Source organism: Cupriavidus sp. D384, assembly GCF_001652915.1.
In the GTDB taxonomy this organism is placed as follows: Bacteria; Pseudomonadota; Gammaproteobacteria; order Burkholderiales; family Burkholderiaceae; genus Cupriavidus.
This window is the reverse complement of the sequence record NZ_BBQI01000095.1, coordinates 113683-214561: the sequence shown is the minus strand read 5'-3', so window position 1 is coordinate 214561 and position 100879 is coordinate 113683. Positions and strand designations below refer to the sequence as shown.

General features: G+C 66.3%; 90 protein-coding genes, 1 other RNA gene and 1 riboswitch (1 of these 92 cut by a window edge). Of the genes, 68 read left to right on the top strand and 23 right to left on the bottom strand.

The annotated features are described in order from the left end of the window. The 17 genes from A9J21_RS23505 to A9J21_RS23430 all read left to right on the top strand — a co-directional run. On the top strand, positions 1 to 490 hold a 490-nt coding region (locus A9J21_RS23505; RefSeq protein WP_066737661.1), incomplete at its 5' end, for an isochorismatase family protein. A gap of 89 nt (positions 491 to 579) precedes the next feature. Further along, positions 580 to 777 carry a hypothetical protein gene (locus tag A9J21_RS31715; RefSeq protein ID WP_156546102.1) on the top strand — a complete coding sequence of 66 codons (198 nt, stop codon included), beginning with the start codon at positions 580 to 582 and terminating at the stop codon, positions 775 to 777. Positions 778 to 817: 40 nt separating this feature from the next. After that, positions 818 to 1057: a DUF2789 domain-containing protein gene (locus A9J21_RS23500; RefSeq protein WP_066739604.1), complete on the top strand. Its 240-nt coding sequence runs from the start codon at positions 818 to 820 to the stop codon at positions 1055 to 1057. Between the two features lie 145 nt (positions 1058 to 1202). Next, positions 1203 to 2180, top strand: coding sequence for a chromate resistance protein ChrB domain-containing protein (locus A9J21_RS23495; protein WP_066739601.1), 978 nt, complete (start codon positions 1203 to 1205; stop codon positions 2178 to 2180). 18 nt (positions 2181 to 2198) lie between these two features. Next, positions 2199 to 3398, top strand: a complete 1200-nt coding sequence (locus A9J21_RS23490; RefSeq protein ID WP_066739599.1) for a chromate transporter — start codon at positions 2199 to 2201, stop codon at positions 3396 to 3398. A gap of 36 nt (positions 3399 to 3434) precedes the next feature. Next, entirely contained in the window at positions 3435 to 3893 is a 459-nt protein-coding gene (locus A9J21_RS23485; RefSeq protein ID WP_066739597.1) for a chromate resistance protein ChrB domain-containing protein, read from the top strand. 450 nt (positions 3894 to 4343) lie between these two features. Next, entirely contained in the window at positions 4344 to 5132 is a 789-nt protein-coding gene (locus tag A9J21_RS23480; protein ID WP_066739592.1) for an amino acid ABC transporter substrate-binding protein, read from the top strand. 86 nt (positions 5133 to 5218) lie between these two features. After that, positions 5219 to 5872 carry an amino acid ABC transporter permease gene (locus A9J21_RS23475; RefSeq protein WP_066739589.1) on the top strand — a complete coding sequence of 218 codons (654 nt, stop codon included), beginning with the start codon at positions 5219 to 5221 and terminating at the stop codon, positions 5870 to 5872. A 28-nt stretch (positions 5873 to 5900) separates the two neighbouring features. Then, positions 5901 to 6650, top strand: coding sequence for an amino acid ABC transporter ATP-binding protein (locus A9J21_RS23470; RefSeq protein ID WP_066739630.1), 750 nt, complete (start codon positions 5901 to 5903; stop codon positions 6648 to 6650). A gap of 109 nt (positions 6651 to 6759) precedes the next feature. Beyond that, a riboswitch (cobalamin riboswitch) is annotated at positions 6760 to 7022 on the top strand. A 206-nt stretch (positions 7023 to 7228) separates the two neighbouring features. Beyond that, positions 7229 to 9277 (top strand): TonB-dependent receptor, encoded by a 2049-nt coding sequence (locus A9J21_RS23465; RefSeq protein ID WP_404851412.1) that lies wholly within the window; start codon positions 7229 to 7231, stop codon positions 9275 to 9277. A gap of 128 nt (positions 9278 to 9405) precedes the next feature. Beyond that, complete coding sequence (locus A9J21_RS23460; protein ID WP_066739585.1) at positions 9406 to 10173, top strand: DeoR/GlpR family DNA-binding transcription regulator; 768 nt, start codon at positions 9406 to 9408, stop codon at positions 10171 to 10173. Positions 10174 to 10219: 46 nt separating this feature from the next. Then, positions 10220 to 11224, top strand: a complete 1005-nt coding sequence (locus tag A9J21_RS23455; protein WP_066739582.1) for an ABC transporter ATP-binding protein — start codon at positions 10220 to 10222, stop codon at positions 11222 to 11224. Between the two features lie 19 nt (positions 11225 to 11243). Then, complete coding sequence (locus A9J21_RS23450; protein WP_066739579.1) at positions 11244 to 12530, top strand: ABC transporter substrate-binding protein; 1287 nt, start codon at positions 11244 to 11246, stop codon at positions 12528 to 12530. Positions 12531 to 12635: 105 nt separating this feature from the next. Continuing rightward, complete coding sequence (locus A9J21_RS23445) at positions 12636 to 13520, top strand: carbohydrate ABC transporter permease (protein ID WP_066739576.1); 885 nt, start codon at positions 12636 to 12638, stop codon at positions 13518 to 13520. Further along, positions 13517 to 14326 carry a carbohydrate ABC transporter permease gene (locus A9J21_RS23440; RefSeq protein WP_066739574.1) on the top strand — a complete coding sequence of 270 codons (810 nt, stop codon included), beginning with the start codon at positions 13517 to 13519 and terminating at the stop codon, positions 14324 to 14326. The genes A9J21_RS23445 and A9J21_RS23440 overlap by 4 nt, the downstream gene beginning before the upstream one ends. Before the next feature lie 230 nt (positions 14327 to 14556). Continuing rightward, a complete protein-coding gene (locus A9J21_RS23435; RefSeq protein WP_066739571.1) occupies positions 14557 to 16299 on the top strand; it encodes a SulP family inorganic anion transporter in 1743 nt (580 codons plus the stop codon). Positions 16300 to 16440: 141 nt separating this feature from the next. Next, positions 16441 to 17400 carry a D-2-hydroxyacid dehydrogenase family protein gene (locus A9J21_RS23430; RefSeq protein ID WP_066739569.1) on the top strand — a complete coding sequence of 320 codons (960 nt, stop codon included), beginning with the start codon at positions 16441 to 16443 and terminating at the stop codon, positions 17398 to 17400. Positions 17401 to 17422: 22 nt separating this feature from the next. On the opposite strand, the gene A9J21_RS23425 is transcribed toward A9J21_RS23430, so the two are convergent. Further along, on the bottom strand, positions 17423 to 18220 hold the full coding sequence (locus tag A9J21_RS23425; protein ID WP_066739566.1) for an IclR family transcriptional regulator: 798 nt from the start codon (positions 18218 to 18220) through the stop codon (positions 17423 to 17425). Next, on the bottom strand, positions 18217 to 18996 hold the full coding sequence (locus A9J21_RS23420) for an IclR family transcriptional regulator (RefSeq protein WP_066739563.1): 780 nt from the start codon (positions 18994 to 18996) through the stop codon (positions 18217 to 18219). Before A9J21_RS23420 ends, A9J21_RS23425 begins: the two co-directional genes overlap by 4 nt. 253 nt (positions 18997 to 19249) lie before the next feature. On the opposite strand from A9J21_RS23420, the gene A9J21_RS23415 reads away from it, so the two are divergent. The 5 genes from A9J21_RS23415 (at position 19250) to A9J21_RS23395 (ending at position 24781) form a co-directional block, all read left to right on the top strand. Continuing rightward, complete coding sequence (locus tag A9J21_RS23415) at positions 19250 to 20209, top strand: MBL fold metallo-hydrolase (RefSeq protein WP_066739561.1); 960 nt, start codon at positions 19250 to 19252, stop codon at positions 20207 to 20209. 45 nt (positions 20210 to 20254) lie between these two features. Next, complete coding sequence (locus A9J21_RS23410; protein WP_066739558.1) at positions 20255 to 22009, top strand: FAD-dependent oxidoreductase; 1755 nt, start codon at positions 20255 to 20257, stop codon at positions 22007 to 22009. A gap of 36 nt (positions 22010 to 22045) precedes the next feature. Then, on the top strand, positions 22046 to 22255 hold the full coding sequence (locus A9J21_RS23405; RefSeq protein ID WP_066739556.1) for a DUF2783 domain-containing protein: 210 nt from the start codon (positions 22046 to 22048) through the stop codon (positions 22253 to 22255). Positions 22256 to 22357: 102 nt separating this feature from the next. Further along, complete coding sequence (locus A9J21_RS23400) at positions 22358 to 23707, top strand: MFS transporter (protein ID WP_066739554.1); 1350 nt, start codon at positions 22358 to 22360, stop codon at positions 23705 to 23707. 156 nt (positions 23708 to 23863) lie between these two features. Beyond that, positions 23864 to 24781, top strand: a complete 918-nt coding sequence (locus tag A9J21_RS23395; protein ID WP_066739553.1) for a glutamate/aspartate ABC transporter substrate-binding protein — start codon at positions 23864 to 23866, stop codon at positions 24779 to 24781. 6 nt (positions 24782 to 24787) lie between these two features. On the opposite strand, the gene A9J21_RS23390 is transcribed toward A9J21_RS23395, so the two are convergent. Further along, positions 24788 to 25696 (bottom strand): MurR/RpiR family transcriptional regulator, encoded by a 909-nt coding sequence (locus A9J21_RS23390; RefSeq protein WP_066739552.1) that lies wholly within the window; start codon positions 25694 to 25696, stop codon positions 24788 to 24790. Positions 25697 to 25878: 182 nt separating this feature from the next. Here A9J21_RS23390 and A9J21_RS23385 point away from each other — a divergent pair, with 182 nt between their 5' ends. From A9J21_RS23385 to A9J21_RS23375, 3 genes are all read left to right on the top strand, one after another. Next, positions 25879 to 27204 carry an aspartate aminotransferase family protein gene (locus tag A9J21_RS23385; protein ID WP_066739549.1) on the top strand — a complete coding sequence of 442 codons (1326 nt, stop codon included), beginning with the start codon at positions 25879 to 25881 and terminating at the stop codon, positions 27202 to 27204. Positions 27205 to 27214: 10 nt separating this feature from the next. Beyond that, on the top strand, positions 27215 to 28060 hold the full coding sequence (locus tag A9J21_RS23380; RefSeq protein WP_066739547.1) for a 3-keto-5-aminohexanoate cleavage protein: 846 nt from the start codon (positions 27215 to 27217) through the stop codon (positions 28058 to 28060). A gap of 81 nt (positions 28061 to 28141) precedes the next feature. Further along, a complete protein-coding gene (locus A9J21_RS23375) occupies positions 28142 to 29344 on the top strand; it encodes a pyridoxal phosphate-dependent aminotransferase (protein WP_066739546.1) in 1203 nt (400 codons plus the stop codon). A 206-nt stretch (positions 29345 to 29550) separates the two neighbouring features. Here the strand turns inward: A9J21_RS23375 and A9J21_RS23370 are convergent, their stop codons facing one another. Genes A9J21_RS23370 through A9J21_RS23350 form a run of 5 tightly spaced genes read right to left on the bottom strand, consistent with a single transcriptional unit; the run spans position 29551 to position 34962 of the window. After that, on the bottom strand, positions 29551 to 31026 hold the full coding sequence (locus A9J21_RS23370; RefSeq protein ID WP_066739545.1) for an efflux transporter outer membrane subunit: 1476 nt from the start codon (positions 31024 to 31026) through the stop codon (positions 29551 to 29553). 17 nt (positions 31027 to 31043) lie between these two features. Continuing rightward, complete coding sequence (locus tag A9J21_RS23365; protein ID WP_231907014.1) at positions 31044 to 32270, bottom strand: ABC transporter permease; 1227 nt, start codon at positions 32268 to 32270, stop codon at positions 31044 to 31046. Further along, complete coding sequence (locus A9J21_RS23360) at positions 32267 to 33298, bottom strand: ABC transporter ATP-binding protein (RefSeq protein WP_066739544.1); 1032 nt, start codon at positions 33296 to 33298, stop codon at positions 32267 to 32269. Before A9J21_RS23360 ends, A9J21_RS23365 begins: the two co-directional genes overlap by 4 nt. Next, complete coding sequence (locus A9J21_RS23355) at positions 33295 to 34266, bottom strand: HlyD family secretion protein (protein ID WP_066739543.1); 972 nt, start codon at positions 34264 to 34266, stop codon at positions 33295 to 33297. The genes A9J21_RS23360 and A9J21_RS23355 overlap by 4 nt, the downstream gene beginning before the upstream one ends. Before the next feature lie 21 nt (positions 34267 to 34287). Beyond that, positions 34288 to 34962 (bottom strand): TetR/AcrR family transcriptional regulator, encoded by a 675-nt coding sequence (locus A9J21_RS23350; protein ID WP_066739542.1) that lies wholly within the window; start codon positions 34960 to 34962, stop codon positions 34288 to 34290. 249 nt (positions 34963 to 35211) lie between these two features. On the opposite strand from A9J21_RS23350, the gene A9J21_RS23345 reads away from it, so the two are divergent. After that, on the top strand, positions 35212 to 36636 hold the full coding sequence (locus tag A9J21_RS23345) for a carbohydrate porin (protein ID WP_082926573.1): 1425 nt from the start codon (positions 35212 to 35214) through the stop codon (positions 36634 to 36636). A 66-nt stretch (positions 36637 to 36702) separates the two neighbouring features. On the opposite strand, the gene queF is transcribed toward A9J21_RS23345, so the two are convergent. After that, complete coding sequence (queF, locus tag A9J21_RS23340; protein ID WP_066739541.1) at positions 36703 to 37536, bottom strand: NADPH-dependent 7-cyano-7-deazaguanine reductase QueF; 834 nt, start codon at positions 37534 to 37536, stop codon at positions 36703 to 36705. 8 nt (positions 37537 to 37544) lie between these two features. Then, entirely contained in the window at positions 37545 to 39080 is a 1536-nt protein-coding gene (gene ilvA / locus A9J21_RS23335) for a threonine ammonia-lyase, biosynthetic (RefSeq protein WP_066739540.1), read from the bottom strand. 188 nt (positions 39081 to 39268) lie between these two features. On the opposite strand from ilvA, the gene otsB reads away from it, so the two are divergent. The 3 genes from otsB to A9J21_RS23320 are packed head-to-tail and all read left to right on the top strand — an operon-like array spanning position 39269 to position 43357. After that, positions 39269 to 40069 carry a trehalose-phosphatase gene (otsB, locus tag A9J21_RS23330; RefSeq protein WP_066739539.1) on the top strand — a complete coding sequence of 267 codons (801 nt, stop codon included), beginning with the start codon at positions 39269 to 39271 and terminating at the stop codon, positions 40067 to 40069. Continuing rightward, positions 40066 to 41931 carry a glycoside hydrolase family 15 protein gene (locus A9J21_RS23325; RefSeq protein ID WP_404851410.1) on the top strand — a complete coding sequence of 622 codons (1866 nt, stop codon included), beginning with the start codon at positions 40066 to 40068 and terminating at the stop codon, positions 41929 to 41931. The genes otsB and A9J21_RS23325 overlap by 4 nt, the downstream gene beginning before the upstream one ends. A gap of 31 nt (positions 41932 to 41962) precedes the next feature. Continuing rightward, positions 41963 to 43357: a trehalose-6-phosphate synthase gene (locus tag A9J21_RS23320; RefSeq protein ID WP_066739538.1), complete on the top strand. Its 1395-nt coding sequence runs from the start codon at positions 41963 to 41965 to the stop codon at positions 43355 to 43357. Positions 43358 to 43425: 68 nt separating this feature from the next. Here A9J21_RS23320 and A9J21_RS23315 read toward each other — a convergent pair whose 3' ends face one another. The 8 genes from A9J21_RS23315 to A9J21_RS23280 all read right to left on the bottom strand — a co-directional run bounded on the left by A9J21_RS23315 (position 43426) and on the right by A9J21_RS23280 (position 51751). Beyond that, a complete protein-coding gene (locus A9J21_RS23315; RefSeq protein ID WP_066739537.1) occupies positions 43426 to 44031 on the bottom strand; it encodes an NTP transferase domain-containing protein in 606 nt (201 codons plus the stop codon). After that, positions 44028 to 45077: an XdhC family protein gene (locus A9J21_RS23310; RefSeq protein WP_066739536.1), complete on the bottom strand. Its 1050-nt coding sequence runs from the start codon at positions 45075 to 45077 to the stop codon at positions 44028 to 44030. The genes A9J21_RS23315 and A9J21_RS23310 overlap by 4 nt, the downstream gene beginning before the upstream one ends. Then, entirely contained in the window at positions 45050 to 45634 is a 585-nt protein-coding gene (locus tag A9J21_RS23305) for a CoxG family protein (protein WP_066739535.1), read from the bottom strand. The genes A9J21_RS23310 and A9J21_RS23305 overlap by 28 nt, the downstream gene beginning before the upstream one ends. After that, the gene (locus A9J21_RS23300) at positions 45625 to 46884 is read right to left on the bottom strand and encodes a VWA domain-containing protein (RefSeq protein WP_082926572.1); all 1260 of its coding nucleotides are present in this window, start codon (positions 46882 to 46884) and stop codon (positions 45625 to 45627) included. Before A9J21_RS23300 ends, A9J21_RS23305 begins: the two co-directional genes overlap by 10 nt. Before the next feature lies 1 nt (position 46885). After that, positions 46886 to 47782: a MoxR family ATPase gene (locus tag A9J21_RS23295; protein ID WP_066739534.1), complete on the bottom strand. Its 897-nt coding sequence runs from the start codon at positions 47780 to 47782 to the stop codon at positions 46886 to 46888. Positions 47783 to 48043: 261 nt separating this feature from the next. Further along, positions 48044 to 48844 (bottom strand): xanthine dehydrogenase family protein subunit M, encoded by an 801-nt coding sequence (locus A9J21_RS23290; protein ID WP_066739533.1) that lies wholly within the window; start codon positions 48842 to 48844, stop codon positions 48044 to 48046. Between the two features lie 15 nt (positions 48845 to 48859). After that, positions 48860 to 51244 carry a xanthine dehydrogenase family protein molybdopterin-binding subunit gene (locus A9J21_RS23285; RefSeq protein WP_066739532.1) on the bottom strand — a complete coding sequence of 795 codons (2385 nt, stop codon included), beginning with the start codon at positions 51242 to 51244 and terminating at the stop codon, positions 48860 to 48862. Between the two features lie 12 nt (positions 51245 to 51256). Further along, positions 51257 to 51751 carry a (2Fe-2S)-binding protein gene (locus A9J21_RS23280; RefSeq protein ID WP_066739620.1) on the bottom strand — a complete coding sequence of 165 codons (495 nt, stop codon included), beginning with the start codon at positions 51749 to 51751 and terminating at the stop codon, positions 51257 to 51259. Between the two features lie 256 nt (positions 51752 to 52007). Between A9J21_RS23280 and A9J21_RS23275 the strand changes: the two genes are divergently transcribed. The 16 genes from A9J21_RS23275 to A9J21_RS23200 all read left to right on the top strand — a co-directional run bounded on the left by A9J21_RS23275 (position 52008) and on the right by A9J21_RS23200 (position 71284). Continuing rightward, positions 52008 to 52586: a YqaA family protein gene (locus A9J21_RS23275; protein ID WP_066739531.1), complete on the top strand. Its 579-nt coding sequence runs from the start codon at positions 52008 to 52010 to the stop codon at positions 52584 to 52586. A gap of 200 nt (positions 52587 to 52786) precedes the next feature. Next, positions 52787 to 56761 carry an FAD/FMN-binding oxidoreductase gene (locus A9J21_RS23270; RefSeq protein ID WP_066739530.1) on the top strand — a complete coding sequence of 1325 codons (3975 nt, stop codon included), beginning with the start codon at positions 52787 to 52789 and terminating at the stop codon, positions 56759 to 56761. 9 nt (positions 56762 to 56770) lie between these two features. Continuing rightward, positions 56771 to 57205 (top strand): HIT family protein, encoded by a 435-nt coding sequence (locus A9J21_RS23265; RefSeq protein WP_066739529.1) that lies wholly within the window; start codon positions 56771 to 56773, stop codon positions 57203 to 57205. A 187-nt stretch (positions 57206 to 57392) separates the two neighbouring features. Further along, entirely contained in the window at positions 57393 to 59303 is a 1911-nt protein-coding gene (locus tag A9J21_RS23260) for an ABC transporter ATP-binding protein/permease (RefSeq protein WP_066739528.1), read from the top strand. Positions 59304 to 59356: 53 nt separating this feature from the next. Then, positions 59357 to 59773 (top strand): gamma-butyrobetaine hydroxylase-like domain-containing protein, encoded by a 417-nt coding sequence (locus tag A9J21_RS23255; RefSeq protein WP_066739527.1) that lies wholly within the window; start codon positions 59357 to 59359, stop codon positions 59771 to 59773. 22 nt (positions 59774 to 59795) lie between these two features. Further along, entirely contained in the window at positions 59796 to 60527 is a 732-nt protein-coding gene (gene ubiE, locus A9J21_RS23250; protein ID WP_066739526.1) for a bifunctional demethylmenaquinone methyltransferase/2-methoxy-6-polyprenyl-1,4-benzoquinol methylase UbiE, read from the top strand. A 50-nt stretch (positions 60528 to 60577) separates the two neighbouring features. Continuing rightward, complete coding sequence (locus A9J21_RS23245; protein WP_066739525.1) at positions 60578 to 61576, top strand: Tim44 domain-containing protein; 999 nt, start codon at positions 60578 to 60580, stop codon at positions 61574 to 61576. Positions 61577 to 61692: 116 nt separating this feature from the next. Further along, positions 61693 to 62370, top strand: a complete 678-nt coding sequence (locus A9J21_RS23240) for an SCP2 domain-containing protein (RefSeq protein WP_066739524.1) — start codon at positions 61693 to 61695, stop codon at positions 62368 to 62370. A gap of 57 nt (positions 62371 to 62427) precedes the next feature. Further along, positions 62428 to 64005 (top strand): ubiquinone biosynthesis regulatory protein kinase UbiB, encoded by a 1578-nt coding sequence (ubiB, locus tag A9J21_RS23235; protein ID WP_066739523.1) that lies wholly within the window; start codon positions 62428 to 62430, stop codon positions 64003 to 64005. Positions 64006 to 64281: 276 nt separating this feature from the next. Continuing rightward, on the top strand, positions 64282 to 65718 hold the full coding sequence (locus A9J21_RS23230) for a sodium:solute symporter family protein (protein WP_066739522.1): 1437 nt from the start codon (positions 64282 to 64284) through the stop codon (positions 65716 to 65718). Positions 65719 to 65914: 196 nt separating this feature from the next. Beyond that, entirely contained in the window at positions 65915 to 66223 is a 309-nt protein-coding gene (locus A9J21_RS23225) for an FmdB family zinc ribbon protein (protein ID WP_066739521.1), read from the top strand. A 14-nt stretch (positions 66224 to 66237) separates the two neighbouring features. Further along, the gene (locus A9J21_RS23220) at positions 66238 to 66933 is read left to right on the top strand and encodes a DUF502 domain-containing protein (protein WP_066739520.1); all 696 of its coding nucleotides are present in this window, start codon (positions 66238 to 66240) and stop codon (positions 66931 to 66933) included. A gap of 47 nt (positions 66934 to 66980) precedes the next feature. Beyond that, a complete protein-coding gene (aspS, locus tag A9J21_RS23215) occupies positions 66981 to 68789 on the top strand; it encodes an aspartate--tRNA ligase (protein ID WP_066739519.1) in 1809 nt (602 codons plus the stop codon). 200 nt (positions 68790 to 68989) lie between these two features. Beyond that, the gene (locus tag A9J21_RS23210; protein ID WP_404851409.1) at positions 68990 to 69958 is read left to right on the top strand and encodes a hypothetical protein; all 969 of its coding nucleotides are present in this window, start codon (positions 68990 to 68992) and stop codon (positions 69956 to 69958) included. 85 nt (positions 69959 to 70043) lie between these two features. Next, positions 70044 to 70532, top strand: coding sequence for a dihydroneopterin triphosphate diphosphatase (nudB, locus tag A9J21_RS23205; RefSeq protein WP_066739518.1), 489 nt, complete (start codon positions 70044 to 70046; stop codon positions 70530 to 70532). After that, positions 70529 to 71284, top strand: coding sequence for an endonuclease/exonuclease/phosphatase family protein (locus A9J21_RS23200; RefSeq protein ID WP_066739517.1), 756 nt, complete (start codon positions 70529 to 70531; stop codon positions 71282 to 71284). The genes nudB and A9J21_RS23200 overlap by 4 nt, the downstream gene beginning before the upstream one ends. 54 nt (positions 71285 to 71338) lie before the next feature. Here the strand turns inward: A9J21_RS23200 and mobB are convergent, their stop codons facing one another. Continuing rightward, a complete protein-coding gene (gene mobB / locus A9J21_RS23195; protein ID WP_066739516.1) occupies positions 71339 to 71851 on the bottom strand; it encodes a molybdopterin-guanine dinucleotide biosynthesis protein B in 513 nt (170 codons plus the stop codon). A gap of 57 nt (positions 71852 to 71908) precedes the next feature. Here mobB and clsB point away from each other — a divergent pair, with 57 nt between their 5' ends. The 7 genes from clsB to A9J21_RS23160 all read left to right on the top strand — a co-directional run bounded on the left by clsB (position 71909) and on the right by A9J21_RS23160 (position 81827). Further along, positions 71909 to 73345, top strand: coding sequence for a cardiolipin synthase ClsB (gene clsB / locus A9J21_RS23190; RefSeq protein WP_066739515.1), 1437 nt, complete (start codon positions 71909 to 71911; stop codon positions 73343 to 73345). A 386-nt stretch (positions 73346 to 73731) separates the two neighbouring features. Continuing rightward, entirely contained in the window at positions 73732 to 74322 is a 591-nt protein-coding gene (locus A9J21_RS23185) for a TetR/AcrR family transcriptional regulator (RefSeq protein WP_066739514.1), read from the top strand. 90 nt (positions 74323 to 74412) lie between these two features. Then, the gene (locus tag A9J21_RS23180) at positions 74413 to 76200 is read left to right on the top strand and encodes an acyl-CoA dehydrogenase C-terminal domain-containing protein (protein WP_066739513.1); all 1788 of its coding nucleotides are present in this window, start codon (positions 74413 to 74415) and stop codon (positions 76198 to 76200) included. A 96-nt stretch (positions 76201 to 76296) separates the two neighbouring features. Next, positions 76297 to 78723: a 3-hydroxyacyl-CoA dehydrogenase/enoyl-CoA hydratase family protein gene (locus tag A9J21_RS23175; protein ID WP_066739512.1), complete on the top strand. Its 2427-nt coding sequence runs from the start codon at positions 76297 to 76299 to the stop codon at positions 78721 to 78723. 20 nt (positions 78724 to 78743) lie between these two features. Further along, positions 78744 to 79943: an acetyl-CoA C-acyltransferase gene (locus tag A9J21_RS23170; RefSeq protein WP_066739616.1), complete on the top strand. Its 1200-nt coding sequence runs from the start codon at positions 78744 to 78746 to the stop codon at positions 79941 to 79943. Between the two features lie 115 nt (positions 79944 to 80058). Further along, the gene (locus A9J21_RS23165) at positions 80059 to 81015 is read left to right on the top strand and encodes a DegV family protein (RefSeq protein ID WP_066739511.1); all 957 of its coding nucleotides are present in this window, start codon (positions 80059 to 80061) and stop codon (positions 81013 to 81015) included. Between the two features lie 35 nt (positions 81016 to 81050). Further along, on the top strand, positions 81051 to 81827 hold the full coding sequence (locus A9J21_RS23160) for an enoyl-CoA hydratase (RefSeq protein ID WP_066739510.1): 777 nt from the start codon (positions 81051 to 81053) through the stop codon (positions 81825 to 81827). A 67-nt stretch (positions 81828 to 81894) separates the two neighbouring features. Here the strand turns inward: A9J21_RS23160 and A9J21_RS23155 are convergent, their stop codons facing one another. Continuing rightward, the gene (locus A9J21_RS23155; protein WP_066739509.1) at positions 81895 to 82296 is read right to left on the bottom strand and encodes an acyl-CoA thioesterase; all 402 of its coding nucleotides are present in this window, start codon (positions 82294 to 82296) and stop codon (positions 81895 to 81897) included. A 113-nt stretch (positions 82297 to 82409) separates the two neighbouring features. On the opposite strand from A9J21_RS23155, the gene A9J21_RS23150 reads away from it, so the two are divergent. From A9J21_RS23150 to A9J21_RS23130, 5 genes are all read left to right on the top strand, one after another. After that, positions 82410 to 84302: an ABC transporter ATP-binding protein/permease gene (locus A9J21_RS23150; protein WP_066739508.1), complete on the top strand. Its 1893-nt coding sequence runs from the start codon at positions 82410 to 82412 to the stop codon at positions 84300 to 84302. Between the two features lie 172 nt (positions 84303 to 84474). Next, positions 84475 to 85533: an ABC transporter substrate-binding protein gene (locus A9J21_RS23145; RefSeq protein ID WP_066739507.1), complete on the top strand. Its 1059-nt coding sequence runs from the start codon at positions 84475 to 84477 to the stop codon at positions 85531 to 85533. Then, positions 85530 to 86420: an ABC transporter ATP-binding protein gene (locus A9J21_RS23140; RefSeq protein ID WP_066739506.1), complete on the top strand. Its 891-nt coding sequence runs from the start codon at positions 85530 to 85532 to the stop codon at positions 86418 to 86420. The genes A9J21_RS23145 and A9J21_RS23140 overlap by 4 nt, the downstream gene beginning before the upstream one ends. Positions 86421 to 86422: 2 nt before the next feature. Beyond that, the gene (locus tag A9J21_RS23135; protein WP_066739505.1) at positions 86423 to 87196 is read left to right on the top strand and encodes an ABC transporter permease; all 774 of its coding nucleotides are present in this window, start codon (positions 86423 to 86425) and stop codon (positions 87194 to 87196) included. A 209-nt stretch (positions 87197 to 87405) separates the two neighbouring features. Beyond that, a complete protein-coding gene (locus A9J21_RS23130) occupies positions 87406 to 88143 on the top strand; it encodes a hypothetical protein (RefSeq protein ID WP_066739504.1) in 738 nt (245 codons plus the stop codon). Positions 88144 to 88155: 12 nt separating this feature from the next. Here A9J21_RS23130 and A9J21_RS23125 read toward each other — a convergent pair whose 3' ends face one another. Beyond that, the gene (locus A9J21_RS23125) at positions 88156 to 88614 is read right to left on the bottom strand and encodes an Lrp/AsnC family transcriptional regulator (protein ID WP_066739503.1); all 459 of its coding nucleotides are present in this window, start codon (positions 88612 to 88614) and stop codon (positions 88156 to 88158) included. A gap of 61 nt (positions 88615 to 88675) precedes the next feature. After that, positions 88676 to 89218 (bottom strand): cysteine dioxygenase family protein, encoded by a 543-nt coding sequence (locus A9J21_RS23120; protein WP_066739611.1) that lies wholly within the window; start codon positions 89216 to 89218, stop codon positions 88676 to 88678. 190 nt (positions 89219 to 89408) lie between these two features. Between A9J21_RS23120 and A9J21_RS23115 the strand changes: the two genes are divergently transcribed. From A9J21_RS23115 to A9J21_RS23090, 6 genes are all read left to right on the top strand, one after another. After that, entirely contained in the window at positions 89409 to 90365 is a 957-nt protein-coding gene (locus A9J21_RS23115; protein WP_066739502.1) for a LysR family transcriptional regulator, read from the top strand. A gap of 131 nt (positions 90366 to 90496) precedes the next feature. Then, positions 90497 to 91804 carry a Glu/Leu/Phe/Val dehydrogenase gene (locus tag A9J21_RS23110; RefSeq protein ID WP_066739501.1) on the top strand — a complete coding sequence of 436 codons (1308 nt, stop codon included), beginning with the start codon at positions 90497 to 90499 and terminating at the stop codon, positions 91802 to 91804. 313 nt (positions 91805 to 92117) lie between these two features. Beyond that, complete coding sequence (locus A9J21_RS23105; RefSeq protein WP_066739500.1) at positions 92118 to 93017, top strand: glutamate/aspartate ABC transporter substrate-binding protein; 900 nt, start codon at positions 92118 to 92120, stop codon at positions 93015 to 93017. A gap of 65 nt (positions 93018 to 93082) precedes the next feature. Then, on the top strand, positions 93083 to 93811 hold the full coding sequence (locus tag A9J21_RS23100; RefSeq protein WP_066739499.1) for an amino acid ABC transporter permease: 729 nt from the start codon (positions 93083 to 93085) through the stop codon (positions 93809 to 93811). An 11-nt stretch (positions 93812 to 93822) separates the two neighbouring features. Then, positions 93823 to 94506 carry a glutamate/aspartate ABC transporter permease GltK gene (gene gltK / locus A9J21_RS23095; protein WP_029051565.1) on the top strand — a complete coding sequence of 228 codons (684 nt, stop codon included), beginning with the start codon at positions 93823 to 93825 and terminating at the stop codon, positions 94504 to 94506. Then, positions 94503 to 95237, top strand: a complete 735-nt coding sequence (locus A9J21_RS23090) for an amino acid ABC transporter ATP-binding protein (protein WP_066739498.1) — start codon at positions 94503 to 94505, stop codon at positions 95235 to 95237. Before gltK ends, A9J21_RS23090 begins: the two co-directional genes overlap by 4 nt. Before the next feature lie 167 nt (positions 95238 to 95404). Here A9J21_RS23090 and A9J21_RS23085 read toward each other — a convergent pair whose 3' ends face one another. After that, positions 95405 to 96235: a class II glutamine amidotransferase gene (locus tag A9J21_RS23085; RefSeq protein WP_029051563.1), complete on the bottom strand. Its 831-nt coding sequence runs from the start codon at positions 96233 to 96235 to the stop codon at positions 95405 to 95407. A gap of 121 nt (positions 96236 to 96356) precedes the next feature. Between A9J21_RS23085 and A9J21_RS23080 the strand changes: the two genes are divergently transcribed. The 5 genes from A9J21_RS23080 to rnpB all read left to right on the top strand — a co-directional run. Beyond that, positions 96357 to 97430 (top strand): tartrate dehydrogenase, encoded by a 1074-nt coding sequence (locus tag A9J21_RS23080; protein WP_066739497.1) that lies wholly within the window; start codon positions 96357 to 96359, stop codon positions 97428 to 97430. After that, positions 97427 to 98725 carry a glycerate kinase gene (locus A9J21_RS23075; protein WP_066739496.1) on the top strand — a complete coding sequence of 433 codons (1299 nt, stop codon included), beginning with the start codon at positions 97427 to 97429 and terminating at the stop codon, positions 98723 to 98725. The genes A9J21_RS23080 and A9J21_RS23075 overlap by 4 nt, the downstream gene beginning before the upstream one ends. 15 nt (positions 98726 to 98740) lie before the next feature. Continuing rightward, the gene (pyrC, locus tag A9J21_RS23070) at positions 98741 to 99775 is read left to right on the top strand and encodes a dihydroorotase (RefSeq protein WP_066739495.1); all 1035 of its coding nucleotides are present in this window, start codon (positions 98741 to 98743) and stop codon (positions 99773 to 99775) included. A gap of 5 nt (positions 99776 to 99780) precedes the next feature. Beyond that, complete coding sequence (locus tag A9J21_RS23065; protein WP_066739494.1) at positions 99781 to 100593, top strand: DUF3025 domain-containing protein; 813 nt, start codon at positions 99781 to 99783, stop codon at positions 100591 to 100593. A 34-nt stretch (positions 100594 to 100627) separates the two neighbouring features. After that, an RNA gene (gene rnpB / locus A9J21_RS23060) (RNase P RNA component class A) lies at positions 100628 to 100879 on the top strand (it continues 93 nt past the right edge of the window).

The following is a 100879-nucleotide window of genomic DNA, read 5'->3' as shown; positions in this document are numbered from 1 at the left end:
TCCCGAACTGCTCGACGTCTTCCCGGGCAAGGAAACGCTCGAACGCACGTCGATGAATTCGTGGGACGACCAGAAGGTGCGCGATTCCCTGGCCGCCAACGGCCGCAAGAAGATCGTGGTGGCGGGCCTGTGGACCGAAGTCTGCAACACGACGTTCGCCCTGAGCGCGATGCTCGAAGGCGACTACGAGATCTACATGGTGGCTGACGCCTCGGGCGGCACCAGCAAGGAAGCGCACGACTACGCCATGCAGCGGATGATCCAGGCCGGCGTGGTGCCGGTGACGTGGCAGCAGGTGCTGCTGGAATGGCAGCGTGACTGGAAGAACAAGGAAACGTATGACGCGGTGACGGGCCTGGCGAAGGAACACTCGGGCGCGTACGGCATGGGCATCGACTACGCCTACACGATGGTCCACAAGGCCGCGCAGCGCACGCAGACCGCGCACCCGTCGATCGCCCCGGTGCATGCACCGGTGATCGAGTACTGATATCCAGGGTTGGTGGCGCGGCATCGAGAGCCGGGCCACCCTGAACAAGCGCAGGCGAACAGGCCAACAGGCGAACAGGCGGCACCACCATGACATCCCATCACAAAATCGGTCGCAAGCTGGAAATGGCCGCCGTCGCCTTCGCGACCGGATTTTCATCCCACGGGCACACCTCGTCGTCCCTGGGCGTATTGGCTGGAACGCTGGCGGTTTGCGCCCTGGTCGCACGCAGCGCCTTCAACAAGCGTCAGCAGACGGTAAGCCTGGCGCTGATCGCCCAGGCATGACGAGCAACGACGCCGTGTGCGTACCAAAGAGAATCGAAAAATGACCCAGCAGTTTCCGACCTTCGCCGACCTGTTCGCCCAGCTCGGGCTACCCGCCGACGAAGCCGCCATCGCCGATTTCATCGCCGCGCATTCGCCTGTACCACGCAGCGTCGAGCTGTGCGAGGCACCTTTCTGGACGCCGTCTCAAGCCGCCTTGCTGCGGGACGAGTTCACCGACGACGCCGACTGGGCATCCGTGGTCGACCAACTGAATCTTGCGTTGCGCGGTGCCGCCTGACCGGTTTAGGTCGATATCGGGATTGCATGGCATGTAGTCGGCACTATCCACGCGCGGCGTATTGGGCACATCGCGCTGGCCCGACGAGACTGTAGACCTTGTGACAAGGTTGAAGTACACGTTGCGGCAATCTACGATGCCTCGCATGAACGCCGCTCATTCCCCGATCGCCGCCGGCTGGCGGGTCCTTGTTATCAGCCTGCCCACCACGGCAGCCACCGCCCGCATGCGCTTCTGGCGAGCGATCAAGGCGCTGGGCGGGGCGGCCCTGCGCGATGGCGTCTATCTGGTTCCGGATCGGGCCGAATTGCTGCAGCCGCTGCAGGCGATTGCCGATGACGCGGCCGATCAGGACGGCAAGGTCTGGTTGCTATCGGTCGTGGCTACATCGGACCAGGAGACCGACTATCGGCGATTGTTCGACCGGTCGGCCGAATACGCCGACTGGACGGCCGAGCTGGCAGCCGCCCGCCAGGCCATCACGGGCCTTGGAGAAGCCGAGTTGTTGCGGGCAGCGCGCCGGCTGGGACGCGGCTACGACGCCATCCGGAGGACAGACTTCTTTCCTGGCGAGGCAACATCGATTGCCGAGGCAAAGTGGCGCGATTTCAATGCAGCGGTTGATGCAACGCTGTCTCCGGGTGAGCCTCACGGCGTCGCCGGGGCCATTGCCCGGCGCGATCCGACGCAGTACCAGGGGCGCCGCTGGGCCACGCGCAGGCACCTCTGGGTCGACCGCGTCGCCTGCGCCTGGCTGATCCAGCGCTTTATCGATCCGCACGCCACGTTCCTGTGGCTGGACGATTTGCGGCAGTGTCCGGACGATGCCCTCGGGTTCGACTTCGATGGCGCGACCTTCACGCATATCGGCGACCGCGTGTCGTTCGAGGTGCTGATGGCAAGTTTCGGGCTGGACGAGGACAAGGGGCTGTCAAAGCTGGCGCAACTGGTTCACGTGCTCGATGTCGGTGGCGCACCGGTCGCGGAGGCCAGCGGATTCGAGGCCGTGCTGACCGGGGCGCGCACGCGGATGCCGGACGACGACGCCTTGCTGCAGGCCATGGGCCCGGTGCTGGATTCGCTTTACACCCACTACGGTAGCGCAAGCCGCCGCAAGCGGTAGCGCAAGAGGACATCGGACATGAACCCGCAAGACACGACTCCCACCGACGAAGTCGGGCAGGATGGCCCCCGGTACAGCCTCTGGCAGCTGGTGTTCTACATGCTGCGCCTGGGCACGCTGGGTTTTGGCGGGCCGGTGGCGCTGGCCGGCTACATGCATCGCGACCTGGTCGAGCGCATGCAGTGGATTACCGATGCGGACTACAAGGAAGGCATTGCGCTGGCGCAACTGGCGCCGGGCCCGATGGCCGCGCAACTTGCCATCTATCTGGGATATGTCCACTACCGCATTGCTGGCGCGACGCTGGTTGGCATCGCCTTCGTCCTGCCGTCGTTCCTGATGGTGCTGGCGCTGGGCTGGGCTTATACACGGTTCGGCGGGCTGACCTGGATGCAGTCGGTGTTCTACGGCGTGGGGGCGGCGGTGATCGGCATCATCACCCTGAGCGCGTACAAGCTGACCAACAAGAGCGTGGGCCGTGACCCCTTGCTGTGGGGCATCTACCTGGTACTGGCGGCGGTCACGGTCATCACCGAATCGGAAATCGCGTGGCTCTTCGTTGCCGCGGGCGTGCTCGCATGGTTCTGGCGGGCACCGCCCAAGTGGCTGCGCGAGCGCGGCGTCAATGCCGTCGCTGCCGCGCAGCTGCCGATGGCCGGGGGGTTCGCCAGTAGCCTGGACTGGCCGCTGCTCCTGCAGATCGGCGTGTTCTTTGCAAAGGCCGGCGCCTTCGTTTTCGGCTCGGGACTGGCGATCGTGCCGTTCCTGTACGGCGGCGTCGTGACCGAGCATCACTGGCTCAACGACAAGCAGTTTGTCGATGCGGTGGCGGTTGCCATGATCACTCCCGGGCCCGTGGTGATTACCGTGGGCTTTATCGGGTATCTGGTGGCCGGCCTGCCCGGCGCTGTCGTGGCCGCGCTGGCCACGTTCCTGCCCTGCTATCTGTTTACGGTCATCCCGGCGCCGTATTTCAAGAAGTACGGCAAGCGGCCGGCCATCATCGCATTCGTGGATGGTGTGACGGCGGCGGCCGTGGGCGCCATCACGGGCGCCGTGATCGTGCTCGCCAGACGTTCGTTGATCGATGTCCCGACCGTGGTGCTGGCCGTGGTCACGATGCTGTTGCTCTGGCGTTTCAAGAAACTGCCAGAGCCGGTGATCGTGCTCGGCGCGGCCATTGCCGGGCTGATCGCCTACCCGCTGCTGCGCGGCTGATGTCAGCCAGCGCTGGCGGATATTCAGGAGCCCATCATGAAATGGATTACGCGAGAGCGTCCCAAGATCGACCGGATTGCCTGTCCCTGGCTGGTGGCCCGGTTCATCGACCCATCGCCCGAATTCCTCTATGTGCCGGCCGGCGACGTGCTGGCCGAGGCGGAGCGCAGCGGGGCGATACCGTACGACATTCCCGGCGTGGAACTGTCGCATGAAGGCGAGCTGTGCAGTTTCGACGCCTTCCTGAAGAAGTACGAACTCACGGACCCGTCGCTCGGCCGCCTTGCAGCAATCGTCAGGGGGGCCGACACATCGCGGCTGGACCTGACCCGCGAGTCGGGCGGCCTCTATGCCATATCGCTGGGCCTGTCGAAAACCTTCGCCGACGATCACGACATGCTGCGCCAGGGCATGGTCATGTACGACGCCCTGTACGCCTGGTGCAAGGATTGCCAGGGCGAGACGCACAACTGGCCGCCGGCCATGCCGGTCTGAGCCGATCCGGCTCGCGAGCCGCGCCGTTCGCCTGCGACGGCACGCTTCCGGCATCTCAAGTGCCTTTGAGGTATCAATATGGTGAGGGATGACATCGGGCGTGGCGGCATTGACGGCCTGCCGCGCTGTGCGTCCCTGTAGAATGTCGGCCTGTTGGCTGGTCACCCGGCGTTGTCCATCGGTCAAGCCGGTGGACGGTACGCCAAGTGACCGATTGCTCACGCGTTCAGCGACCTCTGCGGATCGCCTTGCCGATTCCGCGCCCAATTCCCGCTTTCCCGACCGTGCCGGCTGACAACCCGGCGCGGTGGGCAATTGTGCGCGGCGCCGGGCGCGGCCCGGGCGTGCGCGGCCAATTGCGCCGATGGGCGCCAATGGGCGCCGGTGGCGGCGATCCTGCCATCGGTGCGGCGGCACATGTTGCCGCGCCCTTAATCTCTCCTCGACATCATGAAAAAAATAGCAGCCGTTCTCCTGATTTCCGGTCTTTCGTTGCTGGCCGCCTGTGGCAAGAGCGATCCGACGCCGGCGGCAAAGCCCGCCAGCGCCAGCACCAGCATCGTGGTGGGCCTGGACGACAACTTCCCGCCGATGGGCTTTCGCGATGCCAGCAACCAGCTGGTTGGCTTCGACATCGACATGGCAAAGGAAGCGGCGCAGCGGCTTGGCATGACCGTGGAATTCAAGCCGATCGACTGGAGCGCCAAGGAAGCGGAACTGAACGGCAAGCGCGTTGACGTGCTGTGGAACGGCCTGACGATCACCGAGGACCGCAAGAAGAACATCGGCTTCACGGCACCGTACATGACGAACCACCAGATCGTCATGGTGACCGAAAAGTCGCCGATCCAGACCAAGGCCGACCTGGCCGGCCGCATCGTCGGCGCGCAGGACGGCAGCAGCGCCGTGGACGCCATCAAGAAAGAGGCGACCGTGGCCGCCAGCCTGAAGGAACTGAAGTCGTTTGGCGATAATGTGACGGCGCTGATGGACCTCTCGGCCGGCCGGCTCGACGCCGTGGTGGTCGACGAAGTGGTGGGCCGCTACCTCGCCAGCAAGCGCGCCGGCGAATACCGCATCCTGACCGAGAACTTCGGTACCGAAGACTACGGCGTGGGCGTGCGCAAGGACGACGCCGAACTGCTGGACAAGCTGAACAAGACGCTGGCCTCGATGAAGCAGGATGGCACGGCCGCACGCATCGCCACCCAGTGGTTCGGCGCGGACATCACGAAGTAAGGACAGCCAACTCGCAGGCAGCGCAGGGTTCGGGAAACGCAGTAATTTGCACCGGCCCTGTTGCACTTGCGGCGTAACGTTTCAGCATGGACTACGTTCTTTCTCTCCTGCCTCCGATGGTGGAAGGGGCCAAGGTCACCTTGACCCTGTTCGCCATCACGCTGGGCCTGTCGGTGCCGCTGGGCCTGGCGCTGGCCCTGCTGCGAATCTCGGCGTGGGCGCCGGTCAGTGGCCTTGTGAATGGCTATATCTGGCTGATGCGCGGCACGCCGCTGATGCTGCAGATGCTCTTCATCTATTTCGCGCTGCCGTTCGTGCCCTATGTCGGCATCCGGCTGCCCGATTTTCCCGCTGCCGTGGTCGCCTTCGCGCTGAACTACGCGGCGTACTTTGCCGAGATCTTCCGCGCCGGCATCCAGTCGGTGGAGCGCGGCCAGTACGAGGCCAGCAAGACGCTGGGCCTGAGCTATTTCCAGACCATGCGCCGGATCGTGCTGCCCCAGATGATCGGCCGCGTGCTGCCTCCGGTGAGCAACGAGACCATCACGCTGGTCAAGGACACCTCGCTGATCTACGTGCTGGCGCTCAACGACATCCTGCGCACCGCGCGCAGCATCGTGCAGCGTGATTTCACGACAACCCCGTTCCTGGTCGCCGCGCTGTTTTACCTGGTGATGACGCTGGTTCTGACGTGGCTCTTCCAACGTCTGGAAAAACGCTATGCACGATACGAACAATAAGAACGCCGGCGTGCGCGAGCGCCCGTTGATGGTGTCGGCCCAGGACATCCACAAGTCCTTTGGCCCGCTCGAAGTGCTCAAGGGCGTGTCGCTGTCGCTGCGCAAGGGCGACGTGACCGCCGTGATCGGCCCGTCGGGGTCGGGCAAGAGCACGCTGCTGCGGTGCCTGAACCATCTGGAAGTCATCGACCGGGGCACGCTGGAAATTGAAGGCGAAGTGCTGGCCGCCACCGACGGCGACGGCGTGCGCTATGCCAAGGGTGCCGACCTGCGTCGTATTTGCGCCAAAATGGGCATGGTCTTCCAGTCGTTCAACCTGTTCCCGCATCTGACCGTGCTGCAGAACCTGGCCGAGGCACCGATGACGGTCAAGGGCATGTCGCGCGACCGCATCATCCCGCTGGCCGAAGACCTGTTGCGCAAGGTGGGCCTGTTCGACAAGCGCGACAGCTATCCGTCGCGCCTGTCGGGCGGCCAGAAGCAGCGCGTGGCGATTGCCCGTGCGCTGGCGATGGAGCCGGACATCATGCTGTTCGACGAGCCCACCTCGGCGCTCGACCCCGAACTGACCGGCGAAGTCCTGCGGACCATGCGCCAATTGGCGGACGAACATATGACGATGCTGGTGGTCACGCACGAAATGGGTTTCGCGCGCGAAGTGGCTAACCATGTGGTCTTCATGGATGGCGGAAAGGTGGTCGAGGAAGGCGCGCCGGAACAGTTGTTCGGGGCCCCCGTCCATGCGCGGACACGGGAATTCCTGACGCGCGTGTTCTGACGCCGCGCACGGAGGACACGCAAGGGGACACCCCCAGCGCGTGTCCTTTTGTCGCGTTTGTATCAAAGCTGTTGCAGGTAGAATGCGCCCCGCGGCACACGGCCCTCGTGTGCCGTCCGTGACGGCAGGTGCCGGCGAAGCCATCGCCGGTTAAACGGGAAACAGGTGCGTCGCCGCTCGTCCAGATTTCGACGAGAACCGGCAATGCCTGTGCTGCCCCCGCAACGGTAAGCAGGTTGGGAACCGTCAGGCCGATCCCTGGGATCGGCAGCCACTGCGCCAGCTTCAGGCGGCGCGGGAAGGCGATGGCACCCCGGCGCGCCATGTGCCGCCCTGCAAGCCCGGATACCGGCCTGTTGTCATCATCGATTTCCATTGCCCGGGCGGGGTCGTCCGGCTTCACGATGAAACACAACCTGTCCGCGCATTCCGCAGGCCGCTCGCGCTCGGCCCAACTTCGCTTACAGCTGGCGCGCGCGCGCCGGCCGCATCTGCTGGCTGCCTCGCTAGGCACCGTCGCCAGCCTCAATTTCCCGTATGCACTGGCCCAGGAGGCCGATTCCGACCGGAAGGAAGGCATGCTGCCGGCCGTCACGGTCAGCGAGACCGCTCAGGTCGACCAACCCGGACTGGCCCTGTCGACGCCCGAATACACCGGTAGCCGTCTGGGGCTGACGCCGCTGGAAACCCCGGCCAGTGTCGAAGTGCTCGGCGGCGAGAGCATCCGTGCGCGCGGCGATCAGTCCGTGCGCGAGGCCGTGACGCGCGCCACCGGTATCACCGGCAACCCGGCGCCCGGCAACGGCGGTACGTCGCTGACGGCGCGCGGATTCTCGGGGCAGGGCTCGGTCATGCAACTGCTCGACGGCACGCGCATGTACGTGGCGTCGGGCACCGTCACGTTTCCGTTCGATACCTGGTCGGTGGACCGTATCGAAGTGCTGCGCGGCCCGGCATCGGTGATGTATGGCGAAGGCGCCATCGGCGGCGTGGTCAATGTGGTGCAGAAGAAGCCGATCCGGGGACCCATCGAGAACGAACTGCAGATCACCGGCGGCACCGAGAAAACCGCGCGGGTGGCGTTCGACAGCGGCGGCCGCGTCAACGACAACCTGTCGTACCGCTTCGCCACGGCCTACAACCGCTCGGCGGGCTGGGTCGATCGCGGCGATTCGAACAACCTGATGGTGTCGGCGTCGGTGCGGCTGGATATCAACCCGGAATTCAATCTGACGCTGTCCTATGACGACGGCACCCAGCATCCGCAGCAGTACTTCGGCGTGCCGCTTGTCAACGGCAGCCTGGACACGTCGCTGCGCAAGAAAAACTACAACGTGGGCGATGCCCAGATCAGCTATCGCGACCGCTGGACGCGCCTGAACGCCGAATGGACGCCCAACGACCGCGTCACGGTGCGCAACCAGTTCTACTACCTGACCAGCCACCGCCATTGGCGCGACAGCGAGACCTACTCGTTCCTGCCGGCAGCGTCGCAGGTGCGCCGCACCGATTACCTGGAAATCCTGCATGACCAGGAACAGGTGGGCAATCGCGCCGACATGACGGTCAAGAGCCGCGTGTTCGGGATGGACAACGCCACGACGGTCGGGCTCGACATCAACAAGATCAACTTCACGCATTCGAACAACTCGCCGTATGGCGGAGCGTCCACGGTCAACGCGTACGACTTCGATCCGGGGATGTTCTTCAGTCCGCCGGGCATCGTCACGTCGCCGCGCCTGCGCACCAACACCACGCAGTACGCGCTGTTCGGGGAACATCGTATTTCCTTTACGCCGCAGTGGTCGGTCATTGGCGGCGTGCGTTTCGATCACGCCACGCTGTACCGTACCGATCTGGTCGCCAACACGGGCTGGGAGAAGACCTTCGCCAACACCACGTGGCGCGTGGGCACGGTGTACCAGTTCACGCCCGGCCTGTCGGTCTATGCGCAGTACGCCACGGCCACCGATCCGCTTGGCGCGCTGGTGACCACGAACGACGCGCAGCGCAACTTTGAACTGGCGACCGGCAAGCAGGTGGAAGTGGGGGTGAAGCAGGCCTTCTGGGGCAATCGCGGTGAATGGACGTTCGCGGCCTACGAGATCCGCAAGAAAAACCTGCTGTCGCGCGACCCGGTCAATCCGACGATCACCCAGCAGGTGGGCGAACAGTCGTCGCGCGGGCTGGAGGCATCGGCCAGCGTGGAAGTGCTGCGCGGCCTGCGCCTGGACGTCAACGGCACCGTGCTGCGAGCCCGCTACGACGATTTCAACGAGTCGGTTGGCGGCGTGGCGGTATCGCGTGCCGGCAATGTGCCGACCAGCGTGCCGCAGCAGGCCGCCAACGCCTGGCTGAGCTGGAACTTCATGCCGCAGTGGACGTTCGCCACGGGCCTGCGCTACGTGGGCGGCCGCTATGCCGACACGGCCAACAAGGTGCGCGTGCCGAGCTATACGACGGTCGATACCGCGCTGTCGTGGCGCGTGTCGAAGCAGGCGGCACTGACGCTGCGCGTCTACAACCTGTTCAACCGCGATTACGCCGAATCGTTTTCGAACGGCGGCCAGCAATGGTTGCTGGGGCGCCCGCGTGCGGCGGAACTGTCGGCCAACTTCTACTTCTGAGGCGGCCACAGGCGCGGGCTGCGACACCGGACACGAACCCCTCGCGGGGAGGGGGGAACTGTCACGGAAGCGTCATCTCACGCGCTTACATTTTCGTTCGAACATGCAAAGTGAGCGAACGAGCGTCGATGAGTCTGACCCCGCGGCAACGTGAAATCTTCGGCTGGCTGAATGATGCCGGCTACCTCAGTACCGAACAACTGGCGAGCCGTTTCGGCGTCAGCAGCCAGACCATCCGGCGCGATATCAATGAACTGAGCGTGCAGGGGCTGGCGCGCCGGATGCACGGTGGGCTGAGCCTGCCGGCCAGCCAGCACAACATCAGCTACCTGCAACGCAGCACCGCGCATGTCGAGCGCAAGCGGCGCATTGCCGAGGTGGCGATCGGCATGGTCGAGGCCGACGCCACGGTCTTCCTGGGCTACGGCACCACCGTGGCCGACTTTGCGCGTGCCCTGCCGGACGACCTGCCGCTGCGCGTGATCACCAACAACCTAGGCGCCGTGCATGCGCTGGCGGACAAGCCGCGCATCGAAACCTGGGTGGCCGGCGGCCGGCTGCGTGCCGGTGATTTCGATGTGATGGGCAGTGCCACATTGGACTTTGTACGACGTTTTCGGGCGCATGTGGCGATCTGCAGCGCGGCCGGCATCGACGCGGATGGCACGTTCTACGAATTCCAGCCCGAGGAGGCCGAGTTGAGCCAGGTGCTGCTGTCGCACAGCCATTTGCGCGTGCTGCTGGCCGACAGCAGCAAGTGCCTGCGCAATGCGCCCTGCCGGGTGGCCGGCCTGGACCAGATCGATCACCTGTTCACCGACTCCGAGGCCACCGACGCGCTGCCGGCGCTGCCGGGCCTGTGCGAGCGCGCCGGCGTGGCGCTGCACCTGTGCTGAGCCCCCGTCACTGCCGCCGCGCCGCGCGCCTTTCTTCCTGAATCCCATGGCCTATCTGCGACTCGAACAGCTGCAGCAGCGCTTCGGCGACCACGTGGTGCTGCGCGGCATCGATCTGGACATCGAACGCGGCGAGTTTATCGCGCTGCTGGGCGCGTCGGGCTGTGGCAAGACCACGCTGCTGCGCCTGATTGCCGGGCTGGACCTGCCCAGCGCCGGCCGCATCCATCTGGACGGGCGCGATGTCACCGCGCTGGAGCCCGCGCAGCGCATGCTGAGCATGGTGTTCCAGTCGTACGCGCTGTTTCCGCACCTGAGCGTGGCCGACAACATCCTGTTCGGGCTGCGCGCCCGCAAGGTGGCGCGCGACGAGCAGGCGCGCCGGCTGCAGCACGCCGCCGACCTGCTGGGGCTGGGCGCGCTGCTGGCGCGCAAGCCCGCGGCGCTGTCGGGCGGGCAGAAGCAGCGCGTGGCGCTGGCGCGTGCCATCGTGTCGCAACACCCGCTTTGCCTGATGGACGAGCCGCTGTCGAACCTCGACGCACAGCTGCGCGCGGAAATGCGTGCGGAACTGCGCAAGCTCCAGCAGCAGCTTGGCCTGACGGTGGTCTATGTCACGCATGACCAGGTCGAGGCGATGAGCATGGCCGACCGCATCGTGCTGATGCACCAGGGACAGATCGCCCAGACCGGCACGCCCACGGAACTGTACGAGCAACCGGCCACGCCGGTGGTGGCGCGCTTTATCGGCCAGCCGCCGATGAACCTGATCCGGCTGCCGGGCGCCGATCACTGGCTGGGCGTGCGGCCCGAACACATCGAACTGGGCGCAGGACATGCGGCAGAGGTGGTCCGCTCCGAATACCACGGCGCCGACACGCTGATCGAAGTGCGGCTGCATGACCAGCCGCTGCTGGTGCGCCACACGGGCCGCGTGGCCCCGGCACCCGGCGCCAGCCTGATGCTGCAGTGGCCGGCAGCGCGCGAGCATCGTTTTACGCTGGACGCGGCGCCGGCGGCCTCCAACGTTTTGTCCACCGCTTTACCCTGACTTTCCACTAGGAGCGTTCATGTCGTTCAAGACCCGATGCCTGGCCGTCGCGCTCGGCACCCTTAGTTGCTTCGCGTCGCTGGCGGCCAGTGCGGCGCCCACGCAGGTCACGATGTACTACCCGGTCTCGGTTGGCGGCCCGCTGACGCAGGTCGTGGACAAGCTGGTCGGCGAGTTCGAGCAGGCCAACCCCGACGTCAAGGTCAACGCCATCTACGCGGGCAACTACGACGATGCGCGCACCAAGGCGCTGGCTGCGCTGAAGGCCGGCACGCCGGTGCAGACGTCGGTGCTGTTCTCGATCGACCTGCATGAGTTGAAAGACCTGGGCGTGATCCGCCCGTTCGATGACTTCGCCACCACGGCCGAGGACAAGGCCTGGCTGAAGAGCTTCTATCCGGGCCTGATGGACAACGGCCGCGCCGACGGCAAGACCTGGGGCATTCCGTTCCAGCGTTCGACCATCGTCATGTTCTACAACAAGGACGCATTCCGCCAGGCTGGCCTGAACGCGGATCAGCCGCCGCGTTCGTGGACCGAGATGCGCGAGGCCGCTGCCAGGCTGGTGAAGCGTGACGGCGGCAACACCAGCCGCTGGGGCGTGATGATCCCGTCCACGGGCTACGCCTACTGGATGTTCGGCGCGCTGGCGAAGCAGAACGGCCAGACGCTGATGAACCCGGCTGGCACGCACACCACGTTCGATGCGCCCAAGGCGGTGCAGGCGCTGGAGTACTGGACGTCGCTGTCGAAGGACGGCGTCAGCCCGAAGGGCCTGATCGAATGGGGCACGCTGCGCCAGAACTTCGTCGAAGGCAAGACCGCGATGATGTGGCACTCCACCGGCAACCTGACGGCCGTGCTGAAGGAAGCCAGGTTTGACGTCGGCGTGGCGCCGCTGCCCGGCAACACCGAGCCGGGCTCGCCCACGGGCGGCGGCAACTTCTACCTGTTCAAGAGCGGCAGCGATGCCGAGCAGCGCGCCGCGTTCCGCCTGATCAAGTTCCTGACCGCGCCCGAGCGTTCGGCGCAGTGGAGCGTGGCAACCGGCTACATGGGCGTGAGCCCGGCCAGCTATGAGACGCCGACGCTGAAGGACTACGCCGCGAAGGTGCCGCAGTCGCTGGTGGCGCGTGACCAGCTGGGGGTGGCTACCGCCGAGCTGTCGACGCACCAGGCTGGCCGCGTGCGCAAGCTGCTGGAAGACGCGCTGCAGTCGGCCATCGCCGGGCAGCAGGAGCCCAAGGCCGCACTGGCCGGCGCGCAGGCGCAGGCCGACCGCGTGCTGAAGCCGTACCAGCGTTGATGACCGGGGAGCCGGCCCCGCGGCCGGCTCTTCCGTTCCCCGATCTTTCGCACGATTTCCTGCCTGGCCGGGCCCATCCCTGGGGACAGGCCCGGCGCCGACATCATGAAAGCCAGAATCCCTTCCTCCGGCCATGCCGCGCAAGCCTGGCTGATGCTGTTGCCGGCGCTGGTGCTGCTGGCCGCGTTCACCTACTGGCCGATCGTGGGCAGTCTCTGGCATAGCGTGCAGATGCAGGCCCCCGGCATCCCGCCCGCGTTCGCGGGCTTCGACAATTTCGCGGCGCTGATGGACGACCCCGTGTTCCGCCAGGCCGTGCGCAACAACCTCTGGTATGCGCTGGTGACCGTGCCGGTGTCGGTGGTGCTGGCGCTGGCGATGGCGCTGTGGGTCAACCAGCGCTACGCGGGGCGCGGCCTGCTGCGGCTGGCGTTCTTCACCCCGACCATGCTGCCGATGGTGGCCGCCGCCAATGTCTGGCTGTTCTTCTACGCGCCCGATATCGGCCTGCTGAACCGGCTGCTGGCGTGGGTGGGCATTGCCGGACGCAACTGGCTGGGCGACGTCGATACGGTGCTGCCCGCGCTGATGGTGGTCACCATCTGGAAAGAGGCGGGCTTCTTCATGATCTTCTACCTGGCCGCGCTGCAGTCCATTTCCACCGAGCAGCTCGATGCCGCGCGGCTGGAGGCGCCGTCGGCCTGGTACCGGCTGCGCCATGTGGTGCTGCCGCTGCTGGCGCCGACCACGCTGTTCGTGGTGGTCAACGCGCTGATCAATGCGTTCAAGCTGGTCGACCACCTGTTCGTGCTGACGCGCGGCGGCCCCAACAACGCCAGCACGCTGCTGCTGTACTACCTGTACGAGATCGCGTTCAAGTTCCAGGACGCGAACTATGCCGCTGCGCTGACCATCGTGCTGCTGGCGCTTCTGGCGCTGTGCTCGGCGATCCAGTTCTGGCTGTCCCGCAATCGCGTCCACTACCGATGACCTTCCTTCGCGCTGCCTTGCTACCCGTTGCCGGCGCCGTGGCCGGCCTGCTGTGGATCTCGCCGTTGCTGTTGCTGTGCTGGGGCGCCTTTCACCCCGGCGGCGAGGCGATGCGGCTGAGCCTGCAGACGCCGTGGGGTCTGGACAACTTTCCGCAAGCCTGGAGCGTGGCGCCGTTCGCGCGCTATCTGGTCAACACCGTCTGCATCGTCACGCTGCTGCTGGTGCTGCAGCTGACGGTCTGTACGCTGGCCGGCTACGCCCTGGCGCGGATGCAGTTTGCTGGCCGTGGCGCGGTGTTCGGCCTGGTGCTGCTGCAACTGATGGTGATGCCAGAAGTGCTGATCACCGAGAACTACCTGACCATCGCCCGTGCGGGCCAGGTGGACACCTGGCTGGGCGTGGCGCTGCCCTATATCGCCAGCGCCTTCGGCATCTTCCTGCTGCGCCAGACCTTCATGACGGTGCCGCAGGAACTGGAGGACGCCGCGCGCATCGAGGGCGTAGGGCGGCTGGGCATCCTGCTGAAGGTCTACGTGCCGCTGGCTCGGCCGACTTACCTGGCGTACGCGCTGGTGTCGGTCAGCTATCACTGGAACAACTTCCTGTGGCCGCTGGTGGTCACGCAGACCGAGGCCAGCCGGCCGGTCACGGTGGGCATGGCACTGTTCGCCGCGCCCGAGACCGGTGTCGACTGGGGCGTGCTGTCCGCCGGCACGCTGCTGTGTGTGGGACCGCTGGTGCTGGCCTTCCTGTTGTTCCAGCGGCAGTTCATGCAGTCGTTCATGCAGGCCGGCGTCAAGTGACAAGCCCCGGCCGGGGAGAGTGGCAAGGCCGGGGCGTCGTCGATCGCCCGCCCGACGGATCAGGGGTCGCGGCAGTGCTGCACCATCCATTTTTGTGCAGTGCACACCGATTGCGCGATGGTCCGCACTGACTGTTGTTTTCGCCGCAGGCGCGGCCTTGCTTTGGCGCACCCGGGACCTATGCTGAATCACACCGATCTCCGGCGTGTCATTTCCACAAAAAGGGTCCCATGGCATCCACCGCGCCTACTCCCACCCCTGCCCACGCACCGGCCCCGCATTGGCTGCGCTGGTTGCCCGGACTGGCGATGCTGCGCACCTACGAGGCCGCCTGGCTGCCTCGCGACCTGGCTGCCGGGCTGGTCCTGACGACCATGCTGGTACCGGTGGGCATCGCCTACGCCGAGGCGTCGGGCGTGCCCGGCGTGTACGGGCTGTATGCGACGATCATCCCGCTGCTGGCCTACGCGCTGTTCGGGCCGAGCCGGATCCTGGTGCTGGGGCCGGATTCGGCGCTGGCGGCCCCGATCCTGGCCGTGGTGCTGGGCATGTCCGGCGGCGACCCGATGCGCGCCGTTGCCACCGCCAGCCTGATGGCTATCGTCGCGGGCCTGTTCTGCATCGTGCTGGGCCTGCTGCGGCTGGGCTTCATTACCGAGCTGCTGTCCAAGCCGATCCGCTACGGCTATATGAATGGCATCGCGCTGACAGTGCTGGTCAGCCAGCTGCCGAAGCTGTTCGCGATCAAGATCGACGATGCCGGGCCGCTGCGCGAGTTGTGGTGGCTGGCGCAGGCCATTGCCGATGGCAAGACCAACTGGTACAGCTTCGCGGTGGGCGCGGTCAGCCTGGTGCTGATCCTGTTCCTCAAGCGCTTCGAGCGCGTGCCGGGCATCCTGATCGCCGTGGTGCTGGCGACCCTGGCGGTCAGCGTGTTCCGGCTGGATACCCAGGGGGTGAAGGTGCTGGGCGAGATCCCGCAGGGGCTGCCGGTGTTCGCGCTGCCGTGGTTCAGCGGCGTCGATATCGTCCGGATCGTGCTGGGCGGCTGCGCCGTGGCGCTGATTGCGTTTGCCGACACGAGCGTGCTGTCGCGCACCTATGCCGCACGCACCCATACGCGCGTGGATCCGAACCAGGAGATGGTGGGGCTGGGCGTAGCCAACCTGGCGGCCGGGCTGTTCCAGGGGTTTCCGATCAGCAGCAGCGCGTCGCGCACGCCGGTGGCCGAGGCGGCCGGCGCCCGCACGCAGCTGACCGGCGTGGTGGGCGCCATTGCCGTGGCGGCCTTGTTGCTGGTGGCGCCCAACCTGCTGCGCTACCTGCCCAACAGCGCGCTGGCCGCCGTGGTGATCGCCGCGGCCATCGGCCTGTTCGAGTTCAAGGATCTGCAGCGCATCTATCGCATCCAGCAGTGGGAGTTCTGGCTGTCGATGCTGTGCTTTGCGGCGGTGGCCGTGTTCGGCACGATTCCGGGGATTTGCCTGGCCGTGGTACTTGCCGTGATCGAGTTCCTGTGGGACGGCTGGCGGCCGCACTTTGCGGTGCTGGGCCGCGTGCCGGGCCTGCGCGGCTATCACGACCTGAAGCGCTATCCGCATGCGGCGCTGATCGACGGGCTGGTGCTGTTCCGCTGGGACGCACCGCTGTTCTTCGCCAATGCCGAACTGTTCCAGCAGCGGCTGACAGAAGCCGTGGAGGCCGCGCCGAAGCCGGTGCGCTGGGTGGTGGTGGCGGCCGAGCCGGTGACCAGCGTCGACGTCACGTCGGCCGACATGCTGCGCGAACTGAGCCAGAACCTGGCCGAGAACGGCGTGGCACTGCATTTCGCGGAAATGAAGGACCCGGTTCGCGACAAGCTCCGGCGCTTCGAGCTGACCGAGACTTTCCCCAACGCTTGCTTCCATCCCACGGTGGGTAGCGCGGTGGACGACTATATGACCAGTATCGGCGCCCGGAAGCTGGAGGAATGACGATGGAGCGATGTTGCTCCGGGATCTGCCGTGATGCGCGCCGTTGATGCGGCGCGTGCATCAATCCAAAGCAATTTTGCAATTCACAGCGGGCCCGGTTCCCGCGATGATGCCTGTCCAGATCCCGTCCCGGAGACAGACATGGCAGCCCGCCCCCGCATCACGGTCCTTGGCGATTACGAGCGCGCGCTTGCGCGCCTGGCCGACTGGTCGGCCATCCAGGCCCAGGCCGAGGTCAGCTTTCATCACGATCCGCTGCGTGGCGATGCGCTGGCGGCGGTGCTTCAGGGCACCGATGTCCTGGTGCTGGTGCGCGACCGCACCCCGCTGGACGCCGCCACGCTGGCCATCGCCAGCCGGCTGCGGCTGGTGGTCTATACGGGCACGCGCAACAATACGCTCGACACCGAAGCGCTGCGGGCGCGCGGCATTCCGGTCGCCAATACCCACTGGGGGCCGTCGAAGGAAAGCACGTGCGAGATGACCTGGACGCTGATCCTGGCGGCCGTGCGGCAGCTTGAGGCGCAGATGGCGACGATGCGTGCCGGGGGCTGGCGATCCACCGACAGCCTGGCGCTGCCCGGCGTGCTGCATGGCCAGCGGCTGGGCCTGGTGGGGCTGGGCGAGATCGGCAAGCGGGTGGCGCGGGTGGGCCAGGCGTTCGGCATGGAGGTGGTGACGTGGAGTCCGCACATGACGCCCGAGCGCGCGGCGGCGGAAGGCGCCACGGCCGTCAGCCTGGACGAACTGCTGCAAACTTCGCGCGTGGTCAGCCTGCATCTGGTGCCGGCCGGCGAGACGCGCCAGCTGATCAACGCCGAACGGATGGCGCGGATGCGGCCCGACGCGATCCTGGTCAACACGTCGCGCGCCGCGCTGGTCGACATGGATGCCTTGCCCCGCGCGCTGGATCAGGGGCGCCCGGCGCTGGCCGCACTCGACGTTTTCGATACGGAGCCCGTGCCGCCCGATCACCCGCTGCGCCGCCGCCGCGACGTGGTGGTCACGCCGCACATGGGCTTTGTCTGCGAGCCGGTGTTTGCCACGTTTGCCCAGGGCGTGACCGAAGCACTGACGGGCTGGCTGGCCGGGCAGCCGTAGGCGGTAGACAGTTGGAGGGGCGTCAGCCGCCCGCGGCGCCCATCGCTCCGAATCGCCACGACAGCCGCCCGGCCGCCTGCCTGACCAGCTGGGCTACATCGCTGTCCAGCGCGCTGTCGAAGCTGCCGCTGCTGCCCATCACGGCGATGACCAGCGCCAGCGCGCCGGTGTGATCGAACACCGGGGCGGCCAGGGTGTCGATGCCGGGCACCGGACGGCTGACCGCGTTGTCGATCCCTTCGTCGTGAATCTTGCGCCAGCGTGGCGTGGTGGCCTGGCGCGTTGCCGCATCCACCGGCACCCCGGCCATGCGGATCGCGTCCTGTGCCAGCGCCTGCGTGAGGACGTCGTCGGGCAGGTGGGCGGCGAAGGTGCGGCCGATGGCCGTGTTCACCATCGACAGCACCGTGCCCACGCGCAAGCTGACGTGCTGCGGGCGCGACGCTTCTTCCAGCCGGATCACCGTGGGCCCCAGCGGGCCGAACACCGCCATCGCCACCGACAGACCGGTGGCGTGGGCCAACGCGACCACCTCGGGCTCGGCCTCGCGCGTGGGCGACAGGCGCTGCAGGGCTACCAGTCCCATCTCCAGCGCCAGCATGCCGGCCTCGAAATCGCCATCGGCATTGCGTGCCAGCAGTCCGATCTTCTGCAGGCTCACCAGATGCGGGAACGCCTTGGCTGGCGCCATGCCGGCCGCGCGCGCCAGTTCGCCCAGCGAGAGCGGGCGGCCGGCGTCGGCCAGCGCATTGAGCAATTGCCCGGTGTTGTCCAGCGACTGGATGCCGCGCTGGGGTTTGTTGTCTTCCGCTTCGGTCATGTGGGTTCCATTGCCCGTGCGATGTCATCGATGGCCCCGCGCAGCGCGTGTGCCACCGGGCCCTGCCAGTCGACATCGATGGCACCGGTGGACCCGATGGCCGTCAGCACCAGGCGCAGCGCGCCATCGGCACCGACCAGCGGCAGTGCCAGGCTGCTGACGGCCGGGCTGGGCGAATCGATGCTGCGCTCCATGCCGCGCTGGCGCACGGCGGCAAGCTGTTCCGCAAAGGCAGGCAAGGCATCCGCAGATGCGCCGGCCTGCTGCTGGCGCCAGATCGGCTGCCAGTGCTGTTCGGGCTGGAATGCGCAATACGTGCGGCCGGTGGCCGTGGTCGACAGCGCCATCACGGTTCCCACGTGCAGGTTGACGTGCAGCGGCGACCCCGCCGATGCGTAGTGGACGATGGTTGGCCCCTGCGGCGTGGGCAGGCTGACGGCCACGTTCGAGCCGATGGCCGAGGCCAGCGCCTGCACGTGCGGGACGGCCGCGCGATAGGCGGGCGTGTGATCCAGATGCAGCATGCCCAGGCGCAATGCCAGCGGCCCGGGTTCGTAGCTGCCGTCGAGATGATCGCGCTTGATCAGCCCGAGCCGCGTCAGGCTGACCAGATAGGTGTGGGCCTGCGCCGGCGCCAGTTGCGCGGCGGCGGCCAGCTCGGCCAGGGCCAGCGGGCGGCGTGCATCGGCCAGCGCCTGCAGCAGGCGGCCGCCCACTTCCACGCTCTGGATGCCGCGCTGGGTCTTGCCGGCGGGTTCGCCTGGGGGTCGTGCCATGCCTGCCTGATGCCCTGTCTGTCGAAAGAGCCCAATGGTACGCGATGCATCGCCATCGGGCGGCCTGTCAGGCGCATGGCGCGGCGCCGGCGGATCGGGGTTTTCCCGGGTCGCCCACGCAGTCACAAGGCCTGGCGGCCTATTTAGCAAATAGCAATTGCATTTGCCATTGACTAAAAATAGTCGTCTTCCTAAGATTCTTCTACACCGATCCCCCCGATCCCATTCCTACACAGAAGACAACGAGGCAGACATGGCAAAAGCATTCGCATCCCAGGCCGACCTGGAAGCCAAGCAGATCACCTTCACCCAGCTTTCCGAAAATGCCTGGGCCTACACGGCCGAGGGCGACCCCAATTCGGGCGTGATCATTGGCGACGACGGCGTGATGATCGTCGACACCACTGCCACGCCGGCCATGGCGCAGGACCTGATCGCCCGCATCCGCGAAATCACCGACAAGCCGATCAAGTACGTGGTGCTGTCGCACTACCACGCGGTGCGCGTGCTGGGCGCATCGGCCTACTTTGCCGAAGGTGCGCAGCAGGTCATTGCCAGCCGCGGCACCTACGAGATGATCGTCGAGCGCGGCGAGGCCGACATGAAGTCCGAGATCGAACGCTTTCCGCGCCTGTTCGCGGGCGTGGAGACCGTGCCGGGCCTGACCTGGCCGACGCTGGTGTTCGAGCGCGAGATCACGCTGTTCATGGGCAAGCTGGAAGTGCGCATCGCCCACCTGGGCGCGGGACACACCAAGGGCGACACCGTGGTGTGGCTGCCGCAGCAGAAGGTGCTGTTCTCGGGCGACCTGGTGGAGTACGACGCCGCGTGCTACTGCGGCGATGCCCAGCTCGAACAATGGCCCGCCACGCTCGACGCGCTGGCCGCGCTGCAGCCTGAAAAGCTCGTACCGGGCCGCGGCCCCGCGCTGACCACCCCGGCCGAGGTGACCAAGGGCCTGGCCTATACCAAGGATTTCGTGTCCACGCTGCTGCAGGCCGGCCGCGAAGCCGTGGCCGACAAGCTCGACCTGAAGGCCGCCATGGCCCACACCCGCAAGTCGATGGATCCCAAGTTCGGCCATGTGTTCATCTACGAGCACTGCCTGCCGTTCGACGTGTCGCGGGCGTACGACGAGGCGTCGGGCATCACGCATCCGCGTATCTGGACCGCACAGCGCGATCAGGAAATGTGGGCCGCGCTGCAGGTGTGAGCCGGGAGAAAAAAGAACACAACCACACAAGTGGACGGAGACACCATGAGCAGCACCGAAGTCGACATCGACTACCAGAAGCAGACGTACGCCTACGCGCCCTGTGCCGAGCAGCAGGGCGGCCACCGGGCCGACGGCCCGCATCCCGTGATCGTGGTGGGCGCGGGGCCGGTGGGGCTGGCCACCGCGATCGACCTGGCGCGCCACGACGTGCCCGTGGTGCTGGTCGATGACGACTGCACGCTGTCCACCGGGTCGCGCGCGATCTGCTTTGCCAAGCGCACGCTGGACATCTTCGACCGGCTGGGCTGCGGCGACCGCATGGTCGACAAGGGCGTGCGCTGGCACGTGGGCAAGGTGTTCCTGCAGGACCGCCAGATCTACGCGTTCGACCTGCTGCCCGAGGCCGGGCACCAGCGGCCGGCGTTCATCAACCTGCAGCAGTACTACGTCGAGGGCTACCTGCTCGACTGCGCGCGGGCGATGCCGAATATCGACATCCGCTGGAAGAGCCGCGCCGTGGCCGTGGCGCAGCACCCCGACCATGTGGCGCTGACCATCGAGACGCCCGACGGCTGCTACACGCTGTGCGGCCGCTACGTGGTGGCGGCCGATGGCTCGCGCAGTCCGCTGCGCAGGATGCTGGGCCAGGAAAGCCACGGACACACGTTCCGCGACCGCTTCCTGATTGCCGATGTAAAGATGGAAGCGCCGTTCCCGGCCGAGCGCTGGTTCTGGTTCGACCCGCCGTTCCATCCGAACCAGTCGGTGCTGCTGCACCGCCAGCCCGACAACGTCTGGCGCATCGACTTCCAGCTGGGCTGGGATGCCGATCCCGTGGCCGAGCGTGCGCCCGAGCGCGTGATTCCGCGCGTGCAGGCGCTGCTGGGTCCGGATGCGAAGTTCGAACTGGAGTGGGTCAGCGTCTACACGTTTGCCTGCGTGCGCATGGACAGCTTCCGCCATGGCCGCGTGCTGTTCACCGGCGATGCCGCGCATGGTGTGTCGCCGTTCGGTGCGCGTGGCGCCAACAGCGGCGTGCAGGACGCCGAGAACCTGGCCTGGAAGCTGGCCTACGTGCTGCAGGGCAAGGCGCCCGACAGCCTGCTGGACACCTATGCCAGCGAACGCGAGTACGCGGCGGACGAGAATATCCGCAATTCCACGCGCTCCACCGATTTCATCACGCCGAAGAGCGCGGTCAGCCGCGTGTTCCGCGATGCCGTGCTGACGCTGGCCCGCGATCACGCGTTCGCGCGGCAGTTGGTCAACAGCGGCCGCCTGTCGGTGCCGGCCGTGCTGCGCGATTCGGTGCTGAACACGGCGGATGCCGATGCGTTTGGCGGAGCCATGGCGCCGGGTGCCGCGTGTGTCGATGCCCCGGTGGCCGATGCGGCTGGCAAGCCGTGGCTGCTGCAGCATCTGGGCAACGAGTTCGTGGCGCTGGTGTTCGGCCCGCCCGCCGGGCTCGATGCCGCGCAGGCCGATGCGCTGCGCACGCTGCAGCAGGGTGGCATTCCGCTGCGCGTGGTGTTTGTGACCGACGCGGCCATCTCGGCATCGGCCCAGGCCTGGCCCGGCGCCACGGTGCTGCGCGACACCGAAGGCCTGGCCGCCAACCGCTTCGACGCCCGCGCCGGCACCTGCTACCTGATCCGGCCGGACCAGCACGTATGCGCGCGCTGGCGCGGTGTCGATGTGGCCGGCATTGCCGCCGCGCTGGCCCGTGCCACCGGCAATGCGCCGGCATCGACGAACCTGGCGCCATCCGCCCCCGTGCAGGCACCGGCCCTGGCCTGAAGACCCGAACGCCGCCATCCGAAGGAGACAGGCCCGATGCCGCTCAATACCGCCCCCAACCTCGCGCGCCCCGATGATTTCTACGAGGCGCTGATCGATATGCACCGCGACCTCGACGATGCCGCCAGCCAGGCCGTCAACGCGCGGCTGATCCTGCTGCTGTCCAACCACATCGGCGATCAGGACACGCTGGCCGAAGCCATGCGCCTGGCCCGTGCGGCCGCCGAAGCGCCAGCACCAGCCTAGCGCGCCCGGCTACCACCCAACCCGCGATCGACCTCCGCAGGGGCGCACCCGACGCCCCGGGGGCGACTCGCGCCTGCTGCCCCCCCGAATCCGGAGACTACCATGCACACCCAGAGCCTGGGCGCCGCCCCCGCCTTGCCCGAAGTTCTGCCACACAGCCTGCCCCTGCGGCAGGAAGACGCGCTGTACCGCAAGGTCTGGCTGCGCATCATCCCGTTCCTGTTCGTCTGCTACGTGGTGTCGTTCCTGGACCGCATCAACATTGGCTTCGCCCAGCTGCAGATGAAGCAGGACCTGGGCTTCAGCGATGCGATGTACGGACTGGGCGCCGCCGTGTTCTACATCGGCTACGTGCTTTGCGAGGTGCCCAGCAACATGCTGCTGGCCCGCTTCGGGGCACGGCGCACGTTCACGCGCATCATGGTGCTGTGGGGCGTGGCCTCGGTGGGGATGATGATGGTGTCGAAGCCTTCGCACTTCTACCTGCTGCGCTTTCTGCTGGGCGTGTTCGAAGCGGGTTTTTTCCCGGGCATCGTGCTGTACCTGACCTACTGGTTCCCGGCACGCCGCCGCGCGGCGGTGATGGCGATCTTCTTTGCCGGCGTGGCAGTGGCCGGGGTGCTGGGCGGGCTGGTATCGGGCTGGATCATGCGAGACATGGCCGGGGTGCTGGGCATGTACGGCTGGCAATGGATGTTTGCCATCGAAGGCGCGCCGGCCGTGCTGCTGGGGGTGGTGGCGGCGTTCTGCCTGGTCGATGGCCCGCGCCAGGCGCGCTGGTTGACCCCGGACGAACAGGACTACCTGGTGGCGCAGCACGCGGCCGAGACCCGGGGCAAGGGCGGCCACGCCCATTCGCTGCAGGCGCTGGGCCAGGCGCTGCGCAATCCGCGCCTGTACCTGTTCGCATTCATCTATTTCGCGCTGACCTGCGGCTCGCTGACGCTGTCGTTCTGGATGCCGCTGATGATCCGCGACTTCGGCATCCGCGACGTGATGGCGATCAGCCTCTATTCCGTGATCCCGAACGCGATTGGCGCCGTGGGCCTGATCCTGATCGCGCGCCGTTCCGACAGGCTGGGCGAGCGCCACGGGCACTTCCTGTGCTGTACCGCAGGCGGCGCACTGGCGCTGGCGGCGCTGACGCTGCATGTGCCGAGCCTGGGGGTGTCGCTGGCGATCCTGTCGGTGGCGGCCGTGCTGATCTTTGCCGCCCTGCCGATCTTCTGGTCGCTGCCGCCCAGCCATCTGCCGGCCCAGACGGCCGCCACCGGCATCGCGTTCATTTCAAGCATCGGCATCACCAGCGGCATCGTCAGCCCTTGGGTGATCGGCCAGATCAAGACGCACACCGGCAGCATGGACAACGCGCTGTATCTGCTGGCGGGCCTGCTGCTGGCGAGCGGACTGGCGATGTGGAAGGGCATTCCGCGCACCCCGGTGGCGCACTGACCCCTTCGCCGCACCGCCACATTTCCCCAAAGCCGGGCGTTGCATGCCCGACTTCGGGGAAAATCCATTTGTTTCATGGTAATCCATGATGGAACACTTGTTGCTGGATGACTAGCATTGCAACAGCTGACGCTTTCATTCAACAGGAGTGTTTCCATGACCCAGTCCTTCCCGATCCGTGCCGCCGTGCTGCTGGCAACGTTGAGCGGCGCCGGTTCGGCGCTGGCTGCCGACGCGGCCGCGGTGGCCGCCAGCCCGACGCTCAGCAAGATCAAGTCGTCCAATGCGATCTCGATCGGGCACCGCACGTCGTCGATTCCGTTCTCGTACTACGACGGCAACCAGAAGGTGATCGGGTTTGCCCAGGACATCTGCGATCGCGTGGTCGATGCGGTCAAGAAAGAAACCGGCTCGCCGAACCTGCAGGTGCGCATGGTCCCGGTGACATCGCAAAATCGCCAATCGCTGGTGCAGAACGGCACGGTCGACCTGGAATGCGGCGTCACGACCAACCTGAAATCGCGCCAGCAACAGGTGGCGTTCTCGACCACGTACTTTGTGGCCGGCACGCGGCTGCTGGTCAAGAAGGGCAGCCCGATCCACGACTTCCCGGACCTGGCCGGCAAGACGGTGGTGACGAATGCGGGGACGACGTCGGAGCGCATCCTGCGCAAGCTCAACGACGAGAAGGGCGCCAACATGACGATCCAGAGCGCCAAGGACTACGGCGAATCGTTCCTGATCCTGCAGTCTGGCCGCGTGGCGGCATTCATGATGGACGATGTGCTGCTGTCCGGCGCCCGCACGCTGGCACCGAAGCCCGACGACTGGGCCGTGGTGGGCACGCCGCAATCGTTCGAGGCCTACGGCTTCATGATGCGCCGCGACGACCCGGGCTTCAAGCAGGTGGTGGATAACGCCATGACCGGCCTGATGCGCAGCGGCGAGATCAACACGCTCTACGCCAAGTGGTTCCAGAAGCCGGTGCCGCCCAAGAACATCTCGTTCGACCTGCCGCAGAGCGAACAGATCAGGAAGGCCTATGCCAACCCCAATGACGAGGCGTTCGAGTAAGGTGGTTCAGCGGCCCTTTTCCGGCAGGTAGGCGCCGGTGCGATGGAGTTGCCCCTCCGTCTGCTCCAGCGCCCGGATTGCCCCCTTGCCCTTGCGGGCCAGCAACTGCTCGACCAGCACTTCCACCATCGTCACGCCCGACGTGATCGACGGGAAGAACGATGGACTGTCGATGGCGAACAGCAGCGTGCAGTCGGCTTCCAGGGCAATCGGGGCCACCGTGCTGTCGGTCAGGGCGATGACCTTGCAGCCAGCCTCGCGCGCGGCCTGGGCCACGCGCAGGCTTTCCTGCGAGTAGGGCGCGAAGCCGGCCACCAGCACGGCGTCCTTGGCGTTGAGCGCGCGCAATTCCATCTCCAGGGTGCCGGCGTCGCCGCGGATCAGCCGCACCGAGCTGCGGAACAGCCCGTAGATGTAGTGGAACGTGAACGCAATCGGAAAGCAGGAGCGGAAGCCAGCCACGTGCACGATGGGCGCGGCGGCCAGCAGGTCGGCGGCGCGGGGCACGGTGTCCGCATTGTTGGCAAGCAGCGCGTCGAGGTTGTGGTGCTGGACCTCGATCATCTCGGCCAGCATCTTGCCCGAACCGCTGGTCTTGTCCGAATCCTTGACCACCTTGCGTGCCCGGCGCGCATACGGCTGGCTGCCGCCTTCGCGCACGGCCGTCACGAACAGTTCACGCAGACCCTGCCAGCCCTCGAATCCGAGCGATTGCGACAGCCGCACCAGCGTTGCCGGCTGCACCCCGGCATTGGCGGCCACCTTGCGCATCGACTGGATGGCGATGTCGCGCGGATGGTCCAGCAGATAGCGCGCGCCGCCCTGGAACTGGGCGCTAAGGTTCGGAAATTCCGTGCGCAGTTGTTCGAGCAGGGCGTCGAGCGATTCGGGAGGGGTGGGCTGGTTGGCGGACATCGATGTGATGAAAAAGCGGGATTTGCAACGATTGTTGCATAGGTCGCCGCCCGGTGTTCGCGGAAATGTGGGAACCGTATGTTTCTTTCGCTGCGATCAATGAAACAGTTGTTGCGCGCGCGGTTGGTTGTTCCTATACTGGCTACCTGTTTCGCGCCCATGCGCTTTCTCGCACGCCCACCATGACGCACGTCTTCCATCGCAATCCCAAGCAAACCTTGCCTGTCGCCGTAGGCGGCAAGGGTATCGAGCTGTTCGACAGCAACGGCCGCGCCTATCTGGATGCTTCCGGCGGTGCGGCGGTGTCGTGCCTGGGGCACGGCCATCCGCGCGTGATCGAGGCCATCAAGCAGCAGGTGGATACGCTGGCCTATGCCCACACGTCGTTCTTCACGACCGAAGTGTCGGAAACGCTGGCGCAGACGCTGGCCGATGCCGCGCCGGGCGACCTGAACCACGTGTATTTCGTTTCGGGCGGCTCCGAGGCCGTGGAAGCCGCACTGAAGCTGGCGCGGCAGTATTTCGTCGAGACCGGGCAGACGCAGCGCCGTCATTTCATCGCGCGCCGCCAGAGCTATCACGGCAACACGCTGGGCGCGCTGGCGATTGGCGGCAACGCGTGGCGCCGCGAGCCGTTCCTGCCGCTGCTGGTGCCCGCGCACCATGTGTCGCCGTGCTACGCCTACCGCGACCAGGCTGCGGGCGAGACCGACGTGCAGTACGCGCAGCGCCTGGCCGACGAGCTGGAGGCCAAGATCCTGGAACTGGGGCCCGATTCGGTGGCTGGATTCGTGGCCGAGACCGTGGTGGGCGCCACGGCCGGCGCGGTGCCGCCGGTGGCGGATTACCTCAAGCGCATCCGCGCCGTGTGCGACAAATACGGCGTGCTGCTGATTTTGGACGAAGTGATGTCCGGCATGGGCCGCACCGGCTACCTGTTTGCCTGCGAGGAAGACGGCGTGGTGCCCGACATCGTGACCATCGCCAAGGGCCTGGGTGCGGGCTACCAGCCGATCGGCGCGATGCTGTCCACGGCGCGCATCTACGACGCCATTGTCGGCGGCAGCGGCTTCTTCCAGCATGGTCATACGTATATCGGGCACGCCACCGCGTGTGCCGCCGCGCTGGCCGTGCAACGCACGATTGCCGGGGACAGGCTGCTTGACAACGTGCTGGCGCGCGGCGAGCAACTGCGCGCACGGCTGCGCGAGGCGCTGGGCAGCCATCCGAACCTGGGCGACGTGCGTGGCCGCGGCCTGTTCGTCGGCGTGGAGTTCGTGGCCGACCGCGCCACCAAGGCCACGCTCGATCCGGCGAAGAAGACCCACGCCGTGCTCAAGCGCACCTGCATGGAAAATGGCCTGCTGGTCTACCCGATGGGGGGCACGGTCGATGGCATCCATGGTGACCACGTGCTGTTCGCGCCGCCGTTCATCTGCACGCCGGCCGATATCGACAATATCGTCGACCGCTTCGCGCAGTCGGTGAACCAGGTCCTGCCGGCCTGAGGAACGACGCATGACGACCGATACCCTGCGCCGCCCGTTTGCCCTGGCCGTGGCGCCCAATGGCGCGCGCAAGACCCACACCGACCACGCCCGCCTGCCCATCACCCCCGACGAACTGGCCCGGTGCGCCCGCGAGTGCGTGGAAGCCGGCGCGGCGATGATCCACCTGCATGTGCGCAAGGCCGATGCCACGCACAGCCTTGAAGTGGCCGACTACGAGCCAGCCATCGCAGCCGTGCGCAAGGCCGTCGGCCAGAACCTGGTGTTGCAGCTGACCACCGAGGCGGTTGGCATCTACCAGCCGGCCCAGCAGATCGCCATGGTGCAGGCGCTGCGTCCGGAAGCGGCGTCGGTGGCGGTGCGCGAACTGGTGCCCGACGATGCCGCGCTGCCGGCTGCCGAAGCGTTTTTCCAGTGGATGCATCGCGAGCATGTGGTGGCGCAGTACATCCTCTACGACGCCAACGATGTGCGCCGCTACGCCGCATTGCGGGGCAGCGGAGGGATTCCCGAAGGCCGCCACTGGGTGCTGTTCGTGCTGGGCCGCTATTCGGCCGGCCAGAAGTCGTCGCCGACGGACCTGCTGCCGTTCCTGGCCGCGTGGCACGAGATGGGTCTGGACCAGAGCGGTATCGAATGGGCGGTCTGCGCATTCGGCAAGCAGGAGGCCGATTGTGCGGCGGCGGCCGTGATGCTGGGCGGACATGCGCGCATCGGCTTCGAGAACAACATGACGCTGCCCGATGGCGCCATGGCACCCGACAACGCCGGCCTGCTGCGCGCCGTACGCACGCCGCTGGGCAGCCTTGGCTATGCGGCGATGACGGCCGCCGACCTGCGCGCGCGCTTCGCGTAATCCCGCAGTCATTCGTCCCGGCAGGGCCGGCGGGATTCCGGTACGCTAGGCGCTTCATCCAATTCCGCTCCAGGAGTGCCGATGTCCGCCAGTCCGTCTCGCCTGCCTTCTCTGCCTGAAGCCGTGCCGCTGGCGCGGGACATCGTCCACGGCCTGCGGGCCTCGCGCATCCGCGAGGTGGCCAACGCCGGCATCGGCCTGCCCGATGTCATGCCGTTCTGGTTCGGGGAGTCGGACCAGGTCACCCCGGCCTTTATCCGCGATGCCGCCGCCCAGGCGCTGGCAGGCGGCGCCACGTTCTACACCCACAACCTTGGTATCGCACCGCTGCGCGCCGCGCTGTCCGACTATGTCACGCGGCTGCACGGCGCCACGGCGGTCGAAAACATCGCGGTGACCAGCGCCGGCGTCAACGCGCTGATGCTGGCCGCGCAACTGGTGGCCGGCCCCGGCGACCGCGTGATCTGCGTCACGCCGCTCTGGCCCAACCTGGTGGAAATTCCGCGCATCCTCGGCGCCACCGTGGAAACCGTCGCGCTCGATTTTGGCGACGAAGGCTGGACACTCGACATCGACAAGCTGTTGCGCGCCCTGACCCCCGGCACGCGCGCGGTGATGATCAACTCGCCGAACAATCCCACGGGCTGGGTCATGCCGCGCAGCCAGCAGCAGGCCGTTCTGGACCACTGCCGCCGCCACGGCATCTGGATCATCGCCGACGAAGTCTACGAACGGCTCTACTACGGCAACGAAGGCGGCAACGCGCCGTCCTTCCTCGACATCGCCAGCCGCGACGAGCGCGTGATCGCCGTGAACTCGTTCTCCAAGGCGTGGCTGATGACAGGGTGGCGGCTCGGCTGGATGGTGCTGCCCGCGTCACTGATGGACGACCTGGGCAAGCTGATCGAATACAACACGTCGTGCGCGCCGTCGTTCGTGCAGGAAGCCGGCATTGTGGCGGTGCAGCAGGGCGAGGCGTTCACGCAAGACCTGGTACAGCGGCTGCACACATCGCGCGACCACCTGGTCGGCGCGCTTTCCGCCCTGCCTGGCGTGGAAGCCCATGCCCCGGACGGCGCGATGTACGTCTTCTTCCGGCTGGCAGGCGCCACCGACAGCCTGGCGCTCTGCAAACGCCTGGTGCGCGAGGCCCACCTGGGACTGGCCCCCGGCAGCGCCTTCGGCGACGAGGGCGAAGGCTTCGTCCGATGGTGCTACGCGTGCGACGTGCAACGGCTGGACGAGGGAGTGAGGCGGTTGCGGGGGTTTTTGGAGATGTCTTGACGATAGCCTCCGGGTTGCGGAGGCTATGAAAAGGTGCGGTACCCAGGTCTGTCGCACTCAAAGTGCGCTTACGATGACGACGCCGTTTGTCGCAGGGGCCCTGGGCCGTCGAGGCAGTTTAAACCGCTGCGTCGCTACGGGAGTGATCATCGCGTCCGCGAACGCAACCGTCAATACACTCGGCTCGCTTTCAGATTCGTCTCAATCTACTTCGCCGCCACCTCCTCGCCCCACCACCCGCCGCCCAGCGCCTGCATCAGCGCGGCCGAATCCGCCAGTCTCGCCGCGCGGGCCTGGGACAGGTCCAGCGTGGCTTGCCGGGCCTGGCGTTCGGCGTCGATGACGGTGAACTGGCTGACGCCGCCCAGCCGGTATTGCTCGTTGACGATTGCCAACGTGTCGCGCGTTTGCCGGGCGTTGTCGGCGCGGGCCTGGAGCGTGCCTGCGTCGGCGTCGAGCGCGCGCAGCGTGTCGGCCACGTTCTGCAGCCCCTGCAGCACGGCCTGCTGGTAGGCGCCCAGCGATTGCTCGTATGCCGCTTCCTTGGCACGTTTCTGTGCGCGCAGTTCGCCGCCGTGGAACACGGGCTGTACCACGCCAGCGGCCAGGCTCCAGATGTTCATGCTGCTGAACAGGTCGCGGGCGCGCATCTGCTGGGTGCCGCCGCTGGCGGTCAGCGTGATCTGCGGATAGAGGTTGGCCGTGGCGACGCCGATGTCGGCGGATGCCTGGTGCAGCAGCGCCTCGGCGGCACGGATATCGGGCCGGCGGCGTGCCAGTTCGGCGGGCAGGCTGACCGGCAGGGTCTCGGGCAGGTGCAGGTCCTCGAGCCGAAATTCGGGCAGTTGCGCGCTGGCTGGCGTCTGGCCGGTGTAGACGGCCAGCTGGTGGCGTGTGGCATCGAGCTGCTGCGACAGCCCGGGCACCAGCGCCTGCGTCTGCGCCAGTTCGGATTGCTGGCGCTGCACGTCCACGCGCGCCACGCCCCCCACCTTCAGCCGCTGCTGCATGATGCCAAGCTGGCGCTGCTGTGCTTCGGCGATGGCCACCGTATCGGCCAGTTGCGCGCGCAGTCCGGCTTCGCGGATCGCCGTGGTCGCCACGTTCGCGGCCAGCGACAGGCGGGCCGCCTCAAGCTCGTAGCGCTGGTAGTCGACCGCGGCGCGCAGGCCTTCCAGCTCGCGCCGCTGTCCGCCGAACAGGTCCAGCGCGTACGACACCTGCACGCTGGCGTTGTAGAGCGTGAATGGCCCGGGGCTCGGAAACTGCGTAATGCCGACGGAGTTCAGGTCCACCTGCTGGCGCGTGGCGTTGAGCTTGGCATCGACCTGCGGGAATTGCGTGGCGCCGGTGCGCGCGGCCAGGTTTTCCTGGGCCTCGCGCAGGCGGGCGCGCGCCTGGATCAGCGTGGGGCTGCTGGCGAGCGCGATGCGTATGGTTTCGTCGAGTTGCGGATTGCCGAATTGCGTCCACCATTCCGCGGGCACGTCGCCGGGCTGCAGCGTTTGCGTGGGGAAGCCCTCGGCCGGCATCTGCAGGGGCTGCGGGCCGGCCGTGTAGCGCGCGTCGGTGGGGGCGTCGGGGCTGTGGAAGTCGGGGCCTACCGTGCAACCGGCGACCAGCAGCGCGGCAAGCGCGGCGAGCGAGGCGAGCGAGGCGGGCAGGATCGGGAACGTACGCATGGCGGTGCTCCGCGTGTTCAGTCGAGCGTGCGCTTGTAGAAGCGCACGGCGATACCCATGACGATGACCGTGAACAGCGCCACGGGCCACACGTTGGGCCAGAGTTCGGTCCAGCCGCTGCCCTTGAGCATGATGCTGCGGACCATCCGGTTGAAATACGTCATCGGCAGCACGTTGCCGATCCACTGCGCCCACGTTGGCATGCCGGCGAACGGGAACATGAAGCCGGACAGCAGGATGTTCGGCAGGAAGTAGAAGAACGTCAGCTGCACCGCCTGAAGCTGGTTGCTCGCCAGCGACGACAGCGTGATGCCCACCGTCAGGTTGGCCGCGATAAACAGCAGCGTGGCAAGGTAGACCGCCAGCACCGAGCCCAGGAATGGCACCGCGAACACGTAGTGCGCGGCCAGCACGATGATGGTGGCCTGGATCAGGCCGATAAAGATATACGGCACGATCTTGCCGGAGATCACCTCGATGGGCTGCACCGGCGTGGCGAGCAGGTTTTCCATCGTGCCGCGCTCGCGTTCGCGCGTCATGGCGAGGCCGGTCATCATCACCATCGTCATGGTCAGGATGGTGCCCATCAGGCCCGGCACGATGTTGTACTGGGTGATGCCTTCGGGGTTGTACAGCCGATGCACATTCACGTCGAAGGCAGACTTGCCGCCGGCCAGCGGGGCCAGCGTGCCCTTGAGGTCGATGCGTGCGACGGTGTCCGGCAGCTGCGACAGCGCTGCGATGGCCTGGCCCGTGGCCGATGGGTCGGTGGCATCGGCCTCCACCAGGATCTGGGGACGGTCGCCATGCAGCAGCCGCCGCGAGAAGTCGTGCGGGATGTTGACCACGAACTGCACGTCGCCCCGCAACAGCGCCTCGCGGCCGGAGGCCTCGTCAGGCATCGTGCGCACGATCCGGAAGTACGTGGTGTTTTCCATCGCCGCGATAAACGTGCGCGAGAAATCGCTGTGCTCGGCAACGATCACCGCCGTGGGCATATGGCGGGGGTCGCTGTTGATGGCGAAGCCGAACAGCAGCAACTGCACGATGGGCAGGGCGACGATCATGCCGAACGTGATGCGGTCGCGGCGCAGCTGCAGGAATTCCTTCAGCACGATGCTCCACCAGCGCTGCAGCGAGAACGACGCGTGGGTCGGGCGCGCAGACTGGCGCGACGGGTGGGGCGGCGGGGTGGACGAAGGCTGGGACGGCGGATTTGGCGACGGCGGGGGCGTGGCGCTCATGACGCCTCCTTGCGGCTGGGCGCGGCCTTCGTCCGGGGCGGCGCGGCCATATTGTCCTGGGCCCCGCCCATCATGTGGATGAACACGTCCTCCAGGCTGGTGTCGGTCTGTACGATGCGATGGCCGGCGCCCGCGTATTGCCGCAGCGTCTGTTCCAGCTGGCCGGCGTCCTTGCCGGTCACGTGCAGCGCGGTGCCGAATGCCACGGTCTGGTCCACGCCGGGCTTGCCCTGCAGTTGCGCGGACAGCTCGGCCAGGTTGTCGCCTTCGACGCTCCAGGTGCTCAGGTGCTGGCTGGCGACGACTTCATCCGACGTGCCCTGCGCCAGCAGCGTGCCATAGGCAATATAGGCGAGCTTGTGGCAGCGTTCGGCCTCGTCCATGTAGTGCGTGCTGACCAGCACCGAGATACCGCGCGCCGCCAGCTGGTGCAGCTGCTCCCAGAAGTCGCGGCGTGCCTTGGGATCGACGCCAGCGGTCGGTTCGTCGAGCAGCAGCAGTTGCGGTTCGTGCAGCAGGCACGCGGCCAGCGCCAGCCGCTGCTTCCAGCCGCCGGACAGCGAGCCGGCCAGCTGTTCGGCGCGCGACTGCAGGCCCAGGTCTTCCAGCGCACGCTCCACCACATCCTTGCGGTTGGGCATGCCGTAGACGCGGGCGACGAAGTCGAGGTTCTCGCGGATCGACAGGTCTTCCCAGTACGAGAAACGCTGCGTCATGTAGCCGACGTTGCGCTTGATGTCGGCGGCCTGCTTGAGGATGTCGTAGCCCAGGCAGGTACCGGAGCCTGAGTCGGGCGTCAGCAGGCCGCACATCATGCGGATCGAGGTGGTCTTGCCGCTGCCGTTCGGCCCCAGGAAGCCGAAGATCTCGCCGCGCGCCACCTGCATGGTCAGGTTATTGACCACGTGCTTGTCGCCGAAATGCTTGTTCAGGTCATGAACGTCGATGACCAGCTCGCCGTTGCGGCGGTGGTTGCCGTTGCCATTGCCGTTGCCGTTGCCGGTGCCGGTGGTGGACTGCGTGGTCATGATTGCGTCACCTCCACCGGCTGGCCCGGGCGCAGCTTCGGGGCGTCGGCGGCGCTGGGGCGGGCCTCGATCAGGAACACGAGCTTGCGGCGGGTCTCGTTGCTGTAGATGACGGGCGGCGTGTACTCGGCCTCGTTCGATACATAGGTGACCCTGGCGGCCACGGGCGCCGCGCAGCCATCGCAATGAATGGTGATGGCCTGTCCGTTCTTCAGCGATCCGACCACGGCCTCGGGCACGTAGAAGCGCACCTTGACGTTGCCGGGTGGCAGCATGCGCACCACGGCGCTGCCCGCCGGCACCCATTCGCCGGGGCGGAACGGCACGTCGTAGACCAGTCCGGGCACCGTGGCATTGACCGACTTGCGCGACAGCTTCCACTCGGCCTGCGCCAGCGCGGCGCGTGCGGCATCTACCTGGGCGCCTTGCGCGGCCAGCTGGTCCTTGCGGCCGGGCAGGCGGGCCACGTCGATATCGCGCTGCAGTTCGCGCACGCGGGCGGCGTCGGCATCGGCGGTGGCACGGCTTTCGTCCAGCTGTGCCTTCGAGATACCGCCGATCTCGAACTGCGCTTCGTCGCGCCTGCGCTGGGCAGCGCTGCGTCCGGCCTGGGCCTGGGCCTGCACCAGCTGCGCCTGGTTGACGGCCACTTCCACAGGGCGCTTGCCGGTCTGGATGTCGGCCAGCTGGGCCTCGGCAACGCGCACCTGTTCGGCGGCCTGCTGGCGCGCGGCGCGCTCGTCGTCGGACTCCAGCACGAACAACGGTGCGCCGGCGCCAACCTGCTGACCGCGATCGACCGACAGCGTTTCGAGCCGGCCCGCGAACGGCGATGCCACGGCAACGAATTCGCCTTCCACATAGCCCTGCCAGGTGGTGGGCTTGTCGTTGCTGCAGGCGGCAAGCATCGGCACGGACACGGCGGCCAGCAGCAGGGGCCAGGTGCGGTTCGGGACGGGAAGCATCATGCGGGCTCCGGGATATCGGGTTCAGGCAGAGGTTTTGGGCGGCACGGACAGCCCGTGACCCAGCAGGGCGGTGACATGGCGCACCAGCGTATCGGTGTCGATGTCGGCGGCGCCGGGCAGGGCCCGCCAGATATGCGTGGTGGCCAGCGGCAGCAGCGTCAGGCCGATCAGCGAGACCATCACCAGCGCGGGCGCCAGGCCAGGATTGAGCTGGCCCTGCGCGTGGGCGGCGGCCAGCGGGCTGGCGATCAGATGCGCGCGTTGCAGGGCCACGCGCTGCAGCAGCCGCTCGCGCAACTGGCCTTCGGTGCCGACGATCTCGCGAATCCACAGGCCCGGAAACCACGGCGTGGCCGTCGCGGTGCGGATCAACTGCTCGGCCAGCGCCTGGATGCGGGCGATCGGGTCTGGCGGCCCGGCCTGCAGCGCACCGAACACGTGTTCGATCAGGGGCTGGAGCCGCTCCTCGAAGATCGCGTCGAGCAGCGTGTCGCGGTCGCGAAAGTAATAGTGCACCAGGGCTGGCGTGACCCCGGCGGCGGCGGCAATGGCCTTGGTCGAAGTCGCCGCCACGCCGTGGCTGGCGAATAGCGTGACGGCGGCGTCGATCAGGCGGTCGCGCTGGCCGGCATCGGCTCCCTGCGCGGCAGGACGGCCAGGACGGCGCGGCGGATCGGTCGGTGGGCGGTTGGGCATCGGAGCCAGTCCGGGAGACCTTCGGGGTCGGGATGGGGGAGTACTCCGATGAATATTAATTTTCGGATTAATTAATACAAGGACGGTTACAACATTGGTTTTGCGCCACCGCAAAGCGTTGATAAAACAAGCGTTGGCGGAATGCTGCTATGCAGCAAACCGGGATAGACATGTCATGTCGGCTTGGCTATGCTCGCGCCTGTCAAGAAGGGTGCCCGTGGGTGGTGCATCCGCGTCCCGGGTTTTCCTATGCAGCGTTTCCGTCTCCTGGCCGCCGTGCTGCGGCCCCGCCCGCGCTTTGTCCGTCAGCTTGCTGCCTGGATGGTGGCGGGTACGGCATTGCCGTGGGCGGCGGCGCACGCGCAGGAAACGACACCCGCGGATGTCCCGGCCGTGAATGCGCCGGCAGCGAACGTGCCGCGCGTGAACGACATGGAGAGCCCGTTCGCATTCCATGGGCAGACTACCTATATCTGGCAGCGCAAGCCGGCGTTCAGTGCCCCCTATTCGGGCGACAACAGCCTGACGCCGAATCGCGCCAAGAGCTATTCGTTCACCGCCACGCTCGACCTGGGTCTGCGGCTGTGGAAGGGCGCCGAATTCCACCTCAACCCCGAAGTGGCACAGGGCGTGCCGTTCTCGGATCTGCACGGCATGGGCGGCCTGAGCAACGGCGAGCTTGCCAAGACCGCCAGCACGAGCCCGAAGGTCTATCGGGCCCGCGCCTTTATCCGGCAGTACTGGGGCATGGGCGGCGGCGAAGAGACACTGGACGCCGATTTCAACCAGTTCGCGCGTACGGTCGACAAGCAGCGCCTGACGCTGACCGCCGGCAATTTCGGCGTGATCGATGTGTTCGACCAGAACCCCTACGGATCGGACCCGCGCACGCAGTTCATGAACTGGTCGTTCATGACGCACGGCTCGTGGGACTATCCCGCCGACTCGCGCGGCTATAACTGGGGCGCGGCGCTCGAATACATCGGCGATGGCTGGTCGGCCCGCGCCGGCCATTTCCTGCAGCCGCTGGAATCGAACGGGCGCGAGCTGGACACCCGCCTGTTCGAGCACTACGGCCAGATGCTGGAGCTGGAAAAGCGCTACACCATCGCGGAACGGCCCGGCCAGGCGCGCCTGCTGCTATGGCGCAACAAGGCGCGCATGGGCGCGTTCAACGATGCCATCGCGTTCGGCCAGGCCAACGGCGTGACGCCCGATGTGGCCGACGTGCGCCGCGAGCACAGCAAGTGGGGCGTCGGGCTGGCCTTCCTGCAGGAAGTGGCCGACGATGCCGGCGTGTTCCTGCGCGCCAACTGGTCCGATGACAAGACCGAGACCTATGCCTTTACCGAAATCGGCCGGCAGGTATCGGCCGGCGGCACGATGAAAGGCGCGCGCTGGGGCCGTCCGAAGGACGAGGTGGGCCTGGCCGTGGCCGTGAACATGCTGGGATCGGGGCACCGCAACTACCTGGCCGCCGGTGGCCTGGGGGCCTTCCTGGGTGATGGCGCGCTGCGCTACGGGCCGGAGCAGATCATCGAGATCTACTACAGCGTGGCGGTGTGGAAGACGTTGACGCTGAGCCCGGACTTCCAGTACGTGCGAAATCCGGGCTACAACCGCGACCGTGGTCCGGCCAGGTTCTACGGCATCCGGGCGCACGCGGAGTTTTGAGCAGGGCCTGTGTTCTCCCGCTCTCCCGCCCTGCGGAGGCGGGGAGCAAGGCGGCGCAGGCGCAAATTACTGTCGCGCGTTGCGCCGGTTGTCCGGCCACGGCGTGTTGAAGTTGGTGCGGAACGGGTTGATGTCCAGCCCGCCGCGGCGCGTATAGCGTGCGTAGACGGCCAGCTTCACCGGCTTGCACATGCGCATCACGTCGGTAAAGATCCGCTCCACGCACTGCTCGTGGAATTCGTTGTGGTTGCGGAACGAGATCAGGTACTTGAGCAGCCCTTCCTGGTCGATCGGTGCACCCACATAGCGGATCTGCACGCTGCCCCAGTCCGGCTGCCCGGTCACCAGGCAGTTCGACTTCAGCAGGTGCGACACCAGCGATTCCTCCACCGGCGATTCATCCTGATCGGCCTTGAGCAGTGTCGGATCGGGTTCGTAGACGTCGGTCTCGATGTCCAGGCGGTCCAGCAGCAGGCCGTCCAGCTCGCCCATCTTCTGCGTGCCCAGATCCGATTCGGTCACCAGCCGCACCTGCACCGTGCCGCCCGTGGCTTCGGACAGGTCGTGGTGCAGCAGTTGCTGCAGCGCCTCGGCCGACGCGAGCTTGCTCTGGTTGAACGAGTTCAGGTACAGCTTGAACGACTTCGACTCGACGATGTTCGGCGTGTCGGCCGGGATGATGAACGCAGCCAGCGCCACCTGCGGCTTGCCCTTGAGGTTCAGCCACGACACCTCGTAGGCATTCCAGATATCGACCCCGAAGAACGGCAGTGCCTTGCCTTCCGGCAGGCCGATCTCGGTGCGCTTGGGCTGGCGCGGAATCGGGAACAGCAGCGTCGGGTCGTATTCGGTCTTGTAGGCCGAGGGCTTGCCCAGCGGCGAGTGCTCAGGAAGCGTCATGGTCGGTCTCAGGACAGGAACAGCTTGTAGACGGGGTTGTCGGTCTCATCCCAGTGTACGTAGCCAAGCGTGGAAAGAAAGTTGCGGAACTCGCGCTTTTCGTTCTTCGGCACCTGGATGCCGACCAGGATATTCGACGTGTCCGCGCCCTGGTTCCGGTAGTGGAACAGGCTGATGTTCCAGTTCGGGCTCATGCTCGACAGGAACTTCATCAACGCGCCCGGGCGCTCGGGGAATTCGAAGCGGTACAGCAGTTCGTCCTGTGCCAGCGGCGAGTGGCCGCCCACCATGTAGCGGATATGCTGCTTGGCCAGTTCGTCGTTGGACAGGTCCAGCGTGTCGAAGCCATGGCGGCGGAAGTTGGCGGCGATCTTGTCGCTTTCGGCGCGGCTGGCGATCTGCACGCCCACGAAGATGTGCGCCACGCCGGTGTCCGCAATGCGGTAGTTGAACTCGGTCACGCTGCGGGTGCCAACCTGTTCGCAGAAGCGCTTGAAGCTGCCGCGTTCCTCGGGGATGGTCACCGCGAAGACGGCCTCGCGGGCCTCGCCCACCTCGGCACGCTCGGCCACGAAGCGCAGGCGGTCGAAGTTCATGTTGGCGCCGCAGGCAATCGCCACCAGGTGCTGGCCCTTGAGCTTCTCCCGCTCGGCGTAGGCCTTCAGGCCCGCCACGGCCAGCGCGCCGGCCGGCTCCAGGATGCTGCGGGTGTCCTGGAAGACATCCTTCAGGCCCGCGCAGATTGCATCGGTATCCACCAGGATGATGTCGTCCACCAGCTCGCGCGTAATGCGGAAGGTTTCCTTGCCCACCAGCTTGACGGCGGTGCCGTCCGAGAACAGGCCCACATCCTTCAGTTCCACGCGCTTGCCGGCGTCCACCGAGCGCTTCATCGCGTCGGAATCGAACGTCTGCACGCCGATCACCTTGATGTCCGGGCGCACGGCCTTCACGTACGCGGCAATGCCCGAAATCAGGCCGCCGCCGCCGATGGCGACGAAGATCGCGTGGATCGGGCCCGGGTGCTGGCGCAGGATCTCCATGGCGATGGTGCCCTGGCCGGCGATCACCTCGGGGTCGTCGAACGGGTGGATGAAGGTGAGCTTGTGTTTCTTTTCCAGCTCGGCGGCATGGACGTACGCGTCGCTGTACGACTCGCCATGCAGCACGATCTGCACCCATTCGCCACCGCGCTCGCGCACGGCATCGATCTTCACCTGCGGCGTGGTGGTGGGCATGCAGATGATGGCCTTGCACTGCAGCCGGGCGGCGGACAGCGCTACGCCCTGGGCATGGTTGCCGGCCGATGCGGCGATCACGCCGCGCTTGAGTTCCTCGGGCCGCAGCGATGCCATCTTGTTGTACGCCCCACGCAACTTGAACGAGAACACGGGCTGGGTGTCCTCGCGCTTGAACCAGACCGCGTTGTTCGTGCGCGCCGACAGGGCGGGGGCGTAGGTCAGTTCGGTCTCCTGGGCCACGTCGTAGACCTTGGCGGTCAGGATCTTCTTCAAATAGTCGGGCTTGGCGGGGGTGCGGGTCATGGTCTGCGGGCGCCACGCTGGCCGTGGCAAAAAAAGCCGGAAAAATCGGCGGAAACCGCCAATGATAATGGATGACGCACATGCGGGCCCCAGCTTCGCATGATGGCGCCCCAGGTGCCGCAAGGGGCACTGTTGTAGGACAGCGCCCGGTGGACGCTCGTCAAATCGGCGTGCTACGGTTTCACGCGATGCCTCCCCTACCTCTCATCGAACCCAACACCGCGCTGTTCCTGGACTTCGACGGGACGCTGGCCGACCTTGCGCCGCGCCCCGACCTGGTGCAGGTGGAGCCCGAGCTGGTTGGCACGCTGCGTGCGCTGCACACCTGCCTGGACGGCGCGCTCGCCATCGTCTCGGGACGTCCCGTGGACGAACTCGACTATTTCCTGCAACCGCTGCGTTTGCCGGCGGCCGGCGTGCATGGCGCGGAATTCCGCCATGGCGCCGAAAGCATCGTCCGGCCGCCCGCGCCGGGCATCGGCCCGCTGCTGCCCAGGCTGGAAGCGCTGGTGCTCAAGCATCCAGGGCTGCAGCTGGAGCGCAAGTCGGTGGCCGTCGCCATCCACTACCGCCAGGTGCCGGAGCTGGAGCCGCTGGTGCGCGCCGCCGTGGCCGATGTGCTGCGCGATGCGGTGGGGCTCGACGCGCTGCCCGGCAAGATGGTCATCGAGATCAAGCCGGCCGGCGTGGACAAGGGCGGGGCGATTGCCACATTCATGCGCTCGGCGCCGTTTGCCGGCCGCATGCCGCTGTTTGCCGGCGACGACGTGACCGACGAAGCCGGCTTCACCGTGGTGCGCGAACTGGGCGGCGTCGGCCTGCTGGTGGGCCAGCGCGCCACGGCTGCTTCTGTCAGCGTGGCGGGACCCGCCGTCCTGCGCGACTGGCTGCATCGCTCCGCGCATGCGCTCACCCATCTGATGGCGCGCCGCGAAGAACCGCTCGATCCCCTCTCACCCCCATCGCCTGCAAGGGAGGAACCGTTGTGAGTGAACCTGCCAACCTCAACCCCGCCATTGCCACCGAGGCGCCGGCGGTCAATACGGATTCGGACAGCTCCTGCCGCCAGGCCGATCCGTCGCTGTCGCTCGGCATGATCGGCAACTGCGCGTTCTCGGCGCTGGTCGACGGCCGTGGCCGTATCGTCTGGTGCTGCATGCCGCGCTTCGACGGCGACCCCGTCTTCAATGCGCTGCTCGATACCAGCGAGAACGCCGGCCACTTCAATATCGAGATCGAGGACTTCCAGGAAGCCACGCAGTGGTACGAGCCGAACACGGCCATCCTGCGCACGCGGCTGATCGACCAGCACGGCAGCTGCCTGGAGATCACCGATTTCTGCCCGCGCTTCTTCCGGCTGGGCCGCTACTTCCGCCCCTTGACGCTGGTGCGGCGCATCCGCCCGATCCGGGGCGCGCCACGGGTGCGCGTGACGGTGGCGCCGCGTTTCAACTGGGGCCGCATCAAGCCACAGGTGACGCGCGGCAGCAGCCATGCGCGCTTTGTCGGCGACGACATGACGCTGCGCCTGACCACGGACGCGCCGCTGGCCTACGTGCTGTCGAACACGCCATTCCTGGTCACGCGCGGCTACAACTTCATTCTCGGGCCCGACGAGACGCTCACGCAGGGCGTGGACGACATCGCCCGCGACTTCGAACAGGAAACCACCTCGTATTGGCGTCTCTGGAGCCGCCGGCTGGCCGTGCCGCGCGAATGGCAGGATGCCGTGATCCGCGCCGCCATCACGCTGAAGATGTCGCTCTACGAGGAAACCGGCGCGATCGTGGCCGCAATGACCACCAGCATCCCCGAGGCGCCGGGCAGTGGCCGCAACTGGGACTACCGCTTCTGCTGGCTGCGCGACGCGTTTTTCGTGGTGCGTGCGCTGAACAGCCTGTCGGAGGTGGGCACCATGGAGGATTACCTGCGCTGGCTGTCCAATGTGGTGATGCAGTCGCAGGACGGGCATATCCAGCCTCTCTACGGCATCGGGCTCGAACGCGAACTGCCGGAAAGCATGCTCGATCACCTGGGCGGCTATCGCGGCATGGGTCCCGTGCGCGTGGGCAACCAGGCGCAGGAGCACTTCCAGCACGACGTCTACGGCAACGTGGTGCTGGCCGCCGCGCAGGCCTTTCACGATCACCGGCTGCTCTACCGCGGCGGCCCTGCCGAATTCCGCCGGCTGGAGGATGTGGGCGAGCAGGCCGTGCGCGTGTTCGGCACGCCCGACGCGGGCATGTGGGAGCTGCGTACGCGCGCCCGTATCCACACGTCTTCGGCGCTGATGAGCTGGGTGGCGTGCGACCGCCTGGCGAAGATCGCCGAAAAGCTCGAACAGCCCGCGCGCGCCGCCTACTGGCACGACCATGCCGGCCACATGAAGCAGCGCATCCTGGACGAATCGTGGAACGAGAAGCGCCAGGCGTTTGCCGAGAGCTTTGGCGGCAAGGAGCTTGACGCCAGCGTACTGCTGATGGCCGAGGTCAATTTCATCGATCCCAAGGACCCGCGTTTCGTGTCCACGGTGAAGGCGCTGGAAGAGTCGTTGTGCGACGGGCCGTACATGCGGCGCTACGAGGCGCCCGACGATTTCGGCAAGCCCGAAACGGCATTCAATATCTGCACGTTCTGGCGCATCGACGCGCTGGCGCGCATCGGGCGGCGCGAGGAGGCGCGCGAGATTTTCGAGGCCATGCTGGCCGCGCGCAATCCGCTGGGATTGCTGTCGGAAGACACTCACCCGGTCACCGGAGAGATGTGGGGCAACTTCCCGCAGACCTATTCGATGGTCGGCCTGATCAACGGTGCCATGCGGTTGTCGGCACCCTGGGACACCGTGATCTGAAGAAAGGATTGGCAACAACAACAAGCGATATATGGGCAGACTAGTAGCGGTATCGAACCGGGTCGCGGACCCCCGCAACCACGCGGCGGGCGGGCTGGCCGTGGCGCTTTCCGAAGCGCTCAACAAGACGGGCGGCCTCTGGTTCGGCTGGAGCGGCAAGGTGCTGGAAACCGCGCAGGGCGGCACGCCCGGCGAAGGCGAGATGCACCAGGTGCAGGCGGGCAACGTGACGCTGGCCACCGTGGACCTGTGCCGGGAGGATCATGACGCGTACTACCTGGGCTACAGCAACGGCGTGCTCTGGCCGGTGCTGCACTACCGCGTGGACCTGGCGGACTTCGATGCCGGCGGCAATCTCAATGCCTACCGCCGGGTGAACCAGCTGTTCGCGCGCAAGCTGGCGCCACTGCTGAAGCCCGACGACGTGATCTGGATTCACGACTACCACCTGATCCCGCTGGCGGCTGAACTCCGTGCCATCGGCTGCGGCCAGCGCATCGGGTTCTTCCTGCACGTGCCGCTGCCACCGCCGTTGATCCTGGCCGCCATCCCGCAGCACGAATGGTTGATGCGCGCGCTGTTTGCCTACGACCTGCTCGGCTTCCAGAGCCAGGCCGACCTGGACCATTTCTCGCGCTATGTGCAGGGCGAGGCCGGCGCGGAGCCGATGGGCGAGTACCGCTTCCGCGCATTCCACCGGACGGTGCGCGCGCAGGCGTTCCCGATCGGCATCGATGTTGACGAATTTGCCGAACTCGGACGCGGCGACGAGGCGGTGGAAACCTACGAGATGATGCGCGGCCAGTACGCGCGCCGCCGGCTGCTGCTGGGGATCGACCGGCTCGACTATTCGAAGGGCCTGCCGCAACGGCTCAAGGCGTACCAGACGTTGCTGGCCGAGTACCCCGAAAACCGGTCGAGTGCCACGCTGATCCAGATTGCCGCGCCGTCGCGCGAATCGGTGGATGCCTACGCCGACCTGCGCCGCGAGATGGAGGGCATTACCGGGGCCATCAATGGGGAATACGGCGAGCTGGACTGGATGCCGGTGCGCTATATCCATCGGTCCACCTCGCGCCGGCGGCTGCCGGGCCTGTGCCGCGCCAGTTGCGTGGCGCTGGTCACGCCGTTGCGCGACGGCATGAACCTGGTGGCCAAGGAGTACATTGCCGCGCAGGACCCCGACGATCCGGGCGTGCTGGTGTTGTCGCGCTTTGCCGGTGCCGCCGAGCAGCTGAAGGAAGCGTTGCTGGTGAACCCGTACGACACCCGCGCCACCGCGCAAGCCATCCAGCAGGCGCTGCACATGCCGCTGTCCGAACGCCGCGCCCGCCACCAGAAGCTGCTGGAACGTATCCGGCTGCAGGACGTGCACTGGTGGAGCAGCGAGTACCTGCGGGCGCTGATGGAGACGGAGGGGGGCTGACCGCTTGGTTACCCCGATTGATGTTGCGCCCCTCTCCCATGCAATGAGAGAGGGGAGAAGACTGCCAGTCAGTGAAGATCCTTTGGCAGGTCGATATCCCGGAACGCGCCGTCGTCCTCGGTCAGGATGCGCGTGACCGGCTGCGACTTCAGCAGGGCCCGCGCGCCCTCGTCGCCGTCCAGCTTCAGCAGTTCGTCTTTCCACGCCGCGCCGAATCCCACCGGGTGGCCGCGCTGGCCGTCGCGCCACGGCGCGGCAATGGTGTCGCGCGAGGTGATCGTCAGCGCCACCGCGCGTACCAGTTCCATCGACAGCCACGGCATGTCGGCCAGTGCCACCACCCAGCCGCGCGCATCGGCACAGGCCGCCACGCCCGCGCGCAGTGCCGCGCCCATGCCGGCCTCGGCCTCCGGGGCTTCCACTACCTTGCAGCCGCCGCGACGCAGTTCCTCGGCCAGCTCCGGCATGCCGGGACGCACCACGGCAATCGAGTTGGGCAGCCCGGCCGCCAGTGTGCGCGCGCTGCGCCAGGCCACGGTGCGGCCATCGGGCAGCTTTTCGAGCAGCTTGTTGCGCAGGCCGGCGGGGTCGAAGCGCCGGCCGAAGCCGGCGGCCAGCAGGATGCCGGTGGGCAGGTCGCTCAGGATCAGCGGGGCGCGGGTGGACTTGCTCATGACTGGGCGGCGGGGACGCCGCCGGGCAGGATCGGACACTCGGCTTCGCCGGCCGCGATTTCGCGGGCGGCCTTGGCGCCTTCCACCTGCAGGATGTCAGGCAGCGATACGTGGTTCTTGGCGGCCACCACCTCGGCCAGGATCGAGATCGCGATCTCCGGCGGCGTGCGGCTGCCGATGTAGATGCCCACCGGGCCGTGCAGCCGGGCAAGCTGCAGGTCGGTCAGGTCGAACTCCTTGAGCCGCTCGCGCCGCGCCTGGTTGTTGCGGCGAGATCCCAGCGCACCCACGTAGAACGCAGGCGTGCGCAGCGCTTCCATCAGCGCCAGGTCGTCCAGCTTGGGGTCGTGCGTGAGCGCGATCACCGCGCAGCGCTCGTCGAGCTTCATCGCCTCGACCGTGTCGTCGGGCATCGTGCGCACCATCGTCACGCCGGGAATATCCCACGTCTCGGTGTATTCCTCGCGCGGATCGCAGACGGTGACCTGGAAGCCCAGGCCCACGGCAATCTGGCACAGGTACTTCGACAACTGGCCCGCGCCGATCACCAGCATGCGGTAGCGCGGCCCGTGGATGGTCAGCAGCGTCTGGCCGTCGAACGTCAGGCCGTCGGTTGCCACGGCATGGCCCAGCGTGGCCCGGCCGCTAGCCATGTCCAGCGAGCGTGCCACGAGCCGGCCGCCTTCCACGGCCTGCAGCAGCTCGGCAATGCCGCTGTGCGGCGCCAGCGGTTCGGCCACCAGTTCGATGGTGCCGCCGCATGGCAGGCCAAAGCGATGCGCCTCCTCGGCGCTGATGCCGTACTTCATGGCTTCGGGGCGTGTCGCCTTGATGCCTTCCTTGTGTACGCGATAAATGATGTCGTCCTCGATGCATCCGCCCGAGACCGAGCCGACCACAAGGCCGTCGTCGCGCACCGCCAGCATCGCGCCTTCAGGCCGGGGCGACGAGCCCCATGTCCTGACCACCGTCACCAGCAATACGTTGTGTCCTTCCTGCTGCCACTTCACGCTGCTCTTCAGGACTTCGAGATCCACGCTGTCCATGATCTTTTCCGCTTCTTCGTCTGATCGTCGCCACCGCCTTCGTCGCCGTCTCCGGTGGCCCCGTTGCTCTGGGTGTTGTCGTTGTTGTCACTGTCCGGCGCTTGCGCATCGCCAGGGCTGCCGCCCACGGCCTCTGTGAAGCGCGCGAAAAATGCATCGGCCATCTTGCGCGCGGCGGCATCCACCAGGCGCGAGCCAATCTGCGCGATCTTGCCGCCCACCTGCGCCTGCACCACGTACGTGAGCAGCGTCTCGTCGCCTTCGGGGGCCAGCGTGACCTTGGCGGACCCCTTGCCGAAGCCGGCCGCGCCACCCTGTCCGTCGAACTGGATCGTGTAGCTTTGCGGCGCCTGGATGTCCTGCAGGGCCATGCGTCCCTTGAAGCGCGCCTTGACCGGCCCCACGGCGGCGGTCAGCGCAAGCTGGTAGGCATTTTCGCCATCGGGCTCGATGCTCTCACATCCGGGAATACATTGCTTGAGCAGGGCGATGTCGTTCAGCGCCTCCCATGCCACCTCTTGCGGCACGGGCAGGCGCTGGGTCTGGTTCATTTCCATGGCGGATTTCCTTGTCGGGGGGCGGTTGGTCTGTCCGGTGGCATGGGCGGCGGCCGGCTGGTGTCCGCCAGCAGGGTTTCCAGCGCCAGCAGGCTGTCGAGGTTGTGGGCCGGGCGCAGCGCGTCCACATGCGGCAGGATGGCCTGGATGCCGCGCGCCTGCGGTGCGAAGCCCGCGTAGCGCAGCAGCGGGTTGAGCCACACGATGCGGTGCGCGAAGCGGCGCAGCCGGGCCATCTCCCGTTCCAGCAGGTCGATGTGCTCCAGGTCGATGCCGTCGCTGACGAACAGCACGGTGGCGCGGCCGGACAGCGTGCGACGCGCCCACTGCCGGTTGAAGGCCGCCAGCGCGGCGCCAATGCGGGTGCCGCCGGCCCAGTCGCGCACCTGTTCGGTGATCAGGGTCACGGCATCGTCGGGGTCGCGTTCGCGCAGCGCCCGGGTGACGTTGGTCAGCCGCGTGCCAAACAGGAATACGTGCATGCGCTCGCGCGACTGCATCAGCGCGTGGCAGAAGTACAGCACGGCGCGCGAGTACTGGCTCATCGATCCCGAGATGTCGAGCAGCAGCACCACGGGCGGCTTGCGCTCGGCGTGCTTGCGGTACTTCCAGCGCAGCCATTCTCCATGCTGGCGCACGGCCAGCCGCGCGCTGGCGCGCAGGTCGGCACGGGTGCCGCACATGGCGGCCCGGAGCCGGCGCGTGCGTTGCAGCGCCAGGTGGGCGCGGCGCGTGCGCACCAGATGCTGGAGGGCGCGCCACTCGTCGGCCGAGAGCGTTTCGAAATCGCGGCTCGCGAGTCGCTCGCGGTCGGAAAACGTCAGCGGGGCTGTGAAGCGCTCCTCGCGCATCGGCTGGTCTGGTCTTGCCGCGGCCGGCTGGCGGGCCGCCAGCGCATCGGCCAGGCGGTTGCTGCGCCTGGGCGGGGGCGCCCCGGCATCCACGCGCGGCAGCAGCATCGCGCGCAGCTTGCCTTCCCAGTCGGGGTCGCGCCAGAACAGGTCGAAAGCGGCATCGAACAGCGGCCGCTGGTCGGGACCGGACAGCATCAGCGCGGCCAGCGCGGCACGCACTTCGCTGCGCGCGCCGATATCGATGTGGCGCAGTGCCTCCAGGGCGTCGACGGCATGTGCGGGCGACAGGCCAAAACCGGCATCGCGCAACAGCCGCGTGAAATGGGTGACGTTGCGCGCCAGCATCGGCAATGCGATGGGGCGGGGCGGCATGTCCTGCGGCACGTCCGGCTTCATGTCAGCCCGCCGGCGCGGCGCCGGCCAGCAGTTCCGCGATGGTGGGGCCATCGGCCCGCGCCAGGTCGTCCTGGTACTTGAGCAGCACGCCCAGCGTGTTGCGCACCGATTGCGGATCGAGTTCGGTCACGCCCAGTGCGGCCAGCGCGCGGCACCAGTCGATGGCCTCGGCGATGCCCGGCGCCTTGAACAGGTCGATGCCGCGCAGCCGGTGAATGAAGTCCACCGCCTGCTGCTGCAGCGCCACCGCGGCCTCGGGCGCGCGGGCGGCCACGATCTGCAGCTCCCGGTCGCGGCCAGGGTAGCCCATCCACTGGTACAGGCAGCGGCGCTTGAGCGCGTCATGAACCTCGCGGGTGCGGTTCGACGTGATGACGATCAGCGGTGGCCGCTCGGCGCGGATCACGCCGATTTCGGGAATCGACACCTGGTACTCGGACAGCACTTCGAGCAGGAAGGCCTCGAACGGCTCGTCGGCGCGATCGATCTCGTCGATCAGCAGCACGCGCGGCACATCGGGCCGGGCGGGGTCCGGCAGCAGCGCTTCGAGCAGCGGCCGCTTGAGCAGGTAGTCGTCGTGATAAAGCGATTGCTGCTCTGGCCGCTCGCCGCGTGCTTCGGCCAGCCGCAGCGCCATGATCTGGCGCGGATAGTCCCACTCGTAGAGCGCGCTGGCGGCATCGAGCCCCTCATAGCACTGCAGCCGCAGCAGGCGCGTGCCGAGCATGCCGGCCATGGCCTGCGCCAGCGCCGTCTTGCCCACGCCGGGTTCGCCCTCCAGGAACAGCGGCCGCTGCATGCGCAGGGCCAGGTACAGCACGGTGGCGGTCTCGCGATCGGCAAAATACTGCTGGGCTTCGAGCTGGGTGAGGGTCTGGTCGATGGAAGTCGGGAGCATTGTCACAGCAGCAAGCAAATTAACGAAGCTCGTGGTTGTTTAACGGCCACCGCCGCCAACTGCGCCCAGATGAACGCAGACAGTAGTGTCTTGGCTCCCTCTCCCCTCATGGGGAGAGGGTAGGGGAGAGGGGTGGTACAGCAAGGCGCCACATCGAGCGAAGCCGTCGGTGTGATCCGGCACGGCGGCGCCTGACAGGCCGTGCCTTCTCGCCGGCCCGACTCCCGCAGGCAGGAGTCGGGCGCAGGCACGGGGCAATGCCTATCCCTTCAGTGCCTGTTCCACCGCCCTGGCCGTCAGCACCGGGATCAGGTGCGCGCGGTACTCGGGCGAAGCGTGCAGGTCGCCATTGAGGCCCGACGGATCGACCTTCACCGCACGTGCCGCCGCCACGGTGAAGCTGGCCGTCAGCGCCTGCTCCAGCGCCGGGGCGCGGAACACGCTGTCGGCCGCGCCGGTCACCGCCACGCGTACCGACTGGCCGGTGCGCGACACCATCACGCCCACCAGCGCGAAGCGCGATGCCGGGTTGCGGAACTTGATGTAGGCGGCCCGCTCGGGCACCGGGAACCGCACGGCGGTGATCAGTTCGTCAGGGGCCAGCGCGGTTTCGTAAAGGCCCTTGAAGAAGTTGTCGGCGGCGATGCTGCGGCGGTCGGTGACGACGGTGGCGTTCAGGCCGAGCACGGCCGCCGGGTAGTCGGCGGCCGGATCGTCGTTTGCCAGCGATCCGCCAATCGTGCCCATCGCGCGCACCTGCCGGTCACCGATGCCGAACGCCAGCGCCGCCAGCGCCGGAATGCGGCGCATGACCTCGGCGTTGGCGGCCACGTCGGCGTGGCGTGCGGCGGCGCCGATCACCAGCTCGTCGCCCTGCACCGTGATATCGGCGATGCCCGGAATGCGCGCGATGTCGACCAGGGTCGACGGCGCCGAGAGGCGCAGCTTCATGGCAGCGAGCAGGCTCTGGCCGCCAGCCAGGAACTTGGCGTCGCCATCGGCCTTCAGCTTCGCCACGGCGGAAGCAGCGTCCGTGGCGCGTTCGTACTGGAATGCGTACATGGTCGTCTCCTTCCGTTATGCGGCGCTGCCCTGGGCAGCCTGAATGGCCTGCCACACGCGGTGCGGCGTGGCGGGCATCTGCACGTCGCGCACGCCCAGCGGCGACAGCGCGTCCACCAGCGCGTTGATGAACGCCGGGGGCGACCCGATGGCGCCGGCCTCGCCGCAGCCTTTCACGCCCAGCGGGTTGTGCGTGCAGGGCGTGCCGCTGGCGGTCTCCACCGTGAAATCCGGCAGGTCGCCGGCGCGCGGCATGGCGTAGTCCATATAGGAGCCGGTCAGCAACTGGCCGCTGTCGGGGTCGTAGATGCACTGCTCCAGCATCGCCTGGCCCAGGCCCTGGCCGATGCCGCCGTGGACCTGGCCCTCGACGATCATGGGGTTGATCACGTTGCCGAAATCGTCCACCGCCGTGAACTTGACGACATGCGATTCGCCCGTGTCGGGGTCGACCTCGACCTCGCAGATATAGGCGCCGGACGGATAGGTGAAGTTGGTCGGATCGTAGAACGCGTTCTCGTTCAGGCCCGGTTCGAGCTTGTCGAGCGGATAGTTGTGCGGCACGTAGGCGGTCAGCGCCACCTCGCCGAACGTCTTGGTGCGATCGGTGCCGGCCACGCGGAACACGCCGTCCTGGAACTCGATGTCGGCATCGGACGCTTCCAGCAGGTGTGCGGCAATCTTCTTGGCCTTGGCCTCGATCTTGTCCAGCGCCTTCATGATGGCCGATCCGCCCACGGCCAGCGAGCGCGAGCCGTAGGTGCCCATGCCGAACGGCACGCGCCCGGTGTCGCCATGCACGATTTCCACGGCGTCCATGGCAATGCCGAGCCGGTCGGCCACGATCTGCGCGAACGTGGTTTCGTGGCCCTGTCCGTGGCTGTGCGATCCGGTGAAGACGGTCACGGTGCCGGTGGGATGCACGCGGATCTCGCCCACTTCGAACAGGCCCGCGCGGGCGCCCAGCGCCCCGGCGATGTTCGACGGCGCCAGGCCGCAGGCCTCGATGTAGCACGAGTAGCCAAGCCCGCGCAGCTTGCCGCGCTGCTTCGCGGCGTCGCGCCGCGCCGGGAAGCCGGCCACGTCGGCCAGTTCCTCGGCCCGCGCCAGACAGGGCTCGTAGTCGCCGGTGTCGTAGGTCAGGCCCACGGGCGTGGCGTACGGGAAGCTGCGGATGAAGTTCTTGCGGCGCAGCGTGGCGGGGTCGGTGCCGGTTTCGTGCGCGGCGGCCTCGACCAGGCGTTCCACCACATAGGTGGCCTCGGGCCGGCCCGCGCCGCGATAGGCATCGACGGGCGATGTGTTGGTGAACACGGCCTGCACTTCGGCGTAGATGGCCGGGGTGGCGTACTGGCCGGCGAGCAGCGTGGCGTAGAGGATCGTTGGCACGCTGCTGGCGAAGGTGGACAGGTACGCGCCCATGTTGGCGACCGTATGTACTCGCATTGCCAGGAATTTGCCGTCGGCATCGAGCGCCAGTTCGGCCTTGGTCACGTGGTCGCGGCCGTGCGCGTCGGTCAGGAACGACTCCGACCGTTCGGCCGTCCACTTGACCGGGCGGCCGATCTTCTTCGATGCCCAGGTCAGCGCCACGTCCTCGGGGTAGAGGAAGATCTTCGAGCCGAAACCGCCGCCCACGTCCGGCGCGATGATGCGCAGGCGCGATTCGGGCAGCCCCAGCACGAAGGCGCCCATCAGCAGGCGTTCCACGTGCGGGTTCTGGTTCGCCACGTAGACCGTGTAGCTGTCGTCCTGGCGGGTGTAGCTGGCGTTGACGGCGCGCGGCTCGATGGCGTTCGGGATCAGCCGGTTGTTGACGATTTCCAGCGTGGTCACGTGGGCGGCCTTTGCGAATGCCGCGTCGGTGGCGGCCTTGTCGCCGTGGCCCCAGGTGTAGCAGGTGTTGGCCGGCACGTCGTCGTGGACCAGCGTGGACGCTGCCGCGGCATCGGCCGGGCTGACCACGGCGGGCAATTCGTCGTAGTCGACCACGACCTTTTCGGCCGCATCGCGTGCCTGCTGCAGCGTTTCGGCGATGACCAGCGCCACCTGGTCGCCCACATGGCGGACCTTGCCGTGGGCCAGGGCGGGGTGGGGCGGCTCCTTCATCGGCGAGCCATCAATGCTGTGGATCAGCCAGCCGCAGGGCAGGCCGCCCACCTTGTCGCCGGCCATGTCGTCGCCGGTCAGCACGGCGATCACGCCGGGCGAGGCCAGTGCTTCGGCCGTATCGATGGAGCGGATGTGGGCATGCGCGTGCGGCGAGCGCACGAAGTAGCCGTAGCTCTGGTGCGGCAGCGTGACGTCGTCGGTGTACTGGCCATTGCCGGTCAGGAAGCGGTAATCCTCCTTGCGGCGCACGGGCGTGCCGATGAACGGGTGCTTTTCGGGTGCGTTCATGACGGGCCTCCCTTATTCGGCGCTGACCGTGGCGCGGTCGCCCTGCATGGCGGCCTGCCCTTGCTGCACCGCACGCACGATGTTGTGGTAGCCGGTACAGCGGCACAGGTTGCCTTCGAGCTGCTCGCGGATGGCCTGGGCATCGGCGTGGGGCTGCTGCTCGAGCAGCGAGGTGGCTGCCATCACCATGCCCGGCGTGCAGAAGCCGCACTGCAGCCCATGGCATTCGCGGAACGCCTGCTGCATCGGATGCATCTCGCCGTTGGCCGCCAAGCCTTCGATGGTGGTCACGCTGGCCCCGTCCGCCTGGACTGCCAGCATGTTGCAGGACTTCACGGCGCGGCCGTCCAGATGGACGGTGCAGGCGCCGCACTGGGCGGTGTCGCAGCCCACGTGGGTGCCGGTCAGGCGAAGCTGCTCGCGCAGGAACTGGACCAGAAGGGTATTAGGTTCGACCTGCGCGTCAACGGGCTTGCCGTTGACCGTCAGGCGGATCGGAATCGCCATGCTTGTCTCCATGTGGGGTGGTGCGCGCATGGCCAGCTCCGCCGATCCCCGAATGTAGACTGCGCGGGACGGGCCACGACGCGGTACTGCCGCTTGGTTGAGACGGCTATTTCGTGATATTGGTGCTGCCGGGTTTGCCCGGTCTTGCGGCGGAATGAACGATCCGCCGCCTCAGGCTCTAAAAGTAAATCACAAAACCTTCGGTGCTGCCATGCGGGTTCCCCTGCCCTGAGCGGCCTGTCCAACGTCCCCACGCATGGAAGCCTTCATTGACTGGCTGTTCGAGACCGTAGCCCTGCCCAAGGTGGGGCTGCCGGCCATTTTCGTGGTCAGCCTGGTGTCGGCCACGCTGCTGCCGCTGGGTTCGGAGCCGGCCGTGTTCGGCTATATCAAGCTCAACCCGCACATGTTCTGGCCCGCGATCCTGGTGGCGACGGTTGGCAACACGCTGGGCGGCGCCATCGACTGGTGGCTCGGATACGCGGCCAAGCTGGCGGTGGTGCGCTACCGCCAACGGCGCCAGGAGCACGAGCACGAGCGCGAACACGCCGAGCACCGGACGCACCCGCGCAAGCGGCACAAGCCCAGGCTGGACGCCAAATACTTCCGATGGATGCGCCGTCATGGCCCGCCCACGATGCTGTTTTCGTGGTTGCCCGGCATTGGTGACCCACTGTGCACTTTGGCCGGCTGGCTGCGGATGCCGTTCTGGCAAAGCCTGTTCTATATGGCGATCGGCAAGTTCCTGCGCTACCTGGCGATGACCGCCAGCCTGCTCTGGATCCCCGATTCCTTCTGGCACGGCGTGGGCGAGGCGATCCGGCAGTGGTTCTGACCGGCCTTGCGGCGACAGCCCGGAAATGCCCGAAATGCTTGAAATTGCATGCAATCCATGCTGATCCCGGACATTTTCAGGGGTTATTCCCCAAAACGGCCTTGCTGCGGTGCGGCGAAACTGGGCGTTGAAGTACAATCGCCCTTTAATGACGAAAATCGCGCACCGTCCCCGTGCGCAGCTTCGAAGCGGTCCCGCCCATGAACGCCCCACTCGTGCTCGATGCCAAGCTCGCCACGCAGGACGCCCCGCCGCGCCTGCGTGAGATCCCCTATAACTACACGTCGTTTTCGGATCGCGAGATTGTCATCCGTCTGCTGGGCGAAGAAGCCTGGCGCATTCTCGACGAACTGCGCGGCGAACGCCGTACCGGCCGTTCGGCCCGCATGCTCTACGAGGTGCTGGGCGATATCTGGGTGGTCCGCCGCAATCCCTACCTGCAGGACGACCTGCTCGAGAACCCCAAGCGCCGCCAGATGCTGGTCAGCGCGCTGCACCACCGCCTGAACGAGATCGAGAAGCGCCGCGCCGCCGACCGTGCCGAGCACGCCGAGCCCGCCGCCGAAGACCGTTCGCACCGTGTGGAGCAGCTGGTCGCGTTCGCCAAGCAGGCGATCGAATCGTTCAAGCATGAATTTGCCGATGCCTATGCGCTGCGCAAGCGCACCCAGCGCGTGCTGGGCAAGGTGACGCAGAAGGACAACATCAAGTTCGACGGCCTGTCGCGCGTGTCGCACGTGACCGACGCCACCGACTGGCGCGTGGAATACCCGTTCGTGGTGCTGACCCCGGACACCGAGGACGAGATCGCCGGGCTGGTCAAGGGCTGCTTCGAGCTGGGCCTGACCATCATCCCGCGCGGGGGCGGCACCGGCTACACCGGCGGCGCCGTGCCGCTGACGCCGTTCTCGGCCGTCATCAACACCGAGAAGCTGGAACAGCTGGACGCGGTCGAGATGACCGACCTGCCCAATGTGCCGCACAAGGTGGCGACGATCTTCTCGGGCGCCGGCGTGGTGACGCGCCGCGTGGCCGACGCCGCCGACAAGGCCGGCCTGGTGTTCGCGGTGGACCCGACGTCGATCGATGCATCGTGCATCGGCGGCAACGTGGCGATGAACGCGGGCGGCAAGAAGGCCGTGCTGTGGGGCACGGCGCTGGACAACCTGGCGTGGTGGCGCATGGTCGATCCCGAGGGCAACTGGCTCGAGATCACCCGCATGGACCACAACCTGGGCAAGATCCATGACGTGCCGGTGGCCACGTTCGAACTGAAGTGGTCGGACGGCAACCGCCGCCCGGGCGAGAAGGTCCTGCGCACCGAGACGCTGGCCATCGAGGGCCGCAAGTTCCGCAAGGAAGGTCTGGGCAAGGACGTCACCGACAAGTTCCTGGCCGGCCTGCCCGGCGTGCAGAAGGAAGGCTGCGACGGCATCATCACCAGCGCGCGCTGGATCCTGCACCGCATGCCGAAGCATATCCGCACGGTGTGCCTGGAGTTCTTCGGCCAGCCGCGCGACGCCATTCCCAGCATCGTCGAGATCAAGGATTTCCTCGATGCGGAGTCGAAGCGCGAGGGCGGCGCCATCCTGGCCGGCCTGGAGCATCTGGACGAACGCTACCTGCGCGCGGTGGGCTACGCCACCAAGAGCAAGCGCAACGCCTTCCCGAAGATGGTGCTGATCGGCGATATCGTCGGTGACGACGAAGACGCCGTGGCGCGCGCCACCTCGGAAGTGATCCGCATGGCCAACGGCAAGAGCGGCGAAGGCTTTATCGCCGTGAGCCCCGAGGCCCGCAAGAAGTTCTGGCTCGATCGCTCGCGCACGGCCGCCATCGCGCGCCACACCAACGCCTTCAAGATCAACGAGGACGTGGTGATTCCGCTGCCCCGCATGGGCGAGTACACGGACGGCATCGAGCGCATCAACATCGAACTGTCGACCAAGAACAAGCTCAAGCTGGTGGACGAGCTGGAAGCGTTCTTCGCGCGCGGCAACCTGCCGCTGGGCCGCAGCGACGATGCCAACGAGATTCCGAGCGCCGAGCTGCTGGAAGACCGCGTGCAGCATGCGCTGACGCTGCTGCGCGAGATCCGCGCGCGCTGGCGCTACCTGCAGGACCATCTCGATACGCCGCTGCAGTCGGCCCGCGCGTCGCTGATCGGCCACGGCCTGGGCCTGCTGGGCCCGGCCTTCGAGCAGCGCCTGCAGAGCCAGCCTGACGCCACGGTATTCCACCTGATGCAGGATCGCACGATCCGCGTGAGCTGGAAGACAGAGATCCGCGCCGAACTGCGCAAGATCTTCAACGGCGGCGAGTTCAAGCCGATCCTGGACGAGGCCCAGAAGATTCACAAGCAGGTGCTGCGCGGCCGCGTGTTCGTGGCGCTGCACATGCACGCCGGCGATGGCAACGTCCACACGAACCTGCCCGTCAACTCGGACGACTACGACATGCTGCAGGACGCGCACCGCGCGGTGGCCCGCATCATGGACCTGGCGCGTTCGCTGGACGGCGTGATTTCGGGCGAGCACGGCATCGGCATCACCAAGCTCGAATTCCTGACCGAGGACGAGATCGGCGAATTCCGCGAGTACAAGCAGCGCGTGGACCCGCAGGGCCGGTTCAACAAGGGCAAGCTGCTGCCGGGCGCCGACCTGCGCAACGCGTACACGCCGTCGTTCGGCCTGATGGGGCATGAGTCCATCATCATGCAGCAGAGCGACATCGGCGCCATTGCCGACAGCGTCAAGGACTGCCTGCGCTGCGGCAAGTGCAAGCCCGTGTGCGCCACGCACGTGCCGCGCGCCAACCTGCTGTACAGCCCGCGCAACAAGATCCTGGCGACGTCGCTGCTGGTGGAGGCGTTCCTGTACGAGGAACAGACGCGCCGCGGCGTGTCGATCAAGCACTGGGACGAGTTCTCGGACGTGGCCGACCATTGCACGGTGTGCCACAAGTGCGTGACGCCGTGCCCGGTCAAGATCGACTTCGGCGACGTGTCGATGAACATGCGCAACCTGCTGCGCAAGATGGGCCAGAAGAAGTTCAACCCGGGCACCGCCGCGTCGATGTTCTTCCTGAACGCGACCAACCCGCAGACGATCAACATGACCCGCGCGGCCATGATCGGCTGGGGCTACAAGGCGCAGCGCCTGGGCAACGAGGTGCTCAAGAAGTTCGCGAAGAAGCAGACCCAGCATCCGCCCGCCACGGTTGGCAAGCCGCCGGTGCAGGAGCAGGTGATCCACTTCATCAACAAGAAGATGCCGGGCAACCTGCCCAAGAAGACGGCGCGCGCGCTGCTCGATATCGAAGACAACGAGATCGTGCCGATCATCCGCAACCCGAAGACGACCACGGCCGAGACCGAAGCCGTGTTCTACTTCCCGGGCTGCGGGTCCGAGCGTCTGTTCTCGCAGGTGGGGCTGGCCACGCAGGCCATGCTCTGGCACGTGGGCGTGCAGACGGTGCTGCCACCGGGTTACCTGTGCTGCGGCTATCCGCAGCGCGGCGCCGGCCAGTACGACCGCGCCGAGAAGATGGTCAGCGACAACCGCGTGCTGTTCCATCGCGTGGCGAATACGCTGAACTACCTCGACATCAAGACCGTGGTGGTCAGCTGCGGCACCTGCTACGACCAGCTGGCCGGGTATGAATTCGACAAGATCTTCCCGGGCTGCCGCATCATCGACATCCACGAGTACCTGCTCGAAAAGGGTGTGAAGCTGGAAGGCGTGACCGGTACGCGCTACATGTACCACGATCCCTGCCACACCCCGATCAAGACGATGGATCCGACCAAACTGGTGAACGACCTGATGGGCGGCAACCAGGGCGGCGGCAAGATCGAGAAGAACGAGCGCTGCTGCGGGGAATCTGGCACGCTGGCCGTGACGCGTCCGGATGTGTCGACGCAGATCCGTTTCCGCAAGGAAGAGGAAATGCGCAAGGGCGCCGACAAGCTGCGCACCGACGACTTCAACGGCGACGTCAAGATCCTGACCAGCTGCCCGTCGTGCCTGCAGGGCCTGTCGCGCTACAACGAGGATGCGTCGGTCACGGCCGACTACATCGTCGTGGAAATGGCGAAGCACCTGCTGGGCGAGAACTGGATGCCCGAGTACGTGGCCCGCGCCAACGCCGGTGGCATCGAGCGCGTGCTGGTGTAAGCCATCGCCATGACCCGGGTTGCCAACTGCCCCCTCTGCGAAGCCGACGGCGGCGAACTGCTCTGGATGGGCGACCGCGCGCGCGTGATCCTGGTCGAGCATGACCGGTTTCCGGGATTCTGTCGCGTGGTCTGGAACGACCATGCGGCAGAGCTGACCGACCTGGACGACGCCGACCAGGCCTGGCTGATGCGGCTGGTGGCGCGCGTCGAGCGCTTGGTGCGCGAAGTCATGGCGCCGGACAAGGTCAACCTGGCCGCGTTCGGCAACATGGTGCCGCACCTGCACTGGCACATCATTCCGCGCTACCGCTGGGATACCCATTTCCCGGAAGCCGTCTGGGCCGCGCCGCAACGGGCCGCCGACGCGGCGCGCATCGCCGAACTGGGCAGCCGGTTGCCGGCGTTGCGCACGGCACTTTCGGTGCTGGCCGATTCGGACTGAGCAGACGGAGGCTGGCCGGCAACCGGCCGGCCGACCGTCATCCATCGCATCCGCTGCAATTCTTCCCGTCCCCTTGTAAAGTGCCGTAGCAGTCTGGTACGGAACCCGCCCGCATGGCGGTGCGTCTGACTCCGGTCGAACAACAACATGCCCGCCGGCCATTCGCGGCGGGCCAACCGCTGGCGCCATGTCATCCACACCGTCGTCCGTTATCGTGCCCGGTCCTGCCGTACCCGCCGAGGCCCTCAAGAACCAGAGCCGGCTGCGCCTGGCGGCCACCTGGGCCCTGATCAAGCCGTACTGGGGTTCGGAAGACCGCAAGGCCGGCCTGGGGCTGCTCACGCTGGTCGTGGCGCTGAATCTCGGCATCGTCTATATCAACGTGCTGCTCAACGAGTGGAACCGTGTGTTCTACAACGCCATCGAGCAGCGCGATTTCGTCTCGTTCAAGGCCCTGCTGCTGCGTTTTTCGTGGATCGCCGCCTGCTTCATCGTGCTGGCGATCTCGCGCCAGTACTACCAGATGATGCTGCAGATGCGCTGGCGCACGTGGATGACCGGCACCTTCATGCAGCGCTGGCTTGGGCACCAGGCGTACTACCGCATCGAGCAGACCCATTCGACCGACAACCCCGACCAGCGGCTGGCCGATGACCTGCGCCAGTTCACCGACGGCGCGCTGACGCTGTCCATGGGCCTGCTCAATTCGGCGGTGACGCTGGTGTCGTTCATCGGCATCCTGTGGGTGGTGTCCGGTCCGATCACGCTGGCGCTGGGCGGCACCGACCTGACGATCCCCGGCTATATGGTCTGGTTTGCCATCGGCTACGCGGTGGTGGGCTCGCTGATTGCCCACTTCGTGGGGCGGCCGCTGATCGGCCTGTCGTTCCAGCAGGAACAGTACGAGGCCAACTTCCGTTTCATGCTGGTGCGACTGCGCGAAAACAGCGAACCGGTGGCGCTGTATCGCGGCGAGCCGACCGAGCAGGCGGGCCTGCGGGCGCGTTTCGAGCGGATCCGGGCGAACTGGAACCAGCTCATGCGCTACACGCGGCGCCTGACCTTCGTGAACTCCGGCTACGGCCAGTTCGCGATCATCTTCCCGCTGCTGGTGGCCGCGCCGCGCTACTTCTCGGGCAAGCTCACGCTGGGCGGCCTGATGCAGATCAATTCGGCGTTCGGCCAGGTGCAGGGCGCGCTGTCGTGGTTTGTCGACAGCTATTCGACGCTGGTGGGCTGGAAGGCCGCCGCCAACCGTCTGATCGATTTCCAGGACGCCATGCGCGTGGCCGAGCGCCAGGACCTGACGCATGAAGGCCCGGGCGATATCGAGGTGGTGCAGTCCGCCAACCCGTCCGAGGGCGATATCTCGGTCAGCGGGCTGGCCCTGGCGCTGCCGGTGCGCGGCGGGCTCGATGTTGACGCGGAAGGGGTCGATCCCGACAGCCATCCGGGCCAGCGTCCGCTGGTGGCGCCGTTCTCGCTGTCGATCGCGCCGGGCGAACGCTGGCTGGTGCATGGCCCGTCAGGCTGCGGCAAGAGCGTGCTGTTCCGCGCGCTGGCCGGCATCTGGCCGTATGGCAGCGGGCGCATCACGGTGCCGCACCGCCGCATGCTGTTCCTGCCGCAGCGCAGCTATCTGCCGATTGGCACGCTGGCCGACGCGCTGTCGTATCCCGACGCCGGCAACAGCCATTCGCGCGAGACGCTGGCGGCCGTGCTGCGCAAGGCGCGGCTGGGCATGCTGACAAAGCACCTGGACGTATTCGACAACTGGTCGCTGCGGCTGTCGCCCGGCGAGCAGCAGCGCCTGGCCTTTGCCCGGGCCCTGCTGCAGAAGCCCGACTACCTGTTCCTGGACGAGGCCACCAGCGCGCTGGACGAGGAAACCGAGCGGGCGATGTACCAGCTGATGGTGGACGAACTGCCCGGCGCCGCCATCGTCAGCATCGCGCACCGCAGCACCGTGGCCGCCTTCCACGGCCGGCGCCTGCGCTACGTGCCAGTGGCGCGGGGCGGCGACGAAAGCGGCGGCGGCCCGCGGGATGGGCAAGGCGAGGGGGGTGGAGTAAGCTATCGGGTCGTACAAGACGCATGACGGCGCCGCTGTAACGGCCCACCGGGCCGGCGCGGGCGCCGCGACACTACATCATGGCTGGCCTGGACAAAGATACTCCCCACCCTACCGCGCTGACGGTCCACACGCAGTCGCGCGTCCTGGAAATCGGCTTCGACAATGGCCGCACCTGGCGGCTGCCGTTCGAGCTGCTGCGCGTATACTCGCCTTCCGCCGAAGTCCAGGGCCACGGCCCTGGCCAGGAAACGCTGCAGACCGGCAAGCGCCACGTGGGCATCGCCGCGGTGGAGCCGGTTGGCAACTACGCGATCCAGATCCGTTTCGACGATGGTCACGACACGGGCATCTACACGTGGGAACTGCTGTATCGCCTGGGCGATCAGCAGGACACGCTGTGGGACGGCTACCTGAAGCGGCTGGAAGCCGCCGGGCTGGACCGCGATGCGCCGATGCCGGCGGCCGGCGGCCACGCGTGCGGCCATCATCACTGAATCAAGTACCTGGAGTCTGAGAATGAGCGAAACCCACTTCGGGTTCGACAAGGTCGACGAATCGGAAAAGGCCGGCAAGGTTGCCGGCGTGTTCCACTCGGTGGCCAGCAAATACGATGTGATGAACGACCTGATGTCCGGTGGCATGCACCGCGTCTGGAAGATGTTCACGATCGCCCAGGCCAATGTGCGGCCGGGCCACAAGGTGCTGGACATCGCCGGCGGGACGGGCGACCTTTCCAAGGCCTTCGCGAAACAGGCCGGCCCGAAGGGCGAAGTCTGGCTGACGGACATCAACGAGTCGATGCTGCGCGTGGGGCGCGACCGCCTGCTGGACAAGGGCATCGTCACGCCGGTGGCCCTGTGCGACGCCGAGAAGATCCCGTTCCCGGACAATTACTTCGACCTGGTGACGGTGGCCTTCGGCCTGCGCAACATGACGCACAAGGACCGCGCCCTGGCCGAGATGCGCCGCGTGGTCAAGCCGGGCGGCAAGGTGATGGTGCTGGAGTTCTCCAAGGTCTGGAAGCCGCTCGAGAAAATCTACGACGTCTATTCTTTCAAGGTGCTCCCCTGGCTGGGCGAACGCGTGGCTGGGGATGCCCCGAGCTATCGCTATCTCGCAGAATCGATCAGAATGCATCCAGACCAGGGTTCACTTGTACGCTTGATGGAACAAGTTGGGCTCGAACAAGTCGAATACTTCAACCTGACGGCCGGAGTCGTGGCGCTCCACGTCGGGAGAAAGTACTAATTCGCCATGTTCGGCCGCTAATGGCCGAAAATGACAGGGGAAAAGCTCAAATGTCTTCTTTTCGTGGAAAATTCCTGGCGGCCGCGCTGATGGTGACGGTAGCCATGGGGGCAGCGCTCGACGCCAACGCAAAACGCCTCGGCGGTTCGCGCAGCGTGGGCAAACAATCGTCCAGCGTGACGCAGCAGCGTCAGGCTACGCCGCCGCAACAGAATGCGCCGGCCCAGCAACAGCCCGCGCAGCAGCAGGCAGCCCCGGCAACGGCCGGCGCTGCAGGTGGCGCAGCGGCTGCGGCGCCGAAGCGTAACTGGGGTGGCATGCTCGGGGGCCTGGCGGCCGGTCTGGGCCTGGGCTACCTGCTGTCGCACTTCGGCCTTGGTGGCGCGGCGGCCAGCTTCCTGGCCAACGTGATCATGATCGCCGTGATCGCGATGATCGCCCTGTGGCTGTTCCGCAAGTTCCGCGGCGGTTCGGCCCGTTCGCAGACGCCGGCCTACGCCGGCATGGGCGGCAACGGCAACAGCTCGCCGTTCGGCGGCGCGGCCCGCAACGCCGAGCCGACGCTGCGCCAGGCCGAACCGGTGCAGCCGGCCGGCTATAACGGCGCGGCAGCCAATCCGGTCATGGGCGGCGCGGCCGCCGGTGCAGCCGCTGCGGCAGTGCAGCAGCCGTGGGGCGTGCCGGCCGACTTCGACACCGAAGCCTTCCTGCGCAACGCCAAGGTCCACTATGTGCGCCTGCAGGCCGCGTGGGACGCCGGCAACCTGGACGACATCCGCGAATTCACCACGCCGGAAATGTTCGCCGAGATCAAGATGGACCTGTCCGAGCGCGGCGAGGCGGTCAACAAGACCGACGTGGTCACGCTGGAAGCCCAGTTGCTCGGCATCGAGAACACGCCGGCCCAGCACATTGCCAGCGTGCGCTTCTCGGGCATGATCCGCGAGAACACCGGCGATGCGGCGCAGCCGTTCGGCGAGGTCTGGAACCTGGCCAAGTCGACGTCCGGCGGCGGCTGGCTGCTGGCAGGTATCCAGCAGGAATCCTGAGCGCCGCGCCCGCCGCCGCATGGATGACATGAAGCGGCGGCCGAGTAGCTTAGAATGGAGGCCCACGTACGCGTGGGCCTTTTTTTGTTGGGCAGACCTGCCCGGAACCGGACGCCATGAACGCCTTGCCGACACCCCTGGCCGCGCCGATCGTCGCCGCACTGAATCACCTGATCGAACAGGAGCCCTGGGCCTGCGGCCTGCTGGCGCCGTTTGCCAGCCGCGTCATCCGGTTCGACGCCGCGGCGTTCGCGCTGTCCCTGCGGATCACGGAGCAGGGCGGCATCGAGCAGGCGGCAGACACCGATACGCCCGCCGTGACGCTGCTTGTGCCGTTGCAGCAATGGCCGCTGGTGGTGGCCGACGTGGCCGAGGGCGGACAGGCCGCCGCGATGCGCCATGTGCGGATCGATGGCGATGCGGAGCTGGCCAACGCCGTGTCGACGCTGGCGCGCAACCTGCGCTGGGATGCGGCCGAAGACCTGTCGCGCGCCCTGCGTGGCGTGATGGGTGGCCCGGTCAGCGACAGCGTGGCCCAGCGCATGGTGGACGGCGCGCGCCAGGTGCATGAAAGCGCCACGCGCGTGGGCCGGGCGCTCCTCGACAATGTGACCGAATACCTGCTCGACGAACAGCCGACCCTGGTGCGCCATGCCGCGCTGGACGGGTTTGGCACCGACGTGGCGCGTGTGCGGGATGATCTGGCGCGGCTGGAAAAGCGCCTGGAACGCCTGGAACGCTCGGGTGGGCAGGGGGAGGAGGCTTCGGGCCAGCTTCCATCGGCCCATCGTTGATCGTCATGTCACTCTCCGCTGCCGCATCGCGCGGCGCAGTCTTCTGAAAATCCCCGCATGACCCGCCTGCTGCGTCTCTGCAAGATTGTCTTCGTCATCCTGTATTACGGGCTCGACGAGCTAGTGCTGTCCGGCTTCAAGAGCCGGCGCATCAAGTTCCTGGTGCGCGTGATCACCATCGGCCGCAAGCTGGAACAGCCCCGCGGCGAACGCCTGCGCCTGGCGCTGACGGCCCTGGGGCCGATCTTCGTCAAGTTTGGGCAGGTGCTGTCCACCCGGCGCGACCTGATGCCGCCCGATATCGCCGACGAACTGGCGAAACTGCAGGACCAGGTGCCCCCGTTCGACTCCGCAGTGGCGGTGAAGATCGTCGAGAAATCGCTGGGCCGGCCGCTGACGACGCTGTTCGAGAACTTCGAGCACCAGCCCGTAGCCAGTGCGTCGATTGCGCAGGTGCACTTCGCCACGCTGCGCGGCGGCCCGAACCATGGCCGCGAGGTGGCGGTGAAGGTGCTGCGTCCCGGCATGCTGCCCGTGATCGACAGCGACCTGGCGCTGATGCGCGACATGGCCACATGGCTGGAGCGCGTGTGGGTCGATGGCCGCCGCCTGAAACCGCGCGAGGTGGTGGCCGAGTTCGACAAGTACCTGCATGACGAACTGGACCTGATGATCGAGGCGGCCAATGCCAGCCAGCTGCGCCGCAACTTTGCCGACAGCGACCTGCTCTGCGTGCCCGAGGTGTACTGGGACTGGTGTACCAGCAGCGTCTTCACCATGGAGCGCATGCACGGCATCCCGATCTCGCGTACCGAATCGCTGAAGGCGGCGGGCGTGGACATGCACAAGCTGGCCGAGGAAGGCGTGGAGATCTTCTTCACGCAGGTGTTCCGCGACGGCTTCTTCCATGCCGACATGCACCCGGGCAACATCCTGGTGTCGGTGCAGCCCGAGACGTTCGGCCGGTATATCGCGCTGGACTTCGGCATCGTCGGCGCGCTGTCCGAGTTCGACAAGAACTACCTGGCGCAGAACTTCATCGCCTTCTTCCGCCGCGACTACCACCGCGTGGCGCTGCTGCACGTGGAATCGGGCTGGGTGCCGCCCGAGACACGTGTCGAGGAGCTGGAATCGGCCGTGCGGGCGTGCTGCGAACCCTATTTCGACAAGCCGCTGCGCGAAATCTCGCTGGGCATGGTGCTGATGCGCCTGTTCCAGACGTCACGCCGGTTCAACGTCGAAATCCAGCCGCAGCTGGTGCTGCTGCAGAAGACCCTGCTCAATATCGAAGGTCTGGGCCGCCAGCTCGACCCCGATCTCGACCTCTGGAAGACCGCCAAGCCGTTCCTGGAGCGCTGGATGTACGAGCAGGTCGGCTGGCAGGGCGCGTGGGAGCGCGTCAAGGTCGAAGCGCCGCAGTGGGCCAAGATGCTGCCCGACTTCCCGCGCCTGGCGCACCAGTTCCTGGAGCGCCGCGCGCTGCTGAACAACGGTGAGCAGGAACGCCTGCTGACCCAGCTGGTGCACGAACAGCGCCGTACCAACCGCCGGCTCTCCACCGCGCTGATGCTGATGGGCGGCTTCCTGGCGGGCATCGTGATCGTCCAGGCGCTGGCCTGGGCGGGCTACTGGTAACCCTGCACCTGGAGCCGTGCGCCCCACGCTGCACCGTGCCGGTGCGAGTGTGGGGATTTGACCGCGCCGGGGGGAATTTTTTTCGTCCCGGGGAGTCTGCGTCGCTATAATCCGCGGTTTGATTCGGCTACGACCGCCTATGCCCGTCCCGGGCGCCCGCGGCCCCGACCGATGAATTGGACTCCGGGCGGAGTCAGCCTGGCGCTCCAGGCATCCGGCCGGCATTCGGTTTTTCGCCACCAGGGCATTTCTGGCTATTTGGGATAGGGCAGCGGCATGCTGATCTGGTTCGTCATCATCTATTGGGTTATCTCGGTCGGCATCGGCCTGTGGGCGGCACTGCGCGTCAAGGGCACCGCCGACTTCGCCGTCGCGGGCCGCAGCCTGCCGTTCTACATCGTCACCGCCACGGTTTTCGCCACATGGTTTGGCTCAGAAACCGTGCTCGGCATCCCCGCCGTTTTCCTCAAGGAAGGCCTGTCGGGCGTGGTGTCCGATCCCTTCGGTTCGTCGCTCTGCCTGATCCTCGTGGGCCTGTTCTTCGCCCGGCCGCTGTACCGGATGAACCTGCTGACGATCGGCGACTACTATCACAACCGCTACGGCCGGCTGGCCGAAGTGCTGACCACGCTGTGCATCGTCGTGTCGTACCTGGGCTGGGTGGCGGCGCAGATCAAGGCGCTGGGCCTGGTGTTCTATACGGTGTCGGACGGCGCGCTGTCGCAGGAGGCCGGCATGATGATCGGCGCGGCCAGCGTGCTGGTCTATACGCTGTTCGGCGGCATGTGGTCGGTGGCCGTGACCGACTTCATCCAGATGATCATCATCGTGATCGGCATGCTCTATATCGGCTACGAGGTCAGCGGCCAGGCTGGCGGCGTGACCGCCGTGGTGTCGCATGCGGCGGCGGCGGGCAAGTTCGAATTCCTGCCATCGCTGGACTTCGTGCAGATCATCGGGTTTGCGGCGGCGCTGTTTACGATGATGCTTGGCTCGATTCCGCAGCAGGACGTGTTCCAGCGCGTGACGTCGTCCAGGACCGAGCAGATCGCCGGCCGCGCGTCGGTGCTGGGCGGCGTGCTGTACTTCTTCTTCGCGTTCATCCCGATGTTCCTGGCCTACTCGGCGACGCTGATCGATCCGCAGATGGTCGAGAAGTACATCAATTCGGATTCGCAGCTGATCCTGCCCCAACTGATCCTGAACCATGCGCCGATGTTCGCCCAGGTGATGTTCTTCGGGGCGCTGCTGTCGGCCATCAAGAGCTGCGCTTCGGCCACGCTGCTGGCGCCGTCGGTGACCTTCGCGGAGAACATCCTGCGCCCGTATTTCCGCCATCTGAGCGACAAGCAGTTCCTGCGCGTGATGCAGGCCGTGGTGCTGGTCTTCACCACGCTGGTGACCCTGTTCGCGCTGAATTCGCACCTGTCGATTTTCCATATGGTGGAAAACGCCTACAAGGTGACGCTGGTGTCGGCGTTCGTGCCGCTGGCCTTCGGCCTGTTCTGGAAGCCGGCCACCCGCCAGGGCGGCCTGCTGGCCATCGTGCTGGGCCTGTCCTCGTGGTTGACCTGCGAGGTGGCCTTTGCCGGAGCCACCGTGCCGCCGCAGATGGTGGGCCTGATGTTCTCGATCAGTGGCATGGTGTTCGGGTCGCTGCTGCCGCAATGGATCAGCGACCGGCCGCCTGTCCGTGAAGTGCATATTGCTTAACTTTTGAGCGCCAGGGCGAAATCGTGACGATTACGCCCCCGAAAGCCCCCATTTCCCGCCGGTAGACGCCTCGCCGACGGTTTATAATCCAAGGCTTTGCATCGCCGCGCGGGTATATTTTCGTGCGCCGGCCCTTGTCGATCGGACGGGGCGCTGCCATCTACCCGCTTTACGTTTCAGATTCCACGAAAGAACCATGCCGATCTATGCCTACCGTTGCGACGCCTGCGGCCACGGGCGCGATGTGCTGCAGAAGATGAGCGACGCCCCGCTCACGGACTGCCCATCCTGCGGCACCGCCGGAACCTTCAAGAAGCAACTGACCGCTGCCGGCTTCCAGCTCAAGGGCTCGGGCTGGTACGTGACCGATTTCCGTGGCGGCAGCGGCGGCACCAGCGCCCCGGCGTCTGCGGCGGCATCGGCTGCCCCGGCAGGCGATAGCGCTCCGGCTGCTCCGGCCGCCGCTCCGGCGGCACCGGCCACGCCGGTCGCCAGCAGCAACTGAGCGCCAGGCAAGCCGTGGCCACCAAGAAAACATCCGCCATCAAGACCTGGTTCCTGACCGGTCTGCTTGTGCTCGTGCCGCTGGGCATCACGTTGTGGGTGCTCAACCTGATCATCGGCACGATGGACCAGAGCATGGCGCTGCTGCCGCTGGCGTGGCAGCCCGAGAACATCTTCGGGCGCCGCATCCCGGGGCTGGGCGCCATCCTGACCCTGCTGTTCATCCTGCTGGTGGGCGTGCTGACGCACAACTTCATCGGTCAGCGCCTGGTGCGCTGGTGGGAGGCGCTGCTGGGCCATATCCCGGTGGTGGGCCCGATCTATACCAGCGTCAAGCAGGTGTCGGACACGCTGCTGTCGTCGTCGGGCAACGCGTTCCGCAAGGCGCTGCTGGTGCAGTATCCGCGTGAAGGGTCGTGGACGATCGCGTTTCTGACCGGGCGTCCGGGCGGAGACGTGCAGAATCACCTGCAAGGCGAATACGTGAGCGTGTACGTGCCGACGACGCCGAACCCGACTTCCGGCTTCTTTTTGATGATGCCGAAGGCGGACACCATCGAGCTCGACATGACGGTCGACGCGGCGCTGAAGTACATCGTGTCGATGGGCGTGGTGGCGCCCACCGACCTGCCGCGCCGCGCCCCCGGCGATGCCCGCGCGGACGAAGCCGTGCTGGATGCCGACGAAGTCGCCGACACCCATACCAACTGATTTGCGCGCGGCTGCCCGGCGGCCGCGCTTTACAGGGACTCTCTCCTATGTCTTCCATGCGTACACATTACTGCGGTCTGGTGACCGAACAACTGACCGGCCAGGAAGTGGCCCTGACGGGCTGGGTGCAGCGCCGTCGCGACCATGGCGGCGTGATCTTCGTCGACCTGCGCGACCGTGAAGGCCTGGTGCAGGTGGTGTGCGATCCGGATCGCCCGGAGATGTTCAAGTCTGCGGAAGAAATCCGCAACGAGTTCTGCATCCGCGTGGTGGGCAAGGTGCGCCCGCGTCCGGCCGGCACCGAGAACAGCAACCTGACCTCGGGCAAGATCGAGGTGCTGTGCCACGAGCTGACCGTGCTGAACCCGTCGGTCACGCCCCCGTTCCAGCTGGACGACGACAACCTGTCGGAAACCACGCGCCTCACGCACCGCGTGCTGGACCTGCGCCGTCCGCAGATGCAATACAACCTGCGCCTGCGCTACAAGGTGGCCATGGAAGTGCGCAAGTACCTGGACGCACAGGGCTTCATCGACATCGAGACCCCGATGCTGGGCAAGAGCACGCCGGAAGGCGCACGCGATTACCTGGTGCCGTCGCGTGTGAACCCCGGCCACTTCTTCGCGCTGCCGCAGTCGCCGCAGATCTTCAAGCAGATGCTGATGGTCTCGGGCTTCGACCGCTACTACCAGATCACCAAGTGCTTCCGTGACGAGGACCTGCGCGCCGACCGCCAGCCCGAATTCACCCAGATCGACTGCGAAACGTCGTTCCTGACCGAACAGGAGATCCGTGACCTGTTCGAGGACATGATGCGCACCGTGTTCAAGAACGCGATCGACGTGGACCTGGTCTCCAAGTTCCCGGTGATGGAATTCCGCGAAGCCATGGCCCGCTTTGGCTCGGACAAGCCCGACCTGCGCGTCAAGCTGGAATTCACCGAACTGACCGATGTCATGAAGGACGTCGACTTCAAGGTGTTCTCGGGTCCGGCCAACAGCGACAACGGTCGTGTGGTGGGCCTGCGCGTGCCGGGCGGCAGCGCCATCTCGCGCGGCGAAATCGATGCCTACACGCAGTTCGTGGCGATCTACGGCGCCAAGGGCCTGGCCTGGATCAAGGTCAACGAAGTGGCAAAGGGCCGTGACGGCCTGCAGTCGCCGATCGTGAAGAACCTGCACGATGCCTCGATTGCCGAAATCCTCAAGCGCACCGAAGCCAAGGACGGCGACATCATCTTCTTTGGCGCCGACAAGGCCAAGGTGGTGAACGACGCCATCGGCGCGCTGCGCCTGAAGATCGGCCATTCGGAATTCGGCAAGAGCACCGGCCTGTTCGAGGACACCTGGAAGCCGCTGTGGGTGATCGACTTCCCGATGTTCGAGTACGACGAGGAAGATGCCCGCTGGGTCGCCATGCACCACCCGTTCACGAGCCCGAAGGACGAGCACCTGCAGTATCTGGAAACGGATCCGGGCAAGTGCATCGCCAAGGCCTACGACATGGTGCTGAACGGCTGGGAAATGGGTGGCGGCTCGGTTCGTATCTACCGCGAGGATGTGCAGAGCAAGGTGTTCCGCGCGCTGAAGATCGGCGCCGAAGAAGCGCGTGCCAAGTTCGGTTACCTGCTCGACGCACTGCAATATGGTGCGCCGCCGCACGGTGGCCTGGCCTTCGGCCTGGACCGTATCGTGACGATGATGGCCGGTGCCGATTCGATCCGCGACGTGATCGCATTCCCGAAGACCCAACGCGCCCAGGATCTGCTGACCCAGGCCCCGAGCTCGGTCGACGAGAAGCAACTGCGCGAACTGCATATCCGCCTGCGAGCGCAAGAGCCGAAGACCACGGCCTGATTGCCCGACCTGCCGCCGGATCATTCCGGTTACGGCACGAAAAGCCGCGCGCAAGCGCGGTTTTTTTGTTTCCGGCGCAAGGATGCGTTTCCATTTGTTACCACCCGGAACGAAGGCACCCGAGATGTTGTCTTTCTGCCTGATGCGCGCGAAGCTGGCCCACCCGAAAGGCCGGTCGTGACGTGGGAGGACAACACCAGATGCTGCAACTCGATACGGAAACAATCCGGGCCTTTGTACTGGCCCATGCGGAAACCATCCTGACCTGGCTGGTGGCCGGGCTGCTCATGATGCTGCTGGCGCGCTTCGAGCTGCGCCGCGCGGTGCGCAAGTCGGCCCAGGCCATGTCGGAATCGGTGGCGACCACGGTGGCCGCCTGCGTGCCCGATATCGCCCATGCCGTGCAGAACGCGCAGCCGCTGCCGGATTACTCCCAGCCCGTGCAGGGCGAAGGCCCCGTGGCAGCGCAGCGTGCCGAGGCCCTGCGCAAGCTGGCGCTCGATACCGTGGCAACCGTCATGGCCCGAGGCCGCTGGCTGGAGGACCTCGGCAACCTGCGGCTGGCCGAAGACGCCCTGCTTTCTGGCCGGCGCGCCGGTGGCGCCGACCCGCTGCTCGTGGTGGCGCCCCAGCCCGTGGTGCAGGCCTACCTGACCGCCCAACGCACGTTTGACGACGAGGCAACGCGCCTGCAGACCCATCGGCGCGAGGCGCTTCGGTTGCAGGAAGCGCTGCAGCAGGTGACCGCCGAGGCAGCCCATGTCGAGCAGGAAACGGCCAGCATCGTGCTGCGCTTCGAACAGGTCAATGCCCAGGCCGCGCAAGGCGTGGAGGCGGGCGACTACCAGCGCTTCCTGATCCAGAAATACAACCAGCTTGGCATGCGCGAGAAGGAAATCGGCCAGGAACGCGCCGAACTGGCCGCCCAGGTGCGCGAAAGCACCGATGCGTTGGCCGAACATGCCCATGTGGCGGCGCAGCGCTACACCCAGTCGCTGGCGCCGCTGATGCAGCAATTGCGCGCCGCTTGGGGCCATGGCGACTCGCCCGAGGTCTTCGATACGTGGCTGAGCGGTATGCCCGGCACGGGGCCGGACGGCGTTGCCAGCCCGGTTCCCGGCGGGCACTACCTGACGCCCCGGGGAGAGGGCGCGCAGACAGCCGCCTGATTCCACATCGCGGTATTCAGACAGCGGAGGACGCCGAAGCTGGCGCCGCTGCGCTATGCTTGGGGTCTGTTGCTTCCAACGCCCCATGCGCTACAAGATTCCCGAATCTGTGCTGGTCGTCATTCATACGCCAGACCTGCAAGTCCTGTTGATCGAGCGCGCCGACCGGCCAGGTTTCTGGCAATCGGTGACGGGCAGCCTCGATGCCGAAGACGAGCCGCTGGCGGCCACTGCCGCCCGCGAGGTCGCCGAGGAAACCGGCATCGTTGCCAGCCGCTACCAGTTGACCGACTGGCGGCATACGATCGACTACGAAATCTACCCCCAGTGGCGTCATCGCTATGCCCCCGGCATCACCCGGAACACCGAGCACTGGTTCGGCCTGTGCGTGCCCGAGCCCTTGCCGGTGACGCTGGCGCCGCGTGAACACCTGCAGTTCGAATGGCTGCCCTGGCAGGCGGCTGCCGAGCGCTGCTTTTCGAGCAGCAATGCCGAGGCGGTGCGCCAGCTGGGGTGGCGCATGGCCGGCGCGCAGGGTGTGGAGGCCGGCGCCGTGCGGGGAGTGGCGCGATGAAACTGCGCGTCGTGACCTACAACATCCACAAGGGCGTGAAGGGGTTCACGGGCAAGCCGCGTATCCAGAGCGTGCGCACGGGCCTGCAGTCGATGGACGCCGATATCGTGTTCCTGCAGGAAGTGCAGGATCGCAACGACCGCCTGATCGCCGCCGAACTGTTCGACCCCGATCACACCCAGCTCAACTACCTGGCCACCGATGCCTATCCGCATTCGGTCTACGGGCGCAACGCCGTGTACGAGCACGGGCACCATGGCAATGCGATCCTGTCGCGGCATCCGATCCTGATGTCGGAAAATCTTGATATTTCGGATCACCGCTTCGAACAGCGCGGGTTGCTGCATGCGGTGGCGGATATCAACGGAGTGGAGGCGCACCTCATCTGCGTGCATTTCGGCCTGTTCGCGCGCAGCCGGGTGCGGCAGGCCAGCGCGCTGGTGGAGCGCGTACGGTCGGTGGTGCCCGACCATGCGCCGCTGGTCATCGCCGGCGACTTCAACGACTGGAACCACAAGCTCGATACCCGCATCTGTAACACGCTCAATGCCGTGGAATCGGCCCATGCCAAGAACGGGCGGATCCACACCTTTCCCAGCCATATGCCGTGGTGGCAGCTCGACCGCATCTACGTGCGCGGCTTCGAGATCGAACGGACGCAGGCGCTGACGGGCCGCGAGTGGGCCGAGCGCTCGGATCACGTGCCGCTGATGGCCGAACTGGCGCATCGCGTGGCCATTCCGGAAGCGTAAGGCGGCAGGAGTAAAAGTGGCAAAGGGCCCGCCCGGGGCCCTGCGGGCAAGGTGTCAGTGCGCCGCCAGATAGTCGCGGATCCAGTGGTAGATCGCGTCCGCGTCGGCCAGGTCGATCACCGGCAGCGTGGTCTGTCCGGCCACCTGGTCCATCGCATCGGTGGCTACGGCCACCACGCCCGGCACTTCGGTCCAGAGCGGCGCCTTGCCGTTGGCGGGCCGGTAGATTTCCAGCTTGGGGAAATCGCTCCATTTGTAGCCCTCGACCATCACCAGATCGGTGTCGGGCGGCAGTACGGCCAGGGCTTCGCCAATTTCCGGCGACGGCTTGTCTTCCGGGTAATGACGCATCAGCGTCAGGTGCCGGGCGCCCACCAGCACCACGTTTTCGCAACCGCCCTGGCGCATGCGCCACGAATCCTTGCCAGGGGTATCCGGATCGAAACCGTGGTGCGTGTGCTTGATGCCGGCGACGCGCAGGCCGCCGGCCACGAAGCGGGGGATCAACTGGTCCAGCAACGTCGTCTTGCCGCTGCCCGAAGAACCGGCGATACCGAATACCTTCACAATGCTTTCCCTGTTGGGCGTCACAATGTCCCGACAATAGCAGAGTTCGGCCGGGCCATGTGCAGGAGCCGCCCGTTGGTCGATAATCGAGCCATGTCACGGATCTACGATCGCGCCGAACCCGAATTGCCACGCACCCCCGATGCGCCCGATGCCGGCCCGGCCGATGCCGCGCCATCGGCGCCGTCCGCGCCGCCCACGTCTGCGCCGGGCATGCCCGGCATGCCCGGGTCGGTCCATGAACTGCGCACGGCCGGGTCCCAGGCCAAGGCCAGGCTGATGCACTGGGTGCGCCGGCGCGGCAGTCCGGTGCCCGGCAACCTCGTCGACTTGCTGCGCAACGGCCAGGAGTTCTTTCCGGCGCTGATCTCGGCCATCGACGCTGCGCAGGGGCACGTGGTGGTCGAGACCTACATCTACGCCGACGATGACGTAGGTGCGCGCGTTGGCGATGCGCTCATCGCCGCCGCCCGGCGCGGTGTCGATGTCCGGCTGGTGGTCGACGGGTTTGGCGCCGGCGACATGCCCGAAGCGCTGCTGCACCGCCTGCGTGCCGGTGGCGTCAACGTGGAGATCTACCGGCCGCTGCGCGGCTTCAAGTTTGCGCGGCGCCACCTGCGGCGGCTCCATCGCAAGATTGCCGTGGTCGACGGCAAGGTGGCCTTCGTGGGCGGCATCAATATCATCGACGACCACAATCACGGCCCGGTGGACCTGCCGGAACTGGGGCCGCGCTACGACTTCGCGGTGCGCGTGCGCGGGCCGCTGGTGGCGCAGATTGCGCTGGCATCGGCCCGGCTCTGGTTTCGCATCGCACAACGGCGCGGCCTGCGCGAAACCGCGAATGCGTTTGCTGAGGTGGAACTGCTGACGCGTGGCGCACGGCAGGCACGTGGCGATGTCCAGCCCCACGGTGTGCCCGCCGCCTTGCTGCTGCGGGATAACCTGCGCAATCGCCGCACCATCGAACGGGAATACCTGTACGCGCTGGGCTCCGCCCGCCGCGACGTGATCCTGGCGAACGCCTACTTCCTGCCCGGCCACAAGATGCGCCGGGCGCTGCTGGCCTGCCGCGAGCGCGGCGTACGCGTGCGGCTGCTGCTGCAGGGCATGGTGGAATACCGGCTCCAGCACTGCGCCACTCACGCGCTCTACGCGCGGCTGCTGGAGGCGGGCGTGGAGATCTACGAGTACGAGGAAAGCTTCCTGCACGCCAAGGTGGCGGTGGTCGACGATACGTGGGCCACGGTGGGTTCGAGCAACATGGACCCCTTCAGCCTGTTGCTGGCGCGCGAGGCCAATGTGGCGGTCTATGACGCCGCATTTGCCGATACGCTGCGCACCCGGCTGGAGCGCGCCATGGACCACCGCAGCGCACGTGTGATGCCGGAAGTGCACGCCCGGCTGCCGCGTTTGCGGCGCTTTGCCAATTGGGCGGCCTACTACGTGTTGCGTCTCGGCGTCGTCATCGCCGGGGTGACGGGGCGCTACTGAGTCGCCGCCGGGGCGTCACACGGTAACATGGTGCCTTGCCACAGGACGGCCGCAGCCGGCTGCGCGCACCCGGCGATCCGATGCGGTTTTTAAGCCTTTGCTGCAATGCGCCGCAACGCGCCACCTGCCGGCCCCACCGGCACCGTGTGTTTAGAAACCCGGGTCTAATTAAATACTTGATGCCAGTCGGCCTCGCCAGAATAATCTGAACGACCGTTCTTTTTTGGCTTAGACTTCGTGCATTTGCGATGGCGGTTTGCTGTCGCGGCGCCTGCCGAAAGCAGCGTCAAGCCAGGAAACAGCATCCGCGGGATGCTGCAGAGAACGGAGAGAAAACCATGCGACACCAGTCAGTTCGTCTTGAATCCGCCGCCGCGCCCACGCCCTTGCGAAAGGGTGAGATGACGCGCGTGGCGATTCTCGATGCCGCACTGGAACTGTCGTCCCGCGACGGGCTGGAAGGGCTGACCATCGGCCTGCTCGCGGAACGCATGCAGATGAGCAAGAGCGGCGTGTTCGCGCATTTTGGTTCGCGCGAAGACCTGCAGGTGGAAGTGGTGCGCGAGTATCACCGGCGGTTCGAGCAGGAGGTGTTCTATCCCTCGCTGCAGGAGCCGCGCGGTCTGCCTCGCCTGTGGTCGATGGTGCGGCGCTGGATGGAAAAGCGCATCCAGGAAGTGACCACGGGTTGCATCTACATCAGCGGGGCGGTCGAGTACGACGACCGCGCGGAAAGCCCGGTGCGTGACGAGCTGGTCAAGAGCGTCACGATCTGGCGGGCCGCGCTGTTGCGTGCGATCGACCAGGCCAGGGAAGAGGGGCACCTGCGTGCGGATTGCGATCCGCGCCTGATGCTGTTCGAGATGTACAGCCTTGAACTAGGCTTGCATCACGACGCCCGATTTCTGCGCCTGCCGGACAGTGCCGAACTTGCCATGGTCGCGCTCAACAAACTGATTCAGTCTTACCGTACCTGAGCCGCCCCCCGGCAACGGTCGCACGCGTCCCCTCCAGGGCGTGCGACATGCGCGTGTGGCGGCACTAAGCAAACCTCCAAGGAGTCTTTGATGGGCCAGTACACCGCACCGTTGCGCGACATGCAGTTCGTGCTCCATGAACTGCTCGGCGCAGAAGCCGAACTCAAGGCGATGCCGCAACACGCGGACATCGACGCGGACACCATCAACCAGGTTATCGAAGAAGCCGGCAAGTTCTGCGCGGACGTGGTGTTCCCGCTGAACCAGCCCGGCGACCGCGAAGGCTGCACCTACGTCGGCGACGGCGTGGTGCGCGCCCCGAAGGGCTTCAAGGAAGCCTACCAGCAGTACGTCGAGGCCGGCTGGCCGGCGCTGGCGTGCGATCCCGAATTCGGCGGCCAGGGCCTGCCCATCATCGTCAACAACGCGCTGTACGAGATGCTGAACTCGGCCGGCCAGGCCTGGACGATGTACCCGGGCCTGTCGCACGGTGCCTACGAGGCGCTGCACGCGCACGGCACGCCGGAACTGAAGCAGGCCTACCTGCCCAAGCTGGTGTCGGGCGTGTGGACCGGCACGATGTGCCTGACCGAGCCGCACTGCGGCACCGACCTGGGCATCCTGCGCTCGAAGGCAGAACCGCAGGCAGACGGGTCGTACGCCATCACCGGCACCAAGATCTTCATCTCGGCTGGCGAACATGACCTGGCCGAGAACATCATCCACCTGGTACTGGCACGCCTGCCGGACGCCCCGCAAGGCACCAAGGGCATCTCGCTGTTCGTCGTACCGAAGTTCATTCCCGATGCCAGCGGCAATCCGGGCGAGCGCAACGGCATCAAGTGCGGCTCGATCGAGCACAAGATGGGCATCCACGGCAACGCCACCTGCGTGATGAACCTGGACGGTGCCCGCGGCTGGCTGGTGGGCGAGGCCAACAAGGGCCTGAACGCGATGTTCGTGATGATGAACGCGGCCCGCCTGGGCGTGGGCGCGCAGGGCCTGGGCCTGACCGAAGTGGCCTACCAGAACTCGCTGGCATACGCCAAGGACCGTCTGCAGATGCGTGCGCTGACCGGCCCGAAGGCGCCCGAGAAGGCAGCTGACCCGATCATCGTGCATCCGGACGTGCGCCGTATGCTGCTGACGCAGAAGGCCTACGTCGAAGGCGGCCGCGCATTCAGCTACTGGACCGCGCTGCAGATCGACCGCGAACTGTCGCACCCGGACGAGTCCGTGCGCAAGGAGGCTGCCGACCTGGTGGCACTGTTGACCCCGGTGATCAAGGCTTTCCTGACCGACAACGCGTTCACGTCGACCAACGAAGGCATGCAGGTGTTTGGCGGCCACGGCTACATCTCCGAATGGGGCATGGAGCAGTACGTGCGCGACGCCCGCATCAACATGATCTACGAAGGCACCAACACGATCCAGTCGCTGGACCTGCTGGGCCGCAAGATCCTGGGCGACATGGGCGCCAAGCTGAAGGCTTTCGGCAAGATCGTGCAGCAGTTCGTCGAGGAAGAGGGGACGAACGAAGCCATGCAGGAGTTTGTGAACCCGCTGGCCGACATCGGCGACAAGGTGCAGAAGCTCACGATGGAAATCGGCATGAAGGCGATGGGCAATCCCGACGAGGTGGGTGCCGCCGCCGTGCCGTACCTGCGCGTGGTGGGTCACCTGGTGTTCTCGTACTTCTGGGCCCGCATGGCAAAGATCGCGCTCGAAAAGCAGGACAGCGGCGACAAGTTCTACGTCAGCAAGCTGGCCACGGCGCGTTTCTACTTCGCCAAGCTGCTGCCCGAAACCGCCGCCGAGATCCGCAAGGCACGCGCCGGTTCGGCCACGCTGATGGCGCTGGACGCCGATCTGTTCTGATCGGGAGGTGTCTCCTCACCCCCGTGAAACGGGAGTGAGGAGCCCACCCGTAGCAAGTTTCTCTCTCCTCAAACGCTCACGACTCTAGGAGCGCGCATGTCCAATTTCATCGTCAAGAAGGTCGCCGTGCTGGGTGCCGGCGTCATGGGCGCGCAGATTGCCGCCCACCTGGTCAACGCCCGCGTGCCCGTGGTGCTGTTCGACCTGCCGGCCAAGGAAGGCCCCAAGAACGGCATCGCCACGCGCGCCATCGAGAACCTCAAGAAGCTGTCGCCAGCGCCGCTGGGCATCAAGGAAGAGGCCGGCCTGATCCGCGCGGCCAACTACGAGGACGACATCGAACTGCTCAAGGAATGCGACGTGGTGATCGAGGCGATCGCCGAGCGCATGGACTGGAAGCACGACCTCTACAAGAAGGTGGCGCCGCACCTGGCGCCCAACGCGATCTTCGCGACCAATACCTCGGGCCTGTCGATCACGTCGCTGTCCGACGGCTTCGACGCCGACCTGAAGGCGCGCTTCTGCGGCGTGCACTTCTTCAATCCGCCGCGCTACATGCACCTGGTGGAGCTGATCCCGACCGCCACGACGAAGCCGGAGATCCTGGATCGCCTGGAAGCCTTCCTGACCACCACGCTCGGCAAGGGCGTGGTGCGTGCCAAGGACACGCCGAACTTCATCGCCAACCGCGTTGGCATCTTCTCGATCCTGGCCGTGTTCGCCGAGGCCGAGAAGTTCGGCGTTCCGTTCGATATCGTCGACGACCTGACCGGCACCAAGCTGGGTCGCGCCAAGTCGGCCACGTTCCGCACCGCCGACGTGGTGGGCCTGGACACGATGGCGCATGTGATCAAGACCATGCAGGACGGCCTGGGCGGCGACCCGTTCGCGGCGGTCTACAAGACGCCGGCCGTGCTGAAGGGGCTGGTGGATGCGGGCGCGCTGGGCCAGAAGACCGGCGCCGGCTTCTACAAGAAGGAAGGCAAGGTCATCAAGGTGCTGGATGCCAAGACCGGCCAGTATGTGGATTCAGGCAAGAAGGCCGACGAGATCGTCGTGCGCATGCTCAAGAAGGATCCGGCCGAGCGCATCAAGCTGCTGCGTGAATCGACCAACCCGCAGGCACAGTTCCTGTGGGCCGTGTTCCGCGACGTGTTCCAGTACATCGCCGTGTACCTGGAGCAGATCGCCGGCTCGGCTGCCGATATCGACCTGGCGATCCGCTGGGGCTTTGGCTGGAACTCGGGTCCGTTCGAGGACTGGCAGGCCGCCGGCTGGACGCAGGTGGCGCAATGGGTCAAGGAAGATATCGAGGCGGGCAAGACGCTGGCCGATGTGCCGCTGCCGGCATGGGTGCTGCAGGGACCCGTGGCCGACAACGGTGGCGTGCATTCGGCGCAAGGCTCCTGGTCGCCCGCCACCAGCAGCTTCGTCAAGCGTGCCGCGTTGCCGGTGTACGGGCGCCAGGTGTTCCGTGCCGCCATCAAGGGCACCGATGCCGCCGATCCGCGCCGCGCAGGCAAGACCATCGAGGAGAACGACGGTGCGCGCATCTGGACCAGCGAAGGCGCTGACGATGTGCTGATCATCTCGTTCAAGAGCAAGATGAACACCATCGGCCCGGATGTGCTCGACACCATCGTGCGCGCCGTGGACCTGGCCGAAGCTGGATACAAGGGCCTGGTGGTATGGCAGCCGACGTCGCTGCAACTGGGCGCGCCGGGTGGTCCGTTCTCGGCCGGTGCCAACCTGGAAGCCGCCATGCCGGCCTTCATGATGGGCGGTGCCAAGGGCATCGAGCCGTTCGTGAAGAAGTTCCAGGACACCATGATGCGCGTGAAGTACGCGGCGGTGCCGGTGGTGCCTGCCGTGTCGGGTATCGCGCTGGGCGGTGGCTGCGAGCTGATGCTGCATTCGGCGAAGCGCGTGGTGGCAATGGAAAGCTACGTGGGTCTGGTGGAAGTGGGCGTGGGCCTGGTGCCGGCCGGCGGCGGCCTGAAGGAAGCCGCGCTTGCCGCGGCCAGGGCCGCGCAGGCTGCCGGCAGCACGAACTACCTGAACTTCGTCACCAACCGCTTCCAGGCGGCAGCCATGGCGAAAGTGTCGACGTCCGCGCTGGATGCGCAGAAGATCGGCTACGTGCAGCCGACCGACACCATCGTCTACAACGTCCACGAACTGCTGTACGTGGCGCAGGGCGAAGTGCGCGCGCTGGCTAACGCCGGCTATCGTGCGCCGCTGCCGGGCCAGCTGATTCCGGTGGCTGGCCGCTCGGGCATCGCCACGATCAAGGCGTCGCTGGTGAACATGCGCGACGGCAACTTCATCTCGGCGCACGACTTCCTGATCGCGTCGCGCATTGCCGAGGTGGTGTGCGGCGGCGACGTGGAGGCGGGCTCGCTGGTCAGCGAAGACTGGCTGCTGGCGCTGGAACGCAAGGCGTTCATCGACCTGCTGGGCAACGGCAAGACGCAGGAGCGCATCATGGGCATGCTGCAGTCGGGCAAGCCGGTGCGCAACTAATCCGCCAACGAGGAACCGACATCATGAAACAACTGCAAGACGCCTACATCGTTGCGGCTACCCGTTCGCCGATTGGCAAGGCCCCCAAGGGCGCGTTCAAGAACACCCGTCCCGACGACCTGCTGGCCTCGATCCTGAAGGCCGCCGTGGCCCAGGTGCCGGGCCTGGACCCGGCGCTGATCGAGGATGCGATCGTTGGCTGCGCGATTCCCGAAGCCCAGCAGGGCCTGAACATGGCGCGTATCGGCGCGCTGCTGGCCGGCCTGCCCAATACGGTGGGCGGCATCACGGTGAACCGTTTCTGCGCCTCGGGCCTGTCGGCCGTGGCCATGGCGGCCGACCGCATCCGCGTGGGCGAGTCCGACGTGATGATTGCCGCCGGCGTGGAATCGATGAGCATGGTGCCGATGATGGGCAACTCGCCGTCGATGTCGCCGTCGATCTTCGAGCGCGACGAGAACGTGGGCATTGCCTACGGCATGGGCCTGACCGCCGAGAAGGTTGCCACGCAATGGAAGGTGAGCCGCGAAGACCAGGACGCTTTCTCGCTGGCTTCGCACCAGAAGGCCATCGCCGCGCAGCAGGCCGGTGAGTTCAACGACGAGATTACCCCGATTGAGGTAGTTGAGAAGTTTCCGGATCTCGCTACTGGTCAGGTCAACGTCAGGACGCGTACTATCTCGCTGGACGAAGGTCCGCGCCCGGACACCTCGGTGGAAGGCCTGGGCAAGCTGCGTCCGGTGTTCGCCAACAAGGGCAGCGTGACGGCAGGCAACAGCTCGCAGACGTCGGATGGCGCCGGCGCGCTGATCCTGGTTTCCGAAAAGATCCTCAAGCAGTTCAACCTGGTGCCGCTGGCCCGCTTCGTATCGTTCGCGGTGCGTGGCGTGCCGCCGGAGATCATGGGGATCGGCCCGAAGGCCGCGATTCCGGCGGCGCTGAAGGCCGGTGGCCTGACGCAGGACCAGATCGAGTGGATCGAGCTGAACGAGGCGTTTGCCGCGCAGTCGCTGGCGGTGATGCGTGACCTGGAGCTCGATCCGGCCCGTGTGAACCGCATGGGCGGCGCGATTGCACTGGGCCACCCGCTCGGCGCGACCGGTGCGATCCGTTCGGCCACCGTGGTGCACGCGCTGCGTCGCCACAACCTGAAGTACGGCATGGTCACCATGTGCGTGGGCACGGGCATGGGCGCCGCCGGAATCTTCGAGCGCGTCTGAACGCGCCGCAGGGACAGCCCGGGGGAGGGCTGTCCCAACCTTCGATCAGATGAAGAAATGTATGGACACGAAGATGCCAACACGTTGACGCACTGACCCGGAGGAGAACAACAATATGCAGGAGACCGCCATTCTGGCCGACGCGGCATGCGACATGCCGCGTTCGATGATGGACGCGCTGGGCGTCCGCACCATCCCGTTCCGCATCCGCGCCGGCGACCGCTTCGTGGTCGACACACGCGACGAGGATGCGCTGCCGGACCTCTACCACCAGTACCTGGTGGGCAAGCAGGACCACTACGCCGAATCCATCCCGCTGCTCGAACGCGAGCTGGAAGACCATTTTCTGAAGAACGTGGTGGCCGGTTGCGACCGGGCCATCCTGCTGACCATTGCCAGCAGCCGCAGCAAGCTCTACGCGAATGCCACCGGCGCCGTGGTCGGCACGGTCGCGCGCAGCTTCAAGCTGCGCAAGGACGCCGGCCGCAGTGGCCTGTTCGACCTGACCGTGATCGATACGGGCGCGATCGGGCCCGGCCAGGCGCTGATCGTGCGCGAGGCCGCCCGCATGCTGGCCGATGGCGCCAAGGCTACCGAGGTGGTCGAGGCGGTGGAGAACCGCCTGCGCGATGCCGCGCACATGTTCCTGATCCCGGACGAACTGCTGTACATGTACACGCGCGCGAAGCACAAGGGCGAAAACAGCATCACATGGAGCCGCTACATGCTGGGCAGCGCGTTCAATATCCGTCCGGTGATCCGCATGCATCAGGGCGAGACCGAGGCGATTGCCAAGGTGCGCGGAGCCGAGGACGGCGTGCGCCGCCTGCTGGGCCATGTGGAAGCCTGCATCCGGGCTAGGTGCCTGCTGACGCCTGCCGTGGCCGCCGCCTACGCGGGCGATCTGGACGAGGTGGAATCGTGGCCGGCGTGGCAGTCGCTGACCAGGACCGCCGCCAAGCATGGCGTCGAGCTGATGCTCGCGCCGATGAGCCTGACCGTCGCGCTCAACGTGGGCGCGGGCGCGTTCGGGCTCAGTTATCTTTCCGACATGCCGCCACCGTTTGTGTGAGCGGCAGTCTGCATTACGACCGAGACGAGGAAGACATGAGCATTGCCACCCGCATCGACCAGGGCATCCTGACCATTGGTTTCGATCGCATCGACAAGAAGAACGCCATCACCGCCGCCATGTACCAGACCATGGCCGACGCGCTGCGTGCCGCCGAATCCGACAACGCCGTGCGCGTGATCGTGATCGAGGGCAAGCCCGAGATCTTCACGGCCGGCAACGATCTGGAAGATTTCATGAAGCGCCCGCCGACGCAGGGCAACGATGGCGCCCAGCCGCCGGTGTTCCAGTTCCTGCACGCCATCAGCCATGCCAGCAAGCCGGTGGTGGCGTCGGTCAGCGGCGCGGCCGTGGGGATCGGCACCACGCTGCTGCTGCATTGCGACCTGGTCTATGCGTCGGAAACCGCCAGGCTGTCGCTGCCGTTCGCGCAGCTGGGCCTGTGTCCCGAGGCCGCATCGAGCCTGCTGCTGCCGCGCATGGTGGGCTACCAGCGCGCCGCGGAAAAGCTGCTGCTGGGCGAGGCGTTCAGCGCGCAGGAGGCCTTTGATATCGGGCTGGTGACGAAGGTGCTGCCGCTGGCGGAACTGTCGGACTACGTGCGCAAGCAGGCGGCCAGGCTGGCGGCGCTGCCGGCGTCGTCGCTGCGCGAGACCAAGCGGCTGATGAAGGGTGACGATGTGGCGGCCGTCGAGAAGAAAATGGCCGAGGAGGGCGAGGTGTTCCGCCGCATGCTGGTGGCGCCGGAAGCCAAGGAGGCATTCACGGCATTCTTCGAGAAGCGCAAGCCGGACTTCTCGAAGTTCGACTGAGGTTTGCTGTCCCTCGTGTTTCGGGTTTCTCCCCACTCCCGCACGGCGGGAGTGGGAATGAAGCCAATCAGGCCGGCAACACCCGCGGTTGCCGGCTTTCGTCCGTCGCCACGTACGTCAGCGTGGCTTCCGTCACCTTGACGATCTCGTGGCTGTGGCGCATGCGTTGCGCGTAGACCTCGACGGACACCGTGATCGACGTGCGTCCCGTCTTGACGATATCCGCATAGAAGCTGACCAGGTCGCCCACGAACACCGGGTGCTTGAACAGGAACGAATTCACCGCCACCGTCGCCACGCGGCCCTGGGCGCGTTCCACGGCCGGGATCGAGCCGGCGATGTCGACCTGCGCCATGATCCAGCCACCGAACACGTCGCCATGCACGTTGGCGTCGGCGGGCATCGGTACCACGCGCAGGGCCGGGTTCTTGCCGGCCGGCAGTTCGGAGATGGGGGCGGAAGTGGACATGTCGGCGATCGATGAGAGCGGAAAATACGGGGAATTCATAAGGCATCAAGGCGGTGGTCTGCCGGACCTGGCGATCTCTGCGACAATCGCGGCATTGGCACGAATTCTAACGTATGCGCCGCTATTCCACGACCGCCGAGCCCGCCCCCACGGAGCCGGCCAATGCATTGTTCAAGAGCGCCGGTGCGCCCCGCAGCGACTGGCAGACCGTCCGCAACCTGCTGCCCTACGTCTGGCACTACAAGTGGCGCGTGATGCTGGCGCTGACCTGCCTGGTGGCCGCCAAGGTGGCCAACCTGGGCGTGCCGGTGCTGATGAAGAAGCTTGTCGACGCCATGGACATCAAGCCCGGCGACGCCACGGCGCTGCTGGTGGTGCCGGTGGGCCTGATCATCGCCTACGGCGTGCTGAGACTGTCGGGCTCGCTGTTCACCGAGTTGCGTGAGATCCTCTTTTCGAAGGTGACGCAAAGCGCGGTGCGGGAGATCGCCCTGCAGGTCTTCCGCCACCTCCATGCGCTGTCGCTGCGGTTCCACCTGGACCGGCAGACCGGCGGCATGAGCCGCGACATCGAGCGCGGCACCCGTGGCATCCAGTCGCTGATCTCGTACTCGCTGTACAGCATCCTGCCGACGCTGGTGGAGATGTCGCTGGTCATCGGCTTCTTTTTCCTGCATTACGACATCTGGTTCGCGGCCATCACGTTGTGCGCGCTGGTGGGCTACATCACGTTCACGATCGTCGTGACCGAGTGGCGCACGCACTTCCGGCGCAAGATGAACGAGCTGGATTCGCGCGCCAACCAGAAGGCCATCGACTCGCTGCTGAACTTCGAGACGGTCAAGTACTTCGGCAACGAGGAATACGAGGCGCGCCGCTACGACGAGAACCTGCGCACCTACCGCACCGCGGCCATCCGCTCGCAGAACTCGCTGTCGTTCCTGAACTTCGGCCAGCAGGCGATCATCGCCACGGGCCTGATCCTGATCCTGTGGCGCGCCACGGTGGGCGTGGCGGCGGGCAAGCTTACGCTGGGCGATTTGGTGCTGGTCAACACGCTGATGATCCAGCTCTACATCCCGCTCAATTTCCTGGGCGTGATCTACCGCGAGATCAAGCAGGCCACCACCGACATGGATCGCATGTTCGTCCTGCTGGGCACCAACCAGGAGGTGGCCGACAATCCCGACGCCCCGGCGCTGCGCGTCAACGGCGCCGAGGTGCGGTTCCGGCACGTCGGCTTTGGCTACGAATCGAATCGCGTGATCCTGCAAGATGTGGATTTCACGATTGCCGCCGGCACCACCACGGCCGTGGTCGGCCACAGCGGATCGGGCAAGTCCACGCTGGCCCGGCTGCTGTTCCGTTTCTACGATGTGACGCAGGGCGACATCGAGGTGGACGGCCAGGATATCCGCCGCGTGCGCCAGTCGACGCTGCGCGCGTCGATCGGGATCGTGCCGCAGGACACGGTGCTGTTCAACGACAGCATCTACTACAACATCGCCTACGGGCGGCCCGAGGCCTCGCGCGAGGAAGTCATCGCCGCCGCGCAGGCCGCCCAGATCGACCATTTCATCCGCGAACTGCCGCAGGGCTACGACACGCCGGTGGGCGAGCGGGGCCTGAAGCTGTCGGGCGGCGAGAAGCAGCGCGTGGCCATTGCCCGCACGCTGCTGAAGAATCCGCCGATCCTGGTGTTCGACGAGGCCACCTCGGCGCTGGACTCGCGCACCGAGCAGGCCATCCAGGCCGAACTGATGCGGCTGGCCCAGAACCGCACCACGCTGCTGATCGCGCACCGGCTGTCCACGGTCGTCCACGCCGACCAGATCCTGGTGATGGACCACGGCCGCATCGTCGAGCGCGGCACCCATGCCGACCTGATGCGCGCCAACGGCCGCTATGCCGAGATGTGGCAGATCCAGGCCCGCAATGCCGCGCAGGGCACGCCCGACGCCGACGCCCGCGACATCGAGGTCGGCGACGCCACGCAGGACGCCTGACGATTGTCGACAATGGCTGTCGGCAACGCATGCCGACAGCGGGCCGCGCACAATCATGGTTCGTCAATGCACCGCGCGCAGGCTTCGTGCCGGGGCATGACGGTGCCGTGAAAAGCTGGCACGTCCCTTGCGAAAAGCCCCCTCCAGAGAGATCAACTACTGGAGAAGGTTCATGCCGCAATCCCCCGTGCGCCGTCATTTGCTGAAGCTGTGCACCGCGTTGGGCACCACGATGGTGCTGTCGACACTCTGCGCAGGCACCGCGCAGGCGCAGACCGCCACGAAGATCCGCTTCCAGCTCGACTGGCGCTTCGAAGGCCCGTCCGCCCTGTTCCTGCTCGGCGAGCAGAAGGGCTACTACAAGGCCGAGAAGCTCGACGTGGCAATCGACGCCGGCAACGGGTCGGGCAACGTGGTCAACCGCGTGGCCTCGGGCACGTATGACATGGGCTTTGCCGACCTGGCGTCGGTGATGGAGTTCTACGGCAACAATCCCGACGCGAAAAACCGGCCCGTGGCCGTGATGATGGTCTACAACAACACGCCGGCCGCCGTGCTGGCGCTGAAGAAGTCGGGCATCAAGTCGCCGAAGGACCTGGCCGGCAAGAAGCTTGGCGCCCCGGTGTTCGACGCCGGCCGCCGCGCCTTCCCGATCTTTGCCAAGGCCAACGGACTGCAGGCCGGGGCGTTCAACTGGCAGGCGATGGACCCCACGCTGCGCGAAACCATGCTGGCGCGCGGCGACCTCGACGCCATCACGGGCTTCTCTTTCACGTCGATCCTGAACCTGAACGCGCGTGGCGTGAAGGATGAGGACATCGTGGTGCTGCCATACCCGCAGTACGGCGTGAAGCTCTACGGCAACGCGATCATCGCGTCCGAGCAGTTCCTGAAGAGCAACCCCGAAGCCGTGAAGGCCTTCCTGCGAGCGTTTGCGAAGTCGGCCAAGGATGTGATCGCGCGACCGGAAGACGGTGTCAAGGCCGTCAAGGCGCGCGACGGGATCATCGACGAGAAGCTCGAAGTCCGTCGCCTGAGGATCGCGCTGGACAGCGTGGTGAAGTCGCCCGACGCCAAGGCCGAAGGCTTCGGCCGCGTCAGCAAGCCGCGCCTGTCGCTGATGGCCTCGCAGGTGGCCGACGCCTTTGCCACCAAGGGCCGCATCAACCCCGATGCGCTCTGGACCGATGCCTACCTGCCGTCGGCTGCCGAACTGGACGTACTGCGATGATGGCACGCGAAGCTCTGATGCCCGCCTCGGGCGGCGCGCCGGCGGGTGAGAGGACGGCGCAGCCGTTCGTCGACTTCAACCGCGTCTGGCTGGCTTACGACGACGAACTGGCACGCCGCGGCGAATTCGCGGTCGAGGATATCTCGCTGCAGGCGCGCGAGGGCGAGTTCATCGCCATCGTCGGGCCGTCTGGCTGCGGCAAGTCCACGTTCATGAAGCTGGCAACGGGGCTGCGCCCGGCCACGCGTGGCGTGGTCAGCATCAACGGCGCCAAGGTCACGGGGCCGCTCAAGCAGGTGGGCATGGCCTTCCAGGCGCCGACGCTGCTGCCGTGGCGCACCACGCTCGACAACGTGATGCTGCCGCTGGAGATCGTCGAGCCGTACCGGTCGACCATGCGCAAGAAGCGTGGCGAATATGTGGAACGCGCCCGCGCGCTGCTGAAGACCGTGGGCCTGTCCGGCTACGAGGACAAGTATCCGTGGCAGCTGTCGGGGGGCATGCAGCAGCGGGCGTCGATCTGCCGCGCGCTGATCCACGAGCCGCGCATGCTGCTGCTGGACGAGCCGTTTGGCGCGCTCGACGCCTTCACGCGCGAGGAACTGTGGTGCGTGCTGCGCGACCTCTGGCAGGCACAGCGCTTCAACGTGATCCTGGTCACGCACGACCTGCGCGAGGCGGTGTTCCTGGCCGATACCGTCTACGTGATGAGCGCGCGCCCGGGTCGGATCGTGCTGCGTCGCGAGATCGACCTGCCACGCCCGCGGCCGCTTGACATTACCTATACCGAACCGTTTGCCGAGCGCGTACACGAGCTGCGCGAGAAGATCGGCCACAAGCCCGGCAATCCGCCGGGCACCCAACCTGACAACACGGGACGGCACTGAACATGACGACGATGTCCTCTCTCCAGGCGAAGCGCGTGCAGCGCGTCGCCCCCTGGATCCTGCTTGGCGCGTGCCTGCTGTTGTGGCAGGGCGCGTGCCTGGTCTTCGACGTGTCCGACTTCATCCTGCCCAGCCCGTCGTCGATCGTGGCGTCGATGGTGGAATACGGCGGCGTCATTGCCGGGCATGCATGGCGCACGTTCTGGACCACCATGGTGGGCTTTGGCGTGGCGATCGTGGTGGGCGTGGTGCTGGGCATGCTGATGGGGTCGTCGCGCCTGGCGTACGCGGCCACCTATCCGCTGATGACGGCGTTCAACGCGCTGCCCAAGGCGGCCTTCGTGCCGATTCTGGTGGTGTGGTTCGGCCTGGGCGCCGGCCCGGCCATCCTGACCGCGTTCCTGATCTCGTTCTTCCCGATCATGGTCAACATTGCCACGGGACTGGCTACGCTGGAACCCGAATTGGAGGATGTACTACGTGTGCTGGGCGCCAAACGTCGCGACGTGCTGCTCAAGGTGGGCCTGCCGCGTGCGCTGCCGTTCTTCTTCGCGTCGCTGAAGGTTGCCATCACGCTGGCGTTCGTGGGCACCACGGTGTCCGAGATGAACGCCGCCAACGAAGGCATCGGCTATCTGCTGGTATCGGCCGGCTCGGCCATGAAGATGCCGCTGGCGTTTGCCGGCCTGGTGGTGATCGCCGTGATGGCGATGGTCATGTACGAACTGTTCGCCGTGCTGGAAAAGCGGATGACGGGCTGGGCGCATCGGGGCTGAACGCATTTCGGCGGACCGGGATGCCTGCCTTCGCTCCCCGGTGACGGTCATGGCACCACCGACTTTGGACGAATGGCGATTGTTGGCGAATGGACCGATACCTAGAGTTCTGGACGCCGGGGTGACCTGCCCTGGCTGTCCATCAACTCAAGACTCAAGGTGGTTCAACCATGCTAAGGAAAGGCCTGACTTCAAGACGCGCGACAGCGTTGTCTGCAGCGCTGGTGCTGCTCCTGCCGTCCGCCACGAATGCCATGGCAGGCACGCCGGAGAAACCCGGGGATTGCAGCGCCATGGAGCGGTGGCTGCCGAACAGCGAATACCCGGTGGGAAGCTGTGTGTACTACGGCAAGTACATCTGGGCCAACGACGTTCATGCCGAATCGGGGCAGCGCCCCGGGAACGATGACCGGCGGTGGTACAAGATCGGCGACAACACCCTGGACGATCTGAACGTGGTCGTTGCCGCCAACGCGGCCGCGCAGCCCACGGTCTTCACCTACACCGCCGAGGCACCGTGGCGAGACACGCGCGTGCAGTTCGTCGCGAAGGGAACGCAGCGCAGGCAGGTTGTCGCATTCCCACAGGATGGTTACACCTCGCTCAAGGTGCTGGCGAGCGTAGAGGGCAATGGAAATGGGGGGCGTGTCTTTCCGTTGTGGCTGCGTGCGCAACGCAATGTCACAGGCTCGGGGCAGGGGGGCGACCTGGGGCCGCTGGAGGCTAGCGGCGGGCATGTCGGTCGCGGCACGCTGGTGGTGTGGTACGACCCGGCGGACAATCCCGGGCTCAAGTCCGGCGCGCGATACCGGACCAAGCCAGGCACGCGCCTGGTGATCGATGCAATGGGCACCGATCTGCCGAAGCAGCCAAAGATCGGCACATTCCGGCTCGGTGTCGACATCGTGCACCAGGCGAATCAGCCGACTCAGCCGAGTCAGCAGTAACGCAAGGCAACGCTAGGCATAGTCCAGCGGCAGCGCCGTCGTGTACTTGATCTGCTCCATGGCGAAGCTGGAACTGACATCGGCCAGTTCCGCGCCCTGGATCAGCTTCTTGTACACGGCGTCGTAGGCGGCGATATCGGGCACCACCACACGCAGCAGGTAGTCGATGTCGCCGGCCATGCGGTAGAACTCGGTGACCTCCGGAATCGACGCCACGAGGTCGTGGAACGTCTTCAGCCATTTCGCGTTGTGCTGGCTGGTGCGGACGGAAACGAAGACGGTTACGCCCACATTGAGCTTCGCGGCGTCGAGTAGCGCCACGCGCTTGCGGATCACGCCGGATTCTTCCAGCTTCTGCACGCGGCGCCAGCAGGGCGTGGAGGTCAGGCCGACGCGCTCGCCGATGTCGGCAACGGGTACGGAGGCATCTTCCTGCAGGATGCCCAGGATCTGGCGGTCATAGCGGTCCATCGGTGTCAGGTCCGGAAAGGGTGGTTGGCGCCAGCCGGCGGCCACCCCGGCAGGGCGGATGTCAGCTGACGATGGTATCCACCAGCAGGTTCACGCCGGTGGCAATGCGATCCTGGTCCACGCCGTAGATATGCAGCGACACGGCCACCGCATTGCTGCCGTTCCCTAGCGCGTGGATATGCTGCAGGCCGGCGGGCACGCTGAACGTATCGCCCGCCTCGCGCGTCACGGCGCCCGTCTGGATGGCCGTGCGGTTGTCCGGATTCCAGCGGTAATGCCTTTCGGACAGCGTGCCGCGCAACACCCGGTAGGCGCACCAGGTGCGATGCCCGTGCACCGGGCTGTGCTGGCCCGGCCGCCAGACCAGCACCATCACCGAAAATCGCTCGTACGGATCGGCGTAGACCAGATGCCGCGTGTAGTTGTCGGGGCTGCCTTGCAGCGCGCCGGCCGGCAGGCTGGCCAGCAGGGTATCGGCGTCGGGCAGGCTGGCCTCCACGTGGGCGGCCACCATGCGGGCGTTCTGCGACAGCGTGGCTTCCATGCCCGATGCCAGCGACGACAGCGGGGACGGCGTTGAGCGGGTAGTGGATGCGGCTTCCATGGCGGGCTCGTTCTTCTTGATGTGCGATATGTGCAATAGCGTTCATCTTAAAAGCGCGACCTGAGCACCAGCATGCGAAATGTCGTCCAAGATTGCCTTCGATTGTAAATGGATTCCAATAAATCGCAACTTTGGGGAATTTTTTTGCCGGTTGCGCCGGGCATTGCTTTGGCAGGCGATAATCCGCGCCATGGAAATCAAATGGCTTGAAGACTTCGTCAGCCTCGCCGAGACGCACAGCTTCTCGCGCTCGGCGGAACTGCGGCATGTCACGCAACCGGCGTTCTCGCGGCGCATCCAGTCGCTGGAGGCCTGGGTGGGCACCGAGCTGATCGATCGGTCGAGCTATCCCACCAGCCTGACCGAGGCGGGCAAGGTGTTCTACGAACAGGCGCTGGCGATGCTGGCGCAGGTCAGCGAAACGCGGGCGCTGATGCGCGGCCAGCGCTCGGCCAATGCCCAGGTGCTGGAATTCGCGGTACCCCACACGCTGTCGCTGACGTTCTTCCCGGAATGGCTCAAGGGCGTGGAGCGCAAGCTGGGCACCCTGCCATGCCGGTTGCGCGCGCTGAACGTCCACGATGCGGTGCTGATGCTGGTGGAAGGCGGTTGCGACCTGGTCATGGTCTACCACCACCCGCGCCAGGCCATCCAGCTCGATCCGGCGCACTACGACATGCTCGTGCTTGGCACGGAACGGCTGTCGCCATACAGCGTGCCCGATGCCACGGGGCGCCCGCTGTTCCGGCTGCCAGGCACCGACAAGAAGCCGGTGCCATTCCTCAGTTACACGCCCAATGCGTTCCTGGGCCGCATGGTGGATATGCTGCTGGCCGAGTCCACCGACGCCCTCAAGCTCGACAAATGCTACGAGACCGATATGGCCGAGGCGCTCAAGGTCATGGCGCTGGCGGGCCACGGCATGGCCTTTTTGCCGGAGAGCACGGTGCGCGAGGACGTGGCGGCCGGCCGCCTGGTACGGGCGGAGGCCGCGCGCGGCCTGCCGCAATCGATCGATATGGAAATCCGCCTTTACCGCGAGCGGCCGGCGGATAGCGGCGAACGGCGCGGCAGCCAGATCAGGCGCAAGCGCCAGCTGGTGGACAAGGTCTGGGCGGCGCTGGTTGCCCCGTCAACGGCCGATTGAAGCGGGGCAGGGCGGCGTGTGAACGTTATGCGCGTCTTGCATAACCGTGCTGGCGAGGATGACCAAACGGCATTGGATTCGGGAAAGGGGGCGCCGATATGCTCCGTGTCACCTTCACTCGGAAACCAACGATGTCTTCCGCAGCACCGACGCAAAACGTCTCCAATGCTCACGCCCTGCCTTCATACCTGAACGCCGACAATCTCGGCCCGTGGGGCATCTACCTGCAGCAAGTCGACCGTGTCACGCCCTACCTGGGTTCGCTGGCACGCTGGGTTGAAACCCTGAAGCGCCCGAAGCGTGCGCTGATCGTCGACGTACCCATCGAACTGGACAACGGCACCATCGCCCACTTCGAGGGCTATCGGGTGCAGCACAACCTGTCGCGCGGCCCGGGCAAGGGTGGCGTGCGCTTTCACCAGGACGTGACGCTGTCCGAGGTGATGGCCCTGTCTGCGTGGATGTCGGTGAAGAACGCGGCCGTGAACGTGCCGTACGGCGGTGCAAAGGGCGGCATCCGCGTGGACCCGCGCACGCTGTCGCACGGCGAGCTGGAGCGCCTGACGCGCCGTTACACCAGCGAAATCAACCTCATCATCGGCCCGACCAAGGACATTCCGGCGCCGGACGTGAATACCAACGCCCAGGTCATGGCCTGGATGATGGATACCTACTCGATGAACTCGGGCAGCACGGCCACCGGCGTGGTGACCGGCAAGCCGATCTCGCTGGGCGGCTCGCTGGGCCGCCACGAGGCCACCGGCCGAGGCGTGTTCGTGGTCGGTTCGGAAGCCGCCCGCAACCTGGGCATGGACGTCAAGGGCGCGCGCGTGGCCGTGCAGGGCTTCGGCAATGTGGGTGCCGTGGCCGCCAAGCTGTTCCATGAAGCCGGTGCGAAGGTGGTGGCCGTGCAGGATCACCGTACGACGCTGTTCGACCCGGCCGGCCTGGACGTGCCCGCAATGATGGAATACGCATCGCACAGCGGCACGATCGAGGGCTACCGCGCCGAAGTCATCAAGGGCGACCAGTTCTGGGAAGTCGACTGCGACATCCTGATCCCGGCCGCACTGGAAGGCCAGATCACGGCCGAGAACGCACCGAAGATCACGGCGAAGCTGGTGATCGAGGGCGCCAACGGCCCGACCACGCCGCAGGCCGACGATATCTTGCGCGAGCGCAATATCCTGGTCTGCCCGGACGTGATCGCCAACGCTGGCGGCGTGACCGTGTCCTACTTCGAATGGGTGCAGGACTTCTCGAGCTTCTTCTGGACCGAAGAGGAAATCAACGAGCGCCTGGTACGAATCATGCAAGAGGCCTTCCGGGCGATCTGGCAGGTTGCCCAGGACAACAAGGTCACGCTGCGTACGGCCGCGTTCATCGTCGCCTGCTCGCGGATCCTGCAGGCGCGCGAGATGCGCGGTCTGTACCCCTGATGCAGGCGGGTCAAGGAACGGGTAGCCGGTGCTGCTGCAACGCAGCAAATACGGCCCCTTTCCTGATTCACTGAAAAACGGCGACCGGGCTTGATCCGGTCGCCGTTTTTCTATTGGCGCCGCTTCCCGAAACTTGCAATACGACGTTCGCAGTTGTGTCTCATTTTGGCGCATTGCCGCGAAACGCTGCCTGAAATGGCACCAGTTAGGGGAAAAACCCGTTGTCTTGGGTGACGAGCTAAGCAATACTGTTTCGCCGGCGGGACTGTCTGTTACAGTCGCGCCTTTCTCTCTTCATGGTCAAGGAGATGTTATGAATGTTGCCAAGTTGGCCGGCCTGATGATTGCGGCAGGCATGCTGTGCGCGAGCGCACAGGCAGCCGAGCCGCTGACGGGTACGCTGCAGAAGATCAAGGATACGGGTGTCATCACGCTGGGTGTGCGGGACTCTTCGATTCCGTTCAACTACAACCTGGGTGGTGTGCGCCAGGTAGGCTATTCCTACGATATCAATATGAAGATCGTGGAAGCCATCAAGGACCAGCTGAAGCTGCCTAACCTGCAGGTCAAGGAAATCCCGATCACCTCGCAGAACCGCATCACGCTGCTGCAGAACGGCACGATCGACATCGAGTGCGGTTCGACGACGAACAACCTCGAGCGCCAGAAGCAGGCATCGTTCACCACCAGCATCTTCATCATCGGCACGCGCATCATGGTGAAGAAGGACGGCGGCATCAAGGACTGGGCCGACCTGAAGGGCAAGAACGTGGTGACCACGGCTGGTACGACGTCCGAGCGCCTGCTGCGCAAGATGAACGACGACCAGAAGCTGGGCATGAACATCATCAGCACCAAGGACCATGGCCAGTCGTTCCTGACGCTGGAATCGGGCCGTGCCGTGGCGTTCATGATGGACGACGCACTGCTCTACGGCGAGCGCGCCAAGGCCAAGAACCCGAACGACTGGATCGTGGTGGGCAAGCCGCAATCGCGTGAATCGTATGGCTGCATGATCCGCAAGGACGACGCACCGTTCAAGAAGCTGTCCGACCACGTGATCACCGGCCTGATGAAGGACGGCTCGATCAACCAGATGTACACGAAGTGGTTCCAGCAACCGGTGCCGCCGAAGGGCCTGAACCTGGACTTCCCGCTGTCCGAAGACATGAAGGCGCTCTTCAAGAACCCGAACGACAAGGCACTCGACTGATCTGCGCGATTGGAGCAGTGCGAAACGGAAGGAGCAGTCCTTCCGTTTCTTTTTGAGGACGCACTATGGATTACGTTTTTCACTGGGGAGTCTTCCTCGAGCAGGCCGCCTCCAACGAGACGTACCTGGACTGGATGATTTCCGGTCTCAAGGTCACGATCGCGCTGGGCCTGTCGTCGTGGATCATCGCCCTCGTCATCGGCTCCGTGCTGGGTGTGCTGCGCACCGTGCCGAACAAGTGGCTGTCGGGGTTCGCGGCCACCTACGTTGAAATCTTCCGGAATATTCCGCTGCTGGTGCAGTTGTTCATCTGGTACTTCGTCGGCCCCGAGCTGCTGCCCGGCGGCGAGGCCATCAAGCAGATGAACCCGTTCACCCAGCAGTTCCTGGCCGCCATGCTGTGCCTGGGCACGTTTACGGCCGCCCGGGTTTGCGAACAGGTGCGCTCGGGTATCAATTCGTTGCCGCGCGGTCAGAAGAACGCCGGCCTGGCCATGGGTTTCACGCTGGCGCAAACGTATCGCCACGTGCTGCTGCCGATGGCGTTCCGCGTCATCGTGCCGCCGATCACGTCCGAATTCCTGAATATCTTCAAGAACTCGGCCGTGGCGTCGACGATCGGTCTGCTGGAACTGGCCGCCCAGGGCCGCCAGCTGGTGGACTACACCGCGCGCCCGTATGAGTCGTTCATCGCGGTCACGGTGCTGTACGCCCTCATCAACTTCACGGTGATGTTCCTGATGCGCTGGGTGGAACGCCGTACCCGCGTGCCGGGCTTTATCGGCGGCAAGTAAGGAGCTGGAACATGGCATACGAATTCGATTTCAGCTCGATCAACGCGTCGACCATCCACGTGCTCGGCGAGGGCATGATGGTGTCGCTGAAGATCACCGTGACCGCGGTGATCGTCGGCATCGTCTGGGGCACGATCCTGGCGATGATGCGCCTGTCGTCGAGCAAGCCGCTGAACTGGTTTGCGCAGGGGTATGTGACGCTGTTCCGGTCCATCCCGCTGGTGATGGTGCTGTTGTGGTTCTTCCTGATCATCCCGCAGCTGCTGCAGAAGGTGTTCAACCTGAATGCGGCATCGGACCTGCGCATGACGTCCGCGCTGATCGCGTTCTCGCTGTTCGAGGCCGCGTATTACTCGGAAATCATCCGCGCCGGTATCCAGAGCGTGTCGCGCGGGCAGATGTTCGCCGCGCAGGCGCTGGGCATGACCTACGGCCAGACCATGCGCCTGGTGGTGCTGCCGCAGGCGTTCCGCAACATGGTGCCGCTGTTGCTGACGCAGGGCATCATCCTGTTCCAGGATACGTCACTGGTCTACGTGAGCGCGCTGGCGGACTTCTTCGGCCAGGCCTACGGCATTGGCGAGCGTGATGGCCGTATCGTGGAGATGCTGCTGTTTGCCGGCCTTGTGTACTTCATCATTTGTTTCTCCGCTTCGCTGCTGGTCAAGCGTTATCAGAAAAAGGTGGCCGTATGATCGAAATTAATAACGTTTCCAAGTGGTACGGCGCCTTCCAGGTGCTGACCGATTGCACGACCCAGGTCGCCAAGGGTGAAGTGGTGGTGGTGTGCGGCCCGTCGGGTTCGGGCAAGTCCACGCTGATCAAGACCGTGAACGCGCTGGAGCCGTTCCAGAAGGGCGACATCCTGGTGGATGGCACGTCGGTGGGCAATCCGAAGACCAACCTGCCCAAGCTGCGTTCGCGCGTGGGCATGGTGTTCCAGAACTTCGAACTGTTCCCGCACCTGTCGATCACCGAGAACCTGACCATCGCCCAGATGAAGGTGCTGGGCCGCTCGAAGGAAGAGGCGACCGCCAAGGGCCTGAAGTACCTGGAGCGCGTGGGTCTGAAGAGCCAGGCATCGAAGTATCCGGGCCAGTTGTCGGGCGGTCAGCAGCAGCGCGTGGCGATCGCCCGCGCGCTGTCGATGGATCCGATCTGCATGCTGTTCGACGAGCCGACGTCGGCGCTTGACCCGGAAATGGTCAACGAAGTGCTGGACGTGATGGTGCAGCTGGCGCAGGAAGGCATGACCATGATGTGCGTGACCCACGAAATGGGCTTCGCCCGCAAGGTGGCCAACCGCGTGATCTTCATGGACGCCGGCAAGATCGTCGAGGACTGCGCCAAGGAAGAGTTCTTCGGCAACATCGAAGCCCGCTCGGAACGCGCCCGTCAGTTCCTGTCGAAGATCCTGCATCACTGAAAGCAGACCAAGGTTTGCTCCCCTCTCCCGCTACGCGGGAGAGGGACCCAAGACCTCGCCATCCGTCCACTCTTGGGCGTGTTCAGCGGCACTGGCCGTCAAGCCACCGCCAGCCTCCCGACTGCAGCTGAGCCTATGCCATGGGCTCCAGGCCTACCCCCACTCCCTCAAGTACACGCCGTATTCGCCGCGTTCTTTGCCTGCACCTCGGGCGGAATCGGTACCGTCCACGTCATGGTGGGCCGGCCGTCCTCGAACATGATCAGCTCGCCCGGGGCAAACTGGGTCCAGGTCTCGTTGTCGGTCAGCGGCGCCGTGGCAATCACGGCCACGCGGTCGTCCGGCGTGGTGACCTGCGAGAAATCGATCGACAGGTCGGCGTCGATCAGATGTGCCTTGGAGAACGGCCACTGCCGCACGATGTAATACAGCCGTGTGGAGCAGTGCGCGAACAGCGCCTGGCCGTTACATAGCAAAAAGTTGAAAACGCCATGCAGCGTGATGTCGCGGGTGATATCGGCCAGCGCATGGCCCAGCTCGTTGAGCGGCGGTTGCGACCCCGGAAAGCGCTTGCGCAGCCCCTGCATCAGCGTGCAGAAGGCCAGTTCGCTGTCGGTATCGCCCACGGGCTGGTAGACCCCGGACAGGAACGGCGTGAAGCCCTTCAGATCGCCGTTGTGGGCAAAGATCCAGTGCCGGCCCCACAGTTCCCGCATGAACGGATGGCAGTTCTCCAGCAGCACCGTGCCCTGCGTGGCCTTGCGGATATGGGAGATCACGTTCTTCGACTTGATCGGGTAGCGCTTGATCAGGTCGGCCACCGGCGATGTGCCGGCCGACTGGTTGTCGATGAACAGCCGGCAGGCCTTGTCCTCGAAGAACGCCACGCCGAACCCGTCGGCATGATGGTCTGTCACGCCGCCGCGGGCGGCGAAGCCGGTAAAGGAAAACGTCACGTCGGTGGGCGTGGCGCAGTTCATGCCTAGCAGCTGGCACATGGCGAGGGCACCGTACGGCAGGGGGCTGCCGCTTTGCAATAGAATGCGGACATTATCATGCGCGTGCCCGATGCTGCCAAGCCGGGCGCCCGCGCCCCCCGCCACCTCGCCCTTCCCAGCCATGAGTCAATACAAGATCGCTGTCATTCCCGGAGACGGAATTGGAACGGAAGTGATGCCGGAAGGCATCCGTGTCATGGACGCCGCAGCGCGGCGCTTCGGCATCGACTTCCAGTGGGACCACTTCGACTTTTCCAGCTACGAATACTTCGAGCGCCACGGCAAGATGCTGCCTGACGACTGGTTCGACACGCTGGTCAAGTACGACGCCATCTACTTTGGCGCGGTGGGCTGGCCGGCGAAGATTGCCGATCACGTGTCGCTCTGGGGTTCGCTGCTGCAGTTCCGGCGCTCGTTCGACCAGTACGTGAACCTGCGGCCCGTGCGCCTCATGCCGGGCATCAAGAGCCCGCTGGCCGACCGAAAGCCCGGCGACATCGATTTCTACGTGGTGCGCGAGAACACCGAGGGCGAGTATTCCAGCATCGGCGGCCGCATGTATCCGAATACCGACCGCGAGATCGTGGTTCAGGAAACCGTGATGAGCCGGCACGGCGTGGACCGCATCCTGAAATTCGCATTCGAACTGGCGCAAAAACGGCCGAAGAAGCATCTCACGTCGGCCACCAAGTCCAATGGCATCTCGATCACGATGCCGTACTGGGACGAGCGCGTGGAGGCCATGGCCGCCAATTACCCCGGCCTGAAGGTCGACAAGTACCACATCGACATCCTGACCGCGCACTTCGTGCAGCACCCGGACTGGTTCGACGTGGTGGTTGCCAGCAACCTGTTCGGCGACATCCTGTCCGACCTGGGCCCGGCCTGCACGGGCACCATCGGCGTGGCGCCGTCGGGCAACATCAATCCTGACAAGGTCTACCCGAGCCTGTTCGAGCCGGTGCACGGCTCGGCGCCCGATATCGCCGGCAAGGGCATCGCCAACCCGATCGGCCAGATCTGGTGCGGTGCGATGATGCTGGAACACCTGGGCCATGCCGACGCGGGCGCCGCAGTGCTGCAGACCATCGAGAAGGTACTGGCCGCCGGTCCGGGCCATGCGCCGCTGACGCGCGATATTGGCGGAACCGCGTCCACGGCCGATCTGGGCCAGGCCATCGCGGAGGCACTGTGAACTTCCAGGGCTGCCCCCGTACCTTGTTGCTGGAAAGCTTCCGCGCCGCCGTGGCGGCCGCCGATCCGCTCGAAATCGTCGCCAGCCACCTGCCGCCGCCCCATGCCGGCGGACGCACGCTGGTGGTGGGCGCCGGCAAGGCTGCCGCATCGATGGCGCTGGCCGTCGAGCGCGCCTACCAGGGCAGGGCCACGCTGGAAGGCGTGGTTGTCACGCGCTATGCGCATGGCCTGCCGACCGAACATATCCGCGTGATCGAGGCCGGCCATCCGGTGCCCGATGAAGCCGGCGAGCAGGCCGCCGCCGACATCCTGGCCCAGGTGCAGTCGCTGGGTCCTGATGACCGGCTGATCGTGCTGGTGTCGGGCGGCGGATCGAGCCTGCTGTCGCTGCCGGCCGAAGGGATTCCGATGGCCGACCTGAAGGCCACCACGCGCGAATTGCTGCGCTGCGGCGCGCCGATCACCGACATGAACATCGTGCGCAAGCATGTTTCGCGCATCCAGGGCGGGCGTCTGGCGCAGGCCAGCCGCGCCCCGGTGACCACGCTGATCGTGTCCGACGTGGCGGGCGATGACCCCAGCGCCATTGCGTCGGGACCGACCGTGCCCGACCCCAGCACCTACGCCGATGCTCTGGCCATCCTCAAGCGCTACGGCGCGACGGTGCCCGCGACCGTCCAGGCCCACCTGGAACGAGGCGCCCGTGGCGAGATCGCCGAAACGCCAAAGCCGGGCGATGCATTGTTCGCGCGCGTAGACAATCGCATGATTGCCACGGCCCATGGCAGCCTGGAAGCCGCGGCCGCGCTGTTCCGCCGCCAGGGCATCCAGCCGGTGCTGCTTGGCGATACCGTGACCGGCGAAGCGCAGGAAGTGGCGCGCGTCTACGCGGCACTGGTGCGCGAGATTCGCAAGTACAATGCGCCGTTCTCCGCGCCGGTGGTGCTGATTTCGGGCGGTGAATGCACGGTCACATTGCCCAGCGGTGCGTCGGATCGGGCACGCGGCGGTCGCTGTTCGGAATTCCTGCTGTCGCTGGCGATCGAACTGGACGGCGCGGCGCAGATCCACGCGATTGCGGCCGATACCGACGGTATCGACGGGTCCGAGGACAATGCCGGGGCGCTGTTGGCGCCCGATTCCCTGGCCCGCGCCGAAGCAGCCGGTGTCTCGGCACGGCAGAAGCTCGATACGCACGATGCGTGGGGCTTCTTCGACGCCGTGGGCGACCTGGTGGTGACCGGCCCCACGCGCACCAATGTGAACGATTACCGCGCCATCCTGATTCTCTAAGTTGTGCTTGTCCCCATGACCCAGAAGCTTACGATTACCCGCCCCGACGACTGGCACCTGCACGTCCGCGACGGCGCCGCGCTGTCGGCGGTGCTGCCCGACACGGCGCGCCAGTTTGCGCGTGCCATCATCATGCCGAACCTGAAGCCGCCCGTGACCACGGTCGAGCTGGCCCGTGCCTACCGCGAGCGCATCCTGGCCGCGCTGCCGCCCGGCGTGGCGTTCGAACCGCTGATGACGCTGTACCTGACCGACAACCTGCCGCCCGAGGAAATCGTCGCGGCCAAGGCCAGCGGCTTCGTGCATGCGCTGAAGCTGTACCCGGCAGGCGCCACCACCAACAGCGACGCCGGCGTGACCGATATCCGCCGCTGCTACCCGACGCTGGAAGCCATGCAACGCGAAGGCATTCCGCTGCTGGTGCACGGCGAGGTGACCGATGGCGACATTGACATCTTCGACCGCGAGGCCGTGTTCATCGACCGTGTGATGAAGCCGCTGCGCCGCGACATGCCCGAACTGAAGGTGGTGTTCGAGCACATCACCACGCGTGACGCGGCCCAGTACGTGGCCGAAGCCGAAGGCCCGATCGGCGCGACCATCACCGCGCACCATCTGCTCTACAACCGCAACGCGATCTTCACCGGCGGCATTCGTCCCCATTACTACTGCCTGCCGGTGCTCAAGCGCGAAATCCACCGCGACGCGCTGGTCAAGGCGGCCACGTCGGGCAGCGAGCGCTTCTTCCTGGGCACCGACAGCGCCCCGCACGCACGCGGCCTGAAAGAGCACGCCTGCGGTTGCGCCGGCTGCTACACCGCCCTGCACGCGATGGAGCTGTATGCCGAGGCCTTCGATACGGCCGGCGCGCTGGACAAGCTGGAAGCCTTTGCCAGCTTCAACGGCCCGGCGTTCTACGGCCTGCCGCGCAATACCGGCACGCTGACGCTGACACGCGAAGACTGGGAACTGCCGGCCGAACTGCCTTACGGCGATACCACGCTGGTGCCGCTGCGCGCCGGCGAAACGCTGCGCTGGAAGGCGAGCTGAGCGGCTTGCTGTCCGCCATCGACTGGACGCGGCCGTGGTTCCGGCCCTTCGCGGGGTTCGCCGCGTCCGCCCCGGCCTTGACCGGCGGGGACCTGCGCCAGGCGCTCAACGCGAGCGCCGCACAGTTGCCGCATCTGCCGCGCCTGCGTAATGCGCAGGGGTTGCCGCTGCGGTTTGTGCCGCAGGCCGACCTGCCCGAGGGCGTTGCCTACGAAGCCCATATCCACGCCACCGGCCACGTGCCGACGCGCGATAACCTCCACGATGCGTTCAACGCGCTCGTCTGGCTGCATTTTCCCGAAAGCAAGCGTCTGCTGAACCGGCTGCAGGCCCACGCCATTGCGCGCGACGGCGTCGGCCGGGTGCGGGGCGGGCTGCGCGATGCGGCAACGCTGTTCGACGAAAACGCGGTGATCTTCGTCAGCCAGGACGCCTCGCTGTTCGACGCACTGCGCGGGTTTGCGTGGCGTGAGCTGTTTGTCTCGCAACGCGATGCCTGGCACGCCCGATGTACCGTGATGCCGTTCGGCCATGCGCTGCTGGAAAAGCTGGTGCAGCCATACAAGTCGGTCACGGCCCACGCCTGGTGGATTCCGGCCGCGCCCGACACCCCACTCGATCAACTCGATCTGCTGCTGGCAGGCTCGCTCGACGCCGCGGCGGGGGCCGGGCGCCTGGCTGGTGGCCGCAGCTTCGCGCCGCTGCCCGTGCTGGGCATTCCTGGCTGGTGCGATGACAATGCCGATCCGTCGTTCTACGCCGATGCCAGCGTGTTCCGACCCGGACGCCGGGCGGCCGGTGTTGCCACGCAGGGCTGACCGTCGCCGACTTCGGTGTTAGACTGCGGCCCGCAAAGCAGGCCAGACAATCGCTGCTTGCCCTCGCAAGGGGGTGAGGGGAGGAAAGTCCGGACTCCACAGGGCAGGGTGTTGGCTAACAGCCATCCACGGCAACGTGCGGAATAGGGCCACAGAGACGAGTCTTGCCGCCGGCTTCGGCTGGCGGGAAGGGTGAAACGCGGTAACCTCCACCTGGAGCAATCCCAAATAGGCAGACGATGAAGCGGCCCGCCGAGTCTGCGGGTAGGGAGCTGGAGCCGTCCGG

What these genes read in the sequence shown, in the direction of transcription:
- A9J21_RS23320 (WP_066739538.1), top strand. Translation starts at nt 41,963, where the DNA reads ATGGGCAGACTAGTAGCGGTATCGAACCGGGTCGCGGACCCCCGCAAC.
- A9J21_RS23470 (WP_066739630.1), top strand. Translation starts at nt 5,901, where the DNA reads ATGGTGTCGGCCCAGGACATCCACAAGTCCTTTGGCCCGCTCGAAGTG.
- A9J21_RS23105 (WP_066739500.1), top strand. Translation starts at nt 92,118, where the DNA reads ATGAATGTTGCCAAGTTGGCCGGCCTGATGATTGCGGCAGGCATGCTG.
- A9J21_RS23390 (WP_066739552.1), bottom strand. Translation starts at nt 25,696, where the DNA reads ATGTCCGCCAACCAGCCCACCCCTCCCGAATCGCTCGACGCCCTGCTC.
- A9J21_RS23495 (WP_066739601.1), top strand. Translation starts at nt 1,203, where the DNA reads ATGAACGCCGCTCATTCCCCGATCGCCGCCGGCTGGCGGGTCCTTGTT.
- A9J21_RS23480 (WP_066739592.1), top strand. Translation starts at nt 4,344, where the DNA reads ATGAAAAAAATAGCAGCCGTTCTCCTGATTTCCGGTCTTTCGTTGCTG.
- A9J21_RS23445 (WP_066739576.1), top strand. Translation starts at nt 12,636, where the DNA reads ATGAAAGCCAGAATCCCTTCCTCCGGCCATGCCGCGCAAGCCTGGCTG.
- A9J21_RS23180 (WP_066739513.1), top strand. Translation starts at nt 74,413, where the DNA reads ATGGGCCAGTACACCGCACCGTTGCGCGACATGCAGTTCGTGCTCCAT.
- A9J21_RS23265 (WP_066739529.1), top strand. Translation starts at nt 56,771, where the DNA reads ATGACCCGGGTTGCCAACTGCCCCCTCTGCGAAGCCGACGGCGGCGAA.
- A9J21_RS23285 (WP_066739532.1), bottom strand. Translation starts at nt 51,244, where the DNA reads ATGAACGCACCCGAAAAGCACCCGTTCATCGGCACGCCCGTGCGCCGC.
- A9J21_RS23305 (WP_066739535.1), bottom strand. Translation starts at nt 45,634, where the DNA reads ATGGAAATGAACCAGACCCAGCGCCTGCCCGTGCCGCAAGAGGTGGCA.
- A9J21_RS23440 (WP_066739574.1), top strand. Translation starts at nt 13,517, where the DNA reads ATGACCTTCCTTCGCGCTGCCTTGCTACCCGTTGCCGGCGCCGTGGCC.
- A9J21_RS23355 (WP_066739543.1), bottom strand. Translation starts at nt 34,266, where the DNA reads ATGATGCTTCCCGTCCCGAACCGCACCTGGCCCCTGCTGCTGGCCGCC.
- A9J21_RS23270 (WP_066739530.1), top strand. Translation starts at nt 52,787, where the DNA reads ATGAACGCCCCACTCGTGCTCGATGCCAAGCTCGCCACGCAGGACGCC.
- A9J21_RS31715 (WP_156546102.1), top strand. Translation starts at nt 580, where the DNA reads ATGACATCCCATCACAAAATCGGTCGCAAGCTGGAAATGGCCGCCGTC.
- A9J21_RS23455 (WP_066739582.1), top strand. Translation starts at nt 10,220, where the DNA reads ATGGCCTATCTGCGACTCGAACAGCTGCAGCAGCGCTTCGGCGACCAC.
- A9J21_RS23225 (WP_066739521.1), top strand. Translation starts at nt 65,915, where the DNA reads ATGCCGATCTATGCCTACCGTTGCGACGCCTGCGGCCACGGGCGCGAT.
- A9J21_RS23245 (WP_066739525.1), top strand. Translation starts at nt 60,578, where the DNA reads ATGTCTTCTTTTCGTGGAAAATTCCTGGCGGCCGCGCTGATGGTGACG.
- A9J21_RS23465 (WP_404851412.1), top strand. Translation starts at nt 7,229, where the DNA reads ATGCTGCCGGCCGTCACGGTCAGCGAGACCGCTCAGGTCGACCAACCC.
- ubiB (WP_066739523.1), top strand. Translation starts at nt 62,428, where the DNA reads ATGACCCGCCTGCTGCGTCTCTGCAAGATTGTCTTCGTCATCCTGTAT.
- A9J21_RS23415 (WP_066739561.1), top strand. Translation starts at nt 19,250, where the DNA reads ATGGCAAAAGCATTCGCATCCCAGGCCGACCTGGAAGCCAAGCAGATC.
- A9J21_RS23420 (WP_066739563.1), bottom strand. Translation starts at nt 18,996, where the DNA reads ATGGCACGACCCCCAGGCGAACCCGCCGGCAAGACCCAGCGCGGCATC.
- A9J21_RS23315 (WP_066739537.1), bottom strand. Translation starts at nt 44,031, where the DNA reads ATGAGCAAGTCCACCCGCGCCCCGCTGATCCTGAGCGACCTGCCCACC.
- A9J21_RS23260 (WP_066739528.1), top strand. Translation starts at nt 57,393, where the DNA reads ATGTCATCCACACCGTCGTCCGTTATCGTGCCCGGTCCTGCCGTACCC.
- A9J21_RS23500 (WP_066739604.1), top strand. Translation starts at nt 818, where the DNA reads ATGACCCAGCAGTTTCCGACCTTCGCCGACCTGTTCGCCCAGCTCGGG.
- A9J21_RS23425 (WP_066739566.1), bottom strand. Translation starts at nt 18,220, where the DNA reads ATGACCGAAGCGGAAGACAACAAACCCCAGCGCGGCATCCAGTCGCTG.
- A9J21_RS23450 (WP_066739579.1), top strand. Translation starts at nt 11,244, where the DNA reads ATGTCGTTCAAGACCCGATGCCTGGCCGTCGCGCTCGGCACCCTTAGT.
- A9J21_RS23295 (WP_066739534.1), bottom strand. Translation starts at nt 47,782, where the DNA reads ATGCTCCCGACTTCCATCGACCAGACCCTCACCCAGCTCGAAGCCCAG.
- A9J21_RS23310 (WP_066739536.1), bottom strand. Translation starts at nt 45,077, where the DNA reads ATGGACAGCGTGGATCTCGAAGTCCTGAAGAGCAGCGTGAAGTGGCAG.
- queF (WP_066739541.1), bottom strand. Translation starts at nt 37,536, where the DNA reads ATGACGCTTCCTGAGCACTCGCCGCTGGGCAAGCCCTCGGCCTACAAG.
- A9J21_RS23460 (WP_066739585.1), top strand. Translation starts at nt 9,406, where the DNA reads ATGAGTCTGACCCCGCGGCAACGTGAAATCTTCGGCTGGCTGAATGAT.
- otsB (WP_066739539.1), top strand. Translation starts at nt 39,269, where the DNA reads ATGCCTCCCCTACCTCTCATCGAACCCAACACCGCGCTGTTCCTGGAC.
- A9J21_RS23135 (WP_066739505.1), top strand. Translation starts at nt 86,423, where the DNA reads ATGACGACGATGTCCTCTCTCCAGGCGAAGCGCGTGCAGCGCGTCGCC.
- aspS (WP_066739519.1), top strand. Translation starts at nt 66,981, where the DNA reads ATGTCTTCCATGCGTACACATTACTGCGGTCTGGTGACCGAACAACTG.
- A9J21_RS23365 (WP_231907014.1), bottom strand. Translation starts at nt 32,270, where the DNA reads ATGAGCGCCACGCCCCCGCCGTCGCCAAATCCGCCGTCCCAGCCTTCG.
- A9J21_RS23345 (WP_082926573.1), top strand. Translation starts at nt 35,212, where the DNA reads ATGCAGCGTTTCCGTCTCCTGGCCGCCGTGCTGCGGCCCCGCCCGCGC.
- A9J21_RS23280 (WP_066739620.1), bottom strand. Translation starts at nt 51,751, where the DNA reads ATGGCGATTCCGATCCGCCTGACGGTCAACGGCAAGCCCGTTGACGCG.
- A9J21_RS23175 (WP_066739512.1), top strand. Translation starts at nt 76,297, where the DNA reads ATGTCCAATTTCATCGTCAAGAAGGTCGCCGTGCTGGGTGCCGGCGTC.
- A9J21_RS23110 (WP_066739501.1), top strand. Translation starts at nt 90,497, where the DNA reads ATGTCTTCCGCAGCACCGACGCAAAACGTCTCCAATGCTCACGCCCTG.
- A9J21_RS23150 (WP_066739508.1), top strand. Translation starts at nt 82,410, where the DNA reads ATGCGCCGCTATTCCACGACCGCCGAGCCCGCCCCCACGGAGCCGGCC.
- A9J21_RS23120 (WP_066739611.1), bottom strand. Translation starts at nt 89,218, where the DNA reads ATGGAAGCCGCATCCACTACCCGCTCAACGCCGTCCCCGCTGTCGTCG.
- A9J21_RS23490 (WP_066739599.1), top strand. Translation starts at nt 2,199, where the DNA reads ATGAACCCGCAAGACACGACTCCCACCGACGAAGTCGGGCAGGATGGC.
- A9J21_RS23430 (WP_066739569.1), top strand. Translation starts at nt 16,441, where the DNA reads ATGGCAGCCCGCCCCCGCATCACGGTCCTTGGCGATTACGAGCGCGCG.
- A9J21_RS23300 (WP_082926572.1), bottom strand. Translation starts at nt 46,884, where the DNA reads ATGAAGCCGGACGTGCCGCAGGACATGCCGCCCCGCCCCATCGCATTG.
- A9J21_RS23375 (WP_066739546.1), top strand. Translation starts at nt 28,142, where the DNA reads ATGTCCGCCAGTCCGTCTCGCCTGCCTTCTCTGCCTGAAGCCGTGCCG.
- A9J21_RS23160 (WP_066739510.1), top strand. Translation starts at nt 81,051, where the DNA reads ATGAGCATTGCCACCCGCATCGACCAGGGCATCCTGACCATTGGTTTC.
- pyrC (WP_066739495.1), top strand. Translation starts at nt 98,741, where the DNA reads ATGACCCAGAAGCTTACGATTACCCGCCCCGACGACTGGCACCTGCAC.
- A9J21_RS23435 (WP_066739571.1), top strand. Translation starts at nt 14,557, where the DNA reads ATGGCATCCACCGCGCCTACTCCCACCCCTGCCCACGCACCGGCCCCG.
- A9J21_RS23400 (WP_066739554.1), top strand. Translation starts at nt 22,358, where the DNA reads ATGCACACCCAGAGCCTGGGCGCCGCCCCCGCCTTGCCCGAAGTTCTG.
- A9J21_RS23380 (WP_066739547.1), top strand. Translation starts at nt 27,215, where the DNA reads ATGACGACCGATACCCTGCGCCGCCCGTTTGCCCTGGCCGTGGCGCCC.
- nudB (WP_066739518.1), top strand. Translation starts at nt 70,044, where the DNA reads ATGCGCTACAAGATTCCCGAATCTGTGCTGGTCGTCATTCATACGCCA.
- A9J21_RS23290 (WP_066739533.1), bottom strand. Translation starts at nt 48,844, where the DNA reads ATGTACGCATTCCAGTACGAACGCGCCACGGACGCTGCTTCCGCCGTG.
- A9J21_RS23230 (WP_066739522.1), top strand. Translation starts at nt 64,282, where the DNA reads ATGCTGATCTGGTTCGTCATCATCTATTGGGTTATCTCGGTCGGCATC.
- A9J21_RS23210 (WP_404851409.1), top strand. Translation starts at nt 68,990, where the DNA reads ATGCTGCAACTCGATACGGAAACAATCCGGGCCTTTGTACTGGCCCAT.
- A9J21_RS23275 (WP_066739531.1), top strand. Translation starts at nt 52,008, where the DNA reads ATGGAAGCCTTCATTGACTGGCTGTTCGAGACCGTAGCCCTGCCCAAG.
- A9J21_RS23165 (WP_066739511.1), top strand. Translation starts at nt 80,059, where the DNA reads ATGCAGGAGACCGCCATTCTGGCCGACGCGGCATGCGACATGCCGCGT.
- A9J21_RS23360 (WP_066739544.1), bottom strand. Translation starts at nt 33,298, where the DNA reads ATGACCACGCAGTCCACCACCGGCACCGGCAACGGCAACGGCAATGGC.
- gltK (WP_029051565.1), top strand. Translation starts at nt 93,823, where the DNA reads ATGGCATACGAATTCGATTTCAGCTCGATCAACGCGTCGACCATCCAC.
- ubiE (WP_066739526.1), top strand. Translation starts at nt 59,796, where the DNA reads ATGAGCGAAACCCACTTCGGGTTCGACAAGGTCGACGAATCGGAAAAG.
- A9J21_RS23240 (WP_066739524.1), top strand. Translation starts at nt 61,693, where the DNA reads ATGAACGCCTTGCCGACACCCCTGGCCGCGCCGATCGTCGCCGCACTG.
- A9J21_RS23370 (WP_066739545.1), bottom strand. Translation starts at nt 31,026, where the DNA reads ATGCGTACGTTCCCGATCCTGCCCGCCTCGCTCGCCTCGCTCGCCGCG.
- A9J21_RS23350 (WP_066739542.1), bottom strand. Translation starts at nt 34,962, where the DNA reads ATGCCCAACCGCCCACCGACCGATCCGCCGCGCCGTCCTGGCCGTCCT.
- A9J21_RS23405 (WP_066739556.1), top strand. Translation starts at nt 22,046, where the DNA reads ATGCCGCTCAATACCGCCCCCAACCTCGCGCGCCCCGATGATTTCTAC.
- A9J21_RS23145 (WP_066739507.1), top strand. Translation starts at nt 84,475, where the DNA reads ATGCCGCAATCCCCCGTGCGCCGTCATTTGCTGAAGCTGTGCACCGCG.
- A9J21_RS23410 (WP_066739558.1), top strand. Translation starts at nt 20,255, where the DNA reads ATGAGCAGCACCGAAGTCGACATCGACTACCAGAAGCAGACGTACGCC.
- A9J21_RS23395 (WP_066739553.1), top strand. Translation starts at nt 23,864, where the DNA reads ATGACCCAGTCCTTCCCGATCCGTGCCGCCGTGCTGCTGGCAACGTTG.
- A9J21_RS23485 (WP_066739597.1), top strand. Translation starts at nt 3,435, where the DNA reads ATGAAATGGATTACGCGAGAGCGTCCCAAGATCGACCGGATTGCCTGT.
- A9J21_RS23100 (WP_066739499.1), top strand. Translation starts at nt 93,083, where the DNA reads ATGGATTACGTTTTTCACTGGGGAGTCTTCCTCGAGCAGGCCGCCTCC.
- A9J21_RS23080 (WP_066739497.1), top strand. Translation starts at nt 96,357, where the DNA reads ATGAGTCAATACAAGATCGCTGTCATTCCCGGAGACGGAATTGGAACG.
- ilvA (WP_066739540.1), bottom strand. Translation starts at nt 39,080, where the DNA reads ATGACCCGCACCCCCGCCAAGCCCGACTATTTGAAGAAGATCCTGACC.
- A9J21_RS23090 (WP_066739498.1), top strand. Translation starts at nt 94,503, where the DNA reads ATGATCGAAATTAATAACGTTTCCAAGTGGTACGGCGCCTTCCAGGTG.
- A9J21_RS23155 (WP_066739509.1), bottom strand. Translation starts at nt 82,296, where the DNA reads ATGTCCACTTCCGCCCCCATCTCCGAACTGCCGGCCGGCAAGAACCCG.
- A9J21_RS23255 (WP_066739527.1), top strand. Translation starts at nt 59,357, where the DNA reads ATGGCTGGCCTGGACAAAGATACTCCCCACCCTACCGCGCTGACGGTC.
- A9J21_RS23085 (WP_029051563.1), bottom strand. Translation starts at nt 96,235, where the DNA reads ATGTGCCAGCTGCTAGGCATGAACTGCGCCACGCCCACCGACGTGACG.
- A9J21_RS23475 (WP_066739589.1), top strand. Translation starts at nt 5,219, where the DNA reads ATGGACTACGTTCTTTCTCTCCTGCCTCCGATGGTGGAAGGGGCCAAG.
- clsB (WP_066739515.1), top strand. Translation starts at nt 71,909, where the DNA reads ATGTGCAGGAGCCGCCCGTTGGTCGATAATCGAGCCATGTCACGGATC.
- A9J21_RS23125 (WP_066739503.1), bottom strand. Translation starts at nt 88,614, where the DNA reads ATGGACCGCTATGACCGCCAGATCCTGGGCATCCTGCAGGAAGATGCC.
- A9J21_RS23200 (WP_066739517.1), top strand. Translation starts at nt 70,529, where the DNA reads ATGAAACTGCGCGTCGTGACCTACAACATCCACAAGGGCGTGAAGGGG.
- A9J21_RS23115 (WP_066739502.1), top strand. Translation starts at nt 89,409, where the DNA reads ATGGAAATCAAATGGCTTGAAGACTTCGTCAGCCTCGCCGAGACGCAC.
- A9J21_RS23385 (WP_066739549.1), top strand. Translation starts at nt 25,879, where the DNA reads ATGACGCACGTCTTCCATCGCAATCCCAAGCAAACCTTGCCTGTCGCC.
- A9J21_RS23140 (WP_066739506.1), top strand. Translation starts at nt 85,530, where the DNA reads ATGATGGCACGCGAAGCTCTGATGCCCGCCTCGGGCGGCGCGCCGGCG.